Here is a 115,343-nt window from a genome sequence, read left to right as displayed (position 1 = left end):
CTGGAAGAAATTTGTGGGCACACGATTGAGTGTCATGGTGCCAACTTTGGTTTCCTTCACGTCCAACCACATTTTGGTGGCGTCCAGGGGGTTGTAATTGAAGCTGTTAAGCTGGGAGGGCTTCAATACTTTAATAAACAGATCCCACTCGGGGTACTCGCCTTTTTCAATCGCGGCATACATATCGCGAGTTGCGTGGCTGAAGTCCTCGCTCTGAATTTCTGCTGCCTCTTCCGCAGTCAGGTTCTTAATGCCCTGGCGAGTTTTCCAGTGGAATTTCACATAGTTCACTTCACCCTTGTCATTGATAAATTTATAGGCGTGAACACCCCAGCCATCCATCTGGCGCAAGTTAGCCGGTGTACCGTAATCGGAATAGACCCAGCTCAGCATATGGGTAGATTCCGGCACATGGCTAAAGAAATCAAAGAAACGGTTGGGGTCCTGTTGATTAGTCACCGGGGAGGGCTTTAGGGAGTGAACCATATCCGGGAATTTAATCGCGTCGCGGATAAAAAATACCGGCAGGTTGTTACCCACTAAATCCCAATTGCCTTCTTCCGTATAAAACTTGGTGGCAAATCCACGGGGATCGCGCAGGGTTTCCGGGGAACCTTTTGAGTGGATTACTGTTGAAAAACGCACAAACACTGGCGTTTTACTACCGCGCTCAAACACCGCTGCGCGGGTTAAATCACTGAGGTCAGCCGTCGCAACAAATTCACCGTGAACACCAGTACCGCGCGCATGTACTACACGCTCGGGAATACGTTCACGGGCAAAACGCTGTAATTTTTGAATCAATTGAACATCTTGCAGCAAATTACCACCATTTTCTCCGGCGGTTTGTGCGTTCTGGTTGTCTCCGACTGGGGCGCCATTATCGCGAGTCAATGTCTCTGCATTGGCACCGCCTATCAGACCGATAGTTAATGCAAATAAGGGTAAGTATTTCATGGGATTATTTATCTCTACTGCCATCTCTATTACAGGAGTAGAGCTTATAGGGGAGAACAATAAGCGGGAAATTAGACCTTGTTATCGCTCTTATAGCAGAGATCAATAATAATGAGTCAGGAGGAGCAATTCAGAATTTCTGAGAAATCGGAAAAGGAAAAAAGTTTAATCAGATTTTTTTTGCCTGGGCATAAGATACCAAAGCACAGCAGCAATCAAAAAAAGTGCGGGAATATCTCCCATCAAATTAATCCGTTCTGTTTTATCCACCAATGCCTGCACCAACATAATGACGGCATGTACAAGGCTGGACCATATGGTAAACCAAATTAAACTGGTATTTGCGGCGGGATTTTTTGCAGCGCGTATCAAGAACACCCCCAGGGTGACATAAATACCGATAATCATTTGCTCGTATTCTGGCTGCCGTGGGGTCCAGCCCCACCCTTCCGGCCAAATCCACATCATCATCGGGTAAATCGCCAGAATAAAAAGCACTCCTACAACGACCAGTGCTATTGGCAGGCATTTTGCCCGGGCTGTCTCATTCATAATTTACTCCCAAATCTCGATCGACTTATTCCTGTAAGTCCCCCGGTAAATGACACACTACTTCCAGGTTGTGTCCATCGGGATCAAGTACGTAGGCGGCGTAATAATCCGGGTGATATTGTTCGTAGACAGCCGGTGCGCCATTGTCCTTGCCCCCGGCCTCCAGGGCCAAGCGATAGAATTCCCTGACCACTTGCCGCTCTTCAGCGCGAAAGGCGATATGCAATTGTGGAGTGGTGCTGGTCCCCCCACGAATCCAGAGTTCCGCTTTATCTGCCCAACCAAAGCCCGCCCAATCGTCAAACTCCATCACCAACTGGTATCCCAGTGGCATCAGCGCCTGCTGATAGAAGTCCTTACTGCGTTCATAGCTGTGCACATAAAGGCGGATATGATCAAGCATCGTATAAACCTTGGGAGGGAAGCGGATACTTCTGCAAGATAGCCTAGCGAGGGGAGTCACGCCGACTTTTAGACGTGCGAGACAAACAGGAGGTTGTGGCAGGTAGTTCACTTCATGCAGTCATACCCGCCACTGCAAGGTTGGGATTAAGGGGCGATATACCAGTGATAAATACCGTAAGAAGCGACGCCCAGACCAAAGAACAGCTGCCCCACCAACAAAACCCTGAAAGCGAAAGTGTATCGGGCCAAGTCACCTCGGCGAATGGCATCGTTGGAAAAAATTCTCGCTTCCTCAGGGAATCCCATTTCCAGGGTTTTCAGTGCCGGAACAGCAAGCTTGATAAGCTGGCGGCTGCGAATGTCCATCAGCCAAAATACGGTTACCAGTATGACCACAGACCCTCCCAGCAACGCCAGGATTAGAGGGTGGAAGTCTTTCTCCATAGCAGTGAAAATTCCGCCCTCAACAAACATGGTTAACACAACAAAAAAATTAAAAACCTTGAGGCGCTGATCGGCGGCGAAGCGGTAGTGATCGCAGAGGTACTGTCCCTGTTCCAAACGGAATCTCCTTAACTGTAAATACCCTTAAAACAATATCCGGAGTTAGAGGGTTACTAACTGCGCAAACCAGCAGGCATTTACTTGTCTATTTAGCTGAAAATGGCGCAAAAATCGGGGAGGAATTTAACCTCTTGCCCCAATGAAAAGGCCGGGCTATGCCCGGCCAATAAAACCTTCACGCGCCACACCTATGGTCAGCGATTTTCGCGGTGATCAATCAATGCGTCAACCACAGTGGGATCGGCAAGAGTGGAAACGTCTCCCAGATTGTCCAACTCATTGCAGGCAATCTTCCTCAGGATACGCCGCATGATTTTGCCAGAACGGGTTTTTGGCAGTGCTGGCGCCCATTGGATAAAGTCAGGCTTGGCAATTGGCCCTATCTCCTTGCGACAGAGTTCAATTAATTCTGCCTTAAGCTCATCACTGGGCTCATGACCGGATTTAAGCATCACAAAGGCATAGATCCCCTGCCCCTTGATATCGTGAGGATAACCTACCACCGCTGCCTCCGCCGTATCATTGTGCAGTACCAGGGCGCTCTCAATCTCAGCTGTTCCCAGGCGGTGTCCAGAGACATTTAACACATCATCAATGCGCCCCGTGATCCAGTAATAACCGTCACTATCGCGGCGGGCACCATCGCCAGTAAAGTAATAGCCGGGGAATGCGGAAAAATAAGTATCCAGCATTCGCTGGCGATTGCCGTACACATCCCGAATCATCGAGGGCCAGCTCTTTTTAATCACCAGAGAGCCCTCGCCCTCCCCTTCAATCTCCCGCCCTTCACTATCCAGCAGCGCGGGCTGTACCCCAAAAAAGGGCCGGGTTGCCGACCCGGGTTTCAGAGCCATGGCACCGGGCAGTGGAGTGATCATCTGCGCACCGGTTTCAGTCTGCCACCAGGTGTCCACAATCGGGCAGCGCTCATCGCCCACTACGCTGTAATACCACTCCCAGGCCTCCGGGTTTATCGGCTCACCCACGGTGCCTAAGAGTCGCAGGGAGCTGCGCTCGGCGGCTTTTACAAACTCGTCACCCGCTCCCATCAACGCCCGAATCGCTGTCGGCGCGGTGTAGAAAATATTGACCTGGTGCTTATCCACAACCTGCCAAAAGCGTGAAGCATCCGGGTAAGTGGGCACTCCCTCAAACATCAGGCTGGTGGCCCCGGCACACAATGGTCCATAGACGATATAGCTGTGCCCAGTGATCCAGCCCACATCGGCAGTACACCAGAAAATCTCACCCTCGCGATAATCAAAGGTATATTTGAAAGTCATGGTGGCCATCAGCAGATAGCCGGCAGTGGTATGCAGGACCCCTTTGGGTTTACCGGTAGAGCCAGAGGTATAAAGGATAAACAGCGGGTCCTCCGCTCCCATCACTTCAGGCGCGCAGTCCGGCTCCATCTCACCTATGGATTCGCCATACCAGATATCCCGCTTGCTATCCCAGTCTACCGGTGTGCCCGTGTGTTTAACCACAATGGCCGTATGCACATTAGGGCAGTCCACCAGCGCTTTATCCACATTGGCTTTCAGCGGTACTCGCTTACCGCCGCGAACCGCTTCATCAGCAGTGATCACCAGGCGACAATCGGAATCGAGAATACGGTCTTTCAGGGACACCGGGGAGAAACCACCAAATACTACCGAGTGCACAGCGCCGATACGGGCACAGGCGAGCATGGCGTAGGCCGCCTCCGGGATCATCGGCATATAAATACACACCCGATCTCCCTTTTTAACCCCCCGGGATTTCAGCAGGTTGGCCAAGCGACACACATTTTCGTACAGGCTCTGATAGCTGATTGCCTTACTATCAGCGGGATCATCTCCCTCCCACAGAATTGCGGTCTGCTCGCCACGGCTGGCCAGGTGCCGATCGATGCAGTTTACGGTTACGTTCAACTGGCCATCGGAGAACCAGGCGGTATGGCCTTTGTGCAGATCCTCCTCAAGAACCTGGGTGAACGGCTTGTCCCATTGCAAAAAGTCCTTGGCCTGTTGTGCCCAAAACGCCTCTGGGCTCTCTACCGACTGGCGGTACATTGTCTCGTAGTCTTCGGCGCTAATAAGCGCATTGGCAGCAAAACCGGGGGAGACTGGGCGGGTATGCACTTCAGACATCATCTTCTCCTTTATTATTAGCGTGGCATGGCTAGCCTAGAGAAATCTGAGTTTATTAGAGCTTTATTCTTGTCACTTTATAACATAGCCGCTGCGAAACAATCCCTCATCTCGAAATTTGGCATGGGGCGAGGACAATCCAACGCAGGCCTGAAAGGTGCAAGTTAATCAGACAAGCAAACAGTAAAAGATAGTTGATTAACAGCTCAATCACTTAGATCCAGACATCATTTTTCGCAGTTAGATCTCCACCGGCATCGCCCGTATTAACGACCCCTTTAGGCTCAATCAATAGTACTTCACATTCCTGTTCAGCTCTGGGTTTATGCTCCACACCCTTTGGTACTACCGTCATCTCACCAGGTCCAAGGGATATGACACTATCGCGAAACTCGATCTGCATATGCCCGGAAACTACAACAAACACCTCATCGGTATCGGGATGATCATGCCAGGTAAATTCACCCTGGATCTTAACCAATTTAAACTGGTAATCGTTCATCTCGGCAATCACTTTAGGGGACCAGTGCTCCGAGAACAGGTTCAATTTTTCTTTAAAATTGATAACTTTAGAATTCACTTTTATACCTACCTTTAATATGACTATATATCTGGAAAGCTTAGTTATCTCTGGATACTTCCAAAAGTTTCCTAAGCCTGCCCACAATATCCTGGTTAAATACCTGTATACCCTCCCTCCTCAGTAGTGCAGACACAACGCCAGAACCAACTATTTTCGCACCAGAAAAACTACCATCGTAAATATAATCACTACCACATGATGGGCTATTTTCCGTAAGTACTGCGTATTTAATATTGTGCTGCAGACATAGCTGTAATGCCCGTTTAGCTCCCCGTATAAATTGCTCAGTTAAGTCTTCTTTATTTATCCCTAAAACTTTGGCTGAGCCCGCTAAAACCTCTGCACCTCTACCGCCGCTAATCTCAGCCGGAACCCTGGGAACAGGCAGTCCGGCTGCAACCTCTGGACATAGAGGTACTATCTCTTGAGTTTCTATAATCCAATCGAAATGATTGTTATGGACCTCAACATGACTACCATTTTAACGCACAGCACACCCCAGCAGACAAGAACTCACTAATATTTTTGCCATATACACCTGCAACCAAAGTGGACACAATAGAAAACAATGTTTAAACGATGATTAGATTACCCAAATAGATTGCCCAAATAGATTGCCCAGCAAGTAAATTAAGACAGAAAACCGGCGAACCGAGACAAATAAATCCAAACTTAGCAAACGGCCTCTATATTAACTGACAAGAAAAATAAACCATGCAGCGCTCAATCTTTATTTTGATAATCTACCTGTCAATAATTCCTGTGGTTAATGCCAAACAACTGGCAATCACATTTGATGACGCTCCCCGCAAAGCCGACGGCTACTTTGACGGGCCCACTCGGGCCAAAACGCTCATTGAAAGCCTGGAACAGCATAAATTGGCAAAGTAGTCTTCTTTTCCAATACCCAATCATTCGATAAAGAAGGATTGGAACGGATGCACCGCTACGACAAGGCTGCGCATATTATTGGCAATCACACCCATAGCCATCCCAATTTTCTGGAAACAGGACTATCCACTTATCAAGCGGATTTTTTGCAGGCCCACCAGCTGCTTCAACAATTTGACAACTTTAAACCCTATTTCCGCTTTCCCTATCTGCGCGAGGGAGAAACTGTCGAAAAACGCGATGGTATCCGGGGTCTATTACAGGAAAATAACTATCAAAACGCCTATATCACCTTAAACAATTACGACTGGTATATCGAAGAACTTTTCCAAACAGCAGTGAGAGACGGAAAACCAGTTGATATGGAAAGACTCTCCAACTTTTATGTCGACGTTCTTATCGCGAGCATTAAGTACTACGACGATTTGGCAATTAAATATCTCGGGCGCTCCCCCAAACACGTCATACTGCTGCATGAAATGGATATCACAGCCCTGTTTATTGGCGATCTGGCCCAGCGGCTGAGGCAGGAGGACTGGGAAATAATTTCCCTGGAAGAAGCCTATAAAGATCCCATCGCGAAATACCAACTCACCCAACCGATTAAATACAACCCTGGAAGAATCGGCGAAATTGCTCTAGCTAAAGGACAAAAGAAAAATCTCTGGCATTACACCCTGGATGAGTCCTACCTGGAAAAGAGGATTAATCAGGAAGTGTTGTTAATGTCTGACCACTAAGCGGAGGGATGCTACAGGGCACAACGCCCTGTAGCTAAAAGAGTCAGGCTTCGGCTAGCTGAACCGGAATCGTATTAGTGCTGCGCTCTACCTTGTTGTTCTCATCCAGGTAGACCAGCTTGGGCTTGTGGTTATCGGCTTCGCCCTCTGTCATCTGCGCATAGGAAGCAATAATAATACGGTCACCCACCTGTACTCTGCGTGCAGCGGCACCGTTCATGGAGATAATACCGGAACCGCGCTCGGCGAGGATCACATAGGTGTGGAAGCGCTCGCCATTGCTCACATTGTAAATATCGATTTTCTCGAATTCACGCAGACCAGCCAGTTCTACCAGGTCCTCATCAATTGCACAGGAAACGTCATACCAGAGTTCGGCCTGAGTCACTGCGGCCATGTGCAACTTGCTCTTCAACATTTCAATTTGAATAGTTGGATACCCCTCAGAGTTCCAGGGAAACATTGTCGATCAGGCGCGCTGCACTGGTGTACATAGCTCCCAGGATCGTGATTTCTTTATCGTCATCTGCCGCTGGCTGTAAATCCTTGCTGTAACAGATGGAGAAGTAGTCAACTCAAAAGCCACTCTTTTCAATTCGCTTGCGCGTCCCTTTCTCAAGGTCGGCGAAATTGGAGGGAACGGGGCGGACATGCACTGCGGTTTTAAATCCACTGCACTGTGGCGGGGGCGGGGGCGGGGGCGGGGGAGAAAGCAAACATCCAACAAGAACTGATGAAAAATTTAAAGGTATTGCGCTGGGGCCAGACCGCAACAATAGAAAACAAATCAACTTAAGTTTGCCTGTACCGGGTTACCAGCCCGGTACATTTAACAGAGAAAACTAGCGAGATTGGAAAATAAGAAAGCGGTTATTACCTGAGTCGTTGATAATCAACTTATCTTCATAAGCGGTAATTCCGTCGGGCCATTTCAGCGTAGCAGCACTTGGCAACTCCCCCTCGTCAGCAATCCCATTTTGGTTGCTGTCGTTGAAGGCACTGCGATCAAAGTCTTCCTGCCCCAAGACAATATCTGCCGGAGCGAAGTTTTCCTGTGGCCACTGGTCCCAGATCAACACTCGGTTATTACCACCGTCCGCCACAAATAACTGAATGCCATTCGACCAGATACCCCGTTCGAATAAACTCAGGGTTTGTCGACTTGGGGGCAAGCCTTCACTGCTGACAAAATCTGCTTGCCCCAGGACTATATCCGCCGGAGCAAAGCTACTAGTCGGCATTGAGTTCCACAGGAGTATCCGGTTATTACCCGAGTCGGTGATGGCTAACTTTTCCCCATCGCTCCACACATCTTCGGGCATATCCAATGTGCGGACACTGGGCTGCAGAATCGAGCCATCTTGCTCACGATCGTTAGGGGTGCAGTTTTCCATTGTGGATTGGCCCAGCAGCCAATCCGGTGCCGCATCTTCCCACGAGGGCAAGTCATTCCATACCGCCACTCGAGCCATATACGGTGAAGCCGCAAAAACACGTCCCTCGTTAATAATCGCACTGGAATAGGTGCTAGGACCAAAGCAGAAATCCTGTATCACCTGGGTACTCGGCAACGCCCGGCCATCTTCAGGAATAGTGTCGTAAACGAAAACGCTGTAGCCATAATTAACAATCGAGGCAATAGAATAATTTATTAAAAGTTTTCCGCTATCAAAACTGATATTTGTGGGTCCGCCACCAAAATCTCCCCCGCTGCTTTCGTCAAGACTATCTTCATTGAGCGCTGCATTGGCCGGTGCTCCATTACTTGCGGGGATCGAATTAAAAATTAACACCCGATTATTTGCATAATCGGGTACGAACAACTTCCCCTCATCAGTGACGGCAGCGGAACCCTGGGGGCGCTCGCCAAGATTCTTTGCATTGATGGCCGTCAAAGTACTGGAAAAATCATCCTGGCCGATCACGACCTGCGCGCTGTCAAAATTCTCAAAGTACAATGGCACAGTGAAATTGTGCTGTTCAGCGGGAATATCCAGGCCAGCGGGGTCTTTGGCTTCAAGGTGCAGGCTGCGATCCTGCCCGGACAGCCAGCGGCTCTTGGGAGCTATCACCAAGGTATCGTCATTAAAGCGCGACTGGGACCAGGTCAGAGTGTATTCATCATCCAGCAAGGAACCGCTAATTTGCAGGCTGTCGCGATCCATCGACTCGGAAAACTGTACCGTGATTGCGCCATCCTTCTCCAAGCGTTCCAGCGTTGGAGATACACCGACTACCGAGGGGGCGATTTTTTGCACGGTATAGTGAGCGTCAACCTCTGCCATCTGGTTGCCGGCCGTATCCTGCGCGGCAATTGTCAAGGAAAGTTCTAGCCCCTCTGCCCACTCTGCTATCGGGGTTAAAATCAGGGTGTCCTGATCGACTTGAGAGAGCTCTCCCATTTCCTGCATGGCGCCACTTAGGGACACATCCTCCAGTGCCACCGCTTCGCTAAAATCCAGCAGTAGGGTGTCGGTTGCTGCAATAGAGGCTCCGCTGGCGGGAGTCAGTGTCATGCTCGGCGGAGTGGTATCCACAGGCGCAGGAACTTCACCACCACCGCTGCCACCGCTGCAGCCATAAAACGCGGAACTGATCGCCAGTACCAATGCGGCTTTGATAAGCTTGCTATCGCCTTTAAAAAACTTGCCTTCCACCACTGCCTCCTGCAGCCATTTAAATAGCTGACAGAGTATTCAGTCTTACCTGTTTATTGCCACAGCAGTCACTGCCAATCTGAAACCTTAAAATGACAAAACCTAACGGGCTGGTTGCTGCGTCACAAAAAAGAGAATTTTCAGGGACACTACGCTAATCGTACTGACATCGGTGTAGAAGCGCTCATCATTGCTCACATTGTAAATATTGATTTACTCGAATTCGCGCAGACCAGCCAGTTCTGCCAGGTCCTCATCAATTGCACAGGAAACGTCATACCAGAGTTCGGCCTGAGTCACTGCGGCCATGTGCAACTTGCTTTTCAACATTTCAATTTGAATAGTTGGATACCCCTCAGAGTTCCAGGGAAACATTGTCGATCAGGCGCGCTGCACTGGTGTACATAGCTCCCAGGATCGTGATTTCTTTATCGTCATCTGCCGCTGGCTGTAAATCCTTGCTGTAACAGATGGAGAAGTAGTCAACTCAAAAGCCACTCTTTTCAATTCGCTTGCGCGTCCCTTTCTCAAGGTCGGCGAAATTGGAGGGAACGGGGCGGACATGCACTGCGGTTTTAAATCCACTGCACTGTGGCGGGGGCGGGGGCGGGGGAGAAAGCAAACATCCAACAAGAACTGATGAAAAACTTAAAGGTATTGCGCTGGGGCCAGACCGCAACAATAGAAAACAAATCAACTTAAGTTTGCCTGTACCGGGTTACCAGCCCGGTACATTTAACAGAGAAAACTAGCGAGATTGGAAAATAAGAAAGCGGTTATTACCTGAGTCGTTGATAATCAACTTATCTTCATAAGCGGTAATTCCGTCGGGCCATTTCAGCGTAGCAGCACTTGGCAACTCCCCCTCGTCAGCAACCCCATTTTGGTTGCTGTCGTTGAAGGCACTGCGATCAAAATCTCCCTGCCCCAAGACAACATCTGCTGGAGCGAAATTTTCCTGTGGCCACTGGTTCCAGATCAACACTCGGTTATTTTCGCCGTCCACCACAAAAAGCTGAATGCCGTTAGACCAGATACCCCGCTCTAACAAACTCAGGGTTTGTCGACTCGGGGGCTGACTTTCATCACTGACAAAATCTGCTTGCCCCAAAACTATATCCGCCGGAGCAAAGCTACTAGTAGGCATTGAGTTCCACAGAAGTACCCGGTTATTTTCCGAGTCGGTGATAGCTAACTTTTCTCCATCGCTCCACACATCTCCGGGCGTAGCCAATGTGCGAGCACTGGCCTGCATAACCGAGCCATCTTGCTCACGGTCGTTAGGGGTGCAGTTTTCCAGTGTGGATTGGCCCAGCAGCCAATCCGGTGCCGCATCTTCCATTGAGGGCAAGTCATCCCACACCACCATTCGAGCTTTAGACCACGAGGCCGCGAATACGCGTCCCTCCGCAATCATTGCACTGGAATATACGGAGCCGTTACCCTGGCAGCTGTCCTGCGGCAGTTTGGCACTAGGCAGTGCCCGACCATCTTCGGGAATAGTATCGTAAACAAAAATACTGTGGCCCCGAGTACCAAACAAGTAATTTATTAAAAGTTTTCCACTATCAAAACTTATGCTTGTGGGCCCGCCACCAAACTCTCCCCCGCTGCTATCGTCAAGACTATCTTTGTTAAGCGCCGCATTGGCCGGCGCTCCATTGCTTGTGGGGACCGAATTAAAAATTAACACCCGATTATTTGTATAATCGGGTACGAACAACTTCCCCTCATCAGTAACGGCAGCGGAACCCAGGGGCCCCTCGCCAAGATTTTTTGCATTGATGGCCGTCAAAGTACTGGAAAAATCATCCTGGCCTATCACGACCTGCGCACTGTCAAAATTCTCAAAGTACAATGGCACAGTAAAATTGTGCTGTTCAGCGGGGAGATCCAGGCCAGCGGGATCTTTGGCTTCAAGGTGCAGGCTGCGATCCTGCCCGGACAGCCAGCGGCTCTTGGGAGCTATCACCAAGGTGTCGTCATTAAAGCGCGACTGGGACCAGGTCAAAGTGTATTCATCATTCAGCAACAAACCGCTAATTTGCAGGCTGTCGCGATCCATCGACTCAGAAAACTGTACCGTGATTGCGCCATCCTTCTCCAAACGCTCCTGTGCTGGGGATACACTGACTACGGAAGGGGCAATTTCATCCACGGTATAGTGAGCATCAACCTCTGCCATCTGGTTGCCAGCCGCATCCTGCGCGGCAATTGTCAGGGAGAGTTCTAGTCCCTTTGCCCACTCCGCTATCGGGGTTAAGATCAGGGTGTCCTGATCGACTTGAGAGAGCTCTCCCATTTCCTGCATGGCGCCACTTAGGGACACATCCTCCAATGCCACCGCTTCGCTAAAATCCAGCAGTAGGGTGTCGGTTGCTGCAATAGAGGCCCCGCTGGCGGGAGTCAGTGTCAGGCTCGGCGGAGTGGTATCCACAGGCGCAGGATCTTCACCACCACCGCTGCCACCGCTGCCACCGCTGCAGCCATAAAACGCGGAACTGATCGCCAGTACCAATGCGGCTTTGATAAACTTGCTATCGGCTTTAAAAAACTTGCCTTCCACCACTGCCTCCTGCAGCCATTTAAATAGCCAACAGGGTATTCAGTCTTACCTGTTTATTGCCACAGCAGTCACTGCCAATCTGGACCCTAAAAATGACAAAACCTAACAGGCTGGGTGCTGCGTCACAAAAGGATAATTTTCAGGGACACTGCGCTAATCGTACCGACATCTGGCAGCCACCGGCTTCGCCGGTATTAATCAACCTACAGGGCCTAACTGTGACCAATGCCCTTTTTGCCGATCTAATTTTATTAATGCTAACAACTTAGTTAGCTCTGGATGCACTTATCAATTCTCTAAGTTGCCCAACAGTATGTTGACTAAAAACTATTATTCCCGCCCGTTGAAGAAGCGCAGATACAACACCAGAACCCATTATTTTTGTTCCTGAAAAACTGCCATCGTAAATATAGTTACTTCCGCAAGAGGGACTATTTTCCGTAAGCACTGCATACTGGATATTGTGTTTCCTGCATAATTCCAGAGCCAGTTTGGCCCCCAGCATAAATTGCTCAGTTAGATCTGTTCTATCACTACCTATAACCCCGGCAGTTCCATCTAACACCTCTGTTCCATTTGCGCCACAGATCTCAGCCGGCACCCTCGGAATAGGCAATCCCGCCGCCACTTCCGGACACAAGGAAACAATTTCCTGAGTATCCACAAGCCACTCAAAATCATCGCTACAAGCCTCAACACTACTACCGTCATAGCGCACGGCGCAGTTCAAAAGGCAGGAACTAACAAGTATTTTGGCCATATACATCTGAAGCTATAGTGGACACAATAGGAAGCCGAACTCTACCGCAACTGAGCCTAGGCTACTGGACAACGCAGGTTATCTGACCAGTAAATTAAGACAGAAAACCTGAATAGAAGGACAACTAAATCCTAGCCTGGCGAACAGCTCGTAATTAAACTCATTAGAGTAATAAACCATGCAGCGTTCAGTCATATTATTGATAATTTACTTATTGGCAATCCCAGTCGCTAACGCCAAACAACTGGCAATTACTTTCGATGATGCCCCCCGTAAAGCCGATGGTTATTTTGATGGACCAACTCGGGCCAAAACATTAATTGAAAACATAGAAGAATATAAAGTTGGCAAAGTAGCCTTCTTTTCCAATACTCAATCCTTCGATAAGGAAGGGGTGGAGCGGATGAACCGCTACGATAAGGCTGGGCATATTATTGGCAATCACACCCATAGCCATCCCAATTTTCTGGAAACAGGGCTATCCACTTATCAAGCGGATTTTTTGCAGGCCCACCAGCTGCTTCAACAGTTTGACAACTTTAAACCCTATTTTCGCTTTCCCTATCTGCGCGAGGGCGAAACTGTCGAAAAACGCGATGGTATCCGAGATCTACTACAGAAAAATAACTATCAAAACGCCTATATCACCTTAAATAACTACGACTGGTATATCGAAGAACTTTTCCAAACGGCAGTAAAAGATGGGAAAGCAGTTGATATGGAAAGACTCTCCAACTTTTATGTCGACGTTCTTATGGCGAGCATTAAGTACTACGACGATATGGCAATTAAATATCTCGGGCGCTCCCCAAAGCACGTCATACTGTTGCATGAAATGGATATTTCAGCCCTGTTTATTGGTGATCTGGCTGAACGACTGAGGAAGGAAGGCTGGGAGATAATTCCTTTAGAGGAGGCCTATCGGGACCCCATCGCCAAATACCAACTCGCCCAACCGATTAAATATAACCCTGGCAGAATCGGCGAAATCGCTTTAGCTAAGGGACAAAAGAAAAATCTCTGGCATTACACCCTGGACGAGTCCTACCTGGAAAAGAGGTTTAATCAGGAAGTGTTATTAATGTCTGGTCAATAAGCGGCGGGGATGCTACAGGGCACAACGCCCCGTAGCGAAAAGAATCAGGCTTCGGCTAGCTGAACCGGAATAGTATTAGTGCTGCGCTCTACCTTGTTGTTCTCATCCAGGTAGACCAGCTTGGGCTTGTGGTTATCGGCTTCGCCCTCTGTCATCTGCGCATAGGAAGCGATAATAATGCGGTCACCCACCTGCACTCTACGTGCAGCGGCGCCGTTCATGGAAATAATACCGGAACCGCGCTCGGCGAGGATCACATAAGTGTGGAAGCGCTCACCATTGCTCACATTGTAAATATCGATCTTCTCGAATTCGCGCAGGCCAGCCAGCTCTACCAGGTCCTCATCAATTGCACAGGAACCGTCATACCAGAGTTCGGCCTGAGTCACTGCGGCCATGTGCAACTTGCACTTCAACATTTCAATTTGCATAGTTGGATGCCCCTCAGAGTTTCAGGGAAACATTGTCGATCAGGCGCGCTGCACTGGTGTACATAGCTCCCAGGATCGTGATTTCTTTATCGTCATCTGCCGCTGGCTGTAAATCCTTGCTGTAACAGATGGAGAAGTAGTCAACTCGAAAGCCACTCTCTTCAATTCGCTTGCGCGCCTCTGTCTCGAGGTCGGCGAAATCCCGGCGTCCAGCCACAATTTCATCCTTAGCCCAGTTAAGTAACTGGTTGAGTACAGCAACCTTCGGTCGCTCTTCCGCAGTGATATAACCATTGCGAGAGCTCATTGCCAAGCCATCTTCCTCACGATGCACCGGCGCCGCCACAATTTCCACCGGCATACACAGGTCTTCCACCATACGGCGGATCACTGCTAACTGCTGGAAATCCTTAATCCCGAAAATAGCCTTATCCGGCTGCACAATGTTGAAAAGCTTCGAAACTACGGTGGTGACCCCTTCAAAGTGACCCGGTCGGCTGGCGCCGCACAGGACATCGGTCATCGCCGGACAAACCACGCGGGTCTGCTGGTCCATGCCGTTGGGGTAAATCTCACTCTCATCCGGATGGAACAGGAAGTCACAGTCCGCTTCCCGCAGGCTGGCCATATCCCGCTCCATAGTGCGCGGATACTTATCCCAATCCTCATTCAAACCGAATTGCAGTCGGTTGACGAAGATGGATACCACAACCAGATCGCAGTGTTGCTGGGCGATTTTGACCAGTTCTATATGGGCATCGTGCAGATTGCCCATGGTTGGCACAAAGCCGACGGTCTTGCCGTCTTTGCGGGCCTGGGCCAGCGCTTCGCGCAGACTTGCTACGTGGTGGAAGACTTGCATCTTGCTACCGCTCACTATGAATCAGCGCGGCATCATACTCGCTGAGACCAGGTGTCTCAACATAGCAAAATTGCCGCTCTCAATAAGATTTCGCCGCAGAATCCAGCCTGTGGCCCCGCCAGACAATCTCTGCCCATATCTGAACTATTAGTCACAATCTACACCGTCGATTGCCGCCGAATTTTACCCCATTCAGTTCAGGAAGTGTTCAGACCCGCCAGGGCAAACTTCACGCCAAGATACACAAAAGACCTGATCTGAAAGAAAAGAGCCCCACGCTCGGGAGAGATGTTATGAAACACCTCACTACTGCCATCGCCACCCTAAGCCTGCTGCTGATCGCAGCACCCGCCCTGTCCGAGTCACATCGCGGGCACCAGCGCGCCATGGACGACCACCACAAATATGGAAGAGCCGAACGCGAGCAGCGCCACTTAAAGAAACAGCACGACAAGCATCACGACCGCCAGCAGGAAAAGAAACGCCGCAGACAAGAGCGCAAGAAAGAAGAGCGCAGACGTGAACGCAGAGAGGAGCGCCAGCACCGCCGCGAAGTTCGCCACGCCTATAAAGAGGGCTACAACAAAGGCTATAACAAAGGGCATAGAAAAGGCCACAAGCAGGGCCACCGCCACGAATATCGCGCGGCACACAGACCTGTTTACCGCCACGGTTATCGCGGCCACCGCCCCCACTACCGTCCCTCGCACTACGGTTATGGATACCGCTGGCGCCACCTGCCGCGTAATTTCGTCAGTATCAGTATCGGAACAGCGGGCTTCTACTATAGCGATGGAATTTTTTATCGCCCGGCTTCTCACGGCTACGTAGTAGCCCAGGCCCCCCACGGCGCCATCGTGCACAGCCTGCCAGCATCAGCACTGACCGTGGTAGCCGGTGGACACAATTACTACGTGGCCTATGACACCTACTACCTGTGGGACCATAGCCACCGCGGCTACCGGGTTGTCCCCAAGCCGACCTATTACTGATTACCCAATCCCCCCCTCCCTGCGGCCCTCGGGCCGCCTTTTTTTACTCAAATTTGCGCAGATCAATCACCTTCTTAAGCCCCCTGTCGCAGAGTGCAAAAGAGCTGGCCATCCACTCGCTCCCCATTTACTTTTCAGTGCGCAAAAATTAGCGTTTTTTTATCTATAGTTATTGCTTTCCGGCCCTGCTGGGCCCAAGATTCGCGCCCGCCAATATCAACAGAAAGGCGCCATGAAAAAGCAACAAGTAAAAGACTGGACTTGCGAAGATTCGGCCGAGCTCTACGGCATCCGCAATTGGGGCGCCGGATATTTCGATTTGAACGAAAATGGTGAAGTTTCACTGCAAGTCGACGGCCCCAACGGGGTAACACACAGTGTTTCGCTGATGGACATTGCCCGAGGCGCCACCGAGCGCGGCCTGGGTATGCCCCTGCTATTGCGTATTGAGAATTTACTCGAAGCGCAGATCGCCCGGATTAACGAATCCTTTGCTCGCGCTATCGACGATTGCGGCTACGGCAATGTTTTTCGCGGCGTGTTCCCCATTAAGGTGAACCAGCAGTGTCAGGTCATTGAAGAAATTGCCAATGCCGGCCGCCGCTTTAACCACGGCCTGGAGGCGGGCAGTAAAGCAGAACTTATCGCTGCCCTGTCCATTCTGGATAACACCGAATCCCTGATCGTTTGCAACGGCTATAAGGACGAGGAATTTATTAACCTCGGACTGCAGGCCCAACGCCTGGGCGTACAGGTTTTCTTCGTCGTGGAAACGCCCTCGGAAGTGGAGACCATTATCCGCTGCGCCGAGCGCGAGCAGGTGCGCCCAAATATCGGCGCACGGGTAAAACTCGCCTCCAAGGTGGGCGGCTACTGGAATGCGACCAGTGGCGACCGCAGTATTTTCGGTCTGGGCAGTAACGACCTGATCGCCATGGTCGATCAACTGCGCAACCACGATATGCTCGACTGTCTCAAGTTGTTGCACTATCACCTGGGCTCGCAGGTACCGAATATCCGCGACATCCGCACCGGAGTTTTGGAAGCCTGCCGCTACTACGCCGATCTGGTGGAAGAAGGCGCACCCATGGGCTACCTGGATCTGGGCGGTGGCCTGGCGGTGGATTACGATGGCAGCAAGACCAATTACACCCACTCAAAGAATTACTCCCTGGACGAGTACTGTGTCGATGTAGTGGAAGCCATTATGGGCACCCTCGATAGCGAGGGAGTCGAACATCCGGTGATTATCACCGAATCCGGCCGCGCCACTGTAGCCTACTCCTCTGTACTGCTATTCGATATTCTCGACACTACCCGTTTCGAGCCGGTGGAACTGGAGCACACCAAGATCAGCGAAGGCGACCACCAGATGCTGCTCAACCTGCAGGACGCAGTGCGCAGTATCACCCCCAAAAACCTGCAAGAGAGTTACAACGACGCACTCTACTACCGCGATGAAGTGCGCTCTCTGTATCTGCACGGCCAGGTGAGCCTGCGCGAACGCGCCAATGCGGAAAACCTGTTCCTGCAGAGCGCCCAGGATATTCGCAAATTACTCGATGAGGCCGAAGAGATTCCCGCAGACCTGCAAGCCCTGCCGGAGGTACTGTCGGATATCTACTACGCCAATGTGAGCGTATTCCAATCGGTACCGGACATCTGGGCTATCGATCAGGTATTCCCACTGCTGCCGATCCACCGCCTGGACGAAGCTCCGACGCGCTCCGCCATCATCGCCGACATCACCTGTGACTGTGATGGTAAGATCGACCGCTTTATTGGCCGGGAAAAAGAGCAGAAAACCCTGCCTTTACACGAGCTAAAGGATGGCGAGGACTATATTCTCGGCACTTTCTTAATTGGCGCCTACCAGGAAACCCTGGGTGACCTGCACAACCTGTTTGGGGACACCAATGTCGTGAGTGTGCGCATCCAGGAAGACGGCAGCATAGACTTCAGCCACGAGATTCACGGTGACAGTATTTCTGACGTGTTAAGCTACGTGGAATACCAGCCCAAGGCGCTGTTTGAGCGCTTCCGCCGCCTGGCAGAACGCGCCGTCAAGCAAGGGTTGATTACCGCTGCCCAACGCAAACAGATTTTGCAAACCTATACCGCCAGCATGAGCGGTTACACCTACTTTGAAAAATAAATTTTAAAAATGAGGCGCCAACGCCTTTGAGATTATAGCGGTAACATTAGCCGCAGATTTAAGGAGATCTTTATGGCCAACGTACTGATCATCGGCGCCGGCGGTGTCGGCCAGGTGGTTGCGCACAAGTGCGCACAGGTTGCTGAGGTATTTGAAAATATCACCCTGGCAAGCCGCACCAAAAGCAAGTGCGACAAGATTGCCGCTATGCTGCCGCGCAAAATCGACACCGCTGAAGTAGATGCGGACAATGTGCCTGAATTGGTAAAGCTGATCGAAAAAGTGAAGCCGGACCTGGTCATCAATGTGGCCCTGCCCTACCAGGATCTGCACATTATGGATGCCTGCCTGGAAACCGGCGTGCACTACCTGGATACTGCCAATTACGAGCCGCCGGAAGAGGCCAAGTTCGAGTACAAGTGGCAGTGGGCCTACCAGGAGAAATTTGAGAAAGCCGGCCTGATGGCACTGCTGGGCAGCGGCTTCGATCCCGGCGTCACCAGCGTATTTACCGCCTACGCCAAGAAGCACCACTTCGATCGTATCCACACCCTGGATATCCTCGACTGTAATGCCGGCGACCACGGCCTGCCGTTCGCCACCAACTTCAACCCGGAAATTAATATCCGCGAGATCACCGCCAACGGTCGCTACTGGGAAAATGGCCAGTGGGTTACCACCAAGCCGATGGAAGAGAAACGCGTATTCAACTTCCCCGAAGGCATTGGCGATAAGGATATCTACCTGCTCTACCACGAAGAGCTGGAATCCCTGTCCAAGCACTTCCCGGAAATTGAGCGCGCGCGTTTCTGGATGACCTTTGGCGAGAGCTACCTGAAACACCTGGAAGTTCTGCAAAACGTCGGAATGACCGGCATTGAGCCGGTGGAATTCCAGGGCCAGCAAATTGTACCTATCCAGTTCCTTAAAGAGCTGCTGCCAGACCCCGCCAGCCTCGGCCCGCTGACCAAGGGCAAGACCTGCATCGGCAACATTATCCGTGGCACCAAAGACGGCGAAGAGAAAATCTACTACGTCTACAACACCTGCGACCACCAGGACTGCTACCAGGAAGTTCAATCCCAGGCGATCTCCTACACCACCGGTGTCCCGGCCATGATCGGTGCCAAGATGATGCTGGAAGGCAAGTGGATGAAGCCCGGCGTTTGGAATATGGAGCAGATGGATCCAGATCCCTTTATGGATGACCTGAACAAGTACGGCCTGCCCTGGCAGGAAACCTGGTTGGATAAGCCCTTCCAGTAAATCGCTTCTTTCCCGACCTAGCGGGGCGGACTCCAGTGCCCGCCCCGCCGCACCAGGATATAACGCACCATGGACCTCACTCCCCCCGTTGACTATTTCGGCAGCTTCGATCCCTACCGCGTTCCCTCTCCCTGTTTTGTGATCGATGAAATTGCCCTGCGCAATAATTTGGCATTGCTCGCCGATGTACAGGAACGCAGCGGTGCCAAGGTACTGGCAGCGCTCAAGGCCTTTTCCATGTTCAGCACCGGGCCCATCGTGGCTGAATATCTATCCGGGACCTGTGCCAGTGGCCTGCACGAAGCCAAACTGGGGTTCGAAGAGTACGGCGGTCGCGACAAAGGCAAGGAAGTTCATGTCTTCAGTGCCGCTTACAAGGATGAGGAACTGCGGGAAATACTGCAATTTGCCCACCATGTAATTTTCAATTCCTTCTCCCAGTGGAAGCGTTTTCGGGAGTTGTGCCTGGATATGCAACAGCAGCGGCCAGAGCTGCGTTTTGGCCTGCGTATCAACCCTGAGCATTCCGAGGGCCACACCGATCTCTACGACCCCTGCGCCCCTTGTTCGCGCCTGGGCATCGTGCGCTCGCTGTTTGAAGGAGAGTCCCTCGAGGGCATCAGCGGCCTGCACTTCCACACGTTATGTGAACAGGATTTCAAACCTCTGCAGCGCACAATCGCTGCCGTGGAGGAGAAGTTTGGCGATCTGATACCACAAATGGAGTGGATTAATTTCGGCGGCGGCCACCATATTACTCGCCGGGATTACCAGGTGGATGAGCTGGTCGAAGCGGTGCGCAGCTTTTCCGACAAGCACAATGTACAGGTCTACCTGGAACCCGGTGAGGCCATCTCCCTGTTCGCAGGAGTCCTTGTGGCTGAGGTAGTGGATATCGCCTGGAATGGTGAAAACCAAGCCATCCTGGACGCCTCTGCCACCTGCCATATGCCCGATGTGCTGGAAATGCCCTACCGACCGGAAATTACCGGTGCCGCTCGCCCCGGTGACTTACCCCACACCTATCGCCTGGGCGGACAGAGTTGCCTGGCCGGCGACAGCATCGGCGAATACAGCTTCAGTCAACCACTGCGGATTGGCGAGCGACTGGTATTCGAGGAAATGGCCTACTACACCATGGTGAAAACCAATACTTTTAACGGTATCCCCCTACCGGCTATCGCCCTGTGGAATTCGGATACCGACGACCTGAAGATGATCAAAACTTTCGGCTACGAAGATTTTAAGGAACGCCTCTCCTAAACAGTGCCGATAGAGATAGGTGCGGCAGGCAATGAGTTATTGCCTCCGCCAGAGGACCAGTAGATGTTGTCAGAAAACGAATACCCTATTTTTCTCGGCTCCGAAATCGAGCAGCCGAAACCGGAAGACGCCCTCTTTCACATTATCCCCATCCCCTATGAGGAAACCGTCTCCTACGGTGGCGGCACCGGCAAGGGCCCGGCCTCCATCCTGGAAGCATCCTGGCAACTGGAAACTTTTGATAACTTCTCCAACCCCTGTGACCTGGGCATCTATACCCGCTCGCCGGTCTCGGTTTCCGGCCCTGCAGAACAGGTGATGGAGAATATCGCCGCCGCCACCAAAGAAGTGTTGGCGCTTGGCAAGATGCCGGTGGGTATCGGCGGTGAGCATTCGGTGACCTGGGGTATTATCAAAGGGCTACTGGACGCCGGTGAAACCGATTTTGGCGTAGTGCAGATCGATGCCCACGCCGACCTTCGCGATCGCTATGAGGGCCACAAACACAGCCACGCCAGCGTGATGCGTCTAGTGGTAGAAGCCGGTGTCCCCCTGTTCCAGCTGGGTATCCGCGCCTATTGCGAAGAGGAAGTTCAAGCCCGCAAGGACCACAACGTGGGCTATCTGGATGCCCACCAACTGGTGCCCAACAACGTGCAGGAATTCCAGTTACCGGAGAATTTCCCCAAGAAAGTCTTCTTTACACTGGATGTGGACGGTATGGACCCATCGGTCTTCCCTTCCACCGGCACCCCGGTACCCGGTGGTCTCGGCTGGTACCAGACCCTCAACTTGTTCGAATCCGTTGCGCGACAAAGAGAGATTATCGGCTTCGATCTGCTCGAATTTGCACCGATCGAGGGCTTTCACGCCTATGATTTTGCCGCCGCACAGCTGATGTATAAGCTGATGGGAATCATCCAGCGCAACCGCTGACCACTGATCCAGCCTCTGGCACTTTGACAATTCTTAACCAATTAACCTGTCTTTAATGTCAGGATAAGGGTTAGTATGTCAAATGTGAGTAATCACTTCGCTGGAGAGACTGTGAATAAACTGAATGTCGTAATTGGCGCCAGTGCGTTCCTGGCGCTGGCCGCTTTTGCCTTTAGCCCACCGGCCGATGCGCGCGGTTATGAGCGCGGGGGAGATCATCGCCACCACCACCGTGGCGGTGTTTATCGCGGACCACGTGTTTCGATCGGATTTGTTGCGCCCGTACTACCCGTTGGCCATGTGCGTGTCGCAGTTGGTGGACGTCCTTTTTACTACCATGGCGGGCACTTCTACCGCCACGGTCCCCGTGGTTACGTCGTTGTCGCTGCCCCTCTGGGCGCCTCGGTAGTCACCCTGCCAACTAGTGCTGTCAGAGTCCATGTAGGCGGAATTACTTATTACCAGTACGCCGATGCCTACTATCAGTGGCACCCGGCTACCCGAACTTATGTCGTAGTAGCACCACCTGCAGTGGCTGTAGCTCCAGCACCCGTGGCCGTTGTTCCGGCGCCTGCGCCGGCTGTCGCCGTTCCTGTTGCAACGGCAGCAGCTCCCGCTACTGTGCCAGCAACCCCGAACCCGGGCCCTGAGGGTTTCCAGCCCGGACAAGTGGTGGAAACCCTACCCAATGGCTACGCCGCTGAAATTATCAATGGCATCCAGTACTACCGCTATGGCGGCAATTACTTTATGCCGACCCAGCGCGATGGCCAGGAAGTCTACGTAGTCGTCAAGCTGTAAGCGCGGCTTCGCTTTCCAGCCCGTGAAAGCGGGCAAACTGCCCCAGAGCCCGGTGGTATCTCGCCTCCAGCGAGACACCGGGTTTCTTGTCCCAGTGCAGGGCCTCTACCCGCAATACACCCGCATCCCGATCAGCCTTCAAATCCACCTGCCCCACGAATTGATCGCCGTATAAAATCGGCAGGCAAAAATAGCCATAGCGGCGCTTGGCCGCCGGTACATAGCATTCCAATTGATATTCAAAATCAAACAGCCGGCGCAGGCGTTTGCGCTGCAATATCACTGGGTCGAATGGGGATAACAGGCGCACTTTGCGCGATGGTCGTACCGGCTCCCAGTCCAGATGCTCGGTGAGCATCAGCTCTTTCCCCCACTGAGTGAGCTCACCGGTTGCCAACATGCGCTTAATTGCCAGCTGGATAAGGGGTTTGTCGTCCCTGCGCAGGTAAGCAATTTCCTCCGCTCGGCCAATCCCCTGGCACCCCAGAAAAGTGCGCACCAGATGGCTACCATGCTCAATTTCCGAGGCGGCATTGGTCGAGATTTTTGCTGGCAGTATCCGCTCCGGGAGATCGAAGACTTTTTGAAAGCCCTCCCGGTGGCTGACCATCAGCTCACCTTCATGAAACAACTGCTCCAGGGCTTTCTTTTCATCAGACCACTCCCACCATCCACTCTTGGTGCGCACAAAATCACTGGCCCGCAGGGCACCCTCCTCTCGCACACGATCGAGAACATAGCGACACAGCTTGGCATTCTTTTCAAACCAGTGGCGCTGACCGGCGCGGATACGATCCATACGCACCCGCGCATAGGGGTAGTGGGCCATTGGCAGGTAGGCAGCGGCGTGGGACCAGTACTCGAAAATTTCGCGGCGCTCTTCAGCTTTAGCCAGGTGTGACTCGCGGTAACGGGGCAGGCGATTGTAGAGCTGGTGGTGATGGGCCCGGGTAATTCGCTGGATAGCATCCAACTGTAGGGCGCCAAGATGTTGCAACAACCCCGGCAATCCTTCAGTCCAGGAGCTGTGGATAAATTGGCGTTGCAGCACCAGTGCGCGGATCTTTTGTTCGGATAACAAGAGGTGGCTCCCCTAGGCTCGGATATTCGACAGCCGCGAACCTAGCAGAAAGGCTTATTCGCCCTGGTAGTATTCCGGCGCCAGATTATCGAAGCGAGTGTATTTGCCTACAAACGCTGCGCGGCAGGTGCCAATCTCACCGTTACGCTGCTTGCCGATAATCAACTCGGCCATCCCTTTATCCGGGCTGTCCTCGTTATAGTATTCATCGCGGTAGATAAACAGGATCACGTCAGCATCCTGCTCGATCGCCCCGGATTCCCGCAGGTCCGAGTTCATCGGCCGTTTGTTGGGGCGCTGTTCTACTCCCCGGTTGAGCTGCGACAGGGCAATCACCGGGCATTCGTATTCTTTCGCCAGCGCCTTGAGAGAGCGGGAGATCTCGGAGATCTCCTGGGTGCGGCCCTCAGTAGACCCCTTCACCTGCATCAGCTGCAAATAGTCCACCATAATCATGGCGGGCATACTCTTCGCCTCGGCGTCTTCGCGGCTTAACTTGGGGTTCTCGCGCATCAATTTGTTGATGTGATCGCGCACTGTGCGCTTGGTACGCGCGCGCACCTCGCTGGGACTCAGTGCCGGCGTATCGTCGATATACAGGGACTTGCCCTTCATCTTCTGCACGGCGCTGGATAGCTTGGGCCAATCCTCTTCCTGCAGCTTGCCGTTCCTGATGCGCCCCTGGTCGATACGACCAATAGAGGACAACATCCGCATCACCAGGCTGTCCGAGGGCATCTCCATACTGAAGACCAGAGTCGGGCTCTCCTGGCAGAGCATGGCGCTCTCGATAAAATTCAATGCCAGTGCGGTCTTACCCATGGAGGGACGTGCGGCGAGAATAACCAGTTCGCCCGGCTGCCAGCCGGAGGTGCGCTGGTCCAGTTCGGTCAGACCGGTGCTGATACCGGTGATATCACCCTCGGTCTTGAACAGCTCATCGATACGCTCGACGGTCTTTTTCAGCAGGGTATCCACGCCGACAAAGCCGCCCTCTTTGGCGCGCCCCTCGGCGATTTCCGCCACGCGGCGCTCAGCCATCTGCAGCAGGTCGGCGGAGGCAAGGCCACCGGGATTAAAACTGGTGCGGCTGATCTCACCGGCGGCGGCGATCAACTGGCGCAGCATGGAGCGCTCACGCACGATCTTAGCGTAGGCGACGATATTCGCTGCGGAGGGAGTGTTTTCGGCCAATTCCGCCAGGTAGGCAGGGCCACCCACTTCACCGAGCAGGTCGCGGCTGGCGAGGCCTTCGGCGAGGGTAACGATATCCAGGGGCTGTTCGCCATTACTCAGCTCGCCCATAACCGCAAAGATCTTGCGGTGACTGGCGCTGAAGAAATCCTCTTCACTCAGCTGTTCGGCAACGGCATCAATACGGCCCGGGTCCAGCATCAGGCCGCCGAGCACAGACTGCTCCGCCTCTACCGAATGCGGCAGGGGTGAACTCTCTTCGCTGTGGATCTCTTCTTCAGGGGCGGCGTATTCGTCGATCATGGAACTTTACTGGATAGTAAAAACAAAACAGGCGCTGGACCCGATAGGGTGCAGCGCCCGATTGTAGCGCGGCTGGCGCCCGAAGCACCAACCGTTCGTCAGCAAAACCTTACTCGGCTTCGATAACGACTTTAACTGCAGCAATTACGTCGGAGTGCAGCTGTACGTCTACGTCGTACTCGCCCACTTCGCGCAGCGCGCCTTCCGGCAGCTTAACTTCAGCTTTAGCTACTTCAACGCCACCAGCAGAGATCGCTTCAGCGATATCGCGAGTGCCGATAGAACCGAACAGCTTGCCTTCGTCGCCAGCGTTAGCAGCGATGGTAACAACCAGATCGGCCAGCTTGGTAGCGCGGCTCTCAGCTTCAGCCAGCTTAGCGGCAGCAGCGGCTTCCAGTTCAGCGCGCTTAGCTTCGAACTCAGCAATGTTTGCGGCGGTAGCAGCAATTGCCTTACCAGTCGGCAGCAGGAAATTGCGGCCAAAACCGGCTTTAACATCAACGCGGTCACCCACGTTGCCCAGTTTGCCTACTTTATCGAGCAGAATAACTTCCATCTCGGTTTCCTCAATTTCTGTATTGTGCGGGCGCGCTTATTTGGAAGAGCGTCCGCGAATATCTATCCAGCTATCTACCAGGGCCAGGCCGCAGAGGAAGCCTGCCAGGGGCAGCCCTCCAATCACCAGCATGATGTACATCGCCACCAGGGGACCTACCCCCCAACCGCGACTGGCAACCAGCCAGTGGACCAGGGCAATACCAGCTACCACCATCGGGAACGCAATCACCGCTCCCCAAAATGCGTAGCCTGGGGTTACCAAGCTGACTACCCACAACAACATACTTGTCGCTGACAGCCACAGGGGCAGGCGCAGCTGGTGGAACTCCTGGCGGAAACCGCCGGGGTTGTACAGCAGGGCCTGCCAGTAACGCCCCAGTACCAGAGCCAATGTGGCGCTCATCGCCGATATCAGGCCCAGGTAACCGGTAATTTGCAATTCACCCGAAAATATCTGCTTCAGTTCATCCATTGGAACAGTATTGGGCTGTTCCGCTGCATTCTCGACTGCCTGCAAGAACCCTTGCATCAGTCCTCCACTGAAGAGAGAGGTCAGCAATATGCCTGCTGCTGATGCCGCCGTTACAGCCACCAGGCCAGCGGCCCAGGAGCGACTGCTGCGCAATGCCATGGCGCCGCAAAAAACTGCAACAAAATGGCCTGCGGATATACCAGTCACCAGTGGTGGTACATGACCACTCATACCCATAACGACAATCGGCAACAGAGCCCAGGCCAAAACCATCAGGCCGTCACTGCTGCCTCGGCGCAAACTCACCAGAGCGAGAATTGCCGGGCTTATCAGCGGAATCCCCAACATGGTGAGGATTACCGCCCTGACGCGTCCGCGCATAATAAATTCAGCTACGGCGCGCATATCTAGATAGCTTCTCTATTAATGAGTCTAAGCAAACTGCGGCTTAGGCTTCGTGGCTGTCCGTGTACGGCAGCAGGGCCAGGTAGCGAGCGCGCTTGACCGCAGAGGCCAGCTGACGCTGATACTTGGCTTTGGTACCGGTAATACGGCTTGGAACAATTTTGCCAGTCTCGGAGATGTAGGCTTTCAGGGTATCGAGATCTTTGTAGTCGATACGCTTAACACCTTCAGCGGTGAAACGGCAGAACTTGCGACGACGGAAAAAACGTGCCATCTGATAATCCCCTTACTCTTCGCTTTCAGCGTTATCGGAAGAAGCTTCTGCAGCGTCGGAAGAAGCTTTCTCTTCTCCGGCGCGCTCGCGACGCTCGGTGCGCTCTGCACGGGCAGCTTTGCGCTCACGGCTTTCTTTTTCCGCTTTCATGATCGGGCTCTCTTCAGTGATCGCCTCGTCTTCACGAATTACCAGATTACGGATAACCGCATCGTTGTAACGGAAGTTGGTAGTCAGTTCCTCAAGGGCTTCTTCAGAACATTCTACGTTCATCAGAATGTAGTGAGCCTTGTGGATCTTGTTGATCGGGTAAGCCAGACGGCGACGGCCCCAGTCTTCCAGACGGTGAACCTGTCCACCGCTCTCCTTGATGGACGCAGTGTAGCGCTCCACCATGCCAGGTACCTGCTCGCTCTGGTCCGGGTGAACCAGGAATACAATTTCGTAATGACGCATTTTAGCTCCTTACGGGTTAATCAGCCTCTCGGACAGTCCGATGAGGCAAGGAGTACAACGGGCACGGATAAACCGGGCCCATTGCGGGCGGCGTATTCTAGGCAGTTGTGGGATTGGTTGCAAGTTGATCAATTACTTCAGCCCAATGCCTTCGCTATCCCGGTTGCAAGTTAACCAGTTGCATCAGGCCCTGTGCCTTCGCCCACCCGGTTGCAAGCTGATCAATTACCTCAAGCAAGTGCATTCGCATTCCAAGTTAGAGGTTGATCAAAATGACTACCCTGCCACTCGCCTTGTTTCTGGGATTTGGCGGATTGGGACACAGCACTGCTCGGTCTGGTCATGGGTTTGGCAAGCTGGCTTCGCCTATGATGCCGGACTGTTAAAGGGAGAAGTACCATGCCCCAACAAACCCACCAATTAGAATTTGGCGCCTTCCAGGTACCAGTAACCACAGTACACAACGGCGAAGGCCCCCTAGTATTGGTGCTTCCCGCGATGGGCGTACCGGCCAACCGCTACCGCCTGCTCTTGGAAGAACTGCAAAAGCTCGGTTACAACACCGCCATCAGCGAATTGCCCGGCACCGGGGAGAGCCTGCCGCGCCCCCACCGAAATGCCGACTACGGCTACAACGATCTGGTGTTTTCGTTTATCCCGCAGTTAATCCAACTGCTGGAACAGCAATTCCCCCAGGGGCCAGCGCTGATTCTCGGCCACAGTATCGGCGGTCAAACCAGCACCCTGGCAGCCCGCGCCGGCCTCACTGGTAACGCCAAGGTTGTCAGCATCGCCTCCGGCCATGTGGACCACCGCAGCTGGAGTGGCCTGCACAAGTACGCCATCCTGCTCTTCGCCTCAATTGCCAGTGTGACCTCAAGCCTGCTGGGTTATTTCCCCGGTGCGCGCATGGGATTCGGCTGGCGCGAAGCGCGCAGACTGATGAAAGACTGGGCCCGATCCATATTTAGTGGCCGCTTTGCTCCAGAGGATCGCTTTGGGCAAATGGAAAAGACAAGCCAGCCCACCCTGCATATTGCGCTGGACGGCGACCCCTTCGCCCCTATTCAGGCCGCCCGTAAATTAGCGGCGATCGTCGGCGGCGAAACCCGGGAGATGAAACCCACTTATCCCAAGGGCAACCCTCACCTCAGCTGGATCAAGAATCCCGCCCCCGTAGTTGAGGCGGTACAGCAGTGGCTACATAAAGATCCTGCTCTCAACTGATTTTTCTTTTTCTGTCTTTCCTGTATGGCTAAGAAAGCAATTCACAGCTTTCTTAGCCATGTATTAATAAAAACTGCCCGCTCCACCTCCCTCCCACATCGCAGCCAACAATCTTATTTGTCTTTCCGGTTTTCACGGTTCAGTTCCGATTGTGGCCAGTGAACCAATCTCTTGAGCGGTAAATTCACCACTGAAACGACATCGCTAAAGTAGGTTATCCCCATGAACAACAGCCCATTCAATACCTTCACCCAATTGCATCGTGCCGCAGCCCCATTGATCCTGCTAAATGCGTGGGATGCTGCCAGCGCTTTAATCTGCCAAAACACAGGCGCCCAAGCGGTAGGCACCAGCAGTGCCGCCGTCGCCTGGTCACTGGGTTATGCCGATGGCGGTGCCCTGCCAGTTGAGGAACACCTAAACGCTATCGCGCGGATTGCCCGGGTGACCTCATTACCTCTGAGTGTGGATATTGAAGATGGATATTCCCAAAACCCCAAACAGGTAGCTGAGCTGGCCTGTAAAATGGTCGCGCTGGGAGTTGCAGGCATCAATATTGAAGATGGTAACGACACCCCCGAATGTCTCGGCGAAAAGATCAGCGCTATTCGCCAAGCACTTAACGGCCGCCCGCTTTTAATTAATGCTCGTACCGATGTTTATCTCAATGCACTCGCCAGCGGTGATAAAGCGGTAAATATGTGTATAGAGAGGCTAGAGCTTTATAAGAGTGCCGGTGCTGACTGCGGCTTTGTGCCTGGGCTCTCTTCAATTGAGGAGGCAAGGAGTTTGGCAACGGGTATCAACCTGCCAATCAATATTATGCTGCTTCCGGGAATTGCTCCTATATCGGAGTTTTTTGCCGCAGGCATAAAGCGCTTTAGTACTGGGCCAGCTTTATTCCAGTCAGTCTACGGCCATTTAAACGAATCATTAAAACAGCTGGCAGAGGTTAAAAGTGACACTAATTTGTTTAGTAAGGCGTTGGACTACGGCACACTGAACTCTGCATTTACTTAAAGGATGTGGAAAGAAGTTTTATGTCCGGGTATTTCTATACCCGGATTGTAAGGACTTGCAGTAACCCCGTGGATCAAAGTTTCGAAAGAACTAAATAAATCTCCGCTCACCAACCTAATATGGGAACACCGCAAGTTTAAATATTAAGCAATTCTCTAAATCTTAAATTGTGGAAAATTAGCTGTAGATATTTATACGACCCAACTGATGAGTTTAAAGAAACCATTACATCTATTAGGTAAGAGCCAGTTACCATTATTTATTTCGATTGCCAACCTGCCCACTTAGCAACATCTACCAGGACAACAAATGGTACTACTATCAGCCACCCACAAATACTTTTCATTCTCAGAAATATGTTATTTTCCTAGTATCATTCTATGCCTCTGATATAAGTGCCATGACAATTTAACTTTTAGAGCAGTGTCAAATTGCTGCTTTTGATCTCAGCAAATATTAATAAGAAAGCCCTAAGGGGCTCCGAATAACTAAGCGATTCGAGAATCCAATTAACAATAAAAGTCATGGTAGATACTTTCATCACCATCCAGAGGTTATTTGGAAAGCTTTATAGAGGCCAGATTTGTTATAATCTCTAGATTGCACGGCCAGTGAAGATCATCCCTAGCACGCGCAGAATAGATCAACTATTAGCCGTTGCGCTGACGCACGGCCTCAAACAAGCAAACACCTGTGGCAACAGAAACATTTAAGCTACTTACCTCTCCCGCCATAGGAATTTTGATCAGATGATCGCAATGTTCCCTAGTCAGACGCCGCAAGCCGCTGCCCTCGGCCCCCATGACTAGTGCCAAGGGGCCGGTTAATTGGCTTTGGTATACATCCTGTTTCGCCTCACCGGCTGCACCATAAATCCACACTCCCGCCTGCTGCAGCTGCTGTAACGCGCGAGCCAGGTTAGTCACGGTGACAAAGGGCAATACTTCGGCAGCGCCGCAGGCCACTTTGCGGGCTGTTGGCGTCAGCCCGGCAGATTTATCTTTCGGCGCAATCACCGCATGTACTCCGGCAGCCTCTGCCGAGCGCAGGCAGGCACCCAGGTTGTGGGGATCAGTCACTCCATCCAGCACTAATAAGAAAGGTGCTTCCCCGCGCTGATCCAGTTTTTTCAGCAGGTCGAACAGGAATTTCTCATCGTGGACTTTTGTTTTGCCAGAACAGATGGCAACGACACCCTGGTGATTAGCGCCATCCTCTACTTTCTCATCCAGCGCTCGCCGGTCGATAAAGCGCACGGCAATATCATTTTTTTCCGCCTGCTGGATTATTTTTTGCTGGCGCTGATCCTTGCGGCCACGCAGTAACAGAAGCTCCGATACATTCTGCGGAGAACCTTTTAGGAGGGCCTGCACCGCGTGCAGGCCATAGATAACTTCCTGACTCAATTTATTCCTCGATCACTTTTTCTTTTTACTGCTAGAAGAAATCTTTTTCTTCTTTTTTAGTTTACCCGAACGGGTTTTGGCGTTTTCAGCCTTTTGCGCGGCTTTACGGGCAGCCACTGCAGGCCGCTTTCCGCCCTTGCGTGTCGGGGTACGCTTTTTAATCTTGCGTTTGGGCTGGGCATCTTCACCTTGCCTGCCTTCACCTCGCCTATTGAGCGGCTCTTTTTCCGGTTTTGCTACAGGGGCTTCAACACTGGCCTCCACTGGCACAGCCTCATCTGATCCCACCTTGCGCTTGCGGAAAGGCGAGGACTTGGCTGTGGTCTCGGTATGCTTGGCCCAGGGGTTAGCACTGGTATTGCTGGGTTTTTCTTTTTTATCGCGGCCCCGGCGCTCGCGTTCCAACTGATGTTCTACTGCCATTTCCATAGCGCGGGCACTCACCCGCGTACTCTCTTTCTTTTTCTTCGACTCACGCTTTGCGCGTGGGACCAGTTCATTCAAGGTGAAATCCACCTTGCGCTCTTCGAGATCCACCCGTGCAACCTGCACGGTGACAGAGTCACCCAAATGATAACGCTTGCCACTGCGCTCCCCGATAAGACGCTGGTGCGCCTGCTCAAAGCGATAATAGTCTTTGGGCAGGGCAGTGACATGTATCAGGCCCTCCACGTAGAGTTCATCCAACTCCACAAATAATCCAAAGCCGGTTACCGCACTGATAACACCGGAATAGGTCTCGCCCACATGGTCTTGCAGATATTCACACTTAAGCCAGCTGAGCACATCCCGGGTCGCATCGTCGGCGCGCCGCTCGGTCAGCGAACACTGTTCCCCAAGTTGCAACATGGCCGGCATGTCGTAGGGTAAAATCTGCTCTCGAGCAATCGGTTTGGCACCGGGCACAGAGTGAACTTTTTTTGCCACCGCAGCTTGGTTGGCGCTGCCGTTGCGTATCAACCAGCGCAGCGCCCGGTGCAGGAGCAAATCCGGATAGCGGCGAATCGGGGAGGTGAAATGGGCATAGGCCGGGTAATCCAAACCGAAGTGTCCTCGATTCTCCGGCTGGTAAACCGCCTGGTTCATAGAGCGCAGCAGCATCACCTGAATAATATGCGCATCTGCACGGCCCTCGATCTGCTCCATCAGGTCCTGGAAGTCTTTGGGCTGGGGCTCACCACCACTGGGAAGGCGCAATCCCAATTCACCCAGGTATTCGCGCAAATTACTGAGTTTTTCCTCTTTGGGCGCATCGTGTACCCGGTAGAGTGCGGGCAGTTCCGATAGCTCCATCAGACTCGCCGCGCTGACATTGGCCGCGAGCATACACTCTTCGATCAGCTTGTGAGCATCGTTGCGCACCACCGGAATAATCCGCTCAATTTTTCGTTGGGCGTCAAATATTATCCGGGTCTCGGTCGTCTCAAAATCAATAGCACCCCGGCGCTCCCGCGCTTGGCGCAACGCCAGGTAGAGGTCGTGGAGATTGTCCAGGTGTGGGGTGAGGGTCGCAAATTGCTTGCGGGCACCACTGTCGCGGTTATCCCGCTCATCGAGTATTTGCCCTACCTGGGTATAAGTCAGGCGCGCGTGGCTGCGCATAACCGCCTCAAAGAAACGATAATCCTGAATTTCACCGCTTCGGTTGATGTGCATTTCGCACACCATACACAACCGATCGACATCGGGGTTCAGGGAGCAAAGGCCGTTGGACAATTTCTCCGGCAGCATGGGTACAACGAAATCCGGAAAATAAACCGAGTTTCCACGGCCGTGCGCTTCCTCATCCAACGCACTACCCGGACGTACATAGTGGGAAACATCGGCAATGGCTACCAGCAATTTCCAATTGCCATCGGGTAAAAGTTCGCAGTAGACCGCATCATCAAAATCCCGCGCGTCTTCACCATCGATAGTAACCAATGGTAACTGGCGAAGATCCACCCGGGATTTCTTGTGGTCCTCAAGCACTTCATCGGCAATTTCATTGACCTCGGCCGTCAGTGCACTGGGCCAGGTGTGGGGAATTCCGTAATTGCGAATCGCAACGTCAATCTCCATACCCGGGGCAAGGTGGTCACCGAGAACTTCGCTAACCTCACCTTGCGGCACTTTATCCCGGCCCGGTTGGGTAACAATTTTTACTACGACATACTGGCCGTGATCGGTTCCGGCGGTATCCTCAGAGGCCACCATAATATCCAGGTTAATACGAGGATTGTCCGGGCGCACAAAACAAATACCGTTTTCCCGATACAGGCGCCCAGCCAGCTGCTCGGTATTGTGCTTGATCACCCGAACAACAGCGCCCTCGCGTTTACCGCGAAAACCTCCGGGGGTTTCCCGAACTAATACCTCGTCACCATCAAAAACTTTACGCATCTGTCGATGGGATAAAAATAGATCGGTGCCGCCATCACTGGGGATAACAAAACCAAAACCATCCCGGTGCCCCATAACCCGGCCGCGTATCAGGCTCATTTTATCCAGTACACCAAAATCACCGGCGCGGTTGCTGGCAATCTGCCCATCCCGGGACATGGCGATCAAACGGCGCCTGACTCCTTCGCGGCGATCCTCGTCGGCCAATTCGAGTAAATCAGCCACCGTTTCCCAGGGTACAGGCTCCGCTTGTTTTTCCAGAATTTGCAGCAAGTACTCCCGACTGGGCACGGGCTTTTCGTATTTCTCTGCCTCGCGCTGGGCATGAGGGTCAGCATTGAAAGGGTCTGAGGTATTTTTTTGAGTCAAAACAGCATCCGTTGTTGGGCAGTTGCCAGGGTTGGCAACCTCCGGAGATTATCCGGCCATAAAGAAAGGCGGCGTTGGTGGTGGATTCCTGGTCAATAATTCGCCGCTATTGCACGCATTATAAGCGATTTCGCCAATTTTCCCGACCTAAGAAAAAAATGATGAAAAAAGCGCAACGCAGCCGTTGACACAAGGGGGGCAGATCTCTATAGTTCGCGTCCTCAACGGAGCACACGTTGATTTGCCCAGGTGGCGGAATTGGTAGACGCGCTAGCTTCAGGTGCTAGTGACCTAACGGTCGTGGAGGTTCAAGTCCTCTCCTGGGCACCAATTCCAAAAAGGCTGACTCGAAAGAGTCGGCCTTTTTTCGTTTGGGTGATTTAATTTTCCAGCCCTCGCTTTTAACTCTTTCCTTTTCAAATCCCTACCATAAAAATTCCGGACATAAAAAAAGCCGGCCCCTAAAGACCGGCTTTTTTGCAAAGGGGAGTTTACTTTAGTGTCCTGCACTACCTCCATTAAACTCCCCAAGATCTACAGTAATATCGCTGGGCGCATCGCTGGTGCCCAGTTCGAGTTCAGCGTCAAACTTAGGTGCAGCTTCGACCTCCTCAGCAGCTGAAGCTACGGCGGGACTCAATTCCCCGGACCTGAGACGCATCTCAGGGGAGTTCACCGCATCGACACCACTACTGTAAGGCTTCACAGCGCTAAAGATCGCAGGGTCTACATGACTGAAATCCTCTACCGCATTTTGAACTGCTGACTTGAGGCCCTGGGATGCCTGAGCACCGGCAACTGACTGCAGCTCGTCACCAGTGCTGGTAACCGTCGGGATCTGGCCAATAAAGTCAGGCTCATAGTAACTGACGGAATAGATATCCACTGTATTGGTGACATCCATGCGGAGAGGGTTAGTCGCCTCACCAATGATGGTCCACAACTCAGTTTCCGTTCCCAAGGTCACAGCGGATGCTGTGATATGGGTATCTCCATAAGTTTCAGCAGTCAGGGTGCCAAAGCTGGAGCTGGCCAGGGAAACTGTGCCCCGCCCTGCATCGATCTCGTCAATAACGAGATCCCCTGCAGCCTGCACACTGATATTGATATCCGCACCCGAGGTGGCAACAGCCAAGACACTCACATCTGTCTCAATATCTACATCGCCACCAACAACCAGTTCGGCACGATCAGCGGTCAGGCTGCCACCGATAGTATCTGTTGAGCTGCTGGTAACATAAATATCGCCCTCGCCATCGTAGCCCAACCGCATATCGCTGAACTGGAGCCCGGCACCATTTTTATTGAAGCTTTCAGATCTACTTCCACCATCTTCAAAATCAAATGCCCGATCGGTCAAGACGGTAATACTGTCAGAGGTGTTATCCAGGTATTCGAAGCCAGCAAAACTGAAGTTACCTACCTGATTGCCACTGTTATAAAGCTCCCAGGTCGCACCGGACAAGTTGTATTGGAAATCATCAGATCCGCCACCACCAGCAAGCTCTACTTCCTGGCCAATATCAGTTTCTACCGTCAAGAAATCATTGCCGGCACCAAGGGAAATACTGTCAATCACAGTGCCAGAGAAGGTGACGGTATCGCTGCCAGCTCCAGTATCAATCCCTGCGAGTTCACCACCATTTAAATTAAACTCGTCAGCACCTGAACCGGCAATAATAGACTCGATGCCAGTAATCGTGAGTGATGTTCCACCACTGGAAACAGTGTGTTCAGAGTCATTGATATCCCAGACAGTATCAATATCTGCACCGTAAACGGTATCTGTGCCGGAACCCGCAGCAACACTATCCAGGTTGGCAAAAGTTACTCCGCCAATCGTCATGGTATCCAGAGCGCTAAACTCATACTCACCATCGATATCCTGGCCAGTATAACTTCCCGCCCCTTCTACGAGTTCGAGGTTATCAAAGTAGACGGTCAGGCCATTAACTTCAGCCTCCACACTGCCTTCAACAAGGGAGTTGCCGGAGCTGGTCGAGGTCCAGGTAGCTCCATCTGCACTAACCGTGTCGCTACCACCTGCGCCATCCACAGTTTCCAGCCCACTGAAGTCGATGCCTGCAACGCTGATATCGCCATCGGAGTTGAGGGTAAAGTTATCGTCACTGTCTGTAGCCACCAAGGTGTCATTACTGCCCGAAGTATTCACTTCTTCAAGGCCAGTAAAACTGATACCTGCCGTTGCTAATGCCTGGTCACCCTGCAATTCGAACTGAGCAGAATCATGGGTGTTTGTCAGGATAGAAGTGGCCGCACTGGAAATGCTATAGAAAGACAGTGAGCCGGCATCTACTTGATTATCAACACCAGTTAAAGAAAGCCCATCGCTGTAGGCACTGGCATCCAAGCTGTCGTCACCGCCATTACCATCGACCGCAGACATGCCGGATACGGTCATGCCGTAAACTTCCACATCTGCATCAGACTGCAGCACAAATGCGTCATCGCCAGTTGTAGCAACCAAATCGGCATTTACGGCAGTAAGGTTCTCGATATTGCTAAAAGTGATACTGCTGTTAACAGCCTCGTTGTCAGCTCCCGTCAGGCTCCAATCAGCACCATCTGCACCGATAGCAGTATCGTTACCACCTAGAGCATTAATAGTGCTCAATCCGGTAAAGGCGATATCGTAGCTGGTCGCTGCATTATCCCCGTCTACAGTAAAGCTATCCGCTCCACTAGTGCCTGTTAACGCCGAAGTTACAGCGCTGACGATGCCATCAAAAGTCAGGCTACCTGCCGTTACTTGATTGTCAGTGCCGGTGAGCGCCAGACCATCACTATAGGCGCTGGCATCCAGGCTATCATTACCCCCCTGACCATAGACTGCCGACATGCCTGAGACCGTCATACTGTAGACTTCGATGTCTCCAGTCGATTGCAGTGCAAAGGCATCCGCATTGCTGCTTCCCTGCAGGTCGGCATTGGTAGCAATAAGTGTTTCTACGCTGCTAAAAGTAATTCCACTATTCGTAGCCTCACTATCATTGCCCGTCAGAGTCCAATCGGCACCATCAGCTCCTGTCACAGTATCTGCACCACCAGCTGCATCAATGCTGCTCAGGCCAGTAAAGGCAATATCATAGATGGTAGTGGCGTTATCACTATCTATAGTGAAATTATCCGAGCCGCTGGTTGCAGTTAACGTTGAACTCTCTGCACTGAAGATGCTATTGAATATCAGAGCACCAGATTCTGCAGTAACCTGGTTATTTACTCCTGTCAGGGCCAAGCCATCACTGTAAGCACTGGCATCCAGGCTGTCATTACCGCCATTGCCCTCGACCGAAGACATGCCAGAAACCGCTATGCCATAAGCTTCAACATCGGCATCCGATTGCAGAACAAAGTCATCAGCACCTGTAGTGCCAATCAAATCCGCATTCACGGCTGTGAGGCTATCTATATTACTAAAGGTAATACCGCTGCCAGTGGCCTGGTTATCTGAGCCCGTTAGAGTCCAATCTTCACCATCGGCACCGGTCACACTGTCTGTGCCAGTACCTGTATCAATTGTACTTACACCGGCAAAAACAATGTCATAACTGGTGACGGCGTTGTCACCATTCACAGTAATACTATCCGCACCGCTCGTACCGGTCAGTGTCGAAGCTACCGCGCTTGCAATACCATCAAAAGTCAGGGAGCCTGCCGCTACCTGATTAGAAGCGCCAGTAAGTTTCAATCCATCACTGTAGGAACTGGCATCTAAACTATCCCCGCCGCCGTTGCCGTCCACTGCGAACATACCAGAGATAGTCATATCGTAAACTTCAACATCACCACCAGACTGCAACACGAAGGCATCAGCACTTGTCGTACCGACCAATTCTGCATTCACAGTAGTCAGACTATCTACATTGCTAAAGATGATCCCGCTGCTCGCAGCCTGATTGTCTGTACCGCTCAAGGTCCAGTCAGCCCCATCGGCGCCGATCACACTATCCGTGCCGCCATCTGCATCCAAGGTGCTTACACCGGTAAAGGCAATATCGTAGCTAGAGATAGCATTATCGCCGTCGACGGTAAAGTTATCTGCGCCACTAGTACCGGTTAGCGATGATGTCACAGCACTCGCAATACTGCTGAACGCAAGAGAACCGGCAGTTACCTGGCCGTTACTGCCCGTCAGTGTCAACCCGTCGCTATAGGCGCTAGCGTCCAGACTATCATCACCGCCATTCCCGTCCACCGCAGACATACCGGAGACGTTCATACCGTAAACTTCGATATCACCAACAGACTGTAATACAAAGGTGTCAGCATTGGCCGTGCCGACAAGGTTGGCATTTACAGCAGTGATAGTTTCTACATTGCTGAAAGTAATACTACTGTTAGTGGCCTCATAATCATTGCCGGTTAAAGTCCAATCAGCACCACTTGCACCAGTGACACTGTCTGCCCCCTCTCCCGCGTCGATGCTGTTCAGACCCGTAAAGGCTATGCCATAAATAGTGGTTGCGTTATCACTGTCTACCGTAAAGTTATCTGAACCGTTAGTAGCAGTAAGTGTCGCGGTAGTCGCACTGAAAATACCGTCGAAGGTAAGAGTGCCAGACTCTGCCGTTACCTCGTTACTGGTTCCCGTCAGGGCTAATCCATCACTATAAGCACTGGCATTCAGACTATCGCTACCGCCATTACCTTCTACCGCCGACATGCCGGATACTGTCATGCCGTAAACTTCAACATCCCCATCAGACTGCAGAATGAAGGAGTCCGCACCCGCAGTACCAATTAAACTTGCATTGGTTGCTGTCAGGGCTTCCACGCTATTAAAGGTAATACCACTGCCAGTGGCTTGGTTATCTGTGCCGGTCAGAGTCCAGTTCTCGCCATTAGCACCGGTGACACTGTCAACATCACCACTACCGTCAATAGTGCTGACACTAGTGAAGGCGATGTTATAACTGGTAACTTCGTTATCACCATCAACCGTGAAGCTATCCGCACCACTGCTACCAGTCAGTGCAGAAGTCACTGCACTCACAATACCGTCAAAAGTCAGGCTTCCGGATTCGGCCGTAACTTGATTGTTAGTGCCTGTCAGTGCCAGGCCAGCGCTGTAAGCACTGGCATCCAGGGTGTCGTCACCGCTGTTACCGGCCACCTCGGACATGCCGGAAACCGTCATGCCATTGACTTCGACATCGCCAGCAGAGGTCAAAACGAAATCTTCTACATTGGCAGTGCCCTGAAGGTTGGCATTACTGGCCACCAGAGTTTCCACACCGCTAAAAGTAATTTCGCTACTTTCTGCTTCGTTATCGTTGGAGGTTAGAGTCCAATCTGCTCCAGTAGCACCGGTAACACTATCTGTACCATTGCCAGTATCAACCGTACTTACATTGGTAAAGGCAATTTCATAACTGGTAACTTCGTTATCACCGTTAACGGTAAAGCTATCTGCACCGCTGGTGCCGGTTAGAGTTGAGGTTGCTGCGCTAAAAATATCATTGAAAACTAAGCTGCCGGACTCAGCCGTAACTTGATAGTCCGTTCCTGTCAGAGCTAAACCATCGCTGTAAGCACTGGCATCCAGGCTGTCGCTACCGCCATTGCCTTCAACAGAAGACATACCGGAAATAGTCATGTTGTAGATGGCGACATCTGCATCCGATTGCAGCACAAAAGCATCTGCACTGGCTGTACCTACCAGGTTTGCATTTACCGCGGTTAGGATTTCTACATTGCTAAACGTAATGCCATTGTTAATAGCTTCATAGTTGGTGCCGGTTAAGGTCCAATCTTTACCATCAGCACCGATAACACTGTCATCACCACCCAGTGCATCCACACTGCTAATACTGCTAAACGCAATTTCATTCGCCGTCAGTGCATTGGTACCGGTGACTTCAAACGAATCATCACTACTTGATGCCTGCAGGCTACCTCCACTCACACTGTCGATATTGCTAAACAAAATCGAGTTTGTTGAGGCTTGATTATCTGTGCCGGTCAGGGTGACAACACTGAGTGCAGTAACGCTATCTGTGCCGTTACCCGCATCAACGGTGCTAACACCGGTGAAGGCAATTTCATAACTGGTAACTTCATTATCACCATCAACGGTAAAGCTATCCGCGCCGCTAGTACCCGTTAGAGCCGAAGTTACTGCGCTGGCAATATTATTGAAAACCAGGCTGCCGGATTCAGCTGTAACTTGATAGTCCGTTCCCGTCAGAGCTAATCCATCACTATAGGCACTGGCATCCAGACTATCGCTACCGCCATTACCATCTACCTCTGATATACCAGATATCAGCAGATCGTAAACTTCAATATCGGCATCAGACCGCAATACAAATTCATCGGCTCCAGCACTACCTAAGAGGTCAGAATTGGTCGCGGCGATACTCTCTATATCATTGAAAGTTATACTGCTGCTAATTGCCTCATTATCAGCACCAGTCAAAGTCCAGCTGGCACCATCTACACCAGTCACACTATCAGCGCCATTTCCCGCATCAACTGTGCTAACACCGGTGAAGGCAATTTCATAACTGGTAACTTCATTATCACCATCAATGGTAAAGCTATCCGCGCCGCTGGTACCCGTTAGAGCCGAAGTTACAGCGCTGGCAATGTCATTGAAAACCAGGTTGCCGGATTCAGCTGTAACTTGATAGTCCGTCCCCGTCAGGGCTAATCCATCACTATAAGCACTGGCATTCAGACTATCGCTACCGCCATTACCTTCTACCGCCGACATGCCGGATACTGTCATGCCGTAAACTTCAACATCCCCATCAGACTGCAGAATGAAGGAGTCCGCACCCGCAGTACCAATTAAACTTGCATTGGTTGCTGTCAGGGCTTCCACGCTATTAAAGGTAATACCACTGCCAGTGGCTTGGTTATCTGTGCCGGTCAGAGTCCAGTTCTCGCCATTAGCACCGGTGACACTGTCAACATCACCACTACCGTCAATAGTGCTGACACTAGTGAAGGCGATGTTATAACTGGTAACTTCGTTATCACCATCAACCGTGAAGCTATCCGCACCACTGCTACCAGTCAGTGCAGAAGTCACTGCACTCACAATACCGTCAAAAGTCAGGCTTCCGGATTCGGCCGTAACTTGATTGTTAGTGCCTGTCAGTGCCAGGCCAGCGCTGTAAGCACTGGCATCCAGGGTGTCGTCACCGCTGTTACCGGCCACCTCGGACATGCCGGAAACCGTCATGCCATTGACTTCGACATCGCCAGCAGAGGTCAAAACGAAATCTTCTACATTGGCAGTGCCCTGAAGGTTGGCATTACTGGCCACCAGAGTTTCCACACCGCTAAAAGTAATTTCGCTACTTTCTGCTTCGTTATCGTTGGAGGTTAGAGTCCAATCTGCTCCAGTAGCACCGGTAACACTATCTGTACCATTGCCAGTATCAACCGTACTTACATTGGTAAAGGCAATTTCATAACTGGTAACTTCGTTATCACCGTTAACGGTAAAGCTATCTGCACCGCTGGTGCCGGTTAGAGTTGAGGTTGCTGCGCTAAAAATATCATTGAAAACTAAGCTGCCGGACTCAGCCGTAACTTGATAGTCCGTTCCTGTCAGAGCTAAACCATCGCTGTAAGCACTGGCATCCAGGCTGTCGCTACCGCCATTGCCTTCAACAGAAGACATACCGGAAATAGTCATGTTGTAGATGGCGACATCTGCATCCGATTGCAGCACAAAAGCATCTGCACTGGCTGTGCCTACCAGGTTTGCATTTACCGCGGTTAGGATTTCTACATTGCTAAACGTAATGCCATTGTTAATAGCTTCATAGTTGGTGCCGGTTAAGGTCCAATCTTTACCATCAGCACCGATAACACTGTCATCACCACCCAGTGCATCCACACTGCTAATACTGCTAAACGCAATTTCATTCGCCGTCAGTGCATTGGTACCGGTGACTTCAAACGAGTCATCACTACTTGATGCCTGCAGGCTACCTCCACTCACACTGTCGATATTGCTAAACAAAATCGAGTTTGTTGTGGCTTGATTATCTGTACCGGTCAGGGTGACAACACTGAGTGCAGTAACGCTATCTGTGCCGTTACCCGCATCAACGGTGCTAACACCGGTGAAGGCAATTTCATAACTGGTAACTTCATTATCACCATCAACGGTAAAGCTATCCGCGCCGCTAGTACCCGTTAGAGCTGAAGTTACAGCGCTGGCAATGTCATTGAAAACCAGGTTGCCGGATTCAGCTGTAACTTGATAGTCCGTCCCCGTCAGGGCTAATCCATCACTATAAGCACTGGCATTCAGACTATCGCTACCGCCATTACCTTCTACCGCCGACATGCCGGATACTGTCATGCCGTAAACTTCAACATCCGCATCAGACTGCAGAATGAAGGAGTCCGCACCCGCAGTACCAACCAAACTTGCATTGGTTGCTGTCAGGGCTTCCACGCTATTAAAGGTAATACCACTGCCAGTGGCTTGGTTATCTGTGCCGGTCAGAGTCCAGTTCTCGCCATTAGCACCGGTGACACTGTCAACATCACCACTACCGTCAATAGTGCTGACATTAGTGAAGGCGATGTTATAACTGGTAACTTCGTTATCACCATCAACCGTGAAGCTATCCGCACCACTGCTACCAGTCAGTGCAGAAGTCACTGCACTCACAATACCGTCAAAAGTCAGGCTTCCGGATTCGGCCGTAACTTGATTGTTAGTGCCTGTCAGTGCCAGGCCAGCGCTGTAAGCACTGGCATCCAGGGTGTCGTCACCGCTGTTACCGGCCACCTCGGACATGCCGGAAACCGTCATGCCATTGACTTCGACATCGCCAGCAGAGGTCAAAACGAAATCTTCTACATTGGCAGTGCCCTGAAGGTTGGCATTACTGGCCACCAGAGTTTCCACACCGCTAAAAGTAATTTCGCTACTTTCTGCTTCGTTATCGTTGGAGGTTAGAGTCCAATCTGCTCCAGTAGCACCGGTAACACTATCTGTACCATTGCCAGTATCAACCGTACTTACATTGGTAAAGGCAATTTCATAACTGGTAACTTCGTTATCACCGTTAACGGTAAAGCTATCTGCACCGCTGGTGCCGGTTAGAGTTGAGGTTGCTGCGCTAAAAATATCATTGAAAACTAAGCTGCCGGACTCAGCCGTAACTTGATAGTCCGTTCCTGTCAGAGCTAAACCATCGCTGTAAGCACTGGCATCCAGGCTGTCGCTACCGCCATTGCCTTCAACAGAAGACATACCGGAAATAGTCATGTTGTAGATGGCGACATCTGCATCCGATTGCAGCACAAAAGCATCTGCACTGGCTGTACCTACCAGGTTTGCATTTACCGCGGTTAGGATTTCTACATTGCTAAACGTAATGCCATTGTTAATAGCTTCATAGTTGGTGCCGGTTAAGGTCCAATCTTTACCATCAGCACCGATAACACTGTCATCACCACCCAGTGCATCCACACTGCTAATACTGCTAAACGCAATTTCATTCGCCGTCAGTGCATTGGTACCGGTGACTTCAAACGAATCATCACCACTTGATGCCTGCAGGCTACCTCCACTCACACTGTCGATATTGCTAAACAAAATCGAATTTGTTGAGGCTTGATTATCTGTGCCGGTCAGGGTGACAACACTGAGTGCAGTAACGCTATCTGTGCCGTTACCCGCATCAACGGTGCTAACACCGGTGAAAGCAATTTCATAACTAGTAACTTCATTATCACCATCAACGGTAAAGCTATCCGCGCCGCTAGTACCCGTTAGAGCCGAAGTTACTGCGCTGGCAATGTCATTGAAAACCAGATTGCCGGATTCAGCTGTAACTTGATAGTCCGTCCCGGTCAGGGCTAATCCGTCACTATAAGCACTGGCATTCAGACTATCGCTACCACCATTACCTTCTACCGCCGACATGCCGGAAACTGTCATGCCGTAAACTTCAACATCCGCATCAGACTGCAGAATGAAGGAGTCCGCACCCGCAGTACCAACCAAACTTGCATTGGTTGCTGTTAGGGCTTCTACGCTGCTAAAGGTAATGCCACTGCCAGTGGCTTGGTAATCTGTGCCGGTTAAAATCCAGTTTTGACCACTAAGACCAGTAACGCTATCGACACCACCCTTCGCATCGATATCGCCAGAAAAGCCACTGAAGCTGATATCGTTAGCAGTAACACTGGTACTGCTGGTCACTACGAAGGTATCTGCATTATCAGACCCCTCCAGGCTACCGCCCGTCACACTGTCGATGCCAAGAAAATCGATCGAGTTGGTTGTAGCTTCATTACCCGTCCCGGTTAGAGTTACAACGCTCTGCGCCACAACACTATCAGAACCGGATCCCGCATCGACTGTGTTTACACCGATGAAGGCAATTTCATAACTGCTAACTTCGTTATCACCGTTAACGGTAAAGCTATCTGCACCGCTGGTGCCGGTTAGAGTTGAGGTTGCTGCGCTAAAAATATCATTGAAAACTAAGCTGCCGGACTCAGCCGTAACTTGATAGTCCGTTCCTGTCAGAGCTAAACCATCGCTGTAAGCACTGGCATCCAGGCTGTCGCTACCGCCATTGCCTTCAACAGAAGACATACCGGAAATAGTCATGTTGTAGATGGCGACATCTGCATCCGATTGCAGCACAAAAGCATCTGCACTGGCTGTGCCTACCAGGTTTGCATTTACCGCGGTTAGGATTTCTACATTGCTAAACGTAATGCCATTGTTAATAGCTTCATAGTTGGTGCCGGTTAAGGTCCAATCTTTACCATCAGCACCGATAACACTGTCATCACCACCCAGTGCATCCACACTGCTAATACTGCTAAACGCAATTTCATTCGCCGTCAGTGCATTGGTACCGGTGACTTCAAACGAGTCATCACTACTTGATGCCTGCAGGCTACCTCCACTCACACTGTCGATATTGCTAAACAAAATCGAGTTTGTTGTGGCTTGATTATCTGTACCGGTCAGGGTGACAACACTGAGTGCAGTAACGCTATCTGTGCCGTTACCCGCATCAACGGTGCTAACACCGGTGAAGGCAATTTCATAACTGGTAACTTCATTATCACCATCAACGGTAAAGCTATCCGCGCCGCTAGTACCCGTTAGAGCTGAAGTTACAGCGCTGGCAATGTCATTGAAAACCAGGTTGCCGGATTCAGCTGTAACTTGATAGTCCGTCCCCGTCAGGGCTAATCCATCACTATAAGCACTGGCATTCAGACTATCGCTACCGCCATTACCTTCTACCGCCGACATGCCGGATACTGTCATGCCGTAAACTTCAACATCCGCATCAGACTGCAGAATGAAGGAGTCCGCACCCGCAGTACCAACCAAACTTGCATTGGTTGCTGTCAGGGCTTCCACGCTATTAAAGGTAATACCACTGCCAGTGGCTTGGTTATCTGTGCCGGTCAGAGTCCAGTTCTCGCCATTAGCACCGGTGACACTGTCAACATCACCACTACCGTCAATAGTGCTGACATTAGTGAAGGCGATGTTATAACTGGTAACTTCGTTATCACCATCAACCGTGAAGCTATCCGCACCACTGCTACCAGTCAGTGCAGAAGTCACTGCACTCACAATACCGTCAAAAGTCAGGCTTCCGGATTCGGCCGTAACTTGATTGTTAGTGCCTGTCAGTGCCAGGCCAGCGCTGTAAGCACTGGCATCCAGGGTGTCGTCACCGCTGTTACCGGCCACCTCGGACATGCCGGAAACCGTCATGCCATTGACTTCGACATCGCCAGCGGAGGTCAAAACGAAGTCTTCTACATTGGCAGTGCCCTGAAGGTTGGCACTACTGGCCACCAGAGTTTCCACACCGCTAAAAGTAATTTCGCTACTTTCTGCTTCGTTATCGTTGGAGGTTAGAGTCCAATCTACTCCAGTAGCACCGGTAACACTATCTGTACCATTGCCAGTATCGACCGTACTTACATCGGTAAAGGCGATGCCATTGGCCGTAACCGCATTATCTCCATTTACGGTAAAGCTTTCGTCGTCACTGGTACCAGTAAGTAGAGAGGTCACGGCACTCACAATACCGCTAAAATTGAGAGACCCAGCGGTGACTTTATTCGCTGTGTCAGTAAGGGTCAGGCCAGCCGTATAAGCACTGGCATCCAAGGTGTCATCACCGTTATTGCCAACCACCTCGGACATACCGGAAACGGTCATGCCATTAACTTCGACATTGCCACCGGAGGTCAAAACGAATTCTTCTACACTGGCGGTACCCTGAAGACTGGCACTGTTGGCCACCAAGGTTTCCACATCACTAAAAGTAATACCGCTACTAGTTTCAGCTTCGTTATCGTTAGAGGTCAGAGTCCAGCTTTCACCGCTGGCGCCTGTAACACTATCATTGCCACCTGCGGCATCAATAGCGCTAAACCCTGCCGTATTTTCCACACTGATCCCATTGGCAGTGACTTCTGTAGTACTCACCACTACAAAGGTATCGTCATTTGCAGAGCCTACAAGGCTGCCACCAGCACTGATACTGTCAATATCGCTGAAAGTAATTAAGCTAGAGATCGCTTCATTGCTGGTACCTGTCAGGGTCACCGTGCCAACTGTGGTAACGCTATCGCTGCCCGTTCCTCCATCGACCGTACTTACATCGGTAAAGGCGATGCCATTGGCCGTAACCGCATTATCTCCATTTACGGTAAAGCTTTCGTCGTCACTGGTACCAGTAAGTAGAGAGGTCACGGCACTCACAATACCGCTAAAATTGAGAGACCCAGCGGTGACTTTATTCGCTGTGTCAGTAAGGGTCAGGCCAGCCGTATAAGCACTGGCATCCAAGGTGTCATTACCGCCATTGCCAACCACCTCAGACATACCGGAAACGGTCATGCCATTAACTTCGACATCGCCACCGGAAGTCAAAACAAATTCTTCTACACTGGCAGTACCTTGAAGATTGGCACTGCTAGCCACCAGGGTTTCTACATCAGTAAAAGTAATGCCGTTATTAGTCGCCTCATTAGCACTGCTTCCCAGTGTCCAGTCTTCTCCACTAACCCCAGTAACACTATCTGTGCCACCCATTGCATCAACACTGTCTATATCGCTGAATGCAATCTGATTAGCCTTCAGGGATTCAAAGCCAGTTACCTCAAAGGTATCGTCCCCTGACGAAGCCTCCAGGCTACCCCCACTAACACTTTCAATATCGCTGAAAGTAATTAGGCTTGAAGTCGCTTCATAGTCAGTTCCTGTCAGAACCACTGTGTCGATCGCAGTGAGACTATCACTACCCGTGCCTGCATCAACTGTATCCACTTCAGTGAAGCTGATACCTGCGGCATTCAAGGCATTATTACCAGTGACTGTGAAACTATCTGCACCACTAGTACCGATAAGTGCTGAAGAAACCGCATCAGTAATGTTGTAAAACACTAATGTGTCGGCGATGACCTTATTATCCGTGTCGGTGAGTGTCAGGCCATCATCAAAACTCTTGGCATCTAGGGTGTCACTACCATCGTTGCCAAACACTTCGGACATACCGGAAACAGTCATGCCATTGACTTCGACATCGCCAGCAGAGGTCAAAACGAAGTCTTCTACATTGGCAGTACCCTGAAGGTTGGCACTACTGGCCACCAGAGTTTCCACACCGCTAAAAGTAATTTCGCTACTTTCTGCTTCGTTATCGTTGGAGGTTAGAGTCCAATCTGCTCCAGTAGCACCGGTAACACTATCTGTGCCATTGCCAGTATCAACCGTACTTACATCAGTAAAAGCGATACCATTAGCCGTAACCGCATTGTCTCCATTTACGGTAAAACTCTCGTCGTCACTGGTACCGGTGAGCAGGGAGGTCACGGCACTCACAATGCCGCTAAAGTTGAGAGAACCAGTCGTGACTTTATTCGCTGTGTCAGTAAGAGTCAGGCCAGCACTATAAGCACTGGCATCCAGGGTGTCGTCACCGCTGTTACCAGCTACCTCGGACATGCCGGAAACGGTCATGCCATTGACTTCGACATCGCCAGCGGAGGTCAAAACGAAGTCTTCTACATTGGCAGTGCCCTGAAGGTTGGCACTACTGGCCACCAGAGTTTCCACACCGCTAAAAGTAATTTCGCTACTTTCTGCTTCGTTATCGTTGGAGGTTAGAGTCCAATCTACTCCAGTAGCACCGGTAACACTATCTGTACCATTGCCAGTATCGACCGTACTTACATCGGTAAAGGCGATGCCATTGGCCGTAACCGCATTATCTCCATTTACGGTAAAGCTTTCGTCGTCACTGGTACCAGTAAGTAGAGAGGTCACGGCACTCACAATACCGCTAAAATTGAGAGACCCAGCGGTGACTTTATTCGCTGTGTCAGTAAGGGTCAGGCCAGCCGTATAAGCACTGGCATCCAAGGTGTCATCACCGTTATTGCCAACCACCTCGGACATACCGGAAACGGTCATGCCATTAACTTCGACATTGCCACCGGAGGTCAAAACGAATTCTTCTACACTGGCAGTACCCTGAAGACTGGCACTGTTGGCCACCAAGGTTTCCACATCACTAAAAGTAATACCGCTACTAGTTTCAGCTTCGTTATCGTTAGAGGTCAGAGTCCAGCTTTCACCGCTGGCGCCTGTAACACTATCATTGCCACCTGCGGCATCAATAGCGCTAAACCCTGCCGTATTTTCCACACTGATTTCATTGGCAGTGATTTCTGTATCGCTTATCACGACAAAGGTATCGTCATTTTCAGAGCCTGTGAGGCTGCCGCTAGTGCTGATACTGTCAATATCGCTGAAAGTAATTAAGCTAGAGATCGCTTCATTGCTGGTACCTGTCAGGGTCACCGTGCTAGCCGTGGTAACGCTATCGCTGCCCGTTCCTCCATCGACCGTACTTACATCGGTAAAGGCGATGCCATTGGCCGTAACCGCATTATCTCCATTTACGGTAAAGCTTTCGTCGCCACTGGTACCAGTGAGTAGAGAGGTCACGGCACTCACAATACCGCTAAAATTGAGAGACCCAGCGGTGACTTTATTCGCTGTGTCAGTAAGGGTCAGGCCAGCCGTATAAGCACTGGCATTCAAGGTGTCATCACCGTTATTGCCAACCACCTCGGACATACCGGAAACGGTCATGCCATTAACTTCGACATTGCCACCGGAGGTCAAAACGAATTCTTCTACACTGGCAGTACCCTGAAGACTGGCACTGTTGGCCACCAAGGTTTCCACATCACTAAAAGTAATACCGCTACTAGTTTCAGCTTCGTTATCGTTAGAGGTCAGAGTCCAGCTTTCACCGCTGGCGCCTGTAACACTATCATTGCCACCTGCGGCATCAATAGCGCTAAACCCTGCCGTATTTTCCACACTGATTCCATTGGCAGTGACTTCTGTAGTACTCACCACTACAAAGGTATCGTCATTTTCAGAGCCTGTGAGGCTGCCGCTAGTGCTGATACTGTCAATATCGCTGAAAGTAATTAAGCTAGAGATCGCTTCATTGCTGGTACCTGTCAGGGTCACCGTGCTAGCCGTGGTAACGCTATCGCTGCCCGTTCCTCCATCGACCGTAATTACATCGGTAAAGGCGATGCCATTGGCCGTAACCGCATTATCTCCATTTACGGTAAAGCTTTCGTCGCCACTGGTACCAGTGAGTAGAGAGGTCACGGCACTCACAATACCGCTAAAATTGAGAGACCCAGCGGTGACTTTATTCGCTGTGTCAGTAAGGGTCAGGCCAGCCGTATAAGCACTGGCATTCAAGGTGTCATCACCGTTATTGCCAACCACCTCGGACATACCGGAAACGGTCATGCCATTAACTTCGACATTGCCACCGGAGGTCAAAACGAATTCTTCTACACTGGCAGTACCCTGAAGACTGGCACTGTTGGCCACCAAGGTTTCCACATCACTAAAAGTAATACCGCTACTAGTTTCAGCTTCGTTATCGTTAGAGGTCAGAGTCCAGCTTTCACCGCTGGCGCCTGTAACACTATCATTGCCACCTGCGGCATCAATAGCGCTAAACCCTGCCGTATTTTCCACACTGATTTCATTGGCAGTGATTTCTGTATCGCTTATCACGACAAAGGTATCGTCATTTTCAGAGCCTGTGAGGCTGCCGCTAGTGCTGATACTGTCAATATCGCTGAAAGTAATTAAGCTAGAGATCGCTTCATTGCTGGTACCTGTCAGGGTCACCGTGCTAGCTGTGGTAACACTATCGCTGCCCGTTCCTCCATCGACCGTGCTTACATCGGTAAAGGCAATACCGTTCACCGTGACCGCATTATCACTATTCACGGTGAAACTTTCGTTACCACTAGTGCCGGTCAGCGTTAAGGTCTCTGCGTCAGTAATTCCTTTAAAGAGCAAAGAGCCAGCAGTAACCTGGCTAGATTCGCCATTGAGGGCTAAACCAGCATCAAAAGCTGTAGCATCAAGAGTGTCATCGCCACTTCTGCCGCGTACCTCAGTCATACCTGAAACGGTCATGCCATTGACTGCGACATCACCGCCTGAGGTCAGAACGAACTCTTCTATACCAGAGGTACCCCGTAGATAGGTATTAGTAGCCTCCAGGATTTCTACATCGCTAAAAGTAATATCGCTACTTTCAGCTTCGTTATCGTTGGAGGTCAGAGTCCACCTTTCACCATCCTCTCCAATAACATTGTCTTCACCACCTGCGGCATTAATAGCGCTAAACCCTGCCGTATTTTCCACACTAATTTCATTGGCAGTGATTTCTGTATCGCTTATCACGACAAAGGTATCGTCATTTTCAGAGCCTGTGAGGCTGCCGCTAGTGCTGATACTGTCAATATTACTAAACGTAATTAAGCTCGTTTCGGCTTCGTTATCCACTCCTGTCAGGGTCGTAGCATCGATCGCAACGATACTATTATCACCGCCACCTAAATCGACCTCTTCAACGCTATTGAAAGAAAGAGTATCGAGCGTAAATGCATTATCACCAGTGATGGTTATTGCATTATCACTATCTGACAAAGTGAAAATATCAGTGCCGGTTCCACCTGTAACTGTACCTGTACCTGTTACAAAAATATCACCTAACGTATTGGTAGTATTAGAGCCCGTTTGATAACCCACATTCAATAGAAAGTCGGCAGCTGAGATGGTGGCAGAATTGGTAAATGCCCCACCAACCTTCACATCAAGCAGACCAGCATCAAAAGCTATATTTCCGGCGTTCGTGAAATCTCCTCCCGCCAAAATTTCAAGTCCGCCTGCTGTATCATTAGTAATGCTATATCCACTTTCAATTAATACATTACTATAAGAGTTCAGAGTAAGTGTGGTGTCTTCATCCCAATCGATATCAGCGAGAACTCGAATACCGTCAGAAAAATCACTTGTAGTAGGGTCTGCCGGAGTCACGCTTCCATCAGGACCGCTTCCGGAATCTTCATCGGTTAGCAGAATTTCTACGTCAGAACCGCTAAGGGCAGTCACTAGAGAAGTTACTGAAATACAGTTTGCTGAGGAACAGTCACCTTCAATAATATCCATCCAGCCTGGATCTAACAGCCAGAGACCATTCTCCCCATCGCCATGGCTAAGGGTAGAGATAGACATATTCCCTTCATCCAGATCCAGATAGATCTTGCCAGAAGTTTCTATCAAACCACCATCACCGCCATCTGTCCCTGACTCCGCAAGAACTGTACCGCCAAACTTTGTGGTGACATCGGACCAAACAATGACAGTACCGCCATCGGCGTTACCAACGCCACTAGCATCGATATAAGCGTCCGCTGTAACCGTAGTTGTTTCAGCATTGCGAATATCAACGTTATTTCCTTGATAATCTCCACCAATAAGGACTTTGCCACCAGAGGAAGTGCCACTAGCATTAATATTCCCGCTGACAATGACTTCATCACCTAAAACAGCAACATCACCACCATTGCCAGAGTCAGCCGCTACTGAAATATCTCCGCGGAGCTCGGCAAAATCGCCCTCCAATACAACCTCACCACCAGCGCTACCTGATGCATCTAGGGTTCCGTTACTAACAACACCAGAGCCAGAACCAAATAGACGAATCTTTCCACCACTGGTATCGATACCACGCGCGGTAATCGTACCCTCATTGTTCACTGCAGCAGTAAACAAGTCACCGGACACGCTGGCTTCCATTAAAACCTGAGCGCCTTCAATGGCTCCTTCATTTAATACAGCACTGTCAAGTCCTAGGTCATTTTCCATAACCTCTTTGGTGACTTTGATACCTATCATTCCATCGGCATCAAAAGTTAATAAGGCTTCATCGGCTGCTGCCAAGCTGACGAGCTCAGCACTGATCAAGCCGGTAGACGAGTTTGTAACCTGCTTACCTACCAGGATCGCGCTGGATGCATTAATTACTCCGCGGTTAACAACAACACCAGAAGAACCCGACTCACCTTTAAAGGCAAAATCACCATTCATAAAGTCTTCTGGGCTCATATCAAGCCCAGAAGCGGTTATAGCGCCGACATTAACTGTGGCTGTTTCAGTAAAAAGAACTCCTCGCGGATTCACCAGGATAACGTGTCCGTTGGCCTCTATCGCACCTTGAATGGTAGTGACATCCTGATCCAGAATTCGGTTAAGTACGATAGAAGAGGAGTCCGGCTGTAGGAATTGGATCAGCTCTTCTTCGCTTAAGTTAAAAGAATCCCAGTCAATTGATAACAGGTCTGTTACCTGATCAACCGTTGTTGTAGCCCCGTCAACATCAATAGTGCCGCTACCGCCGGTTACCACTCCGCCTTCAGGTCCGGCATGAACAATCGGACTAATTAGCCCTGCAAACAGACCAGCATAGGCAAAACTTGACACCTTAATGGCACTTGCTAATTTTCTTAACTCAAGCTTTTTGTTTTTGGCTTTCATACCAGCACCTTGCGAAGAGGAACCTTGCTACTTATAGGTTTCTAGGAAACAGTATTTGTTCAGTTATAAAAAACGGAGAAATCAGCGTAGACGGTGGGTTCGTCTTTACCAATTGCTATATTCGTTATCGAGGAACTCGACATAATTGGCCAGGCTACAGAGACCTTACTCGAGAAGCTGTCACTCCAATTCATCTTAAACAGCATTCCGCCTCCAGAAAATCGAGCCCAATCATCCTCAAGGGAATCTTCATAATTATTTACATAGCCATATCCAACATCAGCGATCAGTGCAACTTGGAAAATATCATTCAAACGCTGATTGAACAGAATTGGATTCATGAACTCAGGAAAATTGACATACCACTCTGCGGAAACGACGGCTCCCATATCAGCAGAAAAATCTCTTGCAGAGAAAGCACGCACGCCATTAGCACCACCGAGAGACAATTGCTCAAATCCAGGAAGGCTGCTTTCACTATACTGTGCTCTTCCTTTTACGATCAGCCTTGAATGGTCATCAGTAAAGGGCATTGGAAGGAAGATCAGAGAGCTGGTATTAATTGCCAACTTATTAAATTCATCTCCCCTTCCTTCCTCAACCGTATTTTGATGCTCACCATACTGCGCGGTCGCACTCAATATATTCAGCATGGAAAGGAAACCATTAGAGAGACTATCCATATAGACACCGACTTCACCCCCATAGACGTGATCGCTGGTGAACTCAATAATCCCTTCCAAATCTGATTTCTTTTCTGTTAGGCCAAAGGAACCTGTGAAGTTAAAATCCCTTGAACGCCGAAATTTATGATCTAAAGACAGCGCGTAACTTTTGTTTACACCCGAAATTTCCAGTAAGTTAATTACGTTATCGTCATCTTCTTCATCAAAAAGATTAAACTCATTGTGATCTGCAGATATTTCCAGTCGAGTGCGTGGGCCAAATAAAGGAAAACTATACCTAAACTGTCCGAGGTCAGAGCCATAATAGCTGTTAGACCCTGGATTTGACTTTAGGTACCCTAAAGTTAAAGCATCACCGATTCCTAGAGGATTCAACCAGTCTACGGTTGCATAAACCCTTTCACTACCGGTATATAGAGAACCGTGATTATCAGCTCTAAATGAAGCGCGCCAGGAATCCGACTCACGTACTTTTAAATTAAGCTTGGTTTCACCGGGGTTGTCGCCCGCACTAAAGTAGCCGGTAACGTTTAAGCCTGGCAAGTCATTAAGTAAATATAACCCTTCCTCGATATTCTCGTGATTTACCAGATGGCCACGCTGATCTTCAAAGGGTTCTGCCAGTTTTTCGTCTGTGTACTCTTCGTTATCTTCAGCAACAACCTGCCCTAGAAGCCCCTCCTGTACCGTAAGAGTGACCACTCCATTTTCTACGTCTTGAGCGGGAATTTGCACTTGGGCCAAAAACAGCCCCTGGCGACGATAGAAGCTTGTCAATTCAGCAGCAATCTCTTCGAGATCGCCATAGCTTAAGCCTCTCTCTTTATTTTGTTTTTCAATTACACTTACCAGCTTCTTAAGCTCAGCAGGCCCCAAGCCACCAGGATTAAATTGAGCATTCATATTGCCCAGTAATATTGCCAGCTCTTCCAGGTTGTCTACGGTATAACCGCTAGCGAGGATTTGATCCTCTTTCATAAATTTAGCCCGAAGTTCCTCTGCCATTTCCTCTACGGTTTCCCGGGAAATACCAAATTCGGGATACTCTTCTAAGCGATGAAACTTAAATTCTTTTACAGTAATCCGCGGCCCCTGATTTCTCTGAGAGATTTCAGGAATTTCTGTATTTAAGTTGGGGTCTTCAGCTTCATAAGTACGCTGGAGAAAGTCTTGGGTTACATCCACTTCATTAATAGTAGACGTATCCTGATTAAAAGCTTCCCGCACTCGGTTGCGAAAACTAGATCCATCCTCCTGGGCAAAAGCCGGTACTTGCGATACAAGAAAGCCAGCACCTACAAATAATGCCAACTTACTTTTTCCTAGCCCAAGCATATTTCCCCCAGTTTTAATCTCTTAATCTTTAATCTAACCAACTCAACTATCGTATCGATATTCGCTGGTAATTGTTTAATCTAGTTAACATCTCTAACAACACGGAAACCAGTAAACTCATCGGGCTGGCCATTATGAAGCTTCTTGGTTGTTGCCAGGCAACGGCTCATTGGATCTATGCGGCTACCTCCCAAAGCGAGCAATTCGCCCTCTGTACCTAATCCCCACTCCTGGACATTACCTACAGCATTAAGCAACCCAAACCCATTAGAGGAGCCAGCCCGGGCAGGTACCAACTCAGCACCTTTTTCAATACCGCCATACTTCAAATGACAGTTTCGATCTGCTACTTCATCTTCCCCCCTGGCACTTGCAGCAGCAAACCACTCCTGCTCAGAAGGTAGGCGGTAGCGGTAGCCGGTCTCATCACTGAGCCAACTTAAATAAGCCTCTGCAATTGCCAGGGATAAGTTATTTACCGGCAAGTCCGTTGCTTCTGGAGTCTGCTCTCCGCACTGACCAGCAATACGGCAGAATTGAGCCAACTCAGTGCTGCTAACCTCATATTTACCCACAGCCAGTGGCCGGCCACTCAAACCTTTAATCACCACCATTGCAGGCCCCTTGCTGCCATCCGCAAGACGATCACGACAGGTGTAACGATCACCACGCCGACCGCTGCCCGGAACCAGGTGCCCACAAAAATCCAGCTTAAAGTCTTTCAGTGGTTGGTATGCGGGCAGTAGAGCCCTGAATTGATCAACCAGGGCTTCCGTCTGAATCGGATCCTTGGTTCCGAGATTGGATGCGCAATTTACCAGCTCTTCGCCCACCACTGGACGGATCTTCAAGGCTTTTGCACTATCCAGCTTTGCCAGGCTGGACAACTGTGAACCTATTGCAGTGGCACTCATGGAAAAGCTGCAGGTGAGTGCTACTTCCATATCATCGAGCACAGCATCAATCTGCCGTTGCTTTTGCGCAGCCAAGCGGCGACGCTCCGCCCGCTCTTCCGCCAGGCGGATACGCTCCGCTTCACGCTCTTCAGCAATCCGCTCCGCTTCAAGGCGAGCGCGCAGGTTCTCTCTATCATTCGCCAGCTGAGTTTTGATAGCCTCAGCTTCTTTAGACTCACCATACCAGTTGGCAACCCCCGCCAGCATGACATCGGCCTGATCGAGGTTACCCAGGTTTAACTGACCGGTTGCAGCAGCCAGGAAAAGCTCTGATACCTGGCGACGGGAGGAATCCAGGAACTCTTTATCCGCAGGATTCAGCTCAGAATACTCCTCCAACTCCAGTTGAAGATCTCGCTCCCAGGCTGGAGTCAAAATACTCAGGCCAATCAACCGGGTGATAGCCTCTTTCTTATCAGCAATACGCCTGGCCAATAGCTCCTGTTCGTGCTTGCGTTCGAGCTCGATTCTGACTCGCTCTTGCTCTACAGCATTTTGCTGCTGCAGATGGCCATAACCCACAACAGCACCTCCCAACACCATGACAAACGCACTGCCTAGTACCCACTTCCAGGCATGGCTAACAAAGAACGCCTGTACAAACTTCTCTACGGTACTGGTGCGGTTTTCGCGCTTTAGTTCGAGTGCTGACTCAAGTGCGCGCCACTGCCTGCGATTAAGCCCTTTGATCCGCTTGGGCCGCAGGCCCTGCTCCATGGCCTTATCGGCAGGTGTCTTGTCATAAGGGTGGCGCCCGCAGAATAGTTCGTAGGCAACACAACCCAACGCAAATACATCATCACTTGGTGCCGGTTCAGCTCCCTTGAGCATCTCAAGGCTCGCATATGCCGGAGTTAGGGCTCCAAGAGTGCCAGCGTCAAATACTGTCGTTTCGCCAGCTTTATTTGCGATTCCCCCTTCAGAAACAGCTCGGGCAATACCGAAGTCAAATACTTTTGCACCTTTCTTATTGGTGACAAAAATATTGCCTGGCTTAAAGTCCGAGTGAACAATTTTATGGGAGTGGGCATATATCAGGGCTTGGGAGATATCCCAAAATACCGAGCGGGCACGCTCGGGCTCCAACCCAACATCGGCATGATCGCGCAACAACTTGTCCAATGGAGCACCCTCAAGGAACTCCATTGTCATAAATACGCGATCTCCATCGCGGTCAAAATCGTAAACCGTTACGATATTAGGGTGAGCAAGCGTTTGTGACTTGCGCGCTTCCCGCTGGAGAGAAATAAAAGCATCGGGGTGCTTTTGGAAATCATCATTAAGCAGCTTGATAGCGACATAGGGCTCGCTGTCACTGGCTTCTAATTTACGGCGGTCAAGGGCTTTGTAAACTGCCCCCATTCCCCCAACACCCAGGAGTTTGTCAAGCTCAAATCGACCTTTGATTACAGTTTTGGTCACTGCATTTGAGCCGGAAGCTTCAAAGGGTTCAGGTATTACTGCCGAATCGGCAGAAACCCCACCCAAAACTTCATTGGCCCCAGCCCCACTTCCCATCCGATTAGGATTAGGGGAAGGCGCAAAGACAGTAGCATCTGAGCTAAAGCTGGCAGCAGCCGAAGGGATTACCGGTTGGGCACCTTTAACCGGGGGGTGATCATTTGCTCCAGTCTTATCCTGCTGCACAACAACGGTGATATCACCATCTTCTGTCAGCCCGCTGGTTGATTGGCCTGAGCCCGGCGGAGTGTCACTCGGCCGAACAATACGCGTCTTATCGTTCAATTCCGCCTCCATGGGAAACCATTACGACACATCCAAATCCGCAAAAACTTTGTTATTGATCTAATGGGCAAGGCAATAAAGTAGGGTGCGAAGTATATCGAACAGCCTATGTGGCAACAATGAATCAATATTCAAATAAATTTGCCTTAACACGCCATCAAACTATTATTTTGATCCAGCCCCCGAAAACACTGAGTATCACTTCTCTATATGGCTGAATTACATATTATTACAAAGCAAGCTTATCAAAAAAATACCAGTAAATGCTTTCAAATAGATATTTGACTGTCAATCGATATCCATGACTCAAACCACTTATTTATCCCCATTAGAGGTTTGTTACTTTTTAGCAATATTAAATTAGTGTCAGAGTCAATTAGGGCAAACGGGCATAAATCGTAACAGCATAAAATTGCCTCTCGAAATTAGTGCCAGAGTCGATTAAATAACTCGAAAATTAGTTTGTTTTTAGCTTTCTCTTTGTTTAAATCATCACAGTTGCCACCGCGACGACCACCTGAACTACTGCGAATCGCGGTGGTAAGGGATTAACCACCAACATCACACGCCAACTAATGAGGGACATCCCATGGCTATCTACATGAACTACAACAACAAAGCCATCAAAGGCAATGTTACTGCTTCCGGCTACGAGGACTGGATCGAAATTGACAGCTTCAACTTCGGTGTTGGCCGCGGCATTACCATGGAAGCTGGCGCCATGTCAAACCGCGAAGCTTCTCGCCCAAGCCTGAGCGAAGTAAGCTTCACTAAGCGCATCGACGCTGCTTCCGGCGGTCTGTTCAAATCTTCTGTAACCGGTGACGAAGGTGTTACCGTTGAGATCCACGTAGTACAAACCGGTGCTAACTCTGTAGAGAAGTACGCTGTTTACAAACTGGAAAACACCCTGATTTCCTCCTACAGCATCGGTGCTTCCGCTGGTGGCGCTCCGGCTGAGTCTGTATCCCTGAGCTACGCTAAAATCGAAGCGGACCTCAACCACGCAGACAAGACCAACAAGAACCCCAAAAATATGCGTGTTGGATACGACCTGGAAACAGCCAAGCCGCTGTAAGCCAGCAGAACCTGATCTGCATATACAATGGTCTGCAGGAAATTCTGCAGACCATTATTTAGCAGTTATTTAGCTGAGCGCTTATTGAGTTTTCAGCTAAATAACTGAATGTATAATAACTAGTACTATTCTCCAAGGCACCGTAGGGATAGTAGGGGCTGCCCATGACTACATTAAATCAAGATAGAAGACTGATTAAAGTCGACAGCCCGCTCGGCACGGATGCGGTAATCGCTACCAGCCTGCAAGGCGAAGAGCACATATCCAAACTCTTCCGCTATGAACTTCAGCTCCTGTCCGATGACCATGCAATAAGCCAGAAAGATATCGTCGGCAAGGCTGTTACCGTTTCTGTACACCACTCAGAAACTCCTCGCTATATCAATGGTTACGTTACTCAACTGTCTCTGCGCGATGTAAATGCTGAGGGAGTACGAAGTTATAGCGCCACGATTCAACCAGGCCTTTGGTTTACCAGCCTCGGGGGTTCCAACAGAATTTTTGAAAAGAAATCTGCTAAACAGATTCTTGAAGAAGTTTTGGGCGAGTACAGCAAAGTTGTAAAACTAAGCGTTAAATTAAATGCTGAATATATAACTCGTGAATATTGTGTGCAGTTTGATGAAAGTGATTTTGAATTCATCAATCGCCTTATGGCTGAAGAGGGTATCTCCTATTACTTCAAGCACTCAAATGGGCAACACGAACTTGTACTTTGTGATGATAGCCAGGATTTCTATGACTGCGAAAGCGAACAGATAGAATACGATGGGAGCGGTAGTCATCCGACAAAAAATACCGTAAGTAGCTGGCAGCGAAATTTCAATTATCATGGTGGCGGCTTTGAACTGAAAGATTATTGTGAGTTCACCGCAACAAAAGATAATAAGCAGCAAGTTAAAACCACCAGCCAACTAAATGATGTCAGCAATTACATGCGCGGCCTTTATGGGCTAAATCATTTTCAGGCTGACGGTGAAAATAAGCACAAATTTACAGATAGCTACCATAAGGCGCTAGCCGAGCGCTCAATGGAAGCACAAGAAGCTTTATTTGATGTGAGCCATGGGCGCAGTGACTGCCCCTCATTCACAGCTGGCGGCCGCTTTAATTTTGACCACACATTATCGTCAGAAAAAGGGAAGTACCTGATTACTTCCGTACATATCTCTGCTACAGACGGCAATAGTGCGGAAACACATTTCCACAATACTTTCAGTTGCATTCCATCATCAGTAACTCCAAGACCTGAGCCAAATATTTTTGCGAAGAAGGTACACTCTCCGCAAGTCGCACGCGTTCTTGAAGTTAAGGCCACCACTTCTGATAGTTCACAAGACCCCTACACCCAAATCAAAGTCAAGTTCCCATGGAATTCACAGCAGAACAGCTGTTGGGTACGGGTGATGCAGTCATTTGCCGGAAAAAACTGGGGCGCCAACTTTGTCCCCAGAGTCAATCAAGAAGTTATTGTTACTTATATTAATGGTGATCCAGATAGACCACTGATAACTGGAGCCGTATATAACGGTGATAATCCTGGTCCCAACTACACTGCGACTCAAAGCGGCTGGAAAACTGAGTATGAAGGTAGCGCCTTTAACGAACTTCGATTTGATGACAAAGGCGGAAGCGAAGAGCTTTATATGGAAGCCGGCAAAGACCATAACTTTGTCGTCCATAATGACCAAACAGGTAAGATAGAGAACAAACAGACCCTTGAGGTTAAGCAAGACCGGACTATTACGGTTACCGATGGCAGTGAAGTTGTCACCATCTCAAAAGGTGATCAGAAACTCAATGTCAGTAAAGGCAATCAAGTTGTAACTATCGGGTCAGGAAATCACACACTCAAGGTCAGTAAAGGTTCTCAAACTACTGATGCAATGGGTGCAATTAAGATTTCCTCCAAAGCATCCATTGAATTAAAAGTCGGCGGTAGCAGTATTAAACTGACTCCAGCTGGTATCACCATCAAAGGAACAATGCTTTCCTGTAAGGGCGACGCTACTGCAGAAGTTAAAGGTGGCGGGATGCTGACCCTGAAAGGCGGCGTAACCATGATTAACTGATGGGGATATACCAATGACAGACCTCATTAAAGTAGAAGCTCTCACCGCAGATGAGCTACTTAAGAACTTTGAAGTTAGTGACGAGGCAGAAGATCATCTGGTACCGGATACAGCACCAGAAGTCAGCATAAACCGCCTTGTGGAAGCAGGCCTATTTCCAGACGCAATCAAGTTGCTTGCTCATGGCCTACCAAAGCGGGAAGCCGTGTGGTGGGCTTGCCTCGCGGCCCGAGATATCCAGGGCCCTCAAACTGACGATGACAATGTGAATGCGCTAAATGCAGCAGAGACTTGGGCCAAAAAGCCCAGTGAAGAAGCCCGCTTACGCTGCAAACTATTCGGCGATAAAACAAAACATAAAACTCCAGCGAGCTGGGCGGCTACTGCAGCGAGTTGGTGTCATGGCAGCTTAGCAGCCGAAGGTGAGCCGGTAGTAGAGCCGCCAGAACACCTTTATGCTCATGCAGTCGCAGGCAGTGTTACCCTTGCTGCCGTGCTATCTGACCCAGTCGATCCAAACAAAAGGTTCATGCGCTATATGGAGCAAGGTCTCGATCTAGCACGAGGCGGAAACGGTAGGGTTGAGGGATAAACTATGGGTAAGCCAGCTTCCCGTATTGGTGATATGCACGTATGCCCAATGGTCACCGGCACAGTACCTCATGTGGGTGGCCCAGTAGTAAGCCCAGGAGCACCCACCGTTATCATCGGTGGGATGCCTTCAGCAACCGTTGGTAGCACTTGTACCTGTGTTGGACCGCCCGATACGGTCGCCATGGGAAGTACAACGGTAATGCTGCAAAAGAAACCTGCAGCAAGAATGGGAGACACCACAGGGCATGGTGGAAAAATAGTTATTGGTTGCCCTACAGTATTGATAGGCGGATAAAATAGGTCCATCCCGCGTACTAACTAAGTACGGTGTGTCGGCATAGATAAAATTGGAAACTGGTGTTATCCAATTAAGATCATCCCATATCTATGCTTAAGAGTACTCACACAAGTCCACTCTTATCGAGTGGGCATCTCTCTGCCACACCATATCTGCTGAATAAAGATAACGGCTTAAAATATATGCCCTAGTACACAAGACAATATTTCTGTGTACTAAAAGTGACGCCCTCTTTTATTAGGATATTTAGCCGACCGCAATGGTAAAGCTAGCTATCTAGCACAATTATTTTAAATCCAAAAATCGTTACTCGTACATTAACGCATGTCTTGCATAGGCTTAGGAAAACCTACCTAAGAACCGGAAATATTAAACAACTTTATTCAGCTAAAAATAGCACAGAATTACCAATCAAATATAAACAATATGTTTATATAACCTACGGATCACTAATTAAAATATTTCACACAATAAATTTTCATTAACAATATATTTTCGATGACTCTTTATTAAAGAACTTAGCCTAGGACCGAAATATAAGTAAAGATTACAACCAACCAGAAAATAATCACTTTAGCCAAAATGGCCAGAGGGTTTTTACCATGCAAAAGAAACATAAATTTAAATTATTTTTAATATCTTTTTTATTAATTGCCATATCACCTGGAGGGACTAACGCTATGGCTTCATTCAACCCCTTTAAAGCTTGTACATTTTCAGAAATGAAAATCAAGTTAACACTAAATGGCGAGCCTGTATCAGGGGCTAAGATCACACGCTCCATACAATGGCAAAAAGAATGGATAGATACATTTACATCCGATGAGGATGGAGTAGCAATTCTTCCATCCAAATTTGCTAGCTCTTTAACTCAGGTATTGCCAGTTGAGTTTGTGTCTGCCCAGAAAATCACAGTTGAGCATAATGATCATTCCTACAAAATCTGGGTATACGCAAAAAGACACCCGGAAGAGAACTCAGAACTTGATGGAAAGCCCTTTAACTTAACCTGTGAACTTTCAGACGAATTACAACTAGAAGAGGTTTTTGATTCATATTTAAAAACCTCCTGCAAATTTACCTAAACTTAGAAACAAGGATGACAACACTATGCTCAGCCCAAAATACAGCGCTAAACTTGCTGCTGACACATATCTTGTTAAAGAACCTAATACCCGGGAACTTTTCTTTGATGCCTATAAAGATGATTTTGAAATTGATGAAGAATTGTCAAGCAAATTCAATGGGGAAGCCGGCGCTCTTGTCCTAATAAAAAGTACAGACACAAGAGGCATAGTACTTTCGGGAAAAAAACAATATAAAGGACAAGCTTTTGTAAGCATACTAGGTACTGATAGCCTATATGATGTATTAACTGACCTAAATGCTGGTGTGAAAAGATTTCATACTGGGGGGGCTGTCCATCAAGGTTTTTTTTATACTTTTGAGTCTTTTTTACCTAAACTGGAAAACTTTGCTCGAAATCTTCCAAAAGACATTCATACGATCCATTGCGTTGGACATAGTCTTGGTGGTGCATTAGCAACTCTTGCTGCAGACTGGCTTTCATCACATACAGGTAAATCTGTAAAGCTGTATACATTTGGCAGCCCTCGAGTGGGACTTGATCACTTTGCCAGTGGCTGCAAAAGGAAACTGAAGGCTGAGAATATTTATCGCGTTTATCATCGTGCTGATCCTGTTCCTATGGTGCCTACTTGGCCATTTATCCACGTTCCAAATGGTGGGACTGGAGACTTTGAACTGCCAACCCCAAGCCTCAACCCAGGAACAAACCATAGCAGTAAGACTTATATAAAGTCTGTTTCTCCAAACGGAACAGGTCTGGATTGGAATGATGTAAAACTCAGAAAACCTAAAGGTAGCCTAGAAAAAAGTGTTGAAGCATGGTTAAGATCTGATGGTATTCTCTCACTAACTATGAATACGGCATGGATAGCTGGGGAGGCATTGCTTTGGGTGCTCAAGAAGATCACTCATCTTGCAGGAATTTCTTTAATCGTGACCGGCGGGACAACCTTTACACTTCTAGATAGACTTGCAATATTTCTACACAAAGCTTACCAGATTAGTAAGGATATCTCTTTTTGGATTTTGCGACTTATCCGTAGGCTGGCACAACTGATCGGACTTACTATTGTTGAAGGTACTGATATCACGGTTTCCTTTATTCGTATGGTATTTCTACGTATGCACCGCGCTGTTTCTGACTTAGTAATGAGGGCAGGAAGACCAAACCAGTAATTATTTCTTAAGACCTGTTGTATCTATATGGTTATTAGTGGTACCAAGCCCAGCAATGATTTTTTATTAATATCACTGCCGGGCTTATATACAATTCTCTATTCTACAGTGTAACTAAAGTCCCCTTCTTCCGTTGCGGATACTTTAATTGCTTTAACTTCTTCACCGCGCGCCATTTTATCCAAACATTCACTAGCCAATTCCGGCAATAATGTTTTGTTCAGAATAACTTCAATATTACGAGCACCTGTATCAGCTTCGTGGCAACGAGCAACGATGTTAATCAAAACATCCTCGTCATAGCTAAAGGAAGCTCCGTAATGCTCGTGAACGCGCTTTTCAATCTTACGCATATTGATTCTGCAAATCTCTACCAGATTCTCATCATCGAGAGGGTAATAAGCAATCACATTTGCTCGACCGAGGAAAGCAGGCTTGAATTTTTGTAGCAGATGTGGGCGGATATTATCCATCAATACATCTGGCTCGGGCTTTTCTTCTACCTGATTGAAGATAGCTCTAATTGCATCCTCCCCTGCATTGGAGGTCATAATTATTACGGTATTCTTGAAGTCGATATCCCTTCCTTCACCGTCTTTAATAGTCCCCTTGTCAAACAGGTTATAGAAAACATCCTGTACACCTGGGTGAGCTTTTTCCATCTCATCCAATAAGATTACTGAATAAGGCTTACGGCGTGCAGCTTCGGTAAGAACTCCGCCCTCTCCGTAGCCTACATAGCCGGGAGGAGAGCCCAACAGCATAGATACTTTATGCTCTTCCTTGAATTCAGCCATATTGATGGTCGTGATATTTTGCTCTCCACCAAACAGCTCGTCAGCCAAGGCAAGGGCAGTCTCTGTTTTACCTACACCACTGGTACCACAGAACATAAACACACCCACCGGTTTACGCGGGTCTGTCAAGCCTGCTCGAGAAGTGCGAATTGCCTGAGATACAGCCTCAATAGCATGAGGTTGGCCAATAACACGCTTATTAAGGCGCTCTGCCAAAGTCTTCACAGCAATGATTTCATCGCTAACCATCTTACCGACAGGAATTCCAGTCCAGTTGGCAACTACTGCGGCAATAGCCTGTTCATCAACAGCTGGCTGCATTAACGGGGTATCCCCCTGGATAACCTCCAAGTCCGCAGTTAATGTTTTGAGCTGTTGCTGATAGTCGGCTAATAAGGCCTCGTCGGGTGTATCTTCACCTTCACCACCTTGGGCCTTCATAAACTCTACATCGATCTGATCGCGGAGTTGTTGAATCTGTCCGATTAGCTCATTTTCTTTAAGCAATTGCTGTTCGAGAACTTCCAAACGCTTTTCTTCGGAAGCTTTAAACTCTTTTAGCTCTGCCAGTTGCTCCTCATGCTCACCCATTGCTGCGTTTTCACGCTCAAGTTTAGCCAGGGTAGTATTAGTGCGATCAATATTGATACGAGCATCTTCAATCGCCCCAGGAGTAGCAGACTGGCTAAGAGCGACGCGCGCACAGGCCGTATCCAGCAAGCTAACAGACTTATCAGGCAATTGGCGCCCGGGAATATAACGATGAGATAACTTGACCGAAGCTATAATAGCTTCATCCAGGATGCGTACTTTATGGTGCTCCTCCAGCGAGGTTGCAATTCCACGCATCATATCAATCGCGTTGCTCTCATCAGGCTCTTCCACTTTTACTACCTGGAATCTACGGGTCAAAGCAGGATCGCGTTCAAAATACTTCTTATATTCCGCCCAGGTTGTGGCAGCTAAAGTACGCAATTCACCACGAGCCAGTGCAGGTTTCAGGAGATTAGCCGCATCCCCCTGCCCCTCTTTACCGCCCGCGCCAATCATGGTATGCGCTTCATCAATAAATAGAATAATTGGCGTTGCAGATGCTCGCACTTCTGAAATTACAGACTTCAAGCGGTTTTCAAACTCACCTTTTACACTGGCGCCAGCCTGAAGAAGTCCCAAGTCAAGCGTGCGTACGGCTACACCGCGCAATGGCTCAGGTACATCACCACTAGCTATTCGAAGAGCAAAGCCTTCAACGACGGCAGTTTTACCAACACCTGCTTCACCAGTCAGGATCGGATTATTTTGACGCCGGCGAGTTAAGATATCGATACATTGGCGTATTTCCTCATCACGACCAAGTACAGGGTCAATCTCTCCCTTCTTCGCTCTTTCAGTTAGGTTGATTGTATATTTGTCCAAAGCTGGAGCTTTAGAAGCAGCTGCAGCAACTGCAGCTGCGCCATCATCCATATCCGCCGTAGCACTAATATGGCTAGACTCTCCACTTTGTCCAAACATTGCTCGAGCGGTTTCGCGAATCGATTCTGGAGCTATCTCTTTCAGTTCTGGGCAGGATTCTAAAATCTGGCGACGAGAAGTTTCTTCCAGTAAAAGCGCAGCCAAAAAGTGTCCGGAACTGATTGCTCTATGTCCATAATCAATAGAAGCCAGCATCCAAGCATTCTTCGCTGCTTCTACGATAGTTGGGGACAGGGCTGGTGGACGGCTGCTGCCGGCCCGAAATCCAGCAATCGCTGTAGCCAGCTGCTTGGCAAAATTTGCTGGATTACAGTCGTGTTTTTCCAACAGGTGGTAAAGGTCAGTATCAGACTGATCCAAAAGTTTCAGTAACCAATGCTCTAATTCAACATTGTACTGGTTCTGTGACAGACAAAGCCCAGCAGCGCCCTCTAGTGAGTCACGCATATGCGGAGTCATGGTATCAACCAATCGCTTCAAATCGATATTGATCACGTTGAATATCCTTTCCTAAATAATAATGTTGTTAATTTTACTTATGCAGCAGGTAAAGCTTCATCAGGCGAAATATTGTCCGCACTTAAAGTTATTTGTACTAACCTTTCACCATCTTGTTCACTAGCCATGTGAGTATTCCATCCCAGTAAAGGTTCATTCTCAGCTTTTCTATTTAACTGGATAGGTGCCACCTGGCTGGTTGAAAGTGTCACCGACAACTCAAAATCCAATTCAATACCAGCACTAAAGCGAATAAACTCCTTAAGCGATTCCAACTTTTTCGTACCCGGAGCAATAGTCATAAATTGCTCATAAGGCATTGACTCAATAATTACCTGAAATTTATTCTGGGCTTGGAAGCAGTGCGTACCCAGAATGGTATTTACTCCCAAGCAATTATTAATACCCTTCGGCACCTGAGCACTGGGCAGTCGGCACAAGATATCATCCGGTAACTCATCCCACTGTCCCTGGAATTGTTCAATACTTACCGTTAAATCAAAATAATGCTTGATCATGCTGGATAAAGCGGTAGCGGAACAACGTCCACTGGAAAGGTGCCCTCCCATTCCAACTAGTGCTTCATCCGGTATCGGCATTCGATAGCGCATTTCATTTGTACCAAGCCCTGCAAGGGATGCAAGAGCCTGGGTAAACTTGTCTGGTTCTCGAGAATTCTGCAGGCGTTGCCGCTCATAATTCACAGGCAACTGGTATTTATGCCAAGCTTGATAAAAAAGGGAAATACTTCGGTGATTAAACATATCCAGAAAATCACGCAGTGCCGTATTGTTCTCCCTAAGCTCCCTCTGCACTAACTCTGTCAGGTAATAGGGCATCACCCCCTGACTACCGATTAACCCTGTAAAACCCACCTCCATATGCCACTGATGAGTCTCATTTTCATCGGGCTCTTCATGTTCAACGCTTTTCTTCTCTAGACGTAAAACATCCGAGCTAACAAAAGACAACCCAGATTGAGCACTAAACCGAATCAGCTCTTTAGTCGGAGGGGCAGCGCTAGCTATAGGTTCTTTACTGAAACCTGTACCTGCCAGATGTACTGCACGCTCTACCAGCCTTACCGCTTGAAAAAAATCAAAGTTATAAGACTCTCGGCGTAAACGCTCAATTACAGTAAAGCTTTTTCGCCGGCGCGAGGTGGCCATCGCTTCAACTCCCCATCTCGACCACTCATAGTGGCAATCAGTTTTGTAAATGAATTAATTGAACAGTATAAGCCCAGGAAACGCTCTATGATGCTAGCAAATAACAATGGACTTGTTCCTGTTAACATCATGGAATCAAGTTCAATCTCAACTTCTGTGCCGCGACATAAAACTACACTTTGATCAATCTGAATCGGAGCAGTAACCGGTTTAGTATTAAGCTTTAGCAATGACTCGATTAAATTACGCGTACTAGCAGAGTCACGGAAGTCATAAAGCCTAAAAATTTCTTTTAACGCATTACATCCCTCTGCACCTGATAGAGAAAGATGATTTAAGTTAAGGTGGGAAATTAACCTCCAATACCCTCGCTCTCGTCGCGGCGGCCGTATAGTTGCCGTTGGGGAAACCACACAGCTAATTCGGCTAACTGGCAAATCACCGTCAACAACCTCTAAATAAGGCTGGGCGCTACCACTAGGTAATTTTTTGGCCAGATTTCGATTACAGCAGGTTAACTTAATATCTAATGTCTGATCACTAATTCTATGCGGGTTAAAGTCCAGATCGACTAAGCTTATATCAATCTCAGATGCTTGTTCATTCCGATGCTCTCCTTCGATCACATCTCTGCGACGACTAAACCAAAAGGCAGATTGATCAGCATGATGTTGACTGTGTCGAATTCCATAGAAAGGCCGATAGCTGGTTGTCTCTCCATCACCGTTAGTTGCTGCGACTTCATCCACTGAGTATATTTCCAAGCCATCACTTCTACGAGCATCAGGGACCACATGGTAACTATACTGCGAGTGATTAAGTGGAATAGGGTCTGCACTTTGCTTAAATAAATTAACAACCGGAGCACAGCCCAAAGCAAACATGCTTGGAGAAATCTGTTTTTCCAACTCTTCATGAGTTTCGGATAAATAAAAATACAGATTTAACGTATCGTCAAAGCTCTCGTTTAACGCCTCACCAATGTTCATCATATCCAAGAAAAGGAACTTTTCTGGAAAAGCAAAATATTCAGTTAGGAGTCGATATCCTACGAATGCGGTATCAGGATATGGCAATAAACCCTCATCTGGACTTAGCCCCACTTGACATATTTCATCCGGAGAGAGAAAAGTTGGCTTTGGATCACTCTCCCCATTGGCAACAACCAACCTTACACACTTACTTAGTAGCAAGTCATATAAACTATAGATATGAGATGGTTGGCCACGAAGGAAAAAGCGGAGACTCTCAGGGTTTAGCTCAGAAAATTTTATGCTTGGGCTAAAAGTTTTAAGGGATAATTTTAAAACTGCATTAGCGCCCTGAATGTCATTACAGCCCGGAGCGATAAATGGCCTTGGCATCAGGGTGGCACTCACCGCCTGAAATGGGCAAATTTCTGCTGGATAACAAGTTGTAAAGCGGCAGGTTTGCCCTTGAAAGCTGTCACTTTCGAGTAACGTCTTCGTTTCTACCCGGGTTATCGCATCCAAATCCTTTTCCGGTTCAAACTGAACAATGGCACAAGAGGGAATAGGACGAAGATAATGAGGATACAGAGTTTCCAGCATTGCATCCGTTAACTCCGGAAAATCATCACTCAGCTTTTGCTGCACCCGAGCATTCATGTAAGCGAAGCCGGACAACAGTCGCCCTACTAAAGGATCATCAACTGTGTCTGCATCCAGCTGAAGTCGGGATGCGGCAGCTGGGTGCATCTTTGCAAATTCAGCAGAAGTTTGCTGAATGAATGCGAGCTCTCGCTCGTAGAGATCTATTAATTTTTCACTCATCACATAATCTCAGAGACATCCACCAGCTGGGTAACTGGGTTGAGTGCCGAATCAAATACAATAACTTCCGATGCTGGATTTACATGTAACACAGCTTCAACACGAAAGCGTATACTAGGATCTTCGACATCCACTTTGTCTTGGGTGGTTACTTTTACCGAACGTATTCTGGGCTCAAAATTTAAAATTGTTTTTTCAATATCTCGACAAAACTGTTTTCGGCTAGCGGCAGAGGAAAGATTGACTGTTGATAGGTCTGGTAACCCGTAGTTAATATTTGACTGCTCTAAACTTTCATGAGTTGAAGGTGCGGAAATACATTTAAATCTTGTATTGAACAAGTATTCCAAATCACGACGCACCCCTTCACGCAACTGCCTCAACACTTGATGGGATTGATGTACATCCAATTTACTAGATGATTGTAATAATCGATCCAATACCGGAGCCAATAATCGCTTTTCTCTAACCATAATAATTAGGTAGCTCCGACGCCGATTGTTGCCAATGCGGTTGTAAGTTTTAGCTCGGATACAAGATGGTCAACGGTGTAATGACTCTTGAGATGAATCACACTTTGATAGCTACCCGCCTTGCCTGGTTCATCCGTTACTTGCACCCGAGACTCCCGTAGAGGGTATCGAGCCTGCATTTCCCAGGAAAGGTCATCCCTTCCCGTTGTGTATTCATCCAACCAATGCTGCAACTGCCGTTCGCAATCTGCAGCATTCATATAGGCACCCACCTTATCCCTTATCATTACCTTGATATAATGAGCAAATCGGGATGCACAAAGTATTTGTTGTAACATAGAGCTAATACGCGCATTAGCCGTGGCTGCTTTAGATGTGTATTGCTTCGGCCTTTGAAGTGATGGAACACTATTAAAGGCGCTGTAAGGAGTATCGTAACAGTGACTCAAGCATACATACCCTAAGTCACTTAAATCCCGCTCAGCAAAATCAGTTACCAAAATTGAAGTGGCCATTCGGATCATGCCAGGAGTACTATCTGGCCTATAAGGCACCATTGGTAGCTGGGTTACCAGCCCTCCCCCAAGATGGTCACGTGCAACCCCTCTAATATGTGAAAACCAGCCAACTTCACTAAACTCCCTTAACAGTACGGCACCCAATGCAAAGCAGGCATTCCCCCATAAATAATTCTGGTTATGGGATGCCCGTACCTGCTCCTGAAACCTCAAACCACGATAGGATGAAAATTCCTGATTATAAGGTTCTCTCATCAAAACTTGAGGAAGTGTCAAAGCGATAAATCGGCTGTCTTCCAGATCCCGAAGGCCATTCCATCGAATGTACTCTTTTTGACGGAACACTTCTGAAAAATTGATAGGCTTTGCTAGATCCGAAAAGTTGTCTACACCAAAAAGTTGCGGTGCTGATGCACAAACAAACGGTGCAAAGGCTGCGGCTGCAGTATGCGCGATGCCCTGCAAAGTAAATACATCATCATAAGGGTGGTCAGGCAGCGGCCGATGGGATACATAGTAATCTCCAAGTAACAAACCAAATGGCTCGCCGCCTGGAGTACCAAACTCTTCATTATATATAAGATGAAACAGCCCAGATTGGTCAAAATCCGGGGCCCGCTCTATATCCTTCGCGAGGTCTTTCCAGCTGGCATCTAAGAGTTTGATTTTAATATTTTCAGCGTGGGGTGTATCAAACACCAATAAGGATATCCCCCGCCAGCTCGCTTCAAGTCTCTGAAACTTCTGGTGATGAATTATACAATTCAGCTGGTCACAGATTAGTTCGTCCAACTCGGCGATAATTCGACTCAGATAATGGCGAACGGAATAATTATCCCTATTTGTACAGGGGGATAATTCTGTGAGCCAATATTCAAATGCAAAAAGGTCATCCGGTTCCTGCAGAAATTTATGTAGCTCTCTCTGCTGCCCTCTCGCCAATTTCTCCGGTAGAACATCTGATTGATCTTCCGATATTTGGTCATGTGCTGCACGGGGCACCGGTATACTCCAACAAGAATTATTATTTGAATAAATAATGGTAAAACGCAGGCCTTGAACAAGGCCATGTGAAGAGAGAACCCGCCCCTAGAGGCGGGCCCGGAGCCTTATCCCGCAGATGGGATATTTGCCACCATACGCAAGGACGTCGTCAACTCTTCCATCTGTAACCAGGGTCTCAGATAGGCAATCGCACTGTAACATCCAGGCTGACCCGGAATCTCTTTTACTTCTACACGCGCCTCAGAAAGCGGGTACTTCGCTTTCATTTCAGGGCTCGCGTCGGGGTTGGAGTTAGTGTACTGGGAGATCCACTTGTTCAACCAGCGCTCACAATCACCAGCCTCCATAAAGGAGCCCACTTTATCGCGTGCCATTACCTTGAGGTAATGTGCAATACGAGAGGTCGCCATCAAATAAGGCAAGCGAGCAGAAATAGCTGCGTTAGCAGTAGCGTCAGGGTCATCGTATGCCTTCGCCTTTTGCGCACTTTGAGCACCAAAGAATACCGAGTAATCCGTATTCTTGTAGTGACACAGAGGCAAGAAGCCTTGAGCGCTTAACTCCGCTTCACGGCGATCGGTAATACCAATCTCTGTGGGGCATTTCTGATCGAGATCCCCATCGTCACTCTTGAACACGTGAGATGGCAGTCCTTCTACTTTACCACCACCCTCAGCACCGCGAATTGCAGTACACCAGGAGTTCTCAGCGAATGCTTGAGTCATGGTGGTACCCATAACATAAGAAGCATTCATCCAGCAGTATTGATCGTGCTCTGCTGGACGGGAAACGCCGTCTTCATCCACTTCAAACTCTTCGAAGTCAAAAGCTTCGATCGGCTTGGTATTAGCACCATAAGGGGTACGGGCCAGGGTACGCGGCATTACCAAGGTGACAAAACGGGAGTCGTCACTGTCACGGAAACTGCGCCACTTGATGTACTCGGCGGATTCAAAAATACCACCCAGATCTCTCGGCTTGGAAAGTTCTGTGTAGTCATCAAAACCAAACATGCCGGCACCGGCAGCTGCAACAAACGGACAGAAGCCAGCCGCAGCAACATTAGACATCTTGCTCAGCAGCTCGATATCCTCAGGGTGACTGGTGAACTCGAAATCCCCGATCATTACGCCGTAGGGCTCACCACCCGCAGTACCAAACTCTTCTTCATAGATCTTTTTGAAGGTCTGGCTCTGATCAAACTCAACTGCCTTATCCAGGTCGCGGAAGAGCTCGCGCTTGCTCAAATTGAGCATGCGGATTTTCATGGTAGCGCCAGTTTCCGAGTTCATGACCAGGTGATTCAGACCACGCCATGATCCTTCCAGCTTCTGGAATTTCTCGTCATGCAAAATAGCAGATAGCTGCTGGGACATAGCCTTATCAATCGCGCTAACGGCTTTCTTGATGGTCTGGGTCAGGTTACGATCCCAGGTGACCGTCCCTTTCATTACTTGCTCTGTTAAATTCGCAAGCAAGTCTTGTGCTTCTTGAGGCTCAGTTTGTTTAGTTGCCGCAATCGCCTGGTCTAGGAGACTCGCCGATTGCTCTTCAGCTTCACTACCTGCAACATTTTCTACTTCAGTGCTCATTCTGAGTCCTCTCCTTTATCCTCATTCAAGCCCAACTGGTCAGAGATAGCGCTGACGTTTTCTGTGCTCTTGAGAATATCCTCAAGTACTTTTTCAAGCTCCTCTGAGCGATCAGCTTTACTCAGCAGATCACGTAGCTTGCTGCGAGCTTCGAGCAATTGCTTGAGGGGCTCAACCTGCTCAACAATCTGTTCTGGCGAAAAATCGTCCATATTGTTGAAGTCGAGATTAACAGCCATTTTACTGCCGTCACCCGACAAAGTATTTTCCACCTGGAGATCCAGTTTCGGATTAACTTTACCCATTACATCGTTGAAGTTATCGCGATCAATCTGGATAAACTTGCGATCTTTCAGAGCTTTGCGATTCTCGGCATTATCGCCAGAGTAATCACCCATAACGCCGGCTACAAAAGGAAGCTCCTTTTTGACTTCGGCTCCGTTAGTTTCAACATCGTAAGTGATATGTACACGCGGCTTACGCACGCGCTTAAGTTTGTTGTGGATGCTTTCAGACATCTAAGGTCTCCTTTCCGACTTTAGGGACTGCTGTTCTCAGTTAATTACCAACCAGTGCTGGCTTCTTCTTGCGGTTGCTCACCCCAACCATCATCAGAGACTGGCGCGGATACACTTTCAGTAGGTGTATCTGCGGCAACCGCAGGAGCTGATGAAGTGCCACTTGTAGTCACTGGTGGGGTTATATATTTTTGTGTATCCGTGCCATCGAGACGAACTCCCGTCAACTGGGAGTAAAGCGCTTTCGACTGGTCATCAGGTAGCAATTCAGACATCAATTGTGAAACGGTCATTCGTCCCCAGCCTATCAGCCTCTCCAGGCCGGGCGCCAGCGGCGTATGCGGCTCATAGGTACGAAAATACTTTGCCGCCTGCTCAAGCAATTTTAAGGCATCTTCTCTGGACACTACCGGACCGGTAGGGACAGCTACAGCAGAGGCAGCCACAGAAGTAACCGCTGCTGCAGCTGCATTTCCAGCTTGAACTTCCCCAGCAGGCTCTTCTGACGATTCAGGCGCCACATCTTCTTGAGTCTGCTCCATAGACTCCAAGTGCGTCTTATAAATAAAACGGCTTGTCCGCAACACCTCATCCAATAGAGATGAAATATTCGTGGATGGGGGGGCATCATGACCGCAGCTTTGTCGCAGGCTATCATTTATGGTCTTAAAGTGCCCCAGCGCTGCCTCGATTGTCTGAACGAGGTTTTGAGCCCATTCACCGCTCGCACTGTTTACACATTGATCAATCTGCTCAAGGTTGTAACCCAGCGTTTCTATTCGAGCAGCCTTGGCATCGTCATCTGCAATTCTGTCAGCATCCCGAGCCTGTTGGAATTGGAAGAATGAATAGTCCCCATAATCCCCTTCGGGAGTAATACCGGCACTGCGAATAGGCATTAGCAAGGTGCCATCACCACCATCACCATTCAAACCTGTCAGGGGTGCTACTTTTGTCTCAAGGCCATCTTCGTCTGGTAAGGGATACAGACCTTCCCAATATTGCTCTACTAACGAGTCGATCACCTGCAGGCCATCTCTCAAGCCAATAAAGCCATGTAAGCGAATCAAGGCCTCGGTATACCAACTGGCAACCTCTAAGTCCTTACTCTTTTTCCCTAGGATATTTTCTGCAGCTTTTGCTACATCCCTCCAAGGTGCGAGTAGGTCTGTGTCTGCATCATCGAACATTGCGGAGCGTTCAGCAGCTCTTGCACTGTTGCGAGCATCTTTGATCGAGTAATAATCAGAAGTTGGCGAACGATCCTCTCGGATATCTTCCCCTACGGGATTATCCTCTGAGATTGGAGCAACTAATTCATCGATATTTATCGTGTTTGGGAATGCCATCAAAAAAGGCCCTTATACCGAATCAAATCCTTTAATCAGAATTCTGAGAAGAGTACACGTTGTAGATATCTAATCAAGGCAAATAATGCGCTTGGTACCTATTACTTTAAAAAACATGTTCAGTTGACAATTTTACGCTATTTATTTTTGTTAGATTTTGGCTTCTTATTCCAAGCCATTACATAGGAACCGCTGTTGAATCGCAACTCCCCATACTAGTCACAAGTTTAAATGTGGCAAAAATATGCAAAAACTCAGACCTACTCTTTTCAAAGTTCTCAAGAGATGACCACAAAAACACAGAATAGAAACTATCCGGGCTCTGAAAGAAAGTGACCAAATAGCGAACTGGTGTTTTTACAACCTCAGCAGACATCTCATAAATATGGCCATTTTGACTGTTACTTATCAGTGGTTCAGGCCCAGATATAATAACGCCATTTTCCACTCTAGTCAGACACTGCTGTATTTGTGCTTTACCAAAATGCTCAATCGACAAATCGTGGGGAAGCAGGGATCGATCTTGCTTTAGTACTATCAAATAGCGACTTAACTCTGAACTTCCAGCCTGAATCACAGCTTCCTTATTCAGATTGTCAAACCCCTGCCAACCGGCTGGAATACCAATAGAAGCTGTTCCATCAGTACTTTCCAAAAACTCCAGGGCAGGAGGTAACGGAGGGTCGCCACAATTACTAGACTTTTCAGTACAGTGTATTAATTGATCACCCAAACAGAGCTGTGTATGCCATCCCGCCTCCCAGAACTTTTTCATTAGCTGGCAGGCTTCCCTTCTATCTTCCGTAGCTTTGATTTGAGATTTTGCCCCGGTCAGCAGTCCTTTTATCTGACTAAAGCCCAAACCAAATTCACGCCCCAATGCAGCAATTGCATAGCGCCGCTCTACAGAACCTCTTATCTCCCCAGTAAAAATTATTCTGTAAGACATATCAGTAACCTTAGCTTCCTGCTCTGATACTCACTTTACAACCAGAACCTCTAATACAATTATCTCAATTCAATCAAACTTTATAGGTCTTCTTAAATTAACGTTCTGATCAACAAATCCATAGATGAAAAGTAAAAGTCCACTCTTAATATCAGTGAAGAATTTTCGCATGAAATTTTTTATGCAGCGCACTTAAAGCTGTCGACTTCTGCAAGGAGAAAAGATGTGCATAAATAAAAGGCAAACAACCTGATTCACGCAATTCCAGGAAAGCTGCAGAATCAAGCTCTCCCAATCTCTTCTCTGAAACACAATAAACACCTGTTAATTTATGCTTAACATCACCTGGCAAGTCTATATTTATTTCTTTTTCTACCAGCAAATTATTCCGCTGCAAAATACTGACAAACTTCCAAACCTGTGTCTTTTTAAGATGGATATCCTCTAAGCGGCGCTGCGCTTCCAATAAGTGACCACTTGGATTCCCATTCTCTTCAAACAACCTAACACCTAAAGAACTATTTCCGTCTTCAGATAATAGAGACGATTCAACGCAAACAAATGCATTGGAAGAGTCACCTTCTTTATATTTCAAATAGAAGGGATAAGAGCGAATAGATGCGGGAATATAATCACCCTGCCATTGTCCTTCTTGCCAAAAAAGGTTTTCTCCAGGTGTTACGCCAAGTAATGCACAGCTCTCAAGCTTTCCCGTCTCTTTTGATCGAGTAAATATAATAGGACAGGCACGCGCCACCGGTATGAATTCAGGCAATAAGATTGGGCAAATATGCGAATTCTTACTGTGGGAAAGATCACTTTTGATTAATTTGCAATTGCGATGCTTCTTCTTATCCAAGATAACCAGCTGTCTCACGCTGTGCCCTCAATCCTAACTTATATTCTTCTGTAACTGCACACCAAGCATTGAGCTATAGAGCTCAGGGCTTGGCAATGATGGGCACAGCAAGGTTGTCGGGGCCAAGTGTTGAGACCCCTCACTCCACCACAGACTATATGCGGAGTAGCTACTTTTGCTCATCTGCCCTAATAGACCTGCAAAACCTCTTTCCAGACTATTCGATTGGCCTGTGGAGACAACAAAGTCTCCTTGTGCTGGAGGCAGAGAGATAATGCCCGCCCTGTCAGGGGGAGCACTAAATGCCTCACATAACTGGTCTGCATGTAGCATATTTTGCAGCGATGTAATTGCTAATTCAGACAAGCTCTGGAACCAGCTCTTAGCATCAGACATAAAAGCAAATGCATCCACTACTGGGGATAGCGGAGCAGCAAATGTCAACGGAAAATAGCGCCCAACACTATCCACACTAGGTACTAAAATTCCGGCCCACGCATTGGCATCAATGATGCCTTTACTGTGGACAAACCTCCAAACAGGACTGGTCAAGTAGTAGTCCAACCACTCTTGACCTACGAGTTCGCGAGAACCGAATACCGCTCGTTGTAACCAGCCATCCCATACAGTGACAAAACTACCCGGCAGCTGTCGCTGAACAAAGTCCCCGTGACCCGGCAACTTACCAAAAATACCAACTGTATTTTGCAAATCATCTACTCCGTCTACAGGGTCTCAGGGCATCGATATCCGCGGAGTAAACTGCGGTCGAATGGATTGTTTACATTAGATGCAATCAATTTAAATTGAGCCTTTCGCCCTTCCTCAGAGAAAGTGACAAAGTGTTCTGCATTACTTCGCCCGGCTTCCAAATCTGAGCTCGCTAACAGTCTGTACCATGCCCAGTCCCCTTCAAAATGCTTGCGATGAACAGTCTCATTCAGATCTTCAAAGATAATGCGAACCCGATTACTTTCACCACCACGCCAAGTCAGCTTTTTAGTGGTTTTAGGGCCATGGGAGTAAGGAACTCGCTGCTCTCCAAGTTCAAGTTCAAACAAACGAACACTGGAATCCAGTTTCGTTGGCTCAATACGGAAAGAGTAAGAAGCTCCTTCTCCGGCACTGAAGAAAGTTTTTCGAATACGTTCAGCTCGACGCAACTGTGAAAGGGCTTCCCTTGAAAGGCTAATACCCTGCCCTTCAACGTATTTGATTTTCCAGTTTCTGGTATCCACAAATGGTTTCAGATACTGATTGACAAATTTCTCCTCAATACCACCTGGTTTGAAGTACTGGTTAAACTCCATCACCGGCACTTCCTGGTCACGGTCGCTGCGCAGTGGGTACCGGTTTGCCAGGCTATTGCTATAGCTTTGATACACCTCTTCACGCCAGACACGGTTTATATGCGCCTTAGTCTTGGCCATTACCAGCCCCCAAGCGCTGTCAGCAATATCTGTCAGCCACTGGTCAAAGGGTGCTGGCGCATTGGCAGCCTTAACCCTTAACTGTTTAATCGCATCGCTACCGCCGGCAAAACGCGCTTTGGCACGTCCAAAGGCCGCTTGATTCGAATCGGGAGCGCTGTCGATCTCAGTGAGGTATTCCTGAATTTTATTAATAGTATCCAGGTATTCTTGGATACGCGCTGGCCGCCCCTTCTCACTCTGAGTGATTCGCTGAACCTCCTCAAACCTAACATCAACAATGTTTGGCTTGTAATGATCCTGCAAGGCACTGGTTGCACTACCCAGTGCGGCTTGTCCCAGCTTTCGAGTAGTACTGGATACAGGTAGAGGTACCCCAGAAGCATCGACTGGCACTTCAGGACGAAGGGTCAGACGAGTGTTATCTGAAGTTATCTCGGTAATCGCAAGCAGGGGTGAATAAATAGGATCAGACAACTTTGACAACACATCCAATGCCTGTGAAGTGCTACCAAACCTCTGTATTTTGAACCCGCCAAGGAAGCCCTGCCAACGCTGTAAGTACTCCCCAAGATAGATTCGTTTTACTTCCTCACCAAGCTTTTCACGGTCGGCTTCGGTAAAGTCCTCACCGCTCAGATCTCCTCCATAAATCCAGCGCTCTTCAGCCATATTTGTCATCAGCTGAGAGTCGGCTCCAAAGTCCAGTTCTTTATAACCCGCCTTTGTATAGAGGAAGGGAATCGTGAAGTTTGGATTATTGGCTCCCATACCAAAAATTTGCTGAGTGTCTCCACCAATTTCCTGGTAGAGATCTACAGGAGTCAATCCGAAGTCACTATTTTGTAGTTGAGCAAATAACCGCTGAGGCACAGGGATACGACGCAGCTGTTGTCGCGCGCGAGCTACCACCCTCTCATTCTCTTCAATTGAATTGGGTAGAGGCTGAATAAATAGTTGATCTAGGTGGTAGCGCAGTTCTTCCTGCCTCCCAGCTTCACCGGGTAGCTGACGCTCCCAGCGAGCAGTGTAGTAAGCCTCTATGGTTTTCAAATCCATTTTATCTGGATTAAAAAACATCAAATAGGTTTTGAGAGTACTTACCAAAGCGGGATCATTACTTCCGAGACGACTTAAGTCACTCTCTATATCACGAAGTAAAGCGGGAAGATAAATAGTTTCTAATTTATGGCGATAGAGATCATTTGCCGCGGTATCAATTCTGGTGTCATAAAGTCCCAAATTGCCAATCCACGGATGTTCCTCACGATCGTAGACCGCACTAGCCCGCTTCAAAGGCTCTAACAAATTTAAGGCACTGATGGGCGTAATATTTTTACCTTTCAGCTCACTCTCTGCACCTTGGTACGCGCTGAGATTATCGCTAACCTCTCCCATGGATAATTTATTCTGTGCGAGACTGCCACTCCATAAGAAAATAGCTCCGACAAAGCCTCCCGCCAAAGTAGCAAAAACTCCCCGGCGCAACCAAAGGTTGGCTGACTCAATCCGGCGATTAACGCCCACTAATTCAGCCTCTGGGAAAACGACATCCTTCAATAGTCGATGCAAGAAAAAGCTCTTACCAACACCCTGGAATTTTGGCCCGACGCTACGCTCTAGTCCAAAATCAGCAGTTACGGAGGACATCATACGGTCAACAGGACTGCCCTCCTGAGTGCCACTAGTAAAGTAGACCCCTCTGACCATAGGGACGGTTTCGTAACGATTTGGACCGAAAGTCTGCTTTACAAAATCTGTCAAAATATCTGTAAGGCTTTCCATTCGGGCAGGAAAACCTTGCAACAACGCCCGCTTCTCTACATTCCTCTCCTGATGAACACGCCACAATACGCGTTGGTTCAAACGCTCTATCAGCTGCTCAAATTCTGCTTTGAAATTATCGAGAGGGGCCCCTACAGTGGCGTTAGCTTCACGGGGAAAACTCATTCCCCAAACTTGCTCACGCTCAGCTTGAGAGAGGTTGTCGAAAAACTCTGTAAAACCTGCAACTAAGTCACATTTTGTGAAAGTGAGATAAATCGGGAAGCGAATACCCAACTCTTGTTGCAGTTCATTTACACGCTGGCGGATAATTTTTGCCTGGTGTTGGCGCTGCTCTTCAGTTTGCACCATTAAATCTTGCAAGCTAATTGCAACCAGAGCACCATTGATCGGGCGGCGGCGGCGGTATCTTTTCAATAAGCTCAGAAAAGCTTTCCAAGCGCTATTATCGTAAACCCGGTGACTGTCCTGAGTCGTATAACGCCCTGCGGTATCAATTAAAACTGCATCATTGGTAAACCACCAATCACAGTTACGGGTGCCCCCTACCCCACCCAGGGCTTCCTTCCCATGACTCTGCGCCAGAGGAAATTCCAACCCGGAGTTCACCAGGGCTGTTGTTTTACCACAACCGGGAGGCCCAATAATGATGTACCATGGAAGCTGATAAAGGGAAACTTGTCCCTTGTCAGATTTAAACCGAGCACTACGTAATACACCCATCGCTTCACGGAAGCGACCAGAAAGAGCATTCAACTCTTCCAGCGAGCGTTCTTCGTCTGGATCTGTAGAATCGGCTTCTTGTGATTCCTCAATGCCTTTTATTAAAGCCTGGTTTTGGCGTCTCTCTACCAACCATTGGCTAATATTCCACACAAGCCAAATAGCAAAAATAAAAACAATAATAGTTAGCCGGACAGAGTGAGAAAGCGTGGCATTATCACTACCAAACTTAATGTAATCAGCCGCAAACCAAATGAGGAGGGAAAGAGCTGAGAGCCCTATGAGCCCCAACACCCACTTATTGGTAAAAAAGTTACGCAAGCGTTTCATGAATTGCTCCGTCTTCCAGGGTATCGACCATACCCAGGATCAATATCAGCCCGAGTGTTACCCTTCTCCTTGCGGAGACTCATCATCACTTTTGGACAAATCTAAAATCTGGTCCGCGACCGGTGTCGTCGTTTCATAGAGCCACCAGCGATAACCACTATAAGTTGCAAGTAACAATCCCAGGACAACACTCATAATCACCCAGAGGGGTATATAGTGAATCAGCCGGGATTTTCGCTCTACGCATCCTTGCCAACGCGGCGAAAGATCTCGGTCCATTGGCTGCTTGTGCTGTTCAATTGTTCTGTAGAGCTCATCACGAATCTGTTCTATTTGTTCGTGTCCACGCTGTACGAGCCGATACTTACCCTGAAAGCCCAAGCTCAAACACAGGTAAAAAAGCTCAAGGAGTTCCAAATGACTTGCGGGAGTTTCCAGCATGCGCTGCAAAATGACAAAACACTTCTCCCCTCCAAAAGTCTCTTTGTGAAATAGGCTAAGTAGAGAGTGCTGGCTCCAACCGCTAGCTGTACCCCAAGGCGTGGTCAAAACAACCTCGTCCACGACGGTACATAGTAAGTAACGGGCTGTTAGCACTGATTCAGGTGTTAAAGCCAGTTGCTTTGCCTCACGCTCGAAGCTTTGGATTTCCGTAGTAAGTCGCTTGTGCAGATCAGGTACGTTGGCGTGATTCATCGTTGTGCGCAATTTGATAATTACGCCTAACAATTTCGAAGCCGCAGACACCAATGGATTAAGACTGTTGCGGACCTGAGCCTCGACCGGGGCATCTTGGCTGGCAAAGAATTGTGGCTGAGCCTGAGCTGCTGCCGGTGCTGCTGCGGCACCGGGTGTCGGTATCAAAACCGTTCTATCCCCAGCATTAGGGGCCCGTGGAGGAGTAAAGCTGTCATTACTCATATTAATTATTCCTTATGGCCCAGAGTTCCATAGTTAATCCAGGGAACTCTGCGCCCAGATGCACTGCAAAACCACCCGAGCGAGTCATGGCCTGCCATAACTCTCCACTGCGCTCCACCTCAAAGTAAGTGAACCCTGCGTGATAGGGGATTTGTCGAGGAGCCACGGGAAGTGGGCGCAGAGTCAAGCCAGGCAACTGCGCAGAGATAAGTTCTCTAATCGCCTCAACTGGGGCAACCTTTGCCTGCGTGGGGAAGCGGCTGCGCAATAGATCGCCAGGCATATCCGCTTTTGCGGCCATAATAAAACTGGCTGATTTTAATAATGAAGGATCGGTAACCGGAGCAACATATATCCCGAATTTGCGCTGCACCAATTCCATTGCAATCGCTGTTTGCTCCAGTACTGTGGAGAGCGACTGCCTAAGTGCTGAAAACAGCCCAGCAAAGCTTACTTGCAGATCCTCATGTGCATACACCGGAATTTCTGGAGGGCGCTTAGACTGAGCAGTAAACGTCGAAAGTTCGCCTGCCAACTGCAATAATTCAAGAAATAAGTTGTGCGGATGTAATCGGGGCTGAGCCGTGATCTGCTTTAATAAGGGTTCAAAGCGGTTAATAACCTGCAGTAACAAATAATCAGCAATTTCTGCAGATCCGCTTCTTCCGCTGTCGCTCAAACGATGACCCAGAGCCGAGCCTCGATGGTCGAGCAATCCTTTTACTTCTTCAATATATGCATTGATAACCGCAGAAGTCTCCGCATTTAACAGCGGTGGGATATAGTCGGAATCAAGCTCTACCGGCTTTTCTGGTTGGCGCTCTTTAATTCGGGCAACTCCAACCGCAGCATAGCCACTCAGATCATCACTACCTAATTTGAGACAAGCTCTTAACTTTCCGACTTGGATACGCGCGGACTCACCAGAAGACGCCGCACTATTACGGGCATCAAAGTTCGAAGCCTGATAACGTGCCTGCGGGAAGTCCTCTTGATCTCGAATCGACTCCTGGCTACCTGGGCGCTTCATCGGCACACATAAGTAGACTATTTCATCACGAGTATTAACCGGAACATCCAGAACATCCGGCAAATGCTCATTTTCAGGGGCAAGTATCGGGGTACCATCGGGAAAAACAGCTTTCACTCTCGATAGAGAAATTTTTCCCATCGATAATGGCTCACTATCGATCGCCAGCTCTACAATCCCCCAGGTATAAGGCCCGAGCGGAGCTGTGCGCGCTTCGACAAGCTGTTCGAGATAGCGATCCTGCTGTTGAAAATGCTGAGGGCGTAAAAACATGCCCTCGCTCCAGATCACTTTATTGTTTGCCGACATAAATGTTCCTTAAAAAGCTCTCGTAATATTTCCAGGGCAGCAATTTTTAATGCCTGGGCAATAATTTCTGCCCTATTGAGACCGCTGCATATCCGGGAGCGTTTTTTTCATTCTTTCATAATCTTCTTTGGAGATTGTTACTGTTTCCCCACTATCATCTTCACTGCCACGAGTAGTCAATTTTGCTCGACGACGCTTGGCAATATCATCTGGCGAACCAATTCGTACATCGGCCAGCGATACTTCATATTCATTTTTTTTGTGGTCTGTAATTGGCAGCACCATTAGTGCCTCTGCATCCTGATACTGTACAAACTCAGCTAGAAGCCCGATATATTTTACGTCCGGCGTTAAAGCCAGTTCTTCTATACGCTGTTCCCCTGGAGCAAACTCTTTAAGGATTACAGTATCAATCAAATCCTTGCCGAGGCGGGATTGAGCATTCTCGTAAAGGTTAAGAAAATCTTCACGGGCAAACTGGCGCTCATCCGCGAGCATAAACACTCGTATAACAACGGGAGAAGCTCGGCCATCATCATCTGGGTTTACGTCATTCTGTGTCTCTACAACCAACTCGAGACTGGTATCCAGATTTAGAGTCCGCCTCGTTGTTTGGCAACCAACAACTGCAACTGCCAAAACAGCGATTAAACTGACCTGAAATAATTTTTTTATCGACACAAGCAATTCCCTCTTTTCCGTCAACTTATTAATTTTTAATGCTTCGCGCATTTTTTAACTCTGATAATTGATTTTCATAAGTAACTGCAAATTCATCACCAAACAACTTGCGATAGCAATTATCCGGATCACCAACTAGCTCCCTGTAAATTGCAGTAAATCCTTCCCATTTTTTTGCATTTTTGTTTCCAAAAACGCCGGAAGTATTCCCCAGTCTGCGCTCAATATTTTCCGGGCTAAAGAATTTGAGCATGGCGTTGTAACCTGCTCTCATTCCAGCCAAAACCGCAACTTGATGATCTGACAAATCATCAAAACTATCCTTCACTGCCTCAGCGGGATTCATAAAAGCACCGGTACCCGCAAACATAGCTTCCAATGCATCCCGTTCCGTAGCACTAAATTTCAGCGGATTATTAGCTTCCGTTTGAATCATGGTTCGCTGCACACGCAGCTCATTCTTAATGCTGTTTCTTGCGCGCAAAAGGTCAATAAGACGAGCTACTGTTTCCCGGACAATTTCAGCTGCTTGCTGGTCCGCCTGTTGCAACTGGACCGGGTTCATATTCAGGCCGAGAGTAGATGCAAAAACGCTCCCCCCTGAAGAACCTGCGGGCTGAGTTACTGGGGATTGCTGTAAATGCGAAAACTGCTGAGCTTGGGCAGCCAAATCCGGTTGTGGATTTGGTTTTGGCTGTAGTTGCGGTTGCGGTTGCGGTTGCGGTTGCGAGGACGATTGCCCGGAACCAAACCCTGGAGCGCCATCAACTTGTTGCCCCTGCATAGCAGCGAAAGAGTCTGCAAAGGGGTTATCTTGAGCAGGCGGAGAAATTGGCTGCTGATTAAACCCTTGGGGCTGCCCTAACGGCTGAGATTGCATTGCCTGTGGCTGTGGCTGTGGCTGTGGCTGTGGCTGTGGCTGTGGCTGTGGCTGTGGCTGTGGCTGTGGCTGCATAGCCTGAGGTTGTGGTATCGGAGTTGCGACAGGTTGCTGTGAAATTCCCTGGAAACCACCCATAGGAACTTGCGGCTGCGGAGATACCACTTGAGGTTCAGGCACCGCAACCGTATCAACAACAGGTTCCGGTATCGGCTGGGGATTTATTTGCATTGAGTGCTGATCAGCTGGCACATGATCATCGTCACTACCATCTTTCCACCACTCATCATCAGACCATTGATTACTGGATTGCTGCTGACCCGTAGAACCCACTAAGCCACCGACAGGTGACATCTCAGGAGCACCACCAACAAGACCAGACGGGTCAGATTGGCCAAAGGCAGCAAGTGGGTCCAGCGGGCCTGATTCCGAGGTGAGAAGACTATCGCTAGTTGGGGTGTTAGCCTGATTACCCAGCCCAATCGAGCCCCACTCCCCAGTTTGAGCCACATCTGACTGCGGGCTGGAACCCGGCTCAAGCCAACTATCCAATTCTTTCGCTTCTGCCTGGCTTTGCATTTTTGCCATGGCATCCGCGCTGAATGTTGTTCGATCCGAGGTATCGAGAAAATCTGCACTTCCCAGACCTTTGGGAAGATCCCCCTCTTCCTTAGGCTGTCGCAGTGAAACTTTCAGTTTATATTCCCCAAGAACGATCATGTCGCCCTCTTTTAATGGGACTTGATTTCCCTTTCCTAACGGATTTTCTGAATCATTGTAATAGGTTCCATTAGTACTAGTATCTACCAGAAAAAACTGATTATCGGTAAAGGAAATCTGTGCGTGTTTTGAGGAAACCACTCGATCTGGATCGGGTAAAACCCAATAATTATCGGCAGAGCGACCCAAACTGCCACCAGCTTTCGTGAACAGTTTTGTATGTTTAAGCATATTGGCGCCAGAAGGGTCGGCCAATACTGATAGAATTAGATCCATTTATTCCTGACTCACAATAGTGGTTTATTCATAGTCTTCAGGTAGATTTTTGCCCGCATATTCCTGTAAAGATCCAACCCCTACACTTACGCCCAAGGGCCTTTGAGTGTACCGCCACTCAAAGAACTAAAGCTCGGAAGAATGACTTGATCCCGCCCTTGCACCGAACGCATAGTGCTAATACCAGCCTGCATAAATTTTGCAGCCGCCCTATCTGTCAGGAGCGCTTCTGCACAGGGCGTCAATAATTCGCCATTGGGTAACTTGCGTAAATGAAGGGGTAAGTCTTCATAACTTGCAGACGAAGGGGGCTGTAATTTGCCAGTTTGAGAAAAGCCTTGGCAAACCGCTAACCCCAACAAATAAACACTATTCCCCCAAAGATAATATTCATGACCCTGCTCTGGGGTTAATTCTTCAAAATTAAAATACTCTGTTGTAGAAGTATTTTTCCCAAAGGGGAGTCTCAGCATAAATCTGGGAGCTGCCAACGCAACATGCTCACTAGCAGAGTATTCACGGACCGCCTGCCAACTTTCCGCAAACTGATCGCTCAACGGATAGTACCAATCATCAGGATCTACTGAACCTGACAAGTTTGGACAGCCTGCTAATTTTGGATCCCCACCCAATAAAAGTGCACTTCCCGCAGCTTCTGCAATCGTGGATAAATCTATCAGCAGGTGAAGGTCTCGCTCCTCATCAGTAACAAAGTAATCCCCTATGACTAAGTTATAGGGGATATTTCCAGAAGCTGTTTCACGCTCAACCAGTAACTTAAATGTCTGCGACTTTTCCAAGTCGCTTTCGGCTTCAGCAAAATCAGCTAGAAGCTCTTCTTTACTAACGTCTATTAAGTAAAAATCCAGGTTCCCGTGCTCTTCGACACGTCTCAGCAAAAGTTGCAGACTCAGCCAACTAGCCTCTAACTGACGAAAATCACTGTGATGCATCAGTTTACGCATCGCATCAGACGTAGCTTCAGCCAGGGCATTTAGATATTCACCCTGGCGAGGGTCCTCACTTTTCTGCACGTAAGGAGCGACAATATCTTTGATTAGCTGGTCAACCTGGAAAGTATTTTGACCTTCCTTTGCATTACGCTCTCGACCGGCAGCCAGGATTTCATCCAATATCGACTGCTCGCTATCGCGCTGACCCAAGCCCTGCTTAGTGGCTAACTCTGGTTTCCACTGTTGAATTTCCTCAGCAGCCTGCTGGAACTGACGCGGATCGAGCAGCCTGCGCTCCAGCTCAATAAACTTCTTAAACAATGGCAAACGGCTATAAAGGTAATCTGGGTGCAAATCATCAAAGCATGGTAATCCCAGAGGGCGATCCAGTACGGGCAACTGCAAACTCACGCCTAGATCAGCAAAAACGCCCTCAAAGGTATCGCGGTTCAACAGGTATACCCTTCGACTGGAAATCGTTTCGGGTTCACACTGGCGGCGACTCGCTCTCCCGCTGAAATCACCCAGGATCGCAACTTTCAATCTATCAGTGCCAAAATCCATAACTGGTTTTTCCTTATTGTTATCGCCAAGGATCTGAAATCCCGTTGAAATGCTGGGCCTACTCACAATTTGTCACCTGCTGACAGGGCTTAATTACCCTACTTCTTATGGCCTTTTAACGCCCTCAACCCGACATTAGGTTTTAGCTAGGCAGTTTCTTTTGGTTCTTTTTCGACTTTATTTGCTTTTTTAGGGCGACCACGCTTAAGCGGTCGTACTCTTTGGTTAACAATCTGCTCAATTTTCTCTTTAAACGCATCCCCGCCGAGCACATGACCTAACTTAATCGTTTCAGCGATATAGTCGAGCAACTTTCGATCAAAGCTATACTGAAATAACTTCCTGTAAGATTGCGCTCTCTCCACCACTGTATCCCCAAGAGATAGATACAAGCGGTGATCCTTGATCAAATTATCTTTCTTAATGTTTGCGTGATGGTTAAAACTTGACCACTCGTAATCCTCAAGGGAGTCTGACAATCCCAAATACAGTGGGCGCAACTCTACGTATCTGTAACAGGTCAACAAATACGCATCAGAATCAATCAAGCTGGACTTATAGCGTCCTCGCCATAGTGTTCCGGAGCGCTTGTAACGGTGATTGACAAACTGCACATAGCGACGCCCAAGGGATTGCATCATAGATGATATCCCATCCGGTATCGTGGGCGTAGCTATGATCTGGATCATATTGGGCAATAAAACATATGCGTGAACATCAACGCCATATTGGTCTGACGCGTTACGCAAACTAATCAAATAATATTGATAATCTTCCTCGTCAAAGAAGCAGGGCAGATTGTTGTGGCCTACCTGCACAATATGCTGGGGAACATTTATCAAATTGAGCCTGGGCAAACGGGGCATTTTGCCTATGGGTCCTTTTTTAGCTGGCTTAAAGCCTTTTCTGTAGAGAGGTAAGGCTCTTATTATCGCAAATCAGTGAAAAGTATTTCAAACTTGGTATGCGAGCAAGTTAACATTAGCCTCGGTGATCGGTTGTAATAATATTACGCCGCATTGTATTGCTTTTTATTAAAGGGGAGTTGCACCAGACATGGATCAAATTAGTCTGGCGGTCAACGGGCGCACTGACATTGGTCAGGTTCGTGAGGAAAACGAAGATAGCATTCGCTGGTACGCGTCGGCGGAGCAGCCTTTTGCCTATATTGTGGTAGCCGACGGGATGGGCGGTTACACCGGTGGCGCCACCGCCAGTAAAATTGCAGCTGAGACGGTTCAAGCCCATCTCGATGACCTGCTGAAACACACTTTTTTCTCCTGCACGTCTGAACAGCAACAGCTTATATTGCGCGCCACCCTTATCGACGCAGTCAACAGCGCAAATACAGCTCTAATCAATACCAAAAACCTGAACCCTCAGTTTTCCAATATGGGAACAACTTTGGTTGCCGCGGTCATGTGGCGCGACTTTTTAATCGTTGCACATATTGGCGATTCTCGCGCATACCTGTGGAACAATTATGGATTGCAGCGCCTTACACGAGATCACAGCGTTGTACAGGAGATGATTGATTCAGGTCAATTAACCCCCGAGCAAGCCAAAGAGTCCAATGTCCGCAACCATATTACCCGTGCCTTGGGGGTTTCCAGCAGTGTAGAGGCGGATATAAATAGCTGGAAACTCACGCAAAACGCACTCCTTTTGTTATGTAGCGACGGGCTCACTGAATATCTTGATGATCATGCGATAGAGCGCGTACTGGCCACTCATCGTCCGGCATTAGAGTGTGTATATCGTTTTATTGACGATGCTAATCGCCTAGGTGGGCGCGACAATATTACTGCAGGAATATTGGAATATTCTTCACAATCATTGCGTCAAATACTCCCCCACGAACAAAGTGTTACCGAACGTCCCAGTTCTTCTGACGTAACAATTAGAAAGTTACACCGCTAATTTGATTTACCGGATACTGTAATATGACACCGGAACGTCTAACCCAGCTAATACCTAACTTACTCAATACGCTTACCCCTCCGACAATTACTCTTTCTCATGAGAGCCCTGCATCGGCTGTGCGCTGGCTCTCTCAGGTCGAACATACTTTAAAAAACATCTCACCCACTCCAGTGAATGAGGGCTTTTGGCCAAAGCTGCCAAGTATCACGTCTAATCGCTTTAGTATCGATTCAGCACCAATATTACCCCTCCTGTATGAAGCTGAAGACAACCCCACGCAATTCACCAATACCCCTGGTATTAACCCCGAGAACGAGGTGGTACCAGCTTTAGATCGTTGCCATCGAATTAACGGGCACGTCGTTACCGCAACAGGGGAAGTCGCTTTCGAGCGAACAGACGTACTTATTCCTGGACCGCTGCCGTTTGAATGGAAACGATATTTTCGCTCCTCTCTCAATGAGGATACTGGCATTGGTGTGGGCTGGCGGCACTCTCTCAGTGAAAAGCTTGTTGTACACGATAACGTTGTAAAGCTGGTTACTGCCGAAGGGAGGTCTGTAAAATTCAAATTACCCGCCATTGGTCACGGGTGCTACAACCGCTTTGAGCGGTTGATGTTATTCAGGCAAAGCCTGCACAGTTATCGATTGACGACATTCAATCAGCATCACAAAATATTTCGCGCTGATGGTGTAAATAGCGCTCTACCACTTGTAGAAATCAGGGATCAATTTGGTAACGCCATAACAATCGACTATCAGGAGGGCCTGCCTAAGAAAATGGTCAGCTCCTGGGGTCGTGTTATTGAATTTAACTGCCAGAACGGTCATATCCATAATTTAATAAATAGCCACGCTGCCGAAGGTCAAAGCGACCTCTGCAACTACAATTATCAAGATGGTCAACTACTCGAAAGTTGTAGCGGCCTTAAAAGAGAAAGGTACCAATATAACAATACACAGTTGGTACAGTTAAATAATAGCCAATCTGGAATTTATCAATTTACCTACGATACACGCGACCGGTGCCAGCTAATACAGTCCAATGAATTAATCACCAGTCTAAACTGGCACGCAAGTCATAATACCTGCACGATCGAGTCAGAGCTGTCCGGTCCCATTTATATACGCTTTAACAAGTTCGGCCAGAGAATTTCTGAACAGCAGCAATCTCGTAGCCTTAGCTGGCTTTTTGATTCCTACGGCAATCTCAGTGAAGAAATTCAGGCCAACGGCCATAGGCTTTTCTTCCGTCACGATGAATTCGGCCGGCTTGTCCGATCCACCTCTCACAATATTAGTAATCGATATCTCTATGACGATCGCGGCTATTTACAAGCGGCTGTTATCAATGGAGAGACCCTATGGCAATACAAGTTTAACGAGAAGGGACGCCCAGAACGTATTATCGACCCGGCAAAACAAGTTTGGCTGTTTCTCTATACAGATAGGGGGCAGATCACACAGATTCAGGACCCAGAGGGAGGCAAAGTGGACTTCAGCTGGGATGGGCAAGGCCAGCTGAAGTCCGTTCGTAGAGACGATAAAGTCCTGAGCTTTGAGTACGATCACTGGCAACGAATCACTTCGCTTAAAATGAATGGCGAAGTATGGCGTGAGTGGAGTTATGGCAATGCGGGTGAATTGCGTGAAGCCCACCTGGGTATTCACCAGTACGGTCTGGACTACTCTGAACGCGGCCTGCCCAATGCTATCCACGGAGACAGTGGCCAGAGTATTCTTTGTGATTATGACAACGCGGGCCGCCCGTGCCATATCAATTTCGCTGATGGTAACAACTGGGAATTAATCTACAGCCCTAGGGATGAACTGACCTGCCTGGAGAGCCCCGTAGGGAATTACTACTGGGAATATGATCACTACGGACAATTAGTTAGCCACAAGGCACCACAGGATCGAACTTGGCGTTGGCATTACAATATAGACGGCAGCCTGCATGAATATTGTGATAATGACTCTCGCTGGTACTTTAATTATAACGACAGCGGTGTATTAACCGGTATTCGCAATAACAGTGGCCAAAATAGTGAGTTCCACTACGACCAACATAACAGGCTGGTACAGGCAGATAATGCCCTTTCCTCAGTGCGCTTTAAATACGACAGCCGCGGTCGGGTAACCGCAGAGCATCACGACAGTGCCGATATCCGGGATTTCAGTCTTCAGTATCAATATGACAAACGCGGCTGGTTAAAGAGTGCCAGCTCCGACAATCTCGACTTGTCTTATACATTCGCCCCTTGTGGAGCCCTGTATGGAATCGATGCCAATGGTGAAGCCATTGTTCGCACCGAATCCAAAGGCCAAGATATCCTCCAGGTTCAAGGAGAGGTTCGCAGTAATCACAAATATTTATTTGGGCGTCTGGTAGGTATGGAGTCCGGTCAAGCACTTTCCTGGCACTTTGATAAATCCCCTCCCCTGCAAATGACCAACCCGCTGCGGGCACAGCAAAGTCCGACTCAACCTCAAACAGAAAGTGACAAGCGCGGCAACATTATTAGTGAAAGCAACATACCAGGCCGCAAGGATTATCAATACCAGTACGACGGCTGGGGCCTGATGAGCCACGCGGAGTGCGGGGAATTTAAAACCTATTTCCGCTACGACCCCTTCGGTCGGCGGTTAAGCAAGACATGTACCCACCGAAAATCAACCCGGCAGCGCCGCGTTGTCACTATTTGGAGCAGCCTGGGTATCTGGGGGGAAATTCACAATATTGACGGCAAGTCCCGAGGTTTAAGCCATTGGATTCACCAACCCCAAACCAATGCCATTCTCTGCCAATGGACTGCCGACAATATCGAGCATTACCTTTCCAACCCCGACGGCAAGCCACTCGCGATTTTTGATACCCAAGGTGCCGCTCAGTGGTCACAAGGTGGGGAGGCTGGAGAGAAAGGAAAAGACCCCCACAATCAAGGGCCGAGTGCCTGGCGGGGAACTAACTTGCTCGCGGATGTAGAGACCGGGCTGTGGTACCACCCCTCCGGCTACTGGAGCCCAGCCCTCGGCATCTGGCTAAATGGGGACCGCTCACATAACCTGACGACTTCTGCCCAATCAATCGGGCAACTGTAGCGAAGTACTCGGGCAGCTACGTCAACAATTGCTGCCCGGGTCAACTCTTATCTGCCTATACACTATGGGTATATCTATTTGCCCGTGAGTGTTATGGAAGAGCGCTCGGATTTTGAGATCGGTGGAGTCCATGTCGCCAGGGGCGAGTCCTGCCATATTGATCTGCCCGTTGTGCGGCTTTACACAAGCACAGAAATGGCAATCCCAGTTTATGTGCAGCGCGGTAAAAAAGATGGTCCCAAGATGTTCGTTTGTGCCGCCATACACGGTGACGAACTCAACGGTATTGAAGTAATAAGCCGGCTTATCCAAAGCGGCCGCCTAAAGTCATTGCGCGGAACCCTGGTTGCAGTTCCAATGGTTAATGTTTACGGGGTACTGCAACACACTCGCTACCTACCTGACAGGCGCGACCTAAACCGCTCATTTCCAGGGTCGGCAAAGGGCTCTCTCGCCGCACGTATGGCTCACGTCTTTCTCAAGGAGATTGTCACCAAATGCGACTATGGCATCGATTTACACACAGGGGCCGTACATCGCAGTAACCTCCCCCAAATTCGCGCTAACTTGGACGATGAGCAAACCCGAAAACTTGCCAAGGCCTTTGGTGTTCCCGTGCTACTCAATGCTTCTATTCGCGACGGATCCCTGCGCCAAGCAGCCGCGGATCTCGGGGTGAGAGTATTACTGTATGAAGCTGGTGAAGCCCTGCGCTTTGATGAACTCAGTATCCGCGCCGGTGTTAAAGGTGTGATCAATGTGATGAAACACCTGGAGATGTTGCCGCAAACCCGAAAGACAAATGTGATAGAGCCATTTGTTGCTCGACGCAGCGGTTGGCTTCGCGCGGGGGATAGCGGCATCGCCAATCATCTTAAGGCACTCGGGGATCAGGTCTACCGGGGCGACCTGCTGGCGACCATTGCAGATCCATACGGCCAGGAACTGGACCAGCTGATCTGCAATGAGGATGGAATCATTATTGGGCGACAGAATATCCCCCTGGTTCAGGAAGGCGAGGCGATGTACCACATCGCCTACTTCCGTGAACCCGAGGGTGTTGTCGAGAACCTGGAGCTACTCCAGGATACGCTCCTACCGGATGAGAACTTTTAGGGAGTCCCTATTGTTTCTTCAACAACTCCAGGACTTCCTTGCTCGGGTAGCCTTGAACTTCAACGCCGGCACTCTTTTCAAATTCACTCACCGCTTTGCGGGTACCCGGACCTGCCTTGCCATCAATTTCTCCGGTGTAAAACCCTTTTTGTTTGAGCAACTTCTGTAACTCTTCCACTTGAACACTATCCAGTGGAGTAAATGGGCGCTTCCAATCATTTACCAAAGGCGCACCGCCGCCAATCCGGTCTGCCAACAGGCCTATAGCTATCGCATAGCGATCTGAATTGTTGTAACGCTTGAGGACAAAGAAGTTCTTGAACACTAAAAACGCCGGGCCATTGCGGCCGTCTGGTAACTTTAATTCGGCAATGGCTTTCTTGCTGGGAAAGGGCTCGCCATTGGCTCGTGTGACACCGAGCTTCTCCCATTCGGCTGCCGACATCTTCCCTGCAGGCATTTTACGAGCGGGAATATTGACCTCATAGCCCCAGGGTTTTCCTCGCTGCCAACCGTTACTGGATAGCAGGTTGGCGGCAGTCGCGAGCGCATCCGGAATGGAGTTCCAGATATCCCGTTTACCATCACCATCGATATCCACCGCATAGGCTTGATAACTGGTGGGAATAAATTGGGTATGCCCCATAGCTCCGGCCCAGGAGCCCAACAAGTGCTCACCCTCGACATCACCGGCCTGCAAGATTTTTAGCGCGGCCAGCAGTTGCTGACGGCCAAACTTTTTACGCTGGGGATCCGCATAGGCGAGTGTTGCCAGTGAGCGAATGACACTGCGCATTACCTTGTCGTTGCCGAGGATGCCGCCAAAACTGGATTCCACAGACCAGATTGCAAGCAGGATATTGGGGTCCACCCCGAAGCGCTTCTGGATCTTGTCCAACCAGGGCTTCATTTTTTCTTTTTCCCGCTTGCCTCGTTCGATCGCTCTCTTTTGCACCCGATTATCAAAGTACTGCCACACCGGTGCTTTGAATTCGGGCTGATAGGCTGCGCGATCCAGAACCCATTGGTCTGGAGAAGTGATTCCTTTAAAGGCTTGGTCGTAAACCTCCGCAGAGATTCCACTCTTGATCGCGGTTTTACGGAACTCCTTTACCCACTGTTCGAAGGCCGGATCGGCTTTCTCTTGTGCATGGGTATTGGAAACCAGGAGAACCGCGCTTATCGCGAGGATGGCAGACAGATATTGAAACCATTGCAATTTGGGCATGGAGTTACCTTCGACACAACTTTTGCTCGCTCAAGGGTAGAACGAGCCACTCTTATCCGAAAGGTGGATTGGCCGGTAACCGTTGAACTTCCCACCTACTATTAAACTGGACAGTCACATGAGAGGGAAGTTCGTGCTGCTCACCTTTAGGGTGAGCTCTGCCGCAAAACGGGAAGATTAGGGAATGACGTAAAACAGCACCGCAAAGAAGTGCAATATACCGCCCGCCAGCACAAAGAGATGCCAAATTGCATGGTGGAAGCGCAGGCTGCGCCAGAGGTAAAAAGCGATTCCGCCGGTGTAGCAGAGACCACCGAGAACTAACAGCCACAAACCGCCAGTTTCCAGGCTATCCGACAGCGGCTTGATAGCAGCCACCACAACCCATCCCATCAAGGCACTGAGAGTGATAGACAGAGCTCGAATCTTCTTCAGCGGAGTGAACTGAATAATCAATCCGATCAGCGCGAGCCCCCAAATAATACCGAACAGCCACCAACCCCAAGGGCCCCTCAGGGTAACCAGGGTGAAGGGAGTATAGGTTCCAGCAATCAATAGAAAGATTGACGAGTGGTCCAGGGTCCGCAGTATCGCTTTGGCGCCGATATGGCTGACTGCGTGGTACAGCGTGGAGGCTAGGAAACAAAGTATCAGGGTGGAGGCATAGACGCTGGAGCTGACAATATGCCAGGCGTCCCCGCGCAGGGCAGCAAATCCGGTCAATACACCCAGACCGGCAATCGCCAGAAGCGCTCCAACACCATGTGTCACACTGTTGGCGATCTCTTCAGCAAAACTGTAACGACTGGCAACGGAAACGGAAACGGAAGATGACATAAATTAGCCCGGTTAAATTCAGGTCATAAGCCTGCGTGTAGTGCACGACCAATAACTTGGAACAGGTCTAATGATCAGAGGCCTCACTTAAAATAGCAAGGCCATCACCAGACTGCACATTCACAACCGGGCGGTCAGGGCTTAAACGCTAGCGTTGTGAATACCCATTTCGCACAAAGCGGAAGATTCGCGAACAATAGTTTCGTTGCGATCTGGGCCTGTAGAAACAATGTCTACCGGAGCGCCCACCAGCTCTTCGATTCGAGCGATATAGGCGCGTGCATTGGCCGGCAAATCCGCTTCACGACGCACACCGAAAGTATTCTCTGTCCAACCGGGCATAGACTCATAAACCGGCTCGACACCTTCCCAACCTGCGGCATCAAAAGGTACTGGTACTTCTTCACCAGCGCTGTTGCGGTAGCCCACACAAACCTTTACCTCCTCGAGGCCATCGAGAACATCCAGTTTGGTCAGGCACAGGCCAGAAATACTATTGATTCGGATCGCGTGGCGCACAGCAACAGCGTCAAACCAACCGGTACGGCGCTGGCGGCCAGTGGTAGCGCCAAACTCGTGACCTTTTTCACCCAGGTGACGACCAACTTCGCAGTCCAGCTCAGTTGGGAAAGGACCACCGCCAACGCGGGTGGTATAGGCCTTGGTAATGCCCAATACATAATCCAGGTACAGAGGACCAAAACCAGAACCAGTAGCGGTACCGCCAGCAGTGGTATTAGAGGAAGTTACGAACGGGTAGGTACCGTGGTCAATATCCAGCAGGGAACCCTGGGCGCCTTCGAACAGGATATGCTCTCCGTTCTCGCGCGCTTTGTGCAGGTGATCGGCAACGTCGGTGATCATCGGCACCAGTTGCTCGCGCCAGATCTTGGCCTGCTCAACGGTGTCCTCATAACTGACCGGGTCAACTTTGTAGTATTCGGTCAGAGCGAAGTTGTGGTAATCAATCAGCTCTTTCAGCTGGTGGCAGAAGTTATCCCAGTTGCACAGATCACCCAGGCGAAGACCGCGACGAGCAACTTTATCTTCGTAAGCGGGACCAATACCGCGACCTGTAGTACCGATCGCTTTGGCGCCGCGTGCTTTTTCACGGGCCTGATCGAGGGCAACATGTACTGGCAAGATCAGCGGACACGCCGGGGAAAGACGCAGGCGCTCGCGAACAGGAACTTCACGCTCTTCCAGCTCAGCCATCTCTTTCAGCAGCGCCTCCGGGGAGAGCACCACACCATTGCCGATCAAGCAGGTTACGCTGGGGCGCAGAATACCGGAGGGAATCAGGTGCAGTACGGTTTTTTCGCCATCGATAACCAGGGTGTGGCCCGCATTGTGACCACCCTGGAAACGCACTACCAGCGAGACCTTCTCGGTTAGCAAATCGACAATCTTGCCCTTGCCCTCATCGCCCCACTGGGTACCCAGTACTACTACATTCTTGCCCATCTGTATAAATCTCTAAACTCAGGTTTTTCTCTGCGGGAGCCGGGGCCCCACATAAATGGATGTCTGCGGGTAGGCCCGCGCGATAATAGGCACATCCACTGCGCCCGAAAAATCAGTCTCGTGGTTTTACTACCCACGAATCACCCTCAGCAACCAACTCTCGGTCACAGCGGGAATCCAGTTCACTATCGGCACCACCAGCGAGGGCTGTGATGACGACTTCACCTTGAGCCCGCAGCTCGTGAATCGCCTTCCACAGTTCAGCGCCCTGGGAGCCTCTGACATCTGGCGCCAATATCGCAGCGCCCTCTTCAACGGCAGCGCTGCCCAGATTACTCAATGCCACCAGGTCACTACTGAAGCCTGTTGCTGGGCGATCGCGCCCAAACACGGCCCCGATACCGTTGTAGCGTCCACCGTTGGCCAATGCCTGGCCGTGGCCCGGTGTGTAGGCGGCGAATACCAGACCTGTTTCATAGTCGTAGCCGCGTACTTCACTCAAATCGAAGAACAGTGTCACCTCTGGATAGCGCTCATTCAGAGCCTCAGCTACCTGCCTCAAATCGGAAACTGCCGCCAGCAAATTTTGCGGGGCTCCAGAAAAGAGTTCGCGGGCCTTATCTAGGCATTCCCGTCCCCCAACCAGCCCCGGGAGCGCCTTCAGCCACTCGGCAGCCTTCTGGTCGCCAACATTCTCCTCAACCCACTCGCACAGATCAGCAGTCGCCTTGCTCTGTAACATTGCCAACAGGGCGCTGCGCTGCTCGTCATTGAGGCCCGCCGCTTCAACCAGACTCTGGTAAATCGCGACGTGGCCCAGGTCCAGGTGCACTTGGCTGACACCCGCTACCTGAAGGCTTTGCAGCATCAGCGAGATCACCTCGAGGTCTGCACCGAGGTTGTCCACTCCAAACAGCTCCGCACCAACCTGTATCGGCGCTCGCGAGCCCATCGGGGTTCGCGGCTTGGTGTACACCACCTGACCGGCGTAGCAGAGGCGGTTGGCGCCTCTGCGGGGAAAACTGTGGGCATCAATCCGGGCAGTCTGCGGAGTCATATCCGCGCGTATACCTAAAGTGCGTCCAGATATCTGGTCGGTAACCTTAAAGGTGCTCAGATCTACATCATGGCCCATCCCGATCAGGAGGGACTCGGTGAATTCCAACATCGGCGGTATCACCAACTCATACCCCCAGCAGTGGTAGAGGTCCAGTAGTTGGCGGCGCAGAGTCTCCAATTGCACGGCATCCGCAGGCAGAATTTCTGCAATGCCATCCGGTAACATCCAGCGATCGGCTTGAGTCATGATGAAATGAATTCGTCAGCGAAGAAATTGCGGTGCCACAGCGCTTGCCACAAACGAGCCGCAGCACTTCCCACAAAAAAACCGGGCTGGGCCCGGTTTGCGTGATTTTAGCATCAAGTGCTAACAGGAAGGTAGGGTTATCGAATCTAACCCGGCGCCTGTAGCACCAGTTGCCCAGTGCTACATAGCATTTTCAGCCCTACTCTCCTTTCGGGTCTTTCAGGTAGCGGAAGAATTCGCTATCTGGATCGACCAGCATCATATCTGACTTGCTCCGGAAGGACTCCTTGTAAGCCTGCAAACTGCGGGTAAAGCGGTAAAACTCCGGATTCTTGCTGTAGGCCGCAGCGTAAATAGCTGCCGCCTCTGCATCACCCGCACCGCGTAACTCTTCCGCCTGGCGGTAGGCCTCAGACTCAATCACCACTCTTTGGCGATTGGCATTAGCCTTGATACGCTCACTGGCCTCCTGACCCTTGGCGCGATGATCCCGCGCCTCCAGCTCACGACCAGCGCGCATACGCTGGAACACAGACTCGGAGACTTCCGGCGGCAGGTCAATCCGCTTGACGCGCACATCAATCACATGCACTCCCAGGTCATCCTGAGCCACCTTATTCAGGTTTTTAGTGATCTCCGCCATCAACTCATCGCGCTCGCCACTGACTACCTCATGCAGATCACGCACACCAAACTCGTTCCGGAGCTGATCATTGATCCGCTCCGACAGCAGGCGCACCGCATTGCGATCGTCACCACGAGTGGCGATATAAAACTTATCCACATCAGAGATTCGGTATTTGGCATACGAATCAACCATCATGAATTTGTTTTCACTGTTGAGCATACGAACGGGGCTGGAATCCACCGTCTGAATACGCGCATCAAACTTGCGCAACCTTTCCGCAAAAGGGATTTTGAAGTAGAGACCCGGCTCGGTGTAGGTGCGCACCAGCTCACCAAAGCGCAGTAACACGGCTTTTTCAGTCTCTTTCACTACAAAGGCGCTGGAAGAAAGTACCAATACTCCAACCAGGATGACAACAATGATACCCAGTGTTTTGTTATTCATATCATCCCCTCCTAGCGAATAGTCTGACTGCGACGGGTGCTGGCGTCATCCCGACGAAGGCGCTCAATAACACGCTGATAGACTTCCTCAATCATTACAGGCGAGGTGTCCTGGCTTTGGGCTGCTCGCGCTGCTCCAGCGCCGCCTTGCGCCAATTTATCAAGCGGCAGGTACATCATGTTATTGCCACCCTCTACATCCACCATCACTTTGGAGGTGTTGGCCATCACATCCTGTACCGCATCCAGGTAGAGACGCTCGCGGGTAACTTCCGGGGCACGCTCATATTCAGCCAGCAGTTTCTCAAAGCGTACAGCTTCACCTCGGGCACTCTCGATGACGCGGGCTTTGTATGCCTCGGCCTCTTCGATAATGCGCTGAGCCTGACCACGGGCAACCGGGATTATCTGGTTAGCATCAGCCTGAGCTTCATTTTGCAGACGCACCTCGTCCTCACGGGCTTTGGTCACATCGTCAAACGCATCCTGCACTTCGCGCGGCGCCTTAGCATCAGTGAGGTTAACCACATCAATGCGTATACCGGTCTGGTACAGGTCCAGGTATTCCTGTAATCGCTCCTGCGTATCGGCAGATACTTGGGTCCGGTTCTGGGAAATCACACCGTTTAAAGTGAGAGAGCCCACCACGTGACGAAGGGCGCTGTCGGTGGCTTCCTGCAAGCTCTTCACCGGATCGCGAACACGCAGTACAAAAGACTCAGCATCCCCAACCTGCCACTGCACAGTGAGTACCACTTCTACGATATTGGCGTCTTCGGTCAGCATCTGACCGGTAGTGCGCTCGGTACGCACCTCAGTCATATTGACCTTGGTGACGTTATCGATAAGCGGCGGATTCCAGTGCAGGCCGGCAGATTCCGTGGAGTGGTATTTGCCCAGGCGCAAAACAACCGCCTGTTCGTTGGCGTTGACCTGGTAAATCCCCAGGCCGCCATAAATCAATACGGCGAGACCAATAACCAGTACCCAGGGAAATTTGACAGAGTCGCCACTTGGGCTGCCGCTGCCACCACCACCAAACAGGCCACCTAGTTTCTGCTGAATTTTTCGCAGTAGTTCATCGAGATCGGGCGGGCCTCCGTTATTGCGGTTACCGCCACCACCCCAGGGGTCTTTATTGTTACCACCCGGCTCATTCCAGGCCATTTAACTTACTCCAACTATGATCACTTAATCTTTTACTTCGGCGGATTCTAGCATCCATTGCCGACAAAATATTGCCGACAGGCCCTAGCCTGAGGCAAGTGGGCAGTCTGCGGAGACCAACCCCGAACAAATTCGACTAAAGGTCGCAATATGACCTGAATTTTAAAATCAATGTTTATACGACAACTACTCGGCAATGGGTTCTTCCAAAACCCATTCCGGCGCGTCATTGCCAGCAATATGTGGCGCCAGCAGACGCTGGAAATCACTACGCGGCAATAATATTTGCAATTCGCAGTCACCATTGTCGCGGTAGACTTCCGACTGCACCGCATTAATTTCAAATAGCTGCGCTCGCAGCCTGGACTGATGGGGCTTCACTACCAATTGCCCGCGCACCATTTGCTCGCCCAGGCGCTCGGCAATAGCCTCAATTAAAAGTTCACAACCCGCGCCTGTTACCGCAGAGAGCCAAACTGCTCGGGGTACACCCTGATCATCCCGGTCTATACGCGGTTCAAAATCTGCCAGCAGGTCAATTTTGTTATAAACCACCAGTTGCGGCAGTTCTGAAGCATCAATTTCCTCCAGAACCGTTTGCACCTCTTCCATCAGGTGTAATCGATCATCTGCCGCAGCGTCCACCACATGTAGAAGCAACGTCGCACTGGCGGCCTCTTCCAGGGTTGCCCGGAATGCCTCTACCAGTTTATGCGGCAAGTGAGAGACAAATCCCACCGTATCAGCCAATACCATGGCGCCAACATTGGGTAATTCAACCCTGCGCATGGTCGGGTCGAGGGTGGCAAACAATTGGTCCCTGACATAGACATCTGCATCGGTCAGGCGATTAAACAGAGTCGACTTGCCCGCATTGGTGTAGCCGACCAGAGATACGGTGGCCATTTCTGCCCGGGAACGCGCGCGGCGCCCCTGCTCCCGCTGGCGGCGTACCTTTTCCAGCCGCTTCTCGATGGAGTCTATGCGCGCGCGCAGCAATCGCCGGTCTGTCTCCAACTGGGTTTCACCGGGTCCACGTAGGCCGATACCACCCTTTTGCCTCTCCAGGTGGGTCCAACCTCGCACCAGCCGCGTTGCCATATGGCGCAGCTGGGCCAATTCCACCTGAAGCTTACCTTCGTGAGTTCGCGCACGCTGGGCAAAAATATCCAGAATAAGCCCTGTGCGATCCAGCACCCGGCACTTTAATTCGCGCTCAATATTGCGCTCCTGACTCGGAGACAGGATGTGATCAAAGATAACCAGGGCGGCTTCCTGATCTTTGACCACCTGGCGAATCTCCTCCAATTTACCTCGGCCAACAAAGGTCTTTGGGTCTGGAGTGGCGCGCTGGCCGAAAATAAAACTGACAGGATCTGCTCCGGCAGATAGGGCCAACTCCTCAAATTCACGAGGGTCGTCGGGACTGTCGATGGCGGAGAGTTCTAGGTGTACCAGTACTGCGAGCTCACCGGATTCCGGTCGATCGAAAAACAATGGGAATTCTCTATTGCGAAAAGGGCGCGATAAGCCCTGACTGAGGTGACAACCGGCAAGCCCTGCAAGGGGCTCACCGAGCTGCTGGCGCCCCGGCAAAACGGGGTGCAGGTGAAATTGATACGGATCTTTTAGCTAAAGGATTCGCGCTCACCGCCTTCACCATTACCCTCGCCGCCATGCTGGGCTGCGGGATTCAATAGCGGTACGCGCACTGCACGCGACGGAACAACCGTAGAAATGGCGTGCTTATACACCATTTGGCTCACAGTATTTTTGAGTAACACCACGAACTGGTCGAAGGATTCAATTTGCCCTTGGAGCTTGATGCCGTTTACCAGATAGATAGAAACCGGAATACGCTCTTTGCGCAATACGTTGAGGTAAGGGTCTTGTAAGCTGTGCCCTTTTGACATCTTTTTTCTCCTTGTCAAAAAGCTGAATGCGGTATGCAGGCCGCAATCGCACCCGCGAAGAGCGCGGATCAAAAAACGACTGAGGTTGAATACGCGTATAAGTAGTGTAGTAGCGAGCCGGAAAAGGCCGGACTCTGTGAAAACTGACTGAACGGGCTTGTCGTTTAATAGCCCAACCACGTTATGGATGCTTAAGCGAGAAATTTCAAGGCTTCTGCCAATATTTCGTCATTCTCACGCACCCCACCTTGCTCATCCTGAGTGTACAAAGTTAGCAGGTCTGGCCAGCGCCGCAGCCAGGTTAACTGGCGCTTGGCAAGCTGCCTCGTCGCCGCAATTCCAGCGGCCACCATATCATCGTAATCGGTTTGGCCTTGCAAGTGTTGCCAAACTTGCCGATATCCCACCGCGCGAATTGCCGGTAAGTCCTCGTGCAGGTCTCCCCGGTCCAGCAGGCCCTGGACTTCATCAATAAAGCCCGCCGCGAGCATCTTGCGAAAACGCAGTTCAATACGCTGGTGAAGCAGGGATCGATCGCGGGGCATAATGGCCATCTGACACACTTGGTACTGCTCCTGTATTCCCCCAGCTTCCTGCTCGCGACGCAACTGCGAAAGCGGAACACCGGTGAGGCGGTAAACTTCCAGCCCCCTTTCGATACGTACCGAATGGTTGGGATGTAGCTCAGCCGCCAACTGCGGGTCCACCTGGGCCAGCTCCGCATGCAGTGCAGGCCACCCTTCACGCTCTGCGCGTGCTTCAATTTCTGCTCTCACCGCTGCATCCGCTTCAGGCAATTTTGCCATGCCTTCCAACAGAGCACGGAAATACAACATAGTTCCGCCAACCAGTAATGGCACTTTACCAGCGGCGGTAATTTCTGCCATAGCTTCCAGCGCATCTTTGCGGAAGCGACCTGCCGAATAAGACTCAGACGGGTCACAGACATCGATCAAACGGTGAGGGTATGCAGCTAGCTCTTCTACTGAGGGCTTGGCCGAGCCGATATCAAGGCCTCGATATACGAGAGCAGAATCAACACTAATTAGTTCCACGGGCAAACGATCGGCAAGCGCCATGGCCAGATCCGTTTTGCCGGAGGCCGTTGGACCCATCAAGAAAATTACACGGGGCTTATCACCCGGCAAGCTGTTATTCAAACTACCACCCACTTCTGCCGCGTACCTATTGGCCGCGCATAAACCACTTATCCATATCTGCCAGTTTAACCTGGGTCCAGGTCGGGCGACCGTGATTGCACTGGCCACTGCGCTCCGTGCGCTCCATATCCCGCAGCAGAGCATTCATTTCCGGGATTGTCAGACGTCGGTTTGCGCGAACAGAACCGTGACAAGCCATTGTCCCCAGCACTTCGTTGATGCGCTCACCAATACGGGCGCTGTCGCCTTCGCCGAGCAGGTCCGAGAGTACATCGCGCACAAGCTGTTCCACTTCCGCGCCGTGCAGCATTGTGGGTACCTGGCGCACCAGTAAGGTCTCCGGACCGGCCCGCTGCAATACGAAACCAAGCGCGGTAAACACCTCGCTGCGCTCCTCGAAGCAGTCCGCTTCCCGCTGGCTGACAGCCAGACTCACTGGAACCAGGAGGGGCTGAGCCTGAATTCCACCGGCCGCATAAGCCACTTTCATCTGCTCATAGACAATGCGCTCATGGGCAGCGTGCATATCGACAACAACCATCCCATGCTCGTTTTGCGCGAGAATATAGATTCCATGCAACTGCGCCAGAGCAAAGCCCAGCGGCGGCACTTCGGATTCGCTTTCAATGCCCGCACCGGCCCCTATGGTCGTCCCGGAAGATGCTTGGGGCACGGGCACTGGCCGGCTGGTAGGAGCATCCTGCGGCTGTTGTGTCGCCGGGGATGAGTCCTGATACGGTTGGTGCAGAGCGCCGTAAGCATTCATCTGCTCGCGCAAATTTGAGGGCGAGGGACGATTGCTGAGTGGCATTTTATGCTGCCCGGCAAATTCACCGGCCTGCAAACCCGTGACCTGTTCCTGGCGCTCCTGCTCTGGCTCGCTTTCTGTTTCCTCTTTCTGCCCCGGGCGCACATCCGCCAGGGCCCGGTGCAAACTGCCAAACAGGAAGTCGTGTACCAGGCGACTATCGCGAAAACGCACTTCGTGTTTGGTCGGGTGCACATTCACATCGACGGAAGCCGGGTCCAGCTCCAGATAAAGTACAAATGCCGGATGGCGACCATGGTACAAAACATCGGCGAACGCCCGGCGCACCGCGTGGCTGACCACCTTGTCGCGAATAGCCCGGCCATTGACATAAAAGAATTGTAAGTCGGCCTGGGAGCGCGAGAATGCGGGTTCCGCAACCCACCCCCACAGGCGCAGGCCGCTGCGCTCCACATCGATATGCAGCGCATTCTGCATAAACGCCGGCCCACACACCTGGGCCACACGGCGCTCCATTTCCACCCGCCCGGTGCCCGCACGCAGATTATGCACACCCTTGCCGTTGTGGCGCAGGCTGATAGAGACATCAAATCGGGACAGCGCCAAGCGCTTAATCGTCTCGTCAATGCGATTGAATTCTGTTTTTTCTGTGCGCAGGAATTTCCGCCGAGCGGGCGTATTGAAGAACAGATCGCGCACATCCACCGTGGTGCCACGGGGGTGAGCCGAGGGCGCGAGCTGCGCCTGCATGTCGCGGCCCTCCGCACTTACCTGCCAACCCTTGCCACTTTCATCGCGGCTGCTGGTCAATGCCAGGCGCGCCACCGAGGAAATACTGGCGAGGGCCTCACCGCGAAAGCCCAGGGTGGCCACCGCCTCCAGATCTTCCAATGCATGAATCTTGGAAGTCGCGTGGCGGGCCAGGGCCATTGGCAGGTCTTCCCGCTCTATGCCCTTGCCGTTATCGCGCACTTTCATGCGCTTGCTACCACCGCCGTCCACATCGACCTCTAGCCGTGTAGCGCCCGCATCCAGGCTGTTTTCCAGCAACTCCTTGATTACTGATGCCGGGCGCTCAACTACCTCACCAGCTGCAATCTGGTTGGCGAGGCGGGGAGAGAGTTGCTGGATTTTATCGTGCATGAATCTGGCCTGTTAATGCTGCAAGGACCGCTCGACACTGAGGTCTCAGCCGGAAGGAATACTCAGGGTCTGCCCCACTCGAATCACGGAGTTCTTGATGCCATTCGCTCTCATCAGGGCGGCGACGGAGATATTATATCGCGCCGCGATACCCGAAAGGGTCTCCCCGCGAGCGATAACGTGGTTGCGAGACTTATCGCTCTGGTTGGCGGCGAGCCAGGTATCCGCCGGGGGGCGGCTCTTAAAGTGCGCCACTATACCGTCACTGAGCTTTTGCGCCAGCTTGCGCTGGAAACTGGGATCGCGCAGGCGTTTCGCTTCCTGGGGATTGGTAATAAAACCCGTCTCCACCAAAATTGAAGGCACATCCGGCGAACGCAGCACCGAGAAATTGGCCTGCTCCACCTGTTTTTTATGCAGGTGAGTGACGGTGCCAATCTGTGACAGCACACTGGCGCCGATATCCAGGCTGGCATTCATGGTGGCAGTCATAGAGAGGTCGAGCAATACGCCGGCCAGGGTGTCATCCTTATCGCCCAGACTCAAACTGCCGGCGCCACCGATAAGGTCGGACTCGTTTTCCCGCGCGGCTAAAAAGCGGGCGGTTTCACTGGTTGCACCCCGGGAGGAGACCGCGTAGACCCCAGCGCCACGGGCATCTTTACGGGTAAAGGCATCGGCATGGATCGACACAAAAAGGTCCGCACGCATATTGCGCCCAATTTTTACCCGTTCCCGCAGAGGGATATAGTAATCCCCTGTGCGCACCAGTTTGGCAGTAAAGCCCTTCTCACCGTTTATCTTTTTGTGCAGCTGTTTGGCAATCGCCAGCACTACATCCTTTTCCCGCAAGCGACCGGGACCGGAAGCCCCGGGGTCTTCCCCGCCGTGCCCTGCATCAATAGCGACAATGATATTGCGTTCACTACTGACCTGCTCCAGCGTCTTCTCGCTGCCTTTAACCTCGTCATAAAGGTCGATCACCAATCGATCCGGCAGGTTTTCATGGCGCCGCAAAGCAAAGCTGCGCGGATTGGCCTGCTGCTTTAGGTCCAATACAACCCGTAGATCTTTTTTATTCTGACGGGCATGGCGCACCCGGGCGATCGGCGTCTTGTCCAGATCCAACTTGTCCAGCTCAGCCTTCAACTCGGTATCAGAGAGGTCGACAACCACCCGGTGGGGGTCCTTGAGGGTAAATAACTTGTGCTCTGCCGGGTCGCTTAAATCAAAAACCAGACGCGTATGGTCGGGTGCTCTCCAGACGCGCACACCTTCCACTTGCGTCGCAGAAGCCGGCAGGAAAACTGCCAACCACAGCGCGACAACTAACAGAGACCGCCACATAAAACTCATTACTTCCCAGCCCCTTTGCTTATTGGTATCAGTATTTCCCTGTGTTCAGGCGTTTTCAGGATGCTCGCAGCAGCTTTTGCAGCAGGTCTATTACGCGCTCACCCTCGGGCGAGTGCGCAATTAACCTGAGCTGGCGACCACTTTCCGGTACTTCCAACTCAACTTCCAAGTCTGGATCGGGCAATATGCCCTCGCCCCGCTCGGGCCACTCTACAAGACTCAAACTCTGCGCAGAGAAATAATCCCGCACCCCCATAAACTCCAACTCTTCCGGGTCACCCAGACGATAGAGGTCGAAGTGGTAAACCCGGTGAGCCTCGAGTTCGTAGGGTTCCACCAGGGTGTAAGTGGGGCTCTTTACCGCACCCTCGTGCCCAAAGGCCCTCAGTACCCCCCGACAGAAAGTTGTCTTTCCCGCACCCAGCTGGCCATTTAAATACAGCGTCAGCCCCTGTTGCAGGCCCGCCGCGAGACAGGCCTGCCCGAGCAAGTTGCCGCCGGATGCGGTGGCTGCTTCATCAGCCAAATGTAATTTCAATTCACTCGCCATCAATCTACCAAACGTCTAATCCAGGGCAATAAGTCCGTAGCGAGTAATCCCCGCATACCCTCTTCGGCAGCGCGATTACCCGCCTCTCCGTGTAACCACACCGCCAGTCGGGCAGCCTCCACCAGCGGCAAGTGCTGGCCAATCAATGCTGCAACAATACCGGTGAGGAGGTCTCCCATACCACCGGAAGCCATGCCCGGGTTACCGCTGTTGATCAGGTCAACACCACCATCATGTGCAATCAGGGTGCCGGCGCCTTTTAATATCACCACGCCACTGAATTTTTGCTGAACTGCAATAGCAGCTGCGCACGGATCGGCGAGCACCTCGGCGGTATCACAACCCAGAAGGCGGGCGGCTTCCCCCACATGTGGGGTTAACACCCAGTCATCCCGCCGGACCCCGGCCAGAACCCGGCCCTCAGCGAGAATATTCAATGCATCGGCATCTACGACCAAGGGCGCCTCAGCTCGGCCGGCTCGCGCCAGCAGCTGCTCACTCCAGGGGGAGCGCCCCAAACCGGGGCCCACTGCAATTACGCTGGGGCCTTCGAGCAGCGGTTCCAGCTCCTGCCCGGAAATCACCGGATGAGCCATCACTTCCGGACTGCGAGTTAACGCTGCGGACAAATGCTCAGGGCGGGTCGCCAGGGAAATCAGCCCGGCTCCACAGCGCGCTGAGGATTGCGCAGCCATCAATGCAGCACCGCCAAATCCGGTATCACCGCCGACAACCAAAATATGGCCAAACTGGTTTTTAAAGCTATCGGCGGCACGCGCTGACAGGCGGCGGATGGCATCAGCCTCGTAACGTATAGCCAAAGGCTCAACTGCTCGGTAGGCAGCCTCAGGTGCCCCCAAGCCTTCGAAAATTACCTCTCCGCAAAGCGCCGGGCCGCGACCGCAGTAGAGCCCCATTTTGCGGCCGATAAAAGTCACCGTTATATCGGCACTGACCGCCTCGCCGGCACTGCCGGTATCGGCACTCAGACCGGAGGGGATATCCACAGCCAACACCGGGCCAGGGCTTTTGCGGATTCGCTCAACCGCATACGCCACGCCGGAGCGCAGCTCACCGCTAAAGCCCGTTCCCAGCAATGCATCCACAATCAGTGTATTGGCATCCGCCGTATCCAGTTCTGCGAGAGAGTTCACCACCTGGACACCTTCCCGGCAGGCGTACTCATAGGCCTCCCAGGCATCGCCACTCAGGTGCTGAGGATCGGTACACGCATAAACGGTGACCGGGATTTTCTTTTGCGCGGCGAGGGCGGCAATCACATAGCCATCCCCACCGTTGTTCCCACCACCGCAGAAAACCTGGAGGCGGCCGATCTCCGGCCAGTGCCTGCGTAGATGTGAAAAAGCCGCGCGACCGGCGCGCTTCATCAGTTGAATGGAGGGGATTTCCAGTGCAGCAATCGTCTGTCGATCCAGCTCACGTACCGACTCGGCACTGTATAGAGGTTGAGGCGTGTCCATGCAGCTCCCGCGATGTGGTCAAGAATTCATCTGTGGCAAAATAGGCAATTACATCGCCATCGTTTGCGCCAACCGCAAAGTATACCGCCCCGGCCAGGCATTGTGCTTGCAGGGAATATCGAGCCGCTTTATCTATGACCGAATCACTGCTCGCCGACTTAGCCCAACAGATCAAAATTTGGGGCAGAGAACTGGGCTTCCAACAAGTGGGTATTACCGATTGCCAGCTGGAGGAGGAAGGGGAACGCCTGCGCGCCTGGATTGATGCGGGCTATCACGCTGATATGGACTGGATGGGCGCTCACGGTGAGAAACGCTGGCGCCCCGAATTATTGGAGCCGGGAACACTGCGGGTAATCAGCGTGCGTCTGGACTACCTGCCGCCGGACACCCAGCCGATTAAAGTGTTGAAGGATTCGAGTAAGGCCTATGTATCCCGCTATGCGAATGGCCGCGATTACCATAAGTTGATCCGCAAACGCCTGGCCAATCTATCAAAGCAAATTGATACCTATTGCGCCGAGCGGGGCATTGAATCGAAAGGTCGGGCTTTTACCGACAGCGCCCCGGTAATGGAGAAGGCCCTGGCAGCCAAGGCCGGCCTGGGCTGGATTGGTAAAAATACGCTGGTACTGAATTCGACCGCCGGCTCTTACTTTTTCCTCGGCGAAATCTACACCAACTTGCCACTCCCCATAGATATCAGCGAGGAGCATGATCAGTGTGGCGACTGTGTCGCCTGCCTCAGGGTTTGCCCTACCGATGCCTTCATCGATGACCGCACCCTGGATGCGCGGCGCTGCATCTCCTACCTCACTATTGAAAACAAAGGCCCAATCCCTGAGGAATTTCGCGAGCCCATCGGCAACCGAATATACGGCTGTGACGACTGCCAGATAGTGTGCCCCTGGAATAAATTCGCCAAGCCCACCAAGGAAAAAGATTTTCATCCCCGACACGGACTGGACAATGGTGAGCTACTGAAGTTGTTTACCTGGAGCGAAGAGGAGTTCCTGCGCAAGACTGAGGGTTCGGCCATTCGCCGAATCGGCCACGAGCGCTGGCTGCGCAACCTGGCTGTTGCCTTAGGCAATGGGGAGGCCACGCCCGAAGTCATCAATACCTTGGAAAGTGCGCGCGCCGGCGCCACGCCCCTGGTTCTGGAGCATATCGATTGGGCGCTGGAGCGGTTGCGCAGCGGGCGCAGGCGCAAGCGTAAAATCAAACGCAAGCCCGCTGGCTAATCGGGAGTGGGGGTCAGAGGCGGAAAAAAGTCTCGCGGTAGTGGCGCAATTCCTCAATAGAATCGCGGATATCGTCGAGCGCCAAATGGCTGCTGTGTTTTTTAACTCCATCCAAAACCTCCGGGCGCCAGCGACGAGCCAATTCCTTCACCGAGCTGACATCCAAGTTGCGATAGTGGAAATAGGATTCCAACTCCGGCATATATTTCACCAGGAACCGGCGATCCTGGCCGATAGAGTTGCCACACATGGGAGATGCTCCCTCAGGGACCCACTGTCGCAAGAATTCCAGGGTCTCCCTCTCCGCGTCCCTTTCGGAAATACTGGATTCTTTGACCCGAGCTACCAGCCCGGAACCACCGTGCTGTTCGGTATTCCATTCATCCATTGCATCTAGCAAGGCATCGCTCTGGTGAATGACCATTGAGGGACCCTCGGCGAGAATCTCCAGGCGTGAATCCGTCACGACTGTGGCAATTTCAATAATGCGCTCTTTGTCCGGATTCAGGCCTGTCATCTCCAGGTCAATCCAGATCAGGTTGTTCTGATCCACAACGGGTCTCCTCAAACTTTCCGCGCAAGTTACCGCAACTACCCTGCAATAGCTATAATCCGCCGCTAGTCTCCAGGTGCTAGTGCATGAGTAAACGCAAATTAAATCGCCGCCAACAGTGGCGTATCAACAAAATCCAGCAGGAACGTGAAGCCCGCGCCCGCAAGCGTGAGCAATCTGCCGAAGAGGCCCTGGAAGAGGGGCAACTGGAGCAGGAACAGATCGGCCTGGTTATCGCCAACTATGGCACACAGGTTTTAGTGGAGAGCGAGAGTGATCCGAGCCTGCGCCAGCGCTGCCATTTGCGCGCCAATATCGAAACCCTGGTGACCGGCGATCGCGTTGCCTGGCACCCTGCCAGCGAAGACAGCGATGGGGGCATTGGTGTTATCGGCGCGCGCCTGCCGCGCAATTCCGAGCTGCAAAGACCCGATCGCTACGGCGACCTGAAAACTGTTGCAGCCAATATCGATCGCATATTGATCGTTATCGCCCCTTACCCCGAACCTTTTGCCAATGCCATAGACCGCTACCTGGTAGCCGCAGAGACCACCGGCATAGCACCCATGCTGCTGCTCAACAAAACCGACCTGATTGATGAGCGTAATCGCGATTCACTGGAGGAGCTACTTGCCCCCTACCCGGAGCTCGGCTACCCGGTTTTACGGTTATCTACCAAAACTGGCGAGGGCCTGCCGGAGCTGCTGGAAACCCTTGCGCAGGGATGTAGCGTTTTTGTAGGGCAGTCCGGGGTGGGCAAGTCATCCCTGGTCAACGCACTGCTTCCCAGTGCCGGCGCCCGCACCGGTGCTCTATCAGAGGCAACCCAAAAGGGGACTCACACCACCACTGCGGCGGAACTGTTTCACCTGCCCAGTGGGGGTGATCTGATAGACTCCCCCGGGATTCGCGAGTTTGGACTCTGGCATATGGAGGAGGCCGCTCTACTGGAAGGTTTTGTCGAATTCCGACCATTTATCGGGCACTGCCGCTTTCGCGACTGCCGCCACCAGGGCGAACCCGGTTGCGCTATCCAGAAGGCACTGACCGATGGAAAAATTAGCGAGCGTCGCATGAATAGTTTTCTGCATTTGCGCAACAGCCTGGAATCGGAGAACAAGTTTTGAAACTGATCATCGAAGCGGATGAGCTCGCGACTCAGCTTGAGCGCGAAGAACTGCTGATTGTAGACCTCAGCTCACCCCACAATTACCTCAACGGCCATATTCCAGGTGCTATTCATCTGCCGTTCCAGGCGCTGATGGCTGGCACCGCGCCCGCACCGGGCAAACTTCCCGGTATCGAACAGCTGACCCAGATTTTTCAAGCTATCGGCTTGAAGCCGGAACAACATGTGGTCGCCTGTGATGACGAAGGTGGCGGTTGGGCTGGGCGCTTTTTGTGGACCTTGGAAATGATAGGCCACCGCAATTACAGCTATTTGAATGGTGGCATGTTGGCCTGGCGAGGCGCCGGCCTTCCTCTCACTACCGAGGCACCGGATATTGAGCCGAGTGATATTCAAATCACCGTCAACAGCACAGCTGCGATGGACGCCCAGCAAATCCAGGATCAACTGGGCAATGATGAATTCCTTGTTTGGGATGCTCGCTCACCCCAGGAATATCGCGGTGAGCGGGTCCTGGCCATGAAGGGCGGTCATATCCCGGGAGCAATCAATTGCGAGTGGACCCAATTGATGGATCCGCAAAAAGATCTGCGCATTAGATCTGATGCCCGCGAATTCCTCGCTGCACAGGGAATTGATAGCTCTCACAAGATTGTTACCCACTGCCAGAGCCATCACCGCTCCGCTTTTACCTGGTTAGTGGGCAAGTCCCTGGGATTGGATATTCGCGCTTATCCAGGCTCCTGGAGTGAGTGGGGCAATTTGCCCAATACTCCGGTACAGCAGTAGATACATTGAGAAAAGACGTAGATTTATGAACCCTAAACTTTTTGCCGCCCTGCAATACCTAACGCCGCAACATGCACTCTCCCGCGCTGCCGGCTGGTTGGCGAATACTGAACTCAAGTGGATCAAAGATCCTTTCACCCGCTGGTTTGTTGAGAAGTACGGCGTGGATATGCAGGAGGCCAAAGAGAGCGACTGCACTGCCTACCGCACCTTCAATGATTTCTTCACCCGCGAGCTGGTAGACGGAGCCCGTCCCATTATCGAAGGGCAACACACCCTCGCCAGCCCCGCCGACGGCGCCATCAGCCAGCTGGGCCAGATCCATAACGGCCGTATTTTCCAGGCTAAAGGTCACGACTACAGCCTGGTTGAACTGGTGGGCGGTGATCCCAAGGTAGCAGCACAATTTAATGACGGACATTTTGCCACTGTGTATCTGTCACCGAAGGATTATCACCGTGTGCATATGCCCATGGCCGGCACCCTGCGCAGCATGACCTATGTGCCCGGACAACTCTTCTCTGTAAATACGGTAACTGCAGAAAACGTTCCGCGCCTGTTCGCGCGCAACGAGCGTCTGGTCTGCGTATTCGATACGGAAGCAGGCCCCATGGCAATGATCCTGGTGGGTGCAATGATTGTCGCCGGTATCGAAACCGTTTGGGCCGGACAAGTCGCTCCTATCCAGCGCAAAGTCATCAACACAGATTATCTGGATAAGGCACCCATCCACTTGGAGAAAGGTGAGGAGATGGGACGCTTTAAGCTGGGCTCTACCGTCATTATGCTATTTGGCGCAGACCAGGTGAGCTGGCTCGACCAGCTGGAAGCCGAGTCGCCCGTGCGCATGGGTGAGCATTTCGGTAATTTATTATCCGGCAAGGACTGATATTAGTAAGGGACAGCGGCAGTTTTAACTGCCGCCTCTGAAAAAGAGAACGTTTATTTTGTCAGGCGCGTCAGCAGCTGCCCCAGTCGGCCACCGCGGAATAAATAATTGTCGCGAATATTCGCCGCATCCACCTGGGGGTAAGCTCCGGGTTCTATATCCCTGAGGATACTGACCTTTTCCTCGACACTCATCTTGCCACGCTCGATAAGCTTCTGTTCTCGATCCTCAACTTCAGCCAAGTCACACAGGCGAGGCCTGCTGAGCGTTTGTTTTTGCCCATCGAGAACGATCATTACCTTTGGTCGCAAGCGCCGGTCGTAGGTCTGTTCCACGACCACGCCGACTTCTCCGGTGGACAACTCTACCTGAGTACCCGTGGGATAGAGGCCAATAGCCTGAATGAACTCCACTACCAACTGTTCCTGGTAGGCAATACCCCGCAGGTCATATAACTTGGCAACTGCCCGGGATGGCGCTACCGGCTCACTGGAACCTCTTGGGTTAGTGGCTTCATCATAGAAAGTCACTATTCCGCACATGCGCGCCAACACTGAAATCCTGTCACCGCGCAAGCCCTCAGGGTAACCACTACCATCATGACGCTCGCAGTGGGCACTAATGACTTCGATAACCTTCGGATCTATTTGTGGGTCTGCCGACAGCATCTTGACGCTATGCTGCACAAACTTTCGATACTCTAATTCACTGCGCGGATCGCGCTGCTTCATCTGCAACACTTCCCCATCGATAGCCAGCTTACCTACATCCTTCAGCAGAGTAGCCACCCCGAGCTTTAGTAAATCACTGCGTGAAAGACCGATATGGCGGCCGAATAGCACCGCCCAAATACTGGCACGTACCGAGTGACTATAAGTGTGCTCATCCTTATCTCGTACACGGGCCAGCCAGGCAAACGCATCGGGACTGCGCAGCACACTTTCTACTAAATCCTCAACGACTTGGTTGACCTGCTGTACCGGTATGGGCCTGTTGTTAGCAACAAGCCCCATCACTTCACTCATACCATAGAGGATCTGGCCGTGAAGCTTGCGCGCATTACTGGCTTCCCGTTGCGCCGGCTGCGGAGGGGGGTATTTTTTATGGGAAACAGTGACAGGTTTGCAGGGGATAGTGACCGCTGTGCGGCCGGAAGCACGGCCCTTTGCGGAAGTGTCGCTGCCCCCGAGTAATCGGCGCAGGGTAACTCCGGCACTGCCGACAGTTTTGTGTATATCGACATAAACAAACCGGCAGTATTTCTGTAGCTGCCGAATTTCTTCCAAATCGCGGATATAAAAACCCTGCAGCGCAAATGGAGTGCGTGTCCAAGGCCTGTCGAGCTTGGAGACAAACATGCCGCGCTGTAAATCACCGACAGAAATTTTTGCTTGTTCGATTGCCACTGGGGAAGGTGCCGACAACTGTAGTTAACGCTAAAAAGCTGCCCTGAAAGACCCCGTGGCGTAAAATCCTCGGTCCTCTGGGCAAGCTCACCTTTATATCATGGAGAGATATTAAGGTTCACCCGCCCAAAGTGAGACTGCATTCACAGACTCAGAGATCAGTGACCCGTTTAGGCGTGATATTGGGCTGACAGCTCTACCACAGCTTCAATCATGGCTCCAGCATGTTTCGGATCTACCTTGGGGGTAATTCCGTGACCTAAATTGAAAACGTGGCCACTACCCTGACCAAAAGACTTCAAAACAGCCGCCACTTCTGTGCGAATTCGTTCGGGACTCGCATAGAGAACAGCTGGATCCAAGTTGCCTTGCAGGGCCACCTTGTCTCCCACTCGGGCGCGGGCACTGCCAATGTCTGTCGTCCAATCCAAGCCCAGGGCGT

83 protein-coding genes, 1 tRNA gene and 2 pseudogenes (2 of these 86 cut by a window edge) are annotated in these 115,343 nt (G+C 50.3%); 25 read left to right on the top strand and 61 right to left on the bottom strand.

What is annotated here, in order from left to right:
* The 7 genes and pseudogenes from ACJJIM_RS22060 to ACJJIM_RS22030 form a co-directional block, all read right to left on the bottom strand.
* On the bottom strand, positions 1-957 hold the 5' portion of the coding sequence (locus ACJJIM_RS22060) for a catalase (protein WP_444911972.1). It extends 543 nt beyond the left edge of the window; the window shows 957 of its 1,500 coding nt (coding positions 1-957); the start codon lies at positions 955-957; its stop codon lies beyond the left edge, outside the window.
* 165 nt (positions 958-1,122) lie between these two features.
* Entirely contained in the window at positions 1,123-1,509 is a 387-nt protein-coding gene (locus ACJJIM_RS22055; RefSeq protein WP_413664153.1) for a DUF6632 domain-containing protein, read from the bottom strand.
* 25 nt (positions 1,510-1,534) lie between these two features.
* Positions 1,535-1,912 (bottom strand): VOC family protein, encoded by a 378-nt coding sequence (locus ACJJIM_RS22050; RefSeq protein WP_413664152.1) that lies wholly within the window; start codon positions 1,910-1,912, stop codon positions 1,535-1,537.
* A 146-nt stretch (positions 1,913-2,058) separates the two neighbouring features.
* Positions 2,059-2,475, bottom strand: coding sequence for a hypothetical protein (locus ACJJIM_RS22045; RefSeq protein WP_282930221.1), 417 nt, complete (start codon positions 2,473-2,475; stop codon positions 2,059-2,061).
* Between the two features lie 197 nt (positions 2,476-2,672).
* Positions 2,673-4,610 (bottom strand): acetate--CoA ligase, encoded by a 1,938-nt coding sequence (gene acs, locus ACJJIM_RS22040; RefSeq protein ID WP_413664151.1) that lies wholly within the window; start codon positions 4,608-4,610, stop codon positions 2,673-2,675.
* Between the two features lie 214 nt (positions 4,611-4,824).
* Complete coding sequence (locus ACJJIM_RS22035; RefSeq protein WP_413664150.1) at positions 4,825-5,190, bottom strand: cupin domain-containing protein; 366 nt, start codon at positions 5,188-5,190, stop codon at positions 4,825-4,827.
* A 40-nt stretch (positions 5,191-5,230) separates the two neighbouring features.
* Positions 5,231-5,656 (bottom strand): annotated as a pseudogene (locus tag ACJJIM_RS22030) (DUF523 domain-containing protein); the annotation flags it as partial.
* Between the two features lie 251 nt (positions 5,657-5,907).
* Here ACJJIM_RS22030 and ACJJIM_RS22025 point away from each other — a divergent pair.
* Positions 5,908-6,084 carry a hypothetical protein gene (locus tag ACJJIM_RS22025; protein ID WP_413664149.1) on the top strand — a complete coding sequence of 59 codons (177 nt, stop codon included), beginning with the start codon at positions 5,908-5,910 and terminating at the stop codon, positions 6,082-6,084.
* A gap of 47 nt (positions 6,085-6,131) precedes the next feature.
* Complete coding sequence (locus ACJJIM_RS22020; RefSeq protein WP_413664148.1) at positions 6,132-6,824, top strand: polysaccharide deacetylase family protein; 693 nt, start codon at positions 6,132-6,134, stop codon at positions 6,822-6,824.
* 43 nt (positions 6,825-6,867) lie between these two features.
* Here ACJJIM_RS22020 and panD (ACJJIM_RS22015) read toward each other — a convergent pair whose 3' ends face one another.
* From panD (ACJJIM_RS22015) to ACJJIM_RS21985, 7 genes and pseudogenes are all read right to left on the bottom strand, one after another.
* Positions 6,868-7,254: an aspartate 1-decarboxylase gene (gene panD / locus ACJJIM_RS22015; RefSeq protein WP_413665832.1), complete on the bottom strand. Its 387-nt coding sequence runs from the start codon at positions 7,252-7,254 to the stop codon at positions 6,868-6,870.
* 13 nt (positions 7,255-7,267) lie between these two features.
* Positions 7,268-7,384 carry a hypothetical protein gene (locus ACJJIM_RS22010; protein WP_413665831.1) on the bottom strand — a complete coding sequence of 39 codons (117 nt, stop codon included), beginning with the start codon at positions 7,382-7,384 and terminating at the stop codon, positions 7,268-7,270.
* Between the two features lie 282 nt (positions 7,385-7,666).
* The gene (locus tag ACJJIM_RS22005; protein WP_444911971.1) at positions 7,667-9,481 is read right to left on the bottom strand and encodes an Ig-like domain-containing protein; all 1,815 of its coding nucleotides are present in this window, start codon (positions 9,479-9,481) and stop codon (positions 7,667-7,669) included.
* A 216-nt stretch (positions 9,482-9,697) separates the two neighbouring features.
* Positions 9,698-9,823: pseudogene (locus ACJJIM_RS22000) on the bottom strand (aspartate 1-decarboxylase); the annotation flags it as partial.
* A gap of 13 nt (positions 9,824-9,836) precedes the next feature.
* A complete protein-coding gene (locus ACJJIM_RS21995; RefSeq protein ID WP_413665831.1) occupies positions 9,837-9,953 on the bottom strand; it encodes a hypothetical protein in 117 nt (38 codons plus the stop codon).
* 276 nt (positions 9,954-10,229) lie between these two features.
* On the bottom strand, positions 10,230-12,047 hold the full coding sequence (locus tag ACJJIM_RS21990) for an Ig-like domain-containing protein (RefSeq protein ID WP_444911970.1): 1,818 nt from the start codon (positions 12,045-12,047) through the stop codon (positions 10,230-10,232).
* Positions 12,048-12,312: 265 nt separating this feature from the next.
* A complete protein-coding gene (locus ACJJIM_RS21985; protein WP_413664145.1) occupies positions 12,313-12,807 on the bottom strand; it encodes a DUF523 domain-containing protein in 495 nt (164 codons plus the stop codon).
* 178 nt (positions 12,808-12,985) lie between these two features.
* On the opposite strand from ACJJIM_RS21985, the gene ACJJIM_RS21980 reads away from it, so the two are divergent.
* Positions 12,986-13,903: a polysaccharide deacetylase family protein gene (locus ACJJIM_RS21980; protein ID WP_413664144.1), complete on the top strand. Its 918-nt coding sequence runs from the start codon at positions 12,986-12,988 to the stop codon at positions 13,901-13,903.
* Positions 13,904-13,947: 44 nt separating this feature from the next.
* Here the strand turns inward: ACJJIM_RS21980 and panD (ACJJIM_RS21975) are convergent, their stop codons facing one another.
* Together panD (ACJJIM_RS21975) and panC are read right to left on the bottom strand one after the other, a co-directional pair.
* The gene (gene panD / locus ACJJIM_RS21975; RefSeq protein ID WP_413664143.1) at positions 13,948-14,334 is read right to left on the bottom strand and encodes an aspartate 1-decarboxylase; all 387 of its coding nucleotides are present in this window, start codon (positions 14,332-14,334) and stop codon (positions 13,948-13,950) included.
* Between the two features lie 13 nt (positions 14,335-14,347).
* Positions 14,348-15,196: a pantoate--beta-alanine ligase gene (panC, locus tag ACJJIM_RS21970; protein WP_413664142.1), complete on the bottom strand. Its 849-nt coding sequence runs from the start codon at positions 15,194-15,196 to the stop codon at positions 14,348-14,350.
* Between the two features lie 293 nt (positions 15,197-15,489).
* Here panC and ACJJIM_RS21965 point away from each other — a divergent pair, with 293 nt between their 5' ends.
* From ACJJIM_RS21965 to ACJJIM_RS21940, 6 genes are all read left to right on the top strand, one after another.
* Complete coding sequence (locus ACJJIM_RS21965; protein ID WP_413664141.1) at positions 15,490-16,188, top strand: DUF6515 family protein; 699 nt, start codon at positions 15,490-15,492, stop codon at positions 16,186-16,188.
* 232 nt (positions 16,189-16,420) lie between these two features.
* On the top strand, positions 16,421-18,343 hold the full coding sequence (speA, locus tag ACJJIM_RS21960; RefSeq protein WP_413664140.1) for a biosynthetic arginine decarboxylase: 1,923 nt from the start codon (positions 16,421-16,423) through the stop codon (positions 18,341-18,343).
* A 72-nt stretch (positions 18,344-18,415) separates the two neighbouring features.
* Positions 18,416-19,609, top strand: coding sequence for a saccharopine dehydrogenase family protein (locus ACJJIM_RS21955; protein ID WP_444906588.1), 1,194 nt, complete (start codon positions 18,416-18,418; stop codon positions 19,607-19,609).
* Positions 19,610-19,678: 69 nt separating this feature from the next.
* Entirely contained in the window at positions 19,679-20,872 is a 1,194-nt protein-coding gene (gene nspC / locus ACJJIM_RS21950; protein ID WP_108731493.1) for a carboxynorspermidine decarboxylase, read from the top strand.
* A 63-nt stretch (positions 20,873-20,935) separates the two neighbouring features.
* Entirely contained in the window at positions 20,936-21,808 is an 873-nt protein-coding gene (gene speB / locus ACJJIM_RS21945) for an agmatinase (protein WP_413664138.1), read from the top strand.
* A gap of 111 nt (positions 21,809-21,919) precedes the next feature.
* Entirely contained in the window at positions 21,920-22,609 is a 690-nt protein-coding gene (locus ACJJIM_RS21940; protein WP_444895406.1) for a DUF6515 family protein, read from the top strand.
* Here ACJJIM_RS21940 and ACJJIM_RS21935 read toward each other — a convergent pair.
* The 6 genes from ACJJIM_RS21935 to rpsF form a co-directional block, all read right to left on the bottom strand.
* Entirely contained in the window at positions 22,599-23,690 is a 1,092-nt protein-coding gene (locus tag ACJJIM_RS21935; RefSeq protein ID WP_444911969.1) for a winged helix-turn-helix domain-containing protein, read from the bottom strand. The genes ACJJIM_RS21940 and ACJJIM_RS21935 overlap by 11 nt on opposite strands.
* 54 nt (positions 23,691-23,744) lie before the next feature.
* A complete protein-coding gene (dnaB, locus tag ACJJIM_RS21930) occupies positions 23,745-25,187 on the bottom strand; it encodes a replicative DNA helicase (protein WP_282930237.1) in 1,443 nt (480 codons plus the stop codon).
* A gap of 109 nt (positions 25,188-25,296) precedes the next feature.
* Positions 25,297-25,743, bottom strand: coding sequence for a 50S ribosomal protein L9 (gene rplI, locus ACJJIM_RS21925; RefSeq protein ID WP_282930238.1), 447 nt, complete (start codon positions 25,741-25,743; stop codon positions 25,297-25,299).
* A 36-nt stretch (positions 25,744-25,779) separates the two neighbouring features.
* Entirely contained in the window at positions 25,780-26,622 is an 843-nt protein-coding gene (locus ACJJIM_RS21920) for a hypothetical protein (RefSeq protein WP_413664135.1), read from the bottom strand.
* A gap of 43 nt (positions 26,623-26,665) precedes the next feature.
* Positions 26,666-26,896: a 30S ribosomal protein S18 gene (rpsR, locus tag ACJJIM_RS21915; RefSeq protein ID WP_108731487.1), complete on the bottom strand. Its 231-nt coding sequence runs from the start codon at positions 26,894-26,896 to the stop codon at positions 26,666-26,668.
* 12 nt (positions 26,897-26,908) lie between these two features.
* Entirely contained in the window at positions 26,909-27,352 is a 444-nt protein-coding gene (gene rpsF, locus ACJJIM_RS21910) for a 30S ribosomal protein S6 (protein WP_282930240.1), read from the bottom strand.
* A gap of 399 nt (positions 27,353-27,751) precedes the next feature.
* On the opposite strand from rpsF, the gene ACJJIM_RS21905 reads away from it, so the two are divergent.
* Positions 27,752-28,579 carry an alpha/beta fold hydrolase gene (locus ACJJIM_RS21905; RefSeq protein ID WP_444895409.1) on the top strand — a complete coding sequence of 276 codons (828 nt, stop codon included), beginning with the start codon at positions 27,752-27,754 and terminating at the stop codon, positions 28,577-28,579.
* A 222-nt stretch (positions 28,580-28,801) separates the two neighbouring features.
* Positions 28,802-29,599, top strand: coding sequence for an isocitrate lyase/PEP mutase family protein (locus ACJJIM_RS21900; RefSeq protein WP_444911968.1), 798 nt, complete (start codon positions 28,802-28,804; stop codon positions 29,597-29,599).
* 650 nt (positions 29,600-30,249) lie between these two features.
* Here ACJJIM_RS21900 and rlmB read toward each other — a convergent pair.
* Positions 30,250-31,005, bottom strand: a complete 756-nt coding sequence (gene rlmB / locus ACJJIM_RS21895; protein WP_444911967.1) for a 23S rRNA (guanosine(2251)-2'-O)-methyltransferase RlmB — start codon at positions 31,003-31,005, stop codon at positions 30,250-30,252.
* 12 nt (positions 31,006-31,017) lie between these two features.
* Positions 31,018-33,756 (bottom strand): ribonuclease R, encoded by a 2,739-nt coding sequence (gene rnr, locus ACJJIM_RS21890; RefSeq protein ID WP_444911966.1) that lies wholly within the window; start codon positions 33,754-33,756, stop codon positions 31,018-31,020.
* Between the two features lie 243 nt (positions 33,757-33,999).
* Here rnr and ACJJIM_RS21885 point away from each other — a divergent pair.
* A tRNA-Leu gene (locus tag ACJJIM_RS21885) sits at positions 34,000-34,086 on the top strand.
* Between the two features lie 166 nt (positions 34,087-34,252).
* Here ACJJIM_RS21885 and ACJJIM_RS21880 read toward each other — a convergent pair.
* The 3 genes from ACJJIM_RS21880 to ACJJIM_RS21870 all read right to left on the bottom strand — a co-directional run bounded on the left by ACJJIM_RS21880 (position 34,253) and on the right by ACJJIM_RS21870 (position 57,398).
* On the bottom strand, positions 34,253-52,675 hold the full coding sequence (locus ACJJIM_RS21880) for a filamentous hemagglutinin N-terminal domain-containing protein (RefSeq protein WP_444911965.1): 18,423 nt from the start codon (positions 52,673-52,675) through the stop codon (positions 34,253-34,255).
* Positions 52,676-52,734: 59 nt separating this feature from the next.
* Entirely contained in the window at positions 52,735-54,672 is a 1,938-nt protein-coding gene (locus ACJJIM_RS21875; protein ID WP_413664129.1) for a ShlB/FhaC/HecB family hemolysin secretion/activation protein, read from the bottom strand.
* 104 nt (positions 54,673-54,776) lie between these two features.
* The gene (locus ACJJIM_RS21870; protein WP_444911964.1) at positions 54,777-57,398 is read right to left on the bottom strand and encodes a bifunctional serine/threonine-protein kinase/formylglycine-generating enzyme family protein; all 2,622 of its coding nucleotides are present in this window, start codon (positions 57,396-57,398) and stop codon (positions 54,777-54,779) included.
* 589 nt (positions 57,399-57,987) lie between these two features.
* Here ACJJIM_RS21870 and ACJJIM_RS21865 point away from each other — a divergent pair.
* From ACJJIM_RS21865 to ACJJIM_RS21840, 6 genes are all read left to right on the top strand, one after another.
* Entirely contained in the window at positions 57,988-58,476 is a 489-nt protein-coding gene (locus ACJJIM_RS21865) for an Hcp family type VI secretion system effector (protein ID WP_413664127.1), read from the top strand.
* 164 nt (positions 58,477-58,640) lie between these two features.
* On the top strand, positions 58,641-60,548 hold the full coding sequence (locus tag ACJJIM_RS21860; RefSeq protein ID WP_413664126.1) for a type VI secretion system Vgr family protein: 1,908 nt from the start codon (positions 58,641-58,643) through the stop codon (positions 60,546-60,548).
* 13 nt (positions 60,549-60,561) lie between these two features.
* Positions 60,562-61,140 (top strand): DUF6931 family protein, encoded by a 579-nt coding sequence (locus ACJJIM_RS21855; RefSeq protein ID WP_413664125.1) that lies wholly within the window; start codon positions 60,562-60,564, stop codon positions 61,138-61,140.
* 3 nt (positions 61,141-61,143) lie between these two features.
* Positions 61,144-61,437 carry a PAAR domain-containing protein gene (locus tag ACJJIM_RS21850; RefSeq protein ID WP_413664124.1) on the top strand — a complete coding sequence of 98 codons (294 nt, stop codon included), beginning with the start codon at positions 61,144-61,146 and terminating at the stop codon, positions 61,435-61,437.
* A gap of 605 nt (positions 61,438-62,042) precedes the next feature.
* Positions 62,043-62,525, top strand: a complete 483-nt coding sequence (locus ACJJIM_RS21845; RefSeq protein WP_413664123.1) for a DUF6795 domain-containing protein — start codon at positions 62,043-62,045, stop codon at positions 62,523-62,525.
* Between the two features lie 25 nt (positions 62,526-62,550).
* Positions 62,551-63,705 (top strand): lipase family protein, encoded by a 1,155-nt coding sequence (locus ACJJIM_RS21840; RefSeq protein WP_444911963.1) that lies wholly within the window; start codon positions 62,551-62,553, stop codon positions 63,703-63,705.
* A gap of 98 nt (positions 63,706-63,803) precedes the next feature.
* Here the strand turns inward: ACJJIM_RS21840 and tssH are convergent, their stop codons facing one another.
* The 18 genes from tssH to ACJJIM_RS21750 all read right to left on the bottom strand — a co-directional run bounded on the left by tssH (position 63,804) and on the right by ACJJIM_RS21750 (position 88,169).
* Positions 63,804-66,473, bottom strand: a complete 2,670-nt coding sequence (gene tssH / locus ACJJIM_RS21835) for a type VI secretion system ATPase TssH (protein WP_444911962.1) — start codon at positions 66,471-66,473, stop codon at positions 63,804-63,806.
* Between the two features lie 41 nt (positions 66,474-66,514).
* On the bottom strand, positions 66,515-67,645 hold the full coding sequence (gene tssG / locus ACJJIM_RS21830) for a type VI secretion system baseplate subunit TssG (protein WP_444911961.1): 1,131 nt from the start codon (positions 67,643-67,645) through the stop codon (positions 66,515-66,517).
* The gene (gene tssF, locus ACJJIM_RS21825) at positions 67,609-69,438 is read right to left on the bottom strand and encodes a type VI secretion system baseplate subunit TssF (RefSeq protein WP_444911960.1); all 1,830 of its coding nucleotides are present in this window, start codon (positions 69,436-69,438) and stop codon (positions 67,609-67,611) included. The genes tssG and tssF overlap by 37 nt, the downstream gene beginning before the upstream one ends.
* Entirely contained in the window at positions 69,438-69,911 is a 474-nt protein-coding gene (gene tssE, locus ACJJIM_RS21820; RefSeq protein ID WP_444895421.1) for a type VI secretion system baseplate subunit TssE, read from the bottom strand. Before tssE ends, tssF begins: the two co-directional genes overlap by 1 nt.
* A 5-nt stretch (positions 69,912-69,916) precedes the next feature.
* On the bottom strand, positions 69,917-71,431 hold the full coding sequence (tssC, locus tag ACJJIM_RS21815; RefSeq protein WP_444906606.1) for a type VI secretion system contractile sheath large subunit: 1,515 nt from the start codon (positions 71,429-71,431) through the stop codon (positions 69,917-69,919).
* Positions 71,432-71,538: 107 nt separating this feature from the next.
* Positions 71,539-73,026 carry a type VI secretion system contractile sheath large subunit gene (gene tssC / locus ACJJIM_RS21810; RefSeq protein ID WP_413664116.1) on the bottom strand — a complete coding sequence of 496 codons (1,488 nt, stop codon included), beginning with the start codon at positions 73,024-73,026 and terminating at the stop codon, positions 71,539-71,541.
* Positions 73,023-73,544: a type VI secretion system contractile sheath small subunit gene (gene tssB, locus ACJJIM_RS21805; protein WP_444911959.1), complete on the bottom strand. Its 522-nt coding sequence runs from the start codon at positions 73,542-73,544 to the stop codon at positions 73,023-73,025. Before tssB ends, tssC (ACJJIM_RS21810) begins: the two co-directional genes overlap by 4 nt.
* Positions 73,545-73,588: 44 nt before the next feature.
* On the bottom strand, positions 73,589-74,893 hold the full coding sequence (gene tssA / locus ACJJIM_RS21800) for a type VI secretion system protein TssA (RefSeq protein WP_444911958.1): 1,305 nt from the start codon (positions 74,891-74,893) through the stop codon (positions 73,589-73,591).
* Between the two features lie 178 nt (positions 74,894-75,071).
* A complete protein-coding gene (locus ACJJIM_RS21795) occupies positions 75,072-75,842 on the bottom strand; it encodes a hypothetical protein (protein WP_413664113.1) in 771 nt (256 codons plus the stop codon).
* A 151-nt stretch (positions 75,843-75,993) separates the two neighbouring features.
* Positions 75,994-76,701, bottom strand: a complete 708-nt coding sequence (locus tag ACJJIM_RS21790) for a SapC family protein (RefSeq protein WP_444911957.1) — start codon at positions 76,699-76,701, stop codon at positions 75,994-75,996.
* Positions 76,702-76,734: 33 nt separating this feature from the next.
* The gene (gene tagF / locus ACJJIM_RS21785) at positions 76,735-77,412 is read right to left on the bottom strand and encodes a type VI secretion system-associated protein TagF (RefSeq protein ID WP_444911956.1); all 678 of its coding nucleotides are present in this window, start codon (positions 77,410-77,412) and stop codon (positions 76,735-76,737) included.
* 14 nt (positions 77,413-77,426) lie between these two features.
* Positions 77,427-80,969, bottom strand: a complete 3,543-nt coding sequence (gene tssM / locus ACJJIM_RS21780) for a type VI secretion system membrane subunit TssM (RefSeq protein ID WP_413664110.1) — start codon at positions 80,967-80,969, stop codon at positions 77,427-77,429.
* Between the two features lie 57 nt (positions 80,970-81,026).
* Entirely contained in the window at positions 81,027-81,890 is an 864-nt protein-coding gene (gene icmH, locus ACJJIM_RS21775) for a type IVB secretion system protein IcmH/DotU (protein WP_413664109.1), read from the bottom strand.
* A gap of 1 nt (position 81,891) precedes the next feature.
* Positions 81,892-83,229: a type VI secretion system baseplate subunit TssK gene (gene tssK, locus ACJJIM_RS21770; protein ID WP_413664108.1), complete on the bottom strand. Its 1,338-nt coding sequence runs from the start codon at positions 83,227-83,229 to the stop codon at positions 81,892-81,894.
* A gap of 72 nt (positions 83,230-83,301) precedes the next feature.
* Complete coding sequence (gene tssJ, locus ACJJIM_RS21765) at positions 83,302-83,961, bottom strand: type VI secretion system lipoprotein TssJ (RefSeq protein ID WP_413664107.1); 660 nt, start codon at positions 83,959-83,961, stop codon at positions 83,302-83,304.
* Entirely contained in the window at positions 83,939-85,786 is a 1,848-nt protein-coding gene (gene tagH, locus ACJJIM_RS21760) for a type VI secretion system-associated FHA domain protein TagH (RefSeq protein ID WP_444911955.1), read from the bottom strand. The genes tssJ and tagH overlap by 23 nt, the downstream gene beginning before the upstream one ends.
* An 86-nt stretch (positions 85,787-85,872) precedes the next feature.
* Complete coding sequence (locus ACJJIM_RS21755) at positions 85,873-87,369, bottom strand: type VI secretion system contractile sheath domain-containing protein (protein ID WP_444911954.1); 1,497 nt, start codon at positions 87,367-87,369, stop codon at positions 85,873-85,875.
* A gap of 80 nt (positions 87,370-87,449) precedes the next feature.
* Positions 87,450-88,169 carry a transposase gene (locus ACJJIM_RS21750; RefSeq protein ID WP_413664104.1) on the bottom strand — a complete coding sequence of 240 codons (720 nt, stop codon included), beginning with the start codon at positions 88,167-88,169 and terminating at the stop codon, positions 87,450-87,452.
* A gap of 190 nt (positions 88,170-88,359) precedes the next feature.
* Between ACJJIM_RS21750 and ACJJIM_RS21745 the strand changes: the two genes are divergently transcribed.
* From ACJJIM_RS21745 to ACJJIM_RS21735, 3 genes are all read left to right on the top strand, one after another.
* Positions 88,360-89,223: a Stp1/IreP family PP2C-type Ser/Thr phosphatase gene (locus ACJJIM_RS21745; protein ID WP_413664103.1), complete on the top strand. Its 864-nt coding sequence runs from the start codon at positions 88,360-88,362 to the stop codon at positions 89,221-89,223.
* Between the two features lie 23 nt (positions 89,224-89,246).
* Positions 89,247-92,330 (top strand): DUF6531 domain-containing protein, encoded by a 3,084-nt coding sequence (locus tag ACJJIM_RS21740; RefSeq protein ID WP_444911953.1) that lies wholly within the window; start codon positions 89,247-89,249, stop codon positions 92,328-92,330.
* Between the two features lie 93 nt (positions 92,331-92,423).
* Positions 92,424-93,446: a succinylglutamate desuccinylase/aspartoacylase family protein gene (locus ACJJIM_RS21735; protein WP_413665830.1), complete on the top strand. Its 1,023-nt coding sequence runs from the start codon at positions 92,424-92,426 to the stop codon at positions 93,444-93,446.
* Positions 93,447-93,453: 7 nt separating this feature from the next.
* Here ACJJIM_RS21735 and ACJJIM_RS21730 read toward each other — a convergent pair whose 3' ends face one another.
* The 13 genes from ACJJIM_RS21730 to ACJJIM_RS21670 form a co-directional block, all read right to left on the bottom strand.
* Positions 93,454-94,674 (bottom strand): lytic murein transglycosylase, encoded by a 1,221-nt coding sequence (locus ACJJIM_RS21730; protein ID WP_444911952.1) that lies wholly within the window; start codon positions 94,672-94,674, stop codon positions 93,454-93,456.
* A 177-nt stretch (positions 94,675-94,851) separates the two neighbouring features.
* Positions 94,852-95,511 carry a PAQR family membrane homeostasis protein TrhA gene (trhA, locus tag ACJJIM_RS21725; protein WP_444911951.1) on the bottom strand — a complete coding sequence of 220 codons (660 nt, stop codon included), beginning with the start codon at positions 95,509-95,511 and terminating at the stop codon, positions 94,852-94,854.
* Between the two features lie 141 nt (positions 95,512-95,652).
* Positions 95,653-96,975: an adenylosuccinate synthase gene (locus tag ACJJIM_RS21720; protein WP_413664100.1), complete on the bottom strand. Its 1,323-nt coding sequence runs from the start codon at positions 96,973-96,975 to the stop codon at positions 95,653-95,655.
* Positions 96,976-97,087: 112 nt separating this feature from the next.
* Positions 97,088-98,281, bottom strand: coding sequence for an ATP phosphoribosyltransferase regulatory subunit (locus ACJJIM_RS21715; RefSeq protein ID WP_413664099.1), 1,194 nt, complete (start codon positions 98,279-98,281; stop codon positions 97,088-97,090).
* Between the two features lie 199 nt (positions 98,282-98,480).
* Entirely contained in the window at positions 98,481-99,353 is an 873-nt protein-coding gene (hflC, locus tag ACJJIM_RS21710; RefSeq protein WP_413664098.1) for a protease modulator HflC, read from the bottom strand.
* Positions 99,354-99,364: 11 nt separating this feature from the next.
* A complete protein-coding gene (gene hflK / locus ACJJIM_RS21705; protein WP_282930282.1) occupies positions 99,365-100,519 on the bottom strand; it encodes an FtsH protease activity modulator HflK in 1,155 nt (384 codons plus the stop codon).
* Positions 100,520-100,705: 186 nt separating this feature from the next.
* The gene (gene hflX, locus ACJJIM_RS21700) at positions 100,706-102,016 is read right to left on the bottom strand and encodes a ribosome rescue GTPase HflX (protein ID WP_413664097.1); all 1,311 of its coding nucleotides are present in this window, start codon (positions 102,014-102,016) and stop codon (positions 100,706-100,708) included.
* Between the two features lie 131 nt (positions 102,017-102,147).
* Positions 102,148-102,432 carry an RNA chaperone Hfq gene (hfq, locus tag ACJJIM_RS21695; RefSeq protein WP_020413623.1) on the bottom strand — a complete coding sequence of 95 codons (285 nt, stop codon included), beginning with the start codon at positions 102,430-102,432 and terminating at the stop codon, positions 102,148-102,150.
* 191 nt (positions 102,433-102,623) lie between these two features.
* Positions 102,624-103,547, bottom strand: coding sequence for a tRNA (adenosine(37)-N6)-dimethylallyltransferase MiaA (miaA, locus tag ACJJIM_RS21690; protein WP_413665829.1), 924 nt, complete (start codon positions 103,545-103,547; stop codon positions 102,624-102,626).
* A 70-nt stretch (positions 103,548-103,617) separates the two neighbouring features.
* Positions 103,618-105,504, bottom strand: coding sequence for a DNA mismatch repair endonuclease MutL (gene mutL / locus ACJJIM_RS21685; protein WP_413664096.1), 1,887 nt, complete (start codon positions 105,502-105,504; stop codon positions 103,618-103,620).
* Positions 105,505-105,549: 45 nt separating this feature from the next.
* Positions 105,550-106,860, bottom strand: a complete 1,311-nt coding sequence (locus tag ACJJIM_RS21680) for an N-acetylmuramoyl-L-alanine amidase (protein ID WP_413664095.1) — start codon at positions 106,858-106,860, stop codon at positions 105,550-105,552.
* A gap of 55 nt (positions 106,861-106,915) precedes the next feature.
* The gene (gene tsaE / locus ACJJIM_RS21675; RefSeq protein WP_444911950.1) at positions 106,916-107,410 is read right to left on the bottom strand and encodes a tRNA (adenosine(37)-N6)-threonylcarbamoyltransferase complex ATPase subunit type 1 TsaE; all 495 of its coding nucleotides are present in this window, start codon (positions 107,408-107,410) and stop codon (positions 106,916-106,918) included.
* Complete coding sequence (locus ACJJIM_RS21670) at positions 107,410-108,891, bottom strand: NAD(P)H-hydrate dehydratase (RefSeq protein WP_444911949.1); 1,482 nt, start codon at positions 108,889-108,891, stop codon at positions 107,410-107,412. Before ACJJIM_RS21670 ends, tsaE begins: the two co-directional genes overlap by 1 nt.
* A gap of 134 nt (positions 108,892-109,025) precedes the next feature.
* Between ACJJIM_RS21670 and queG the strand changes: the two genes are divergently transcribed.
* On the top strand, positions 109,026-110,135 hold the full coding sequence (gene queG / locus ACJJIM_RS21665; protein WP_413664092.1) for a tRNA epoxyqueuosine(34) reductase QueG: 1,110 nt from the start codon (positions 109,026-109,028) through the stop codon (positions 110,133-110,135).
* A 13-nt stretch (positions 110,136-110,148) separates the two neighbouring features.
* Here queG and orn read toward each other — a convergent pair whose 3' ends face one another.
* Positions 110,149-110,688, bottom strand: a complete 540-nt coding sequence (orn, locus tag ACJJIM_RS21660) for an oligoribonuclease (RefSeq protein ID WP_444892595.1) — start codon at positions 110,686-110,688, stop codon at positions 110,149-110,151.
* An 86-nt stretch (positions 110,689-110,774) separates the two neighbouring features.
* On the opposite strand from orn, the gene rsgA reads away from it, so the two are divergent.
* Genes rsgA through asd form a run of 3 tightly spaced genes read left to right on the top strand, consistent with a single transcriptional unit; the run spans position 110,775 to position 113,495 of the window.
* On the top strand, positions 110,775-111,815 hold the full coding sequence (gene rsgA / locus ACJJIM_RS21655; RefSeq protein ID WP_444911948.1) for a small ribosomal subunit biogenesis GTPase RsgA: 1,041 nt from the start codon (positions 110,775-110,777) through the stop codon (positions 111,813-111,815).
* Complete coding sequence (locus ACJJIM_RS21650; protein WP_444911947.1) at positions 111,812-112,606, top strand: sulfurtransferase; 795 nt, start codon at positions 111,812-111,814, stop codon at positions 112,604-112,606. Before rsgA ends, ACJJIM_RS21650 begins: the two co-directional genes overlap by 4 nt.
* Before the next feature lie 25 nt (positions 112,607-112,631).
* The gene (gene asd, locus ACJJIM_RS21645; protein ID WP_444911946.1) at positions 112,632-113,495 is read left to right on the top strand and encodes an archaetidylserine decarboxylase; all 864 of its coding nucleotides are present in this window, start codon (positions 112,632-112,634) and stop codon (positions 113,493-113,495) included.
* 53 nt (positions 113,496-113,548) lie between these two features.
* Here the strand turns inward: asd and ACJJIM_RS21640 are convergent, their stop codons facing one another.
* Together ACJJIM_RS21640 and hemE are read right to left on the bottom strand one after the other, a co-directional pair.
* The gene (locus tag ACJJIM_RS21640; RefSeq protein ID WP_444911945.1) at positions 113,549-114,901 is read right to left on the bottom strand and encodes an HD-GYP domain-containing protein; all 1,353 of its coding nucleotides are present in this window, start codon (positions 114,899-114,901) and stop codon (positions 113,549-113,551) included.
* A 170-nt stretch (positions 114,902-115,071) separates the two neighbouring features.
* Positions 115,072-115,343, bottom strand: the 3' portion of a protein-coding gene (hemE, locus tag ACJJIM_RS21635; protein WP_108731435.1) for a uroporphyrinogen decarboxylase. The gene runs 808 nt beyond the window's last position; only the last 272 of its 1,080 coding nucleotides appear in the window; its start codon lies off the right edge, out of view; it ends in the stop codon at positions 115,072-115,074.

It is taken from the genome of Microbulbifer maximicatervae (SeqCode), from assembly GCF_052467615.1.
Note: the sequence above shows the minus strand (reverse complement) of the source record. Positions and strands in the feature narration are given on the sequence as shown.

What these genes read in the sequence shown, in the direction of transcription:
- ACJJIM_RS22055 (WP_413664153.1), bottom strand. Translation starts at nt 1,509, where the DNA reads ATGAATGAGACAGCCCGGGCAAAATGCCTGCCAATAGCACTGGTCGTT.
- ACJJIM_RS22050 (WP_413664152.1), bottom strand. Translation starts at nt 1,912, where the DNA reads ATGCTTGATCATATCCGCCTTTATGTGCACAGCTATGAACGCAGTAAG.
- acs (WP_413664151.1), bottom strand. Translation starts at nt 4,610, where the DNA reads ATGTCTGAAGTGCATACCCGCCCAGTCTCCCCCGGTTTTGCTGCCAAT.
- ACJJIM_RS22025 (WP_413664149.1), top strand. Translation starts at nt 5,908, where the DNA reads ATGCAGCGCTCAATCTTTATTTTGATAATCTACCTGTCAATAATTCCT.
- ACJJIM_RS22020 (WP_413664148.1), top strand. Translation starts at nt 6,132, where the DNA reads ATGCACCGCTACGACAAGGCTGCGCATATTATTGGCAATCACACCCAT.
- ACJJIM_RS21985 (WP_413664145.1), bottom strand. Translation starts at nt 12,807, where the DNA reads ATGGCCAAAATACTTGTTAGTTCCTGCCTTTTGAACTGCGCCGTGCGC.
- ACJJIM_RS21980 (WP_413664144.1), top strand. Translation starts at nt 12,986, where the DNA reads ATGCAGCGTTCAGTCATATTATTGATAATTTACTTATTGGCAATCCCA.
- panD (WP_413664143.1), bottom strand. Translation starts at nt 14,334, where the DNA reads ATGCAAATTGAAATGTTGAAGTGCAAGTTGCACATGGCCGCAGTGACT.
- panC (WP_413664142.1), bottom strand. Translation starts at nt 15,196, where the DNA reads ATGCAAGTCTTCCACCACGTAGCAAGTCTGCGCGAAGCGCTGGCCCAG.
- ACJJIM_RS21965 (WP_413664141.1), top strand. Translation starts at nt 15,490, where the DNA reads ATGAAACACCTCACTACTGCCATCGCCACCCTAAGCCTGCTGCTGATC.
- speA (WP_413664140.1), top strand. Translation starts at nt 16,421, where the DNA reads ATGAAAAAGCAACAAGTAAAAGACTGGACTTGCGAAGATTCGGCCGAG.
- ACJJIM_RS21955 (WP_444906588.1), top strand. Translation starts at nt 18,416, where the DNA reads ATGGCCAACGTACTGATCATCGGCGCCGGCGGTGTCGGCCAGGTGGTT.
- nspC (WP_108731493.1), top strand. Translation starts at nt 19,679, where the DNA reads ATGGACCTCACTCCCCCCGTTGACTATTTCGGCAGCTTCGATCCCTAC.
- speB (WP_413664138.1), top strand. Translation starts at nt 20,936, where the DNA reads ATGTTGTCAGAAAACGAATACCCTATTTTTCTCGGCTCCGAAATCGAG.
- dnaB (WP_282930237.1), bottom strand. Translation starts at nt 25,187, where the DNA reads ATGATCGACGAATACGCCGCCCCTGAAGAAGAGATCCACAGCGAAGAG.
- rplI (WP_282930238.1), bottom strand. Translation starts at nt 25,743, where the DNA reads ATGGAAGTTATTCTGCTCGATAAAGTAGGCAAACTGGGCAACGTGGGT.
- ACJJIM_RS21920 (WP_413664135.1), bottom strand. Translation starts at nt 26,622, where the DNA reads ATGCGCGCCGTAGCTGAATTTATTATGCGCGGACGCGTCAGGGCGGTA.
- rpsR (WP_108731487.1), bottom strand. Translation starts at nt 26,896, where the DNA reads ATGGCACGTTTTTTCCGTCGTCGCAAGTTCTGCCGTTTCACCGCTGAA.
- rpsF (WP_282930240.1), bottom strand. Translation starts at nt 27,352, where the DNA reads ATGCGTCATTACGAAATTGTATTCCTGGTTCACCCGGACCAGAGCGAG.
- ACJJIM_RS21905 (WP_444895409.1), top strand. Translation starts at nt 27,752, where the DNA reads ATGCCCCAACAAACCCACCAATTAGAATTTGGCGCCTTCCAGGTACCA.
- ACJJIM_RS21900 (WP_444911968.1), top strand. Translation starts at nt 28,802, where the DNA reads ATGAACAACAGCCCATTCAATACCTTCACCCAATTGCATCGTGCCGCA.
- ACJJIM_RS21880 (WP_444911965.1), bottom strand. Translation starts at nt 52,675, where the DNA reads ATGAAAGCCAAAAACAAAAAGCTTGAGTTAAGAAAATTAGCAAGTGCC.
- ACJJIM_RS21865 (WP_413664127.1), top strand. Translation starts at nt 57,988, where the DNA reads ATGGCTATCTACATGAACTACAACAACAAAGCCATCAAAGGCAATGTT.
- ACJJIM_RS21860 (WP_413664126.1), top strand. Translation starts at nt 58,641, where the DNA reads ATGACTACATTAAATCAAGATAGAAGACTGATTAAAGTCGACAGCCCG.
- ACJJIM_RS21855 (WP_413664125.1), top strand. Translation starts at nt 60,562, where the DNA reads ATGACAGACCTCATTAAAGTAGAAGCTCTCACCGCAGATGAGCTACTT.
- ACJJIM_RS21850 (WP_413664124.1), top strand. Translation starts at nt 61,144, where the DNA reads ATGGGTAAGCCAGCTTCCCGTATTGGTGATATGCACGTATGCCCAATG.
- ACJJIM_RS21845 (WP_413664123.1), top strand. Translation starts at nt 62,043, where the DNA reads ATGCAAAAGAAACATAAATTTAAATTATTTTTAATATCTTTTTTATTA.
- ACJJIM_RS21840 (WP_444911963.1), top strand. Translation starts at nt 62,551, where the DNA reads ATGCTCAGCCCAAAATACAGCGCTAAACTTGCTGCTGACACATATCTT.
- tssG (WP_444911961.1), bottom strand. Translation starts at nt 67,645, where the DNA reads ATGGCCACCTCGCGCCGGCGAAAAAGCTTTACTGTAATTGAGCGTTTA.
- tssF (WP_444911960.1), bottom strand. Translation starts at nt 69,438, where the DNA reads ATGAGTGAAAAATTAATAGATCTCTACGAGCGAGAGCTCGCATTCATT.
- tssE (WP_444895421.1), bottom strand. Translation starts at nt 69,911, where the DNA reads ATGGTTAGAGAAAAGCGATTATTGGCTCCGGTATTGGATCGATTATTA.
- tssC (WP_413664116.1), bottom strand. Translation starts at nt 73,026, where the DNA reads ATGAGCACTGAAGTAGAAAATGTTGCAGGTAGTGAAGCTGAAGAGCAA.
- tssB (WP_444911959.1), bottom strand. Translation starts at nt 73,544, where the DNA reads ATGTCTGAAAGCATCCACAACAAACTTAAGCGCGTGCGTAAGCCGCGT.
- tssA (WP_444911958.1), bottom strand. Translation starts at nt 74,893, where the DNA reads ATGGCATTCCCAAACACGATAAATATCGATGAATTAGTTGCTCCAATC.
- ACJJIM_RS21795 (WP_413664113.1), bottom strand. Translation starts at nt 75,842, where the DNA reads ATGTCTTACAGAATAATTTTTACTGGGGAGATAAGAGGTTCTGTAGAG.
- tssM (WP_413664110.1), bottom strand. Translation starts at nt 80,969, where the DNA reads ATGAAACGCTTGCGTAACTTTTTTACCAATAAGTGGGTGTTGGGGCTC.
- icmH (WP_413664109.1), bottom strand. Translation starts at nt 81,890, where the DNA reads ATGAGTAATGACAGCTTTACTCCTCCACGGGCCCCTAATGCTGGGGAT.
- tssK (WP_413664108.1), bottom strand. Translation starts at nt 83,229, where the DNA reads ATGTCGGCAAACAATAAAGTGATCTGGAGCGAGGGCATGTTTTTACGC.
- tssJ (WP_413664107.1), bottom strand. Translation starts at nt 83,961, where the DNA reads ATGCGCGAAGCATTAAAAATTAATAAGTTGACGGAAAAGAGGGAATTG.
- tagH (WP_444911955.1), bottom strand. Translation starts at nt 85,786, where the DNA reads ATGGATCTAATTCTATCAGTATTGGCCGACCCTTCTGGCGCCAATATG.
- ACJJIM_RS21750 (WP_413664104.1), bottom strand. Translation starts at nt 88,169, where the DNA reads ATGCCCCGTTTGCCCAGGCTCAATTTGATAAATGTTCCCCAGCATATT.
- ACJJIM_RS21745 (WP_413664103.1), top strand. Translation starts at nt 88,360, where the DNA reads ATGGATCAAATTAGTCTGGCGGTCAACGGGCGCACTGACATTGGTCAG.
- ACJJIM_RS21740 (WP_444911953.1), top strand. Translation starts at nt 89,247, where the DNA reads ATGACACCGGAACGTCTAACCCAGCTAATACCTAACTTACTCAATACG.
- ACJJIM_RS21735 (WP_413665830.1), top strand. Translation starts at nt 92,424, where the DNA reads ATGGAAGAGCGCTCGGATTTTGAGATCGGTGGAGTCCATGTCGCCAGG.
- ACJJIM_RS21730 (WP_444911952.1), bottom strand. Translation starts at nt 94,674, where the DNA reads ATGCCCAAATTGCAATGGTTTCAATATCTGTCTGCCATCCTCGCGATA.
- trhA (WP_444911951.1), bottom strand. Translation starts at nt 95,511, where the DNA reads ATGTCATCTTCCGTTTCCGTTTCCGTTGCCAGTCGTTACAGTTTTGCT.
- ACJJIM_RS21720 (WP_413664100.1), bottom strand. Translation starts at nt 96,975, where the DNA reads ATGGGCAAGAATGTAGTAGTACTGGGTACCCAGTGGGGCGATGAGGGC.
- ACJJIM_RS21715 (WP_413664099.1), bottom strand. Translation starts at nt 98,281, where the DNA reads ATGACTCAAGCCGATCGCTGGATGTTACCGGATGGCATTGCAGAAATT.
- hflC (WP_413664098.1), bottom strand. Translation starts at nt 99,353, where the DNA reads ATGAATAACAAAACACTGGGTATCATTGTTGTCATCCTGGTTGGAGTA.
- hflK (WP_282930282.1), bottom strand. Translation starts at nt 100,519, where the DNA reads ATGGCCTGGAATGAGCCGGGTGGTAACAATAAAGACCCCTGGGGTGGT.
- hfq (WP_020413623.1), bottom strand. Translation starts at nt 102,432, where the DNA reads ATGTCAAAAGGGCACAGCTTACAAGACCCTTACCTCAACGTATTGCGC.
- miaA (WP_413665829.1), bottom strand. Translation starts at nt 103,547, where the DNA reads ATGGGTCCAACGGCCTCCGGCAAAACGGATCTGGCCATGGCGCTTGCC.
- mutL (WP_413664096.1), bottom strand. Translation starts at nt 105,504, where the DNA reads ATGCACGATAAAATCCAGCAACTCTCTCCCCGCCTCGCCAACCAGATT.
- ACJJIM_RS21680 (WP_413664095.1), bottom strand. Translation starts at nt 106,860, where the DNA reads ATGAGTTTTATGTGGCGGTCTCTGTTAGTTGTCGCGCTGTGGTTGGCA.
- tsaE (WP_444911950.1), bottom strand. Translation starts at nt 107,410, where the DNA reads ATGGCGAGTGAATTGAAATTACATTTGGCTGATGAAGCAGCCACCGCA.
- ACJJIM_RS21670 (WP_444911949.1), bottom strand. Translation starts at nt 108,891, where the DNA reads ATGGACACGCCTCAACCTCTATACAGTGCCGAGTCGGTACGTGAGCTG.
- queG (WP_413664092.1), top strand. Translation starts at nt 109,026, where the DNA reads ATGACCGAATCACTGCTCGCCGACTTAGCCCAACAGATCAAAATTTGG.
- rsgA (WP_444911948.1), top strand. Translation starts at nt 110,775, where the DNA reads ATGAGTAAACGCAAATTAAATCGCCGCCAACAGTGGCGTATCAACAAA.
- asd (WP_444911946.1), top strand. Translation starts at nt 112,632, where the DNA reads ATGAACCCTAAACTTTTTGCCGCCCTGCAATACCTAACGCCGCAACAT.